A 109,360-nucleotide genomic window follows, 5' to 3' on the forward strand; every position below is an offset into this window, starting at 1 on the left:
ATATCAATAAAAAAGCGAAAATCCCAATCAGATGATGATTGGGATTTTCGCTTCAGATATTCATATGACTATCAGTTAAGACAAGTGCTTATTCACGATTTTATTAACTAAAGATCCATCGGTTTTGCCTTTTACTTTCGGCATGACAGCGCCCATCACTGAGCCCATATCTTTCTTGGAAGTAGCGCCTACTTCCGCGATGGTCTGTTTAATAATGTCTTCAAGTTCTTCTTCCGAAAGCTGTTCCGGCAAATAATCATTCAGAACCTGAAGCTCCGCTTCAAGCTTCTGAACAAGATCATCGCGTCCAGCTTCTTGGAATTCTTGGAGGGAATCTTTTCGTTGTTTTACCTCACGGGATAAAACGGTAAGTTCTTCATCTTCTGACAGCGTGTCATTACCAGTACGAATTGCTTCATTCTGCAGGGCGGCTTTCACCATACGGATGACGCTGAGCGTCTCCTTATCCTTTGCTTTCATCGCAGTCTTCATATCCTGGTTCAGACGTTCTGTTAATGACATATCTCTTTGCACCCTCTTTGCTTACTTACGCTTTCTAGCCGCCTCAGATTTTTTCTTGCGACGTACACTAGGTTTTTCGTAAAATTCACGCTTACGGTATTCAGATAGAGTACCGCTTTTAGAAACTGTGCGCTTAAAGCGACGAAGAGCATCTTCAAGAGACTCGTTTTTGCGAACGCGAGTAGTGTTTGACATGCTAATTTCCCTCCCTCCGAAGCATACAACAATGTGCTATCTCATATGCACTGCTGCATATGTCTTTGCTCATTATAATATAATGCTAAAACCTGGTCAATAGAAAGGTGCAGAAACCTGCACCTTTCACAAATAACTTAATCAATAATCGCTGCTGCCTGCCTGTCCCTTGATGATCTGGACACCGGCACTTGCACCGATACGGGTAGCACCTGCTTCGATCATGGCAAGTGTCGCTTCCCGGTCGCGTACACCGCCGGAAGCCTTCACTCCGATTTCAGGTCCGACAGTCTTGCGCATCAGACGGATATCTTCCACTGTTGCACCGCCGCCGGAAAAACCGGTTGAGGTTTTGACGAAATCGGCTCCGGCTTTGACTGCAAGTTCACATGCAGTCACTTTTTCTTCCTCGGTAAGCAAGGAGGTTTCGATGATCACTTTTGTCAATACTCCTGCAGCTGCTTGGACTACTGCACGGATATCCTCCTCCACAGTCGCCAAATCGCCTGACTTCAAAGCGCCGATGTTGATGACCATATCGATCTCCCCTGCACCTTTCTCAATCGCATCCTTTGTTTCCAAAGCTTTGACTGCAGTTGTGGATGCACCAAGCGGGAATCCGATGACGGTGCAAACCTTCACACCCGTATCTTTAAGCTGCTGTACGCAATGAGATACCCAGTACGGATTAACACAGACAGAAGCAAATTTATGCGTGGCCGCTTCCTTGACGATCACATCGATCTGTTCCTTTGTTGCATCCGGCTTTAATAATGTGTGATCAATATATGCTGCGATATTTTCCAAGAGAGATGACTCCTTTTGTAATCAATTTAGATAGTGACACTTGCTTCTGCGTCATCCATGACACGGACGAATTGACCTTCGTTATACGGATAGCCGGCTTTTGTCAATTTCACACGCACGATCTTCCCGATCATATCCGGTGTTGCCTCGAATTTCACCTTCAAATAGTTATCCGTATATCCGACATACAAAGAATCGGATTCTTTTTCATCATACAGTTCTTCCGGAATGACTTCGAGCACTTCATTCTCGAAGCGTGATGCATATTCTTTTGCTTGCTGATCGGAAAGCGTGATCAAGCGGTGCACACGCTCATTCTTGATTTCTTCATCGACTTGATCAGCCATACGCGCAGCAGGTGTCCCGGTACGCTTCGAATAAGGGAAGACATGGAGTTCGCTATAGCCGATTTCCTGTATGAAACGGTACGTTTCCATGAATTCCTCTTCTGTCTCTCCTGGGAAGCCTACGATCACGTCACTGGTAATGGCAAGGTCAGGTAAAGCTTTCTTGACTTTTTCGATCTTGCTGCGGTAAAAGTCAGTTGAGTATTTACGGCGCATCCGTTTCAAGACGGAATCCGAACCGGACTGGAGCGGTATATGCAGATGACGGACTATCTTTTCCGATTCATCCAGCACTTGGATGACCTCATCCGTAATCTGACTTGCTTCAATGGATGAAATCCGGATCCTTTTCAGTCCGCGGACATTCGTTTCCAATTCGCGAAGCAATTTTGCGAAATTGTAATCCTGCATGTCTTCCCCATAGCCTGCTGTATGGATCCCGGTAAGGACGATTTCCTTATAGCCGGCGTCCACCAGCTGCTGTGCTTGCTTCATCACGTCCTCCGGCTTACGGGAACGCAGAAGCCCACGGGACCAAGGAATGATACAGAAGGTACAGAAATTATTGCAGCCTTCTTGTATCTTCAAGGACGCACGGGTGCGATCGGTGAAAGCGGGCACATCCATTTCCTCGAAGACGCGATTCTTCATGATGTTGGAAACGCCATTGATCGGTTCCTTGGTCTTCTTGAACTCCTCGATATGCTCGATCATCTTATCACGGCCTTGCGTGCCTACCACGATGTCGACTCCCGGAATCTCCATGATTTCACCAGGTGAAGTCTGCGCATAACAGCCTGTGACGCAAATGACCCCGTCAGGATTTTTACGTACTGCCCGCCGGATGATCTGGCGGCTTTTTTTATCACCTGTATTGGTGACGGTACACGTATTGATGACATAAACATCGGACTGATGGTCAAAATCGACCCGCTCATAGCCTTGGGCCTTGAACTTCTGCCAAATACCTTCCGTCTCATAATGGTTCACTTTACAACCTAATGTATGGAATGCCACTGTAGGCATGAAAAAACACCTCATTCTTCAAAATGGTACGATAGACTAGCCAACATATACAAGGGAGCGGTTTCGGTGCGCAAAATACGAGGCCCAAGCCTTATAGGTGCAAAACCTGCGTTCCGAAGCGCATCTGCTTCTGAATCACTGAATCCGCCCTCTGGCCCAATTACGACAAGCACATTGTCTGATGGCGAAATACGCTCAAATACGGAACGAAGCGGTTCTGCCTTCAATCCTTTTGCCGCTTCCTCATAAGCGAACAATTTATGCTTATATGTATCGCTGCTGTCAAGCAGCTCTTGAAAGGATTGCACATCTTCGACTGCCGGAATGCTCAGGCGACTGGACTGCTCCGCTGCTTCTTTGGCTATTTTTTCAAGCCTGATCCGCTTTTTGTCTTTCTTTTTCTCATCCCATTTTACAACGGACCTGGCAGCTTGGAAAGGAATGAATCCAGCCGCTCCCAATTCCGTTCCCTTCTGCACGATCCATTCCAGTTTATCGCCTTTTGGCAGACCCTGGGCAATTGTTACTGTTACCGGCATTTCCGTATCATTGTCGACATTTTCAGAAACGCAGACAGTGACATGTTCCGATGACAGCTCAGCGATCTTGCATATTGCTGCACGCCCCTTTGGATCGACACAGATGATTTCATCGCCTGGCTTCATCCGCATCACGCGATTGATATGATGCGCATCCTGTCCGTCCAGCATAATCCGGTCATCCTGCCAATTGGCAGCTTCTACGAAATAGCGCTGCATCCTTTCACCTCTGCCTTATTTCTTCTTTGCAATGATGGCGACCCAATCTTCCATTTCATTTACTTCGACAATATCAAAACCCGAAGCTGTCAAGGCCTCTTTCACTTCATTTTTCTTTTGGCTGATAATGCCGCTTGTAATGAACAGACCGCCTGGTTTGATCAATTTATAAGCATCATCTGTGAATTTCAGGATGATTTCAGCCAGGATATTCGAGACGATGACATCCGCTTCCACCTCCACGCCTTCAAGCAAGTTATTCGGCCGGGCAGTGATGCGGTCGGCAGCTTGGTTGAGTTCTGCATTGATTTTCGTACTGTTCACCGCGACTTCATCCAGATCGAATGCATGTACATGCTCTGCACCAAGCAGAACTGCAGCAATGCTAAGGACCCCGGAACCAGATCCCACATCGATGACGATGTCGCCTTTTTTCACAAAACGTTCGATCGCCTGGACACTCAATACAGTCGTCGGATGTGTTCCCGTCCCAAAAGCCATCCCAGGGTCGAGTTCCATGATCACTTCATCACTTGCAACCGGTGTATAATCTTCCCATGTCGGGATGATAGTGAACTTTTCTGAGATCTTCACAGGCTTGTAATATTTTTTCCAGGCAGTGGACCAATCTTCTTCATCCACTTCACTGACTGATACTTCATTGGCACCTATATCAATCTGGTATTCGCTCAGATTGGATATTGCAGCCTTGATTTCATTCACCGATTCATTCAGGAAACTGTTCAAAGGCAAATATGCCTTGATGAAAATGCCTTCTGCCGGATAATCGTCCGGGTTCAGTTCGTAGATTTCACCAAATGTCGTTTTATGATCTTTTACCAGATCCTCCGGGTCCTGGATCACGACACCGCTAGCCCCTGCTTCATGCAGGATATTCGAAATCGGCTCGATCGCTTCATTTGTCGTATGGATACACAGCTCTGCCCATTTCACGCACTCGTTCACTCCTTTTATTAAGACTCACCCTTGAACGCACGTTTCATACGTGTAAAGATGTTGTCATGCTGCTCATCAGCCGGGTCGTTCCCGCTGATATCGTTCAATTCGCGCAGGAGCTCCTTCTGGCGGTCGGTCAAGTTCGTCGGTGTCACGACGCGGATTTTGACATGCTGATCCCCTTGACCATATCCGCGAACATTCGGCGAACCCTTGCCCTTGAGACGGAATGTCCGGCCAGTCTGGGTGCCGGCAGGGATTTTAAGCTTCACTGCCCCGTGGACTGTCGGTACTTCCAATTCATCCCCGAGCGCAGCCTGAGCGAACGTTATCGGCATTTCACAATAAATATTGTCGCCATCGCGGTCAAAGAACTCATGGCTGCGCACTTGGATGACTACATACAAATCTCCCGGAGGCCCTCCGTTGACACCGGCTTCCCCTTTTCCTGACACACGGATCTGCTGGCCATCGTCAATACCTGCAGGGATTTTGATGTGGATTTTATTGCGTTTGCGCACTCGGCCGGACCCACCGCATGTATTACATTTATCCGGAATGATCTTACCTGTTCCGTTACATGTATTACATACACGTCGATTCACTACGCGGCCGAACGGTGTGTTCTGTTCCACATTGAGCTGGCCGCTTCCGTTACAGTGTGTACAAGTTTTCGGCTGGGTGCCTGGCTTTGCCCCTGAACCATGGCATGTATCACATTCTTCTTCCTTCGGTATCTCGATATCTGTTTCTTTCCCAAAGATCGCTTCTTCAAACTTAAGCGTCATGGTATATTGCAAATCCGCACCTTGACGGGGTGCATTCGGATCCTGGCGCCGCGCACCACCGCCAAAGAACATATCGAAAATGTCGCCAAATCCGCCAAAATCCTGTGCTCCGGCACCACCGAAGCCCTGGCTCTGCGGACCAGCATGGCCGAATTGATCGTACTGGGCACGCTTTTGTTCATTTCCGAGCACTTCATATGCTTCTTTTGCTTCCTTGAACTTATCGGCTGCATCTTCAGCCTTGTTCACATCTGGGTGGTATTTGCGCGCAAGTTTACGATATGCTTTTTTGATTTCTTCCTTGGAAGCGTCTTTTCCGACACCGAGCACATCGTAGTAATCCCGCTTACTCACTGACAATCACTCTCCCGACTCTCTCTTTTACATAAATTTTATCATACCATTAAGCCGTACAGGCATCAAATGCTCTTAACATGTAACAAGTCAAAGCCGCTGGAGAGCAGGCTTTGACTTGTCGGGTGTCACTAATTATTGCATATAAGCTTATTTTTTATCGTCGTCGTTCACTTCTGAGAAATCAGCATCCACGACATCATCGTCCGCTTTTTCTGCACCTTGTGCTTGCTGAGCCTGTGCTGCTTGCTCATACAATTTTACAGACAAAGCTTGAACTTGCTCGGAAAGTGCGTCCTTCTTCGCTTTGATATCTTCGATGTCGGAACCTTCCAATGCTTTTTTCAGTTCTTCTTTTGCTGTTTCAGCTTTTTGTTTATCTTCTTCGGAGACATTGTCAGCCAAGTCTTTCAGCGTTTTGTCTGTTTGGAAGATAAGCTGATCTGCTTCATTGCGAAGATCTACTTCTTCGCGGCGTTTTTTATCTTCTTCTGCGTTTTCTTCCGCTTCTTTAACCATTTTTTCCACTTCTTCGTCAGAAAGACCTGAGGAAGATTTGATTGTGATGGATTGCTCTTTGTTTGTGCCAAGATCTTTTGCACGTACGTTTACGATACCGTTCGAGTCGATATCGAAGCTTACTTCGATTTGCGGTACACCGCGTGGTGCCGGCGGAATATCGGACAATTGGAAGCGGCCGAGCGTTTTGTTGTCCGCTGCCATCTCACGTTCCCCTTGAAGTACGTGAATGTCTACAGAAGGCTGATTGTCAGCAGCTGTAGAGAATACTTGGGATGCGCTTGTCGGGATTGTCGTGTTGCGTTCGATCAATTTCGTGAACACGCCGCCCATTGTTTCGATACCCAAGGAAAGCGGTGTTACGTCAAGAAGCACGACGTCTTTGACATCACCCTGCAAGACACCGCCCTGGATTGCAGCACCAAGTGCAACCACTTCATCCGGGTTGACGCCTTTAGAAGGCTCTTTGCCAGTTTCTTTTTTGATTGCTTCCACAACAGCCGGAATACGAGTGGAACCACCGACCAGGATGACTTTGTCAATTTCGCTGGCAGAAAGATCAGCATCGCGAAGTGCTTGACGAGTAGGTCCCATTGTACGTTCTACCAAATCAGCTGAAAGCTCATCGAATTTCGCACGGGATAGAGAAAGCTCCAAGTGAAGCGGACCTTCTGCACCGGCAGTGATGAACGGAAGGGAAATCTGTGTCTGCGTGACACCGGAAAGATCCTTCTTCGCTTTTTCTGCTGCATCTTTCAAACGCTGCATTGCCATTTTATCTTTGGAAAGGTCGATGCCGTTTTCTTTCTTGAATTCAGCCACAAGATGATCGATGATCACTTGGTCGAAGTCATCACCGCCAAGACGGTTGTCACCAGCAGTGGAAACCACTTCGAATGTGCCATCGCCGATATCCAGGATGGAAACGTCGAAAGTACCCCCACCAAGGTCATAAACAAGGATTGTTTGATCTTCTTCTGTATTGATACCATATGCAAGTGCTGCCGCTGTCGGCTCGTTGATGATACGTTCCACTTCAAGACCGGCAATCTTACCAGCATCTTTCGTTGCTTGGCGCTCTGCATCGTTGAAGTATGCAGGAACCGTGATGACTGCTTTATCCACAGTTTCGCCTAGATAATCTTCAGCGAAGGATTTGATGTACTGCAGGATGATTGCAGAAATTTCTTGAGGTGTGTAGGCTTTACCCTCGATTTCCACTTTGTAATCCGTACCCATATGACGTTTGATGGATTGGATCGTGTTCGGGTTCGTGATTGCCTGACGCTTCGCCACTTCACCGATTTGTCTTTCCCCATTTTTGAAAGCTACGACGGATGGAGTTGTACGGTTGCCTTCCGGATTCGGGATGACGCGCGCTTCTCCCCCTTCCATTACGGATACACAAGAGTTTGTTGTACCTAAGTCAATACCAATGATTTTACCCATTTTGTATTTTTCCTCCTTCAAAGCATATGTAGTGCTTTATTGATTCACTTGAACCATAGCCGGCCGGATGACACGGTCTTTCAGCTTATAGCCCTTTTGCAGTTCCTGTACGACCGTATTCGGTTCGTATTCGTCATTTTCCACCTGCATGACTGCTTGGTGCAAATGCGGATCGAAAGGCTGTCCGACTGTTTCGATTGTTTCAATGCCTTGTTTGTCGAAAGCTTCTAATAGCTGGCGATGTACCATGCGGATACCATCGACAAAACCTTTATTCGCCTCTTCATCCTGGACAGTCTGAAGAGCGCGATCCAAATTATCGACAACCGGAAGCAAGGCTTCCGCCAAATCTTGGGATCTATATTTGCTGGCAGCTTCTTTTTCCTTCTGCGTACGCTTGCGGAAATTGTCATACTCAGCCTGCACACGAAGAAGACGCTCATAAATTTCGTTTTTCTCCTGTTCGAGCTGGACTAGTTTTTCACTGCCTTCATCGTTGGTTTCGGATTCCTCAGCCGGAGCTTGATCGATCACTTCTGCCTCGACAGCTTCCTGCTCTTCGGTTTCATTCACTTTTTCTTTTTCTTCATTCGCCATGATGGTCACCTCCTGAAAAACATCTCTTATATGAAAGGCTTGCCGAAAGAGCAAGCCATATTCAACTCATTTCTGCCAGTCCTGATATGCACTTGTCAGTTTCTTCGATAAAACATGCATCAGCGACATCACACGGGAATATTCCATCCTGGTGGGTCCCAGCAGGGCCACAGTCCCCATATGCGTGCCATCAGCTGTATAACTCGCTGTCACAAAGCTGCAATCCTGCAGCGCATCCAGCTTGTTTTCCGTTCCGATGGAAACATGCAGGCCATCTTGCTCCCCCTTGAGAAGATCGGCTATCATTTCACCTTCTTCTTCAATCATCGTATAAAGGGTACGCAGCTTATTCAAGTCCTGAAAATCAGGCTGCATCAGGATATTCGTCTTTCCGCCGAAATAAAGCTTGAGCGGCTGCTCTGTTTCCATGAAGGAACGCAGATAAGCAAAGATAGTCTCATAATGCACAGTATGCCGTTTGAGCAAATCCTGCACTTCCGCCTTCAGCCTGCCGGGCACCATCATAAGCGGCACACCGGCCAAGCGGTCGTTGAGGATATTCACTACCTTTTCCATTTCGCCATGATCCATTCCATCTGGTATACGGAAAGATTTGTGTTCCACATGCCCAGTGTCTGTCACAAGGATCATCACCGCACTGAAATCCGATAAAGTCAGAATCTGGATATGCTTCAGCTTCGTCTCCAGCATTTCGGGTCCGAGTATGATACTCGTATAGTTGGTCAGCTCCGATAACAGTGCTGCAGACTGCTGGACGATTTCCTCCATCTCCCGAATATTCGCAGAGAATGTCTGTTTGATTGCTGTCGTATCCTCTTGCGTCAAATGAAATGGTGTCAGTAGATGATCCACGTAGAAACGATAGCCTCGTTCGGAAGGAACCCTTCCAGAGGAGGTATGCGTCTTTTCAATCAAGCCAAGCTGCTCCAGTTCAGCCATATCATTACGGATCGTCGCCGCACTATAGGCAACATCCTGCTTATTGGAGATAGCACGCGAGCCGATTGGCTGCGCTGTTTCAATGAAATCATCGACTATGACCTGAAGGATACGCAGCTGTCTTTCTGTCAGCATGATCATCACCTCGATTAGCACTCTTGTTTGGCGAGTGCTAAATATACATATAAGGTAACAAAGCCTATTAAAATTGTCAATTCGAAATGCTTGCTGGTTCTTCGTCCAAAAGGAACTCCTGGAATACATCATTTCCAAATAAGAAACCATCTTCCGTCATGGCAACATGAGCGTCATCTTCTATCAGCCATCCTTTGGCAATCAACAAATCGAGCGGCTTTCGGTACACATCGGCAAGCTCCACACCGAATTTTTGAAGGAATGCAGCTTTACTCACCCCTGATTTTTTCCGCAAGCCAAGGAATAGCTCTTCCTCGATACGCTCTTTGCGGCCGATAGGCTCCTCATGCAGCACAGGTATGCCATTTTCATTAGCTTGCTTCAAATAAGCAGGCAGCGGGCGGATGTTGATGATACGACGGCCCGGCAAATAGCCATGCGCCCCAGCGCCAAGGCCGTAATAAAAGTCATTATTCCAATACGCCAGATTATGCTGGCTTTCCTTGCCTGGAAGCGCAAAATTGCTTACCTCGTACTGCTGTCTGCCATGCGCCTTCATTTGGTCACGCAGCAGATTGTACATGCTGGCTTCCAATTCTTCCGGTGCTTTCTTCAGTGTCCCTTTTTTGTAACGCTGATAAAAGACCGTCTTTGGCTCGATTTGCAGCGAGTAAGAGGAATAATGCGGCAAATCGAATTGCAAAGCCTCTTCCACAGTATGTCCAAATTGCTCCAAAGTCTGTCCTGGGAGCGCATAAATCAAGTCGATGCTGATATTGTCAAAACCAGCCTGTTTAAGCAGGTCAAGGCTTTCATATACATGCTTCACCCGATGGACCCTGCCGATTGCCTCTAACAATCGATCATCAAACACCTGGACACCAAGGGAGATGCGATCCACACCATACGCTCTCAGCAGCTTCGCTTTCTCCAATGTCAGATCGCCAGGATTGGCCTCAAAAGTATATTCCTTGGATGCATGTACATCAAACGCTCGGTCGACACTTTTCAAGACATGCTCAAGCTGCCGCATGTTAAGGGCAGTCGGCGTGCCCCCACCGACAAATATCGTATTCATTTGCTGTCTGCTCGGGATGTAGTGCTCTATTTCTTTCCTCAAGGCTTCCACATATTCATCTGCACTATCTTCCCGGTAAAAAAACTTCGTAAAATCACAATAGTGGCAGAGCTGTTCACAAAACGGTATATGGATATACGCGGATTTCACTTCGTTCATCATGCAGCCTCCTTCCGCAATGACAAACCCTTGCCGGATAAGGACAAGGGTTGTCTGTTTTTTTATTCGTCGTCCATCTGCAGGATGGCCATGAATGCTTCCTGCGGCACTTCCACGGAACCGACCATCTTCATGCGCTTCTTACCTTCTTTTTGTTTCTCAAGCAATTTACGTTTACGCGAAATGTCCCCGCCATAACATTTGGACAGGACGTTTTTTCTCATCGCTTTGATATTGGACCGGGCAATGATCTTATTTCCGATTGCAGCCTGTACCGGTACTTCGAACTGCTGACGAGGTATAAGTGTCTTCAGCTTTTCAACAATCGCTTTACCGCGTTCGAAAGCAAAATCACGGTGTACGATGAAGGATAATGCATCTATCGTGTCGCCATTCAGAAGGATATCCATTTTCTGCAGGTCGGATGCCTTATAGCCTACCAGCTCATAATCGAAGCTTGCATACCCTTTGGTTTGGGATTTCAGCTGATCGAAGAAGTCGTACACGATTTCGGAAAGCGGAATTTCGTAGACGACATTCACACGGACATCGTCCAAATACTGCATGTCCTGGAAATCGCCGCGTTTCTTCTGGCATAGCTCCATGACCGTACCGACATAATCATTCGGTACCATGATCGTAGCTTTGACGTATGGCTCCTGCACTTCCGCACGTGATTGCGCATCCGGTAAAGCTGCAGGGTTGTCGACTCGGATCTCGCTGCCGTCATTCATGACGACGTTGTAGATAACACTTGGTGCTGTCGTGATCAAATCGATATTGAATTCACGTTCGATCCGCTCCTGGATGATTTCCATATGCAGCAGACCAAGGAAACCACAGCGGAATCCAAAGCCCAGCGCCTGGGATGTCTCCGCTTCGTATTGCAACGAACTGTCATTCAGCTCGAGACGTTCGAGTGCTTCCCTCAAGTCATTGTATTTGTTCGCATCGACCGGGAATAAACCGCAATAAACCATCGGATTCAATCGGCGATATCCCGGCAGTGCCTCACTGGCAGGATTATCAGCCAATGTGATGGTATCCCCGACCCGCGTATCACTTACATTTTTGATGGAAGCCGTCAAATAACCGACGTCCCCGACGACCAGCTCGTCCTTTTTGACCGGTGCCGGATTGAAGACACCGACTTCATTGACTTCGAATTCTTTTCCTGTCGCCATCATGCGGATTTTATCGCCTACTTTGACCGAGCCTTCCTTGATACAAGTATAAGCCACGACTCCGCGGTAAGAATCATACAAAGAGTCGAAAATCAATGCTTTCAACGGTTCTTCCGCATCACCTTTTGGCGGCGGGATACGATCCACGATCGCCTCAAGGATTTCTTCTATACCTATTCCGGCTTTGGCGGATGCCAAAATTGCATCACTTGCATCGATACCGATGACATCCTCGATTTCCTGCTTGACCCTCTCGGGATCGGCACTCGGTAAATCGATCTTATTGATGACCGGGATGATTTCCAGGTCATTATCCATTGCCAAATAGACATTGGCCAATGTCTGAGCTTCGATTCCCTGGGCAGCATCCACTACCAGGATTGCTCCCTCGCAGGCTGCCAAGCTCCGGGATACCTCATATGTAAAATCGACATGCCCTGGTGTATCTATCAAATGGAATATATATGTCTCGCCATTTTCCCGTTCATACTGAAGCTGCACCGCATTCAGCTTGATCGTGATGCCTCGCTCCCTTTCCAGATCCATTGCATCCAAATACTGCGCCTTCATCTCGCGCGCAGTAAGAGCTTTCGTCTTTTCCAGAATACGGTCAGCCAGTGTCGACTTCCCGTGATCGATGTGGGCAATGATCGAGAAATTCCGCACATGCTGCTGATTTCGTCTGTTCGTCTCTACCAATCAAAATCACTCCTAAATTGTCCGAAGCTGCCCACTTGGAGGCAGCCGTAACAATAACTAGCATTGATTATAGCAATTGCGCCTTGTTTATTCAATGTTTTTAAGCGCTTAGCCTCAGCCGAACAATGCATTGGAAAGCTGTTCGACAGCTGTGATGAAACCGGAACAGATACCGCTGAAGATACTTCCCAGGCCGCTGGCCAGCCGCTGCACGAACGATCCATCCGCGCCTTCATCCGTCACAGGTGCCGTTTTTTCCATTACAGCTGCATTGCCTGTACCATCGAATGTCGACGAGGCAGTCAGTTCTCCTTCTTGCTGTTCTGGGGCTGGCTGCTGCCCTGCTGCTGGCGGCAGATCAGCCCGTTGTACATCCTCTTTCTCCATGCCGATCAGAATCCCGCCAAAAAACAAGGTCAGCATCGTCAGTACAATCACTACATATTTCATTCCGCTTGTCCCCCTTGGACTTTTTCTGCTTCCCAGTAATAGTCGGCAAATATATCCGCAAACAATTCCGCCGTACGTGTCGCTTCTTCCAATGTATTTTCCGCGCCACCTATTTCCAGAAGGGCTGCCTTATCCGAAACATCCTGGTTATAGACTCCATCTACCCCTGCCCCTTGTTTGGTGATGACCCCCCGGCTCAAGCCTGGGTATTCCTCTTCGATCTTTTTGTGCAAATCCGTTGCCAGCTTCAAATTCTTTTCATAGTCTTTATTTTCCGCGCCGACGACAAAGACGATTTTTGCATATGTTTCACCGTCGATTTCCTTGGTTGTATCCTTCCTTTTCAAACTGTCCCGGTGGATATCAAATACGAAAGAAATATCTTTATGCTCCGCAACGGCCGCCTCCACCACTTCCCGTGAAGCTTCATAGGACTGATGATATGCCATTCCTTTTTCATTGAGGATCGCTCCGATATCCGTCTCATCCGAAATCGTCCCTATGCCGAGCTCTTCCAATCTTTTTGCCAATGCCCCGCCGGCATGCGTTACATTGGCATTTTTGTTATAAGCATTTTCTTGCTGCTGTGCATCAAGGGAGGGCAAGTACGACTCCTGGTTGTGCGTATAATAGATATAGACAACATCTTTTTCGCCCGTCGAAGGTGCAGGCTCCGTTTCCTTACCATCTTCTGCTGGTTTTTGTTCCTCTTCGGCCGGTGTTTCTTCTTCTTGCTCTTGGGCAGGTTCTTCCTCTATGATGTGCTCCGGCTGTCCGGATTCAATCGGCAAGTTGGTATAGTTTGTCCCTTCTCCGGCAATGACTATCTGGTTCTCATATAGAGAAAAACCTGGAATCTCGGAGCCGAGGAGCGTCCGTGGATCATCCGGTTTGATCGTTGTCAGCATCTGAAGGAAAACAGTGGATAGCTGGATCGGCGGAGCTTCTTCGGGCCGGACACTTCGGAAAACCTTGTTTTCACTGCCTAGTATGTCCAAATAAACCGTGCTGTCAAGCTGCCTTGTCCAATCCGTCAATGCCTGAGAGGACAGCCGATATGCAGGTCCGGCAGTAGTGAGCGCCGCTATGCCGGTCAATAGGAAAAGGACAGATCCGATGAGGATGATTGTCCGCTTATAGATGAACAGTACGCCTGAATGCTTTCGCTGATAGCCGCTCCTTTTTTTGCCCACGAAAGAAGCTCCTCTCTTTTTGAATCTAGTTGATCTCTACTAGAATCTATGAGAGAAGAGCTTGAAGTAGAACCTCCGTAAAAAATCAGCGTGTGTAATCGGAGAGATTCGCCGGGTCGACCTTTTCGTGCAAGGCTCCATTGATGCCGCCGGCAATGACATGGGCCATATCCGCAATGAAACCATCCACTTCTTTTGGTGTCACCATGAGATTATGTCCAAGCGGTGTCAGCACCTCATGAATCAGCTGGCGTTTTTCCCCTTCCGTAAGCCCCCCTACCATACCGAATATGGCCTGACGCTGTTCATCGCCCGGCAAGTCCTCTTCCGTCAGTTCCTTTTTGCCAAAACGCATCCCTCCAGGGACCAGCGCTTTTGAAGGTTTATCCTTTTCTTTCCACTCCCTGCCGAAATGTTTGAAAAGATAGTCGATCGTATCACTCGTTATCGTAACTGCATCGACCACAGTAGGGACACCTATACTGAAAACCGGAATGCCCAATGTTTCCTTGCTAAGCTCCTTCCGTTTATTCCCAACGCCGGACCCTGGATGAATGCCAGTGTCGGATAGCTGGATCGTACTGTTTACCCGGCTGACAGAACGAGCTGCCAGAGCATCCACCGCTATGACGAAATCCGGCTTCGTTTTCTCGATGATACCGTGGATCAGCGTACTCGTCTCGATACCTGTCGTTCCCATGACCCCCGGCGATACAGCGGAAACGGGCCGATATCCATCCGCCACCGATTCAGGCTGCAGCTCGAATAGATGATTGGTGACCATGATCTTCTCGATCACTTCGGGTCCAAGGGCATCCGGCGTGACATTCCAGTTCCCCAGTCCGACAATCAAACCTGTCGCGTCCGTTGGTATATTGTTTTCAGCCAGCATTTGTTCAAGCTCTTTGGCAAGCACAAGTGCTGTTTCTTCTTCTTGTTTCGTATCTTGATTCTTGATTGCTTCCGTATGGATCGTAATATAGATGCCAGGTTTCTTCCCGATCTGCTTTGCGCCTTCTTCGTTCACCTGTACATAATTGACGGTGATGCCTTCCGTTTTTTTCTCCGTCACCGAAATGCCTGCTGCCGTTCCCTGTTTTTGTTCACTTGATGTATAGATATCCTTTGCTTCGATAGCCAAATCCGTCCGTACTTGCAGCTGCTTGATCAAAACCATCCCTCCACTTTTCACAAAAGTCAGGTTTAGCATAAGCAGATTGTCCGCAAATCATACGAAAAGTGACAGCTTCAGCAAAAAGAATTGTTGAAAACATCGCTCTGCTTTGGTACAATGGCTTTTGTTGTAAGATGAATTGTGCCGGAGGTGAAACAAACATGGCAAATATTAAATCAGCGATTAAACGCGTTCGTGTAAACAACGATAGCCGTCTAAGAAACCAAGCTTTGAAAAGCGACTTGCGTACTGCAGTGAAACACGTGGAAACTGCTGTTTCCAACAACGATGCTGAAACTGCTAAAAAAGCGCTTCTAACAGCTTCCAGCAAAATTGATAAAGCTGCACAAAGTGGTGTCATCCACCGCAACAAAGCAAACCGTCAGAAGTCTAGCTTGACTAAAAAAGTTAACGCTCTTGGCGCATAATATGCTAAGAAAAACGATTCCTTATACGGAATCGTTTTTTTAATAGGAAAAGCCCGGCAGGTTCATCAAACCATCCGGGCTTTCTTCCGTATAGTTGCAATTTGCTGCAGCAAAAGCTCAAAGGCAAGATTCTTTTCCATACGCCCCTGCTTCAAATCAGCATCCGTTTCAGCGGCCAAGAAGAGGATATGCTTCAATTCTTCCGCGGCGAAATGAGCTTCCCGCTTCAGCGCCAGCTTGATTACGAATGGATGGACCTTCGTCACTTCCGCCATCTTTGCTTGATTGTAACCCTTTTGCTTCAGGAGCTTCACATGCAGAATCGTCCTGAATTGGGAAGCAAGCAGCGCTACCAAGGCAATCGGCTCTTCCTTCAGCTTGATTAAATCGTGGAAAATATAGATTGCTTTCGCCAAGTCACCTGCCATCAGGGCATCGACTAGCTTCAAGCCCGAGCTGGTCTGCTGATGGGATACCAGTTTTTCTGCCATCTCCAAGGTTATGGTGCTACCCTCCCCTGCATAAAGGGCAAGTTTTTCGATTTCACCCCGCAGCAGGGCAAGATCCGTGCCGGCTTCCTGTATGAGCAAATCCGCCACTGTATCCTCCAGCCCGATGTTATACTCCTTGCTTAATGTACCGATCCACTCCGATAGATCCCATTCCTTTACTGGCTGGCAGGCGACAGCTTGTCCCGTCTTCTTGATGAGCTTGACGATTTTCTTCCGTTCGTCAACCTTTTCATAGGAAGCAAGCAAAACGAGTGTCGTCCAAGCGGCCGGATTTTGTGCATACTGCTCCAAACTTTCCAATCGATGATCCACAGCCGACTTATCCGGCTTCGCTTTCAGGAAGAAGGGATGGTAAGCGAAAATCAATTTTTGTTCGCTGAAGAAAGGATATTCTTCCGCATCCGCTATCACTTCCTGGATGGGGGTTTCCTCCAAGTCATAAACAGAAACATTCGTTCCATCGGAAAGGGCGAATTGTTTCTCTAATTTTTCCTTTATATCCTGCATGAAATAGGACTCCGTGCCATATAGTAAGTATATAGGGGAAAAATCCTTTTTCTTGATTGCTTTTAAAGCGTCAGTATACGACATGTTCTCACTCCTACGTAATCCTATTGTTTATCGTATCGACAAACAGAGATAAACGCAAGATGGAAACAGAGGGGAACAACCCAATGTCCCCCCTTATCTATATGAACGCCCTTGTTAGCCAGCTCCGGAGGCTGTAACACGAAGCGGTGTTTTTCTTACCTCTAGGTTAACCTGTCAGCCCGCAAGTTATAGGTGACAACTCTTGCTAATCCAGGTAAGTACCTGCTGCAAGGAGGTAAGTTCATATGCCTCTTTTATAACTACCGTATTCTATGGGAGGAACGGGCTAAATGTGCCTGTCTTCCCCGAGAAGGCATAGACGACAGCCCCATCCGTATCTGTTCGCCAGATACGGATGTTTTGCTGTTCCAAAGCTTGTATCACCTCCGGGGAAGGATGACCATAACGATTGTTGCGGCCAGCCGATATTAAAGCCGTTTCTGGCTTTATAAACGCAAGGAAATCCGGATCAGTCGATGTATTGCTGCCATGATGCCCGACTTTCAGTACATCTGCCTGTAACGATGGATAACTCCTGATGAGCTCCATTTCTTCCTCCTTGCCTATATCCCCGGTAAAAAGCCAGCTCTTTCCCCCAAGCCTTGTATACATGACAAGCGAATTTCGATTCGGATCTCCCTTATCCCTGGCAGGTGCCAGCAGCTGAACCTCCCAGCCCGGAAGCCTCAGGAGTTCTCCGGAGCGCCAAGGAATTATGTCTGTATCTGTATTCCAGTCATCCATCTTGGATTTTTCAAAATAGACCGAGGTCCGCACCCAATCCACATGGAATTCTCTTGTCAGTTTGCCGATGCTGCCGATATGATCATGATCCGCATGGCTGGCGAAAATGCCATCCACTTGTGCAATGCCCCTCTCATAGAGAAACGGCTTGATCACTCGCTCGAAATTTTTATCCGTTGGTTTAAAATCCATGCCGACACTGCCAGCTGCATCTATGAAGTATATACCTTTCCGATACGGCAATTCGATGACGAATGCGTCTCCTTGACCGATATCGAGCATCGTTACATACCCGGTGCTGCTTGTATACGGCAGGAGCACCGCTGCCAGCGGGATAGCAGTAAGTATGGCGCCATACCCAACGGCTTTTCTCCGTCTGCGCTTCTCCCATGCAGAACAGAATAAAATAAGCACCGCAAAATAAAGCAAAGAGAGTCCTATCGGCAGCTTTCCAGTCACCCAGGGATAAAAGGCCACACTATCTATCGATTGGATGATTCGAATCACCATATCATTCAGAAAGCGAAAAACCCCTCCCAGAAGAGCTGCAGCCTGCGGCCAGGGAAAGAGCAGGATACTGATCAAAAGCAGAAGCGGTATAGCGACGAATGTGTAAAATGGAATGGCAAAAAGGTTCATCAGAACGGAGAGCGGATTGAGGAAGTAGAATTGAGAGACCTGCAGGGGCAGGATGACAAGCTGGCTTAACAAACTTGTTTCCAGCAGGGCACTGATGAAGGAACCAGTATAAATCCGGGCAGACAGAAGCAGCGCCAAGCTGACCAGAAACGAAAATTGAAAACCGATATGAAATAAATATCGCGGATCGAGGACAAGCAAAAGCAGAAAAACGATACTGATGCTGTCAATGATCGGCAGCCGTATCGAAAAACGCAGCAGCACCATGATCAGCATCACCATCAGAGCCGAACGCCATACGGATGGCTCGCCTCCGGCAAAAACTGGATATATACCCAGGAAAATGAACAAAAACCAAAAGGACTTCTCTACCGTCAGGATTTGAAGCTTCGTCAGCACAAAATGAAGAATGGCAGAAAATAATGCAATATGCATGCCGCTGATGGCCAGGATATGCGACAGGCTCCAGCGGTTAAAAAGATTGATCGTTTCCTCATTTAAATTACTGTCTTCACCGGCGATCATTGCCTGCACCCATGCTGCGGTTTCCGGATCGAGACGCTCCCCTGCTTCGTGCAAAAACGCGGCTCGAGCCTTTGACAGCTGGCTGAATGGAGAAGAACCAGTACAGGTGATATCCTCCAGGTTTTGAAGCTCCAGCTCATAAAAGACCCCTTGCTGCTTTAAATAATGCCGATGATCGAATTGCCCGGGATTAGTGGCAGCATCGGGATGCGCGGGACTTCCCTTCATCGTACATATCGCACCTGTTGTCAAGCCAGGCAGTCTTTCTTGATCGTCTTGTTTGAAATATGTCACTTGTATCGATGCTGAACCGGAAGGATCTTCGGCCAGGAAACGGATCATTTCATTCGTTTCAGAAAGGCCGGATATGGAGGAAGTGAGCAGGATTGATTCATCCAGGGGCAGCTCATGTGGAATTGGCTGTCCGAGGGTGCTGTTGCCGTAAAATAACAGCGCGGCGATATTGGATAGGAGGAATGCCTGCAGGGGGAGCCGCTTTGTACAATACAGGAGGGACAGCCATATCATGACTGCAGGCAGCAAGACAATGGATAAGGAATGCGCCAGCATGCCCCCAAGGGCTGCCAGCGCAACAATATGCCATCTTCCGATCATATTCGTTCTTTATATGGAAGCTGATAGCGAGACACAGCTTCATCGGCAAGCCGCTGACTTTCAGCATCACCGGTCTGCTTGAGCTTGTCCACGACCCTTTCCATCAAATCACGTGTTTCTTGCGGTTTTGTATCCACCACCACCGCATCGAGCGCTACGTGCTCCGTCCTGACACCTGCTTCAGCGAAAAGTTCGACTGCATAAGGGTGATTTTTATAGTCACTTGCATAATAGACCGTTTTGATTCCTGCCTGTATCAACGCTTTGCAGCATTGCAGACATGGAAAATGTGTCACGTAGATTTCCGCGCCTTCTGTCGGAACTCCGAATTTTGCACATTGTAAAAGAGCGTTCATTTCTGCATGCACCGTCCGCACACAATGGCCATCGATGACATAACAGCCCTCATCGACGCAGTGCTTGCTGCCGGTGACGCTGCCATTGTACCCGCCGGCTATGATCCGCTTATCCCGGACAATCGTCGCACCGACCATCAGTCTCTGGCATGTACTGCGCAATGCCAATAAGTGGCTTTGCGCCATAAAGTATTGATTCCATGCTATTCTTTCCATGACACTTCGCCACCTTTCCTTTTCTAGAGTAAGTGTACAATCCTCCTCCGCATCCGTCAACCAACCTTATAAGCTGATTTGATCCTTCATATTTTCCAGTGATTTCTCTCCGATACCTGGTACCTCGGTGAGCTGGTCGATGGAGGTGAATGGACCGTTTTCCTCGCGGAAGGCAATGATGGCTTGAGCCTTCGCTTCGCCGACGCCATTGAGTTCTGTCAATGCTTCGGCATCTGCTTGATTGATATTGATCTTGTCCTTCGAATCGCTTGGACCAGCTGTTTGTACCGCTGCTTCTGCTTCCCCGGCAGCTGCTACGTATATCACCTGTTCATCGGCTATGCGCTGGGCAAGATTGATGCTTCTCCCCTCGGCCTTCTCTGTCAGTCCGCCAGCTGCTTCAATTGCCTGTTCCACCCTGCTGTCAGCCTCGAGCTCGTAAACGCCCGGGTCGTGCACCTCCCCTTTTATATCCACCATTACTTTGGTATTTTCTGCAGTCTGATTTTTTGCTGCGGCATCCGATCCCTCCTGCAGCAAACCCTTTGCTGCATCCGCCTCTTTATCGAGCGGCTGGATCGCCGCATCCGGATCAGGCCCTTTGATCCGCATGGCGAATACAAGGAAAATGATGACTGCCAACAGCAGCAGCCAGCTGTATTGTTTGAGTAGCTGCATGCGACATCTCCTTTCATATTCCAATGGCTGAAAGCATATAATCGATAACAGCGTAAAATGGAAACAGGCAGTATATGAGCAGAGGAGGAATTTGGAATGACGAAGTGGGGAATAATCGGAGTTGGCAATATGGGTGGCATGTTGCTGGAGACATGGGTGAACTCCGGGGCAATTTCTCAGGAGGATATCATGATCCTGAATCGTTCTGCTGAAAAGTCTTTGCATTGGAAACAATCTTTCCCATCTATCCGCATAGCAGACTCGATCAGCCAGCTGGCTGATCATGCCGATATATTATTTCTTTGCGTGCGTCCGCCGCATCTGCAGGGGGTATGCCATGAACTCCGGCCCTTATTAAAAGAGGATCAAGTACTTGTCTCGATCACAAGCCCTTTCTCCACAGAAGAACTGGAAGCACTCGTCCCTTGCCAGGTGGCACGCGCGATACCCAGTATCACGAATAGAGCTGCATCCGGCGCTACCTTGCTTACTTTTGGAACCAGCTTGACCAATCGGAATAAGGCCCGCCTTATCGATCTTATAAGCAGCTATTCGGATCCTGTCTATATTCCGGAAGAAATAACCCGTGTTTCTTCGGATATCGTTTCCTGCGGACCTGCTTTCTTCGGCTATCTCGCACAGCGATTCATCGATGGAGCTGTGACTGAAACAGCTATTTCAAAAGAGCAAGCCACTCATCTGACTGCCGAAATGCTGATCGGGCTTGGAAAGTTATTGGAAGATGGGCATTATACCCTGGAAGAATTGATCAGGAAGGTGTGTGTGAAAGGCGGCATAACCGGTGAAGGAATTGCAGTATTGGAAAAAGGGACGACTGATCTTTTCCCGATGCTGTTCCAGGCGACACATCATAAGTACCATGAAGAGAAGGATGCTATCAAGAGAGGACTGTACAATTAGGGATTCGACGCACGACCAGCTTTTCCTGCAAAAAAAACCAGGCTGCATCATGCCTCCTGGTTTTTCAAACATGCAAAGAATAGCCGATCCGCTTCTTCCAGATTCTCCGTATGTTCCATATCGAAGTCGCCATATACGCCAGACACTTGGAACCCCGCTCCCTCAAGCCATGATACATACGTATCGATGGAATATGTACGCTGATGGTGATATTCGTCAAATCGGTCATATTTCTCAGAGTCCGGTTCTTTTGTGAAAAAGGTAAGGTCATGAAATACCTCCCCTTGTTCCTCTCCGGCTTCGCAGAACCAAGTATAGGAAAGATCATCGTAGATTTCTGCAAAAACCTGACCAGCCAAATCCTGTTCGATATGCCTCATACTATGGACATCGAACAGGAAGACGCCGCCGGGAGCAAGCATATCCCATATCCTTGAGAATGCTTGCTTCACATCTGCCGGAGACGTTATATAGTTCATGACATCAAACATGCTGATAGCGGCATCCGCTTTGATTGTCTCCAATCCCCTCAGATCCTGCTGAATCCAGCGGACTTGCTGATCTGTATCCCTGGAAGCTGCATAGGCAAGCATGTTCTCGGATTGATCGATGCCCGTCATTCGGTAGCCGGCCTTTGCCAGCTTCCTGGTGACAAATCCAGTGCCGCAGCCCAAATCGGCTATCTCCTTGATATCGATACGGGCATGTTCCTGGAATATTTGCTGCATGAACTGCTGCCAAGGTGCATAAGGTGCATCCTGCATCAGACGTTCATATACGGCAGCAAGCCGTTCGTAAGCTGCCATCAGCTTTCTTGGGAGAATACCGGTTCGACTTGCGGTGCATCTCCCCATAGGCGTTCCAAATTATAATATCGGCGTTCATCGATATGGAATACATGGCAAACGACATCTCCCAGATCGACGAGCACCCATCTGGATTGCTCCAATCCTTCGAGCCGTTTCACTTCGGCGCCATTTTCCTCCGCTTTTTCTTTGATTCGTCTGGCGATGGCCTGCACTTGCCTTTCGCTCGTTCCATGACAAATCATGAAGTAATCAGCAATCAAGGAGACCTCCTTCATTTCCAGCAGGACGACATCTTCCCCTCTTACCGCATCTGCGGCATTTGCTGCTAATTGTGCCAATTCAATACTTTCCATTAAGTGTTACCTCCAGTAGAGTTTAATAAATCATTATAAGCATGGAACGTGTCCGGATAAACTTTGCGGTTCAAGGAGACGAGCATATTGATGGTATTACGCGAAGCCATCCAGCAAGCCTTATCCAAATCGTCCTCACTTACTTTGCGTACTTCATCCACACCGGGAAAAGCACGCCCAGGTTCGATATAGTCCGCAAGAAATACGACCTTATCAAGTAACGACATACCAACGCATCCTGTTGTGTGTACAGCGATGCTATGCAGTATTTCCGGATCGCTGATGCCTGCTTCCCGTTTGACCATAAGCGCCCCCACCGGTCCATGCCATAGTTCATGATGATAATCCAGCAAGTCCTTCGGCAGCTTTTCCGCTATGATCCAGCGTTTCATTTCCTCAAGCGGACGATATTTTGCATAATCGTGAAAAATGGCAGCAAGCTCTGCCTTCTTCGCATCGGCACCATATTGTTTTGCCAATTTGATGCTCGTATCCATTACACGGATAGTATGTTCATACCGCGGTTTCTTTAATTGTTTCTCAACGATCGCCAATGCCTTATCTCTCTGCATACAGCTTTTGCTCCTTTATGATATCGAACACTGCACCCGAAACAAGATAATGGACAGGAGCCCCCTGTCCGACGCGTTCCCGGATCATGCTCGAGGAAATCTCAAGCTCCGGGATATCCACGTACGTAACCGGATAGGCTGTCTTCAATTCATATCCAGGCCTGCCGACACCTACAAATGTCAGCATGCCGACCAATTCATCGATACGATGCCATGTGTGCAAAGTCTCCACCAAATCAGCGCCGATGATGAAATGGAATGCTGTATCGGGATGCATTTCCTGTAACAATTCCATTGTATCAAATGTGTATGATTTGCCTAAACGATCCACCTCGATGGGTTCCATGCGGAAGTATGGATTATCTTCGATTGCTGCCTGCACCATTTCGAGACGCAGAACCGCATCTGTTCGGGATTTCTTTTTATGCGGTGCTTCGTGGGCAGGAAGGAACCAAACTTCATCCAATCCCAGTCTGTACTGGACTTCCTGGGCAATGAATAAGTGCCCGAGATGGGGCGGATCGAATGTCCCGCCTAATAATCCGACTTTTTTCATGACCCGCTCCTTCATGGCAGCTTGATCTGTTTATGCTCTTCCGATTCTCTATAAAGGATGATTGTGCTGCCGATGATTTGGACGACAGAAGCACCTGTACCCTCTTCGATAGCTGCTGCAACATCCTCTTTCTCGTCCAAACAGTTTTGCAGCAGGCTCACTTTGATCAATTCCCGTTTTTCCAATGCCTCGCCAATCTGGACGAGCATATTGTCGTTCACGCCGATTTTCCCCACCTGGAAAATCGGTTTCAAATGATGTGCTTGTGCACGTAAATATCTTTTTTGTTTACCAGTTAACATATTATGCCTCCGTTAATCTTTGTTCCAGCTGATTCAATAGATCACCGATCATGACCTCCTGGCCAGACCAGATTTCAAATGCGTATTGTGCTTGATATAAAAGCATGGCATGTCCATGATGAATAAGTGCCCCCTGCTGCTTGGCTGCATGCAGCAGCTGCGTTTCGATCGGTTTGTAGACAATATCACTGACCACTGCCCCGGGCTGCAAATTCGTTAACGGAATGATTTGCTCTCCTGTATTCGGGCTCATTCCGACACTTGTCGTATGGATGATGACATCATAGTCCGCCAATCGCTCCTGTGCTTCCTGGAAGGTCAGGATGTCGGTAATCGTTTCCGGCTCCTGCAATTGCAGCAGCTGTTCTGCTTTGGAGACGGTGCGATTGGCAATATCGACATACTGGAATCCATGCGTTACCAGCGCCCGATATATCCCCCGGGCAGCCCCTCCGGCCCCCAGCATGAGTACATGCAAGGAATCCTTCGGGGGAAGGACCTGTTTCAATGCTCGTACATAGCCCGATCCATCCGTATTATACCCTATCCACCTGCCGTTCTTCCGGACAGCCGTATTCACAGCTCCGATTCTGGCCGCATCCGGATCGAGCTCATCCAGGAATGGAATGATGCGCTGCTTATAAGGAACCGTAATATTGAAGCCATCTATCCCGCTTTGCAATAATGCCGTGATTTTTTTATCAAAAACATCTGGTTCGATCGGATATAGTTTGTATTCTCCGTCGATACCGGCCTGTTCCATGAATTGTGCATGGATCCATGGTGATAAAGAATGCTCCACTGGATGGCCGATCAGGCCCAACTTCAATATTTTCATTTTCTCGCTCCCCTTTAGATTAATGACCTGCGGATAGTTGCCGGGACGCCCTCTGGTGTATGGACAGTCACCGATGCTGGTTCACCCGACAGTGTTATCCAACCCAAACCAGGAATGACAATATCCGTTTTCTGTTCTTTTATCTTGAAAGTCGTCTTTTGGAAAGGCGGAAAATGCTCAAGCTGCTCATCACGCGGCGGTGCGAGCAATTCCCCCTTCTGACGTTCATAAAGTGCATCCGCATTCTCAAGCTTTGTTCGATGGATGTCGAGCGCATTGGAGAAATAGCATACGAATGGCTGCCTGCTTCCCTTTTCGAAATCGATCCGAGCCAATCCTCCGATGAACAATGTCTGCCTGTCATTCAATTGATAAATCCGAGCTTTGATCTCTTTGTTCGGCGTTATGGTCTTCAAGTCCTTGTCGGTCACATAATGGGCGATTTGCTGGCGATTCACGATACCAGGCGTGTCAAACAAAGAGCTTCTGTCATCGAGTGGGATATCGATGAACCCAAGCGTCGTACCAGGATAATAAGAAGTCGTGATTGCATCGTTTATTCCTGTGGAATGTTTGATCAAGGCGTTGATGAATGTAGATTTTCCTACATTTGTACTGCCGACCACATAGACGTCTTTTCCATCGCGCAATTCCTGGATGCTGTCCTCAAGCTCAGGCATCCCGATTCCCCGTTTCGCCGAAATAAGATGTACATCGGCCACTTGGATGCCATATTCTTTAGCCGCCCCCCGCAGCCATTGCTTGACGCGATCATGATTTGTCGATTTAGGGAGCAAGTCCACTTTATTACCGACCAATATGATTGGTTTGTCCCCCACAAGTCGTTTGATGCTGCCGATGAAACTTCCGTTGAAATCGAAAATATCCACCAGCTTGATGACAATTCCTTCCTTGTTACTGATTTCACTTATCAATGTAAAGAAGTCATCGTCCGTCACTGCGACATCCTGGACCTCATTGTAATGCTTGAGCCGGAAGCAGCGCTTACAGATGACCTCATCGTTTTTCCCTAATGCCGATGCTGGGATATAACCTGGCAAAGATGCGTCTTCTGTCTGAATCGGTGCGCCGCATCCCTGGCAAATCAATTCTTCCACATTCATTCCTCCCATGTGATCTTTCCTTTTCTTCTGAAGTAGTTCAATATCCGTCGTTCAATCATCCGATTGATTTTGGTGATCTTCCCATCCGTTCTCACGATTGGTACGACAACGATTGTGTAGAAGCCAGCCAAATTCCCCCCTAATACATCTGTCAGGAGCTGATCGCCGATCATGACAATCTCATCCTTCTCCAGGTTCATTTGCTTCACGGCCTGTTTGAAGGCCCGCCCAAGGGGTTTTCTTGCACTATAGACAAAAGGTATCTCCAAAGGCTCGGAGAATACTTTCACTCGCTGTTCATTATTATTGGATATAATGGTGATTTTAATATCATGGGCACGCATTTCCTTGAACCAATCTATCACTTCCGGTGTGGCATCGGCAACATCCCACGCCACCAGCGTATTATCCAGATCTGTAATGATACCCTTGATTCCCTGCGCTTTCAATTTTTCTGGCTTTATATCAAAAATGCTCTTTACATGCTCATTGGGCAAAAACTTCTTCAGCATTATGGATTTCCTCCGATCTCATGCACTTCAACAGTTACTTACCCATCATAAGGCATTTTTACGACGGTTTCAAAAAAATCTTTCATCGTTCTGCTTTTTTTCGACTATTCTCTATGCTGCAGAGTCAAATTCAGAAGTAAAACCGTTCGACAAATCTCTACACACTCCTCATTGTGGATAACTATGTCCACATTATCAACAGCTACAGAGAACAATTTTGCACATTTATAAACACTTTATCTACAGGTTATGAACAGTTTTCTGTAGATAACTATCACCTTGTTCCTCTTTTTCTTTCATGATACATTATTAATAACTTATCAACTCCCCAACTTACGTACAGAAGATCTGCAAGATAGTAAGTTATCTCCAATCAGGAGGAATGCAAGATGGAACATCTGTCTGATGAATTGCTGATCGAATCTTACCACAAAGCGAACGAACTCCACCTGAGCCAAGAGTTTATTCATCTAATCGAGAAAGAAATCCAATCACGGGGCTTATCACATAAAATCCGTTACACTAGCTGAACATCGTCTCCGTTAAACCTTGCCGGCCTGGCAGGGTTTTTTTCTTAGCCGGAACTGCGTCAGTTGCAGTAAAGGCGTGAAGTCCTTTAGAATTGGGTATAGTACTATTTTAGTTATCATTTATAATGAAAGGACTATCTTGCTGAAAGAGGAGGACTGCCACAACATGATCATTGCTATACTGATGCCATTCATTATGGCCATCTGCATTCCATTCATCGCTAAATTCAAATACAGGATACATACCGGCTATGCGGCGCTTGCTGCATCGCTATCGATTTTCATTTACTTTCTCACACTCCTCATCAATGGGGAAACCGACATATTATACCGTTACAGCTGGATACCCTCACTCGGATTGGACTTGACATTCCATACAGATGGACTGGCCCTGTTCTTTGCGCTGCTGATAAGCGGGATAGGTGTGCTCGTCGCATTTTATTCCATTTATTATCTGGACCGCGGGGAAAGGCTGGGCTCTTTCTATGTCTATCTGCTGTTATTCATGGGAGCCATGCTCGGTATTGTTACGTCAGATAATATATACGCACTCTATACTTTCTGGGAGCTCACCTCTGTATCTTCTTTCTTATTGATCAGTTTCTGGTTCACCAGGAAAGCTTCCACGGATGGCGCTCTCAAGTCCATGCTGATAACCTTCCTCGGGGGATTTGCGTTACTCGGGGGATTGGTGCTTCTTCATCTGGTAACAGGGACAGCAAGCATCCGCGAGATATTAACAAAAGGAGACTTGATCCTTGGCAGTGATTGGTTCCCGCTGATCGTTGTGCTGCTCCTTCTGGCAGCCTGCACGAAATCTGCCCAGTTTCCTTTCCATATCTGGCTTCCGGATGCAATGGAGGCTCCGACACCAGTCAGTGCATATTTGCATTCGGCTACCATGGTCAAAGCCGGACTCTTCCTGCTGCTCCGTTTCACTCCCGTATTCCGGGAAAGTGAAGCATTTTTCATAGCAGTCTCCATAATCGGCCTGCTGACCTTATTCTGGGGATCCTATATGGCAGTCAGGCAGACAGATCTCAAGGGGATACTAGCCTTTTCCACCATCAGTCAGCTTGGTATGATCATGGCAATGATCGGTTATGGAACCGAAGCGGCCATCTTTGCTGCTATGTTCCATATCCTCAACCATGCAACATTCAAGGGTAGCTTATTCATGGCTGTCGGCATCATCGACCACGAAACGGGTACACGGGATATACGCAGGCTGGGCGGTCTCTGGAAACTGATGCCGGTCACCGGGATCATCAGTGTGCTTGCTTCCTTTTCGATGGCTGGCGTTCCGCTGCCAATCTTAAATGGTTTTTATAGTAAAGAAGAATTTTTCTCCAGCTCTTGGGATTTGTCAGCCGATCGTGCATTCGGAACCGGCTTCGCTTCGGTACTAGCCGATATCGTTCCATATGCAGCTGTCGCTGGCAGTATCTTCACATTCGTGTACAGTATGTATTTCTTTTTCCGTACATTCACGGGGAAATCAGAGACATCAGCTGCTGAAAAAGCACATGATCCGAAGGTTGGCATGCTGCTTTCTCCAGTATTACTAGTGTCTGGTGTTGTTCTTATCAGTATTTTTCCAAACTGGTTCACCCGGCATTTACTGCAGCCGGCAGCGAATGCCGTTTATGGCGAAGCACTGGAAAATAAAAGCATTCATTTCTGGCATGGCTTCGTTCCTGCTTTGTTCATGTCCCTTATCGTTGTCGTTTTCGGAATCGTAATTTATATCACCCGGAAATATTGGACTGGACTTTATAAGGTACTGCCAGGGAAGTTATCGGGAAATACCGTCTATTCGGCCTTCCTTACTGCCAGTGAAAAGCAGACCAAGAGACTCAATGATCATATCGTCAGCGGCTCCCTCCGCCAGTACAATGCAATCATTATCAGTGTCATCTCGATTTTGACACTGCTGATTCTTTTTGGGACGAACTCGTTCGATCTTTCCAATATCGATACATCGCCAGTATCGCTTCCGCAGAGCCTGCCCGAATTGGCTGTGGCAATCATCATGATCGCTGCAGCTTTTGGAAGCACTGTCTCCAAGAAGAAGCTGACGGCGGTCATCATCTTAGGGGTAGTCGGATACGGGCTGTCCATTCTGTTTGTTCTGTTCCGGGCACCGGACCTTGCCTTGACGCAATTGAGTATTGAAACGATTACCGTTGTCTTGTTCTTGCTCTGCTTCCGACATCTGCCGGAATTCAAAAAGGAAAGAAAAGAAAAACTTTCGAAGAAGATAACCAATATCATCATTGCCTCGCTCTGCGGCCTCATGATGACGCTCGTCGGATTGGCTGCATACAGCCAGCGTCCATTCCCGGCTATTTCGGATTACTTTGTCGAGTATGCCTATAAGCTAGGCGGCGGGGATAATATCGTCAACGTCATCCTTGTCGATTTCCGGGGACTGGATACATTATTCGAAATCACGGTATTGGCAATTGCCGCTTTGGGAATCTATTCTCTTATCAAATTGCGTCAAAAAGGAGGGGATCGCTAATGGAAATCATCATGATTGTACTTGCCGGCATCCTCTTCGGGTTCGCCATTTATAATATTTTGCAAAAGCAGCTGCTGCGTATCATCATCGGTACAGCCCTGCTGTCACATGCAGCGCATTTGTTCATCCTGACGATGGGTAAATTGAAGCGCGGAGCGTCCCCTGTATTGACAGACGGAACCGAAAATTATACCGATCCGCTGCCGCAAGCACTGATCCTGACATCCATCGTCATCAGTTTTGGTGTAACCAGCCTGCTTCTCGTGCTTGCCTACCGTACCGTCAAAACGAATGGCACTGATAATATGGAAGAATTAAGAGGTAATGATCATGACTAATCTTGCTATTTTACCGATACTGATCCCATTCCTTGCCGGCATCTTGCTGGCATTCACCCATAATCGCATCCTGCTTACCAGACGTTTGGCACTTGTCTTTGCGGTAATCCACGTTGCTGCAATGGGGTTCTTGCTCATCCAAGTCCTCACCGAAGGAAGCATCGTCTTGGAAACCGGGGACTGGATGGCACCATACGGCATCATACTCGTGCTCGATCCATTGAGTGTGCTGCTGGTGTCGACTACATCCATCATTCTGCTGGCTGCAGTCTGGTATGCACCAGCTTCTGTATCCCGGGAACAAGAAAGTTTCTATTTTTACTCATTCATTTTCTTGTTGGTGACAGGAGTATCCGGTGCCTTTGTCACTGGAGATTTATTTAACTTATTCGTATTCTTCGAAGTGCTTTTGATGGCTTCCTATGCCTTGATCACCCATGGCGGACAAAAAGTACAGCTTCGTGAATCCATCAAGTATGTTTTGATCAATCTGTTTTCTTCGATGCTGTTCGTTACAGCCATTTCATACATATACGCCGTTTTAGGCACTGTGAATATGGCACAGCTGGCAGAACGGGCAGCAGCTGCTGAGCAGCCGGGAATCATAACGACAGTAGCCATTTTGCTCTTCTTCGTCTTTGCAACGAAAGGCGCCGCATTCCCGCTCTATTATTGGCTGCCGCGCTCATATATTGTACCGAATCCTGTTGTCTCAGCTTTATTCGGCGCTCTTTTGACCAAGGTCGGGGTATATTCCCTGATTCGCACCTTTACACTGATTTTCCATCAGCAGCCCGAAATCATGGATCAGCTCTTCATCTGGGTCGGCAACCTGACCATGCTATTCGGTGTGATTGGTGCTTTGGCATCACGAAACATAAAATTGATTGTTGCGTACAACATCATTCCTGCCATCGGTTTCATGCTTGTCGGCATCGGTATTTTCAATCATGACGGATTGAGCGGCAGCATCTACTACCTTCTGCAGGATATGATTGTGAAGGCAGCCCTCTTCCTGCTGGCCGGTATTATCGCGGCTCTGGCAGGTACTTCCGATATCAATAAGATGGGCGGCATGATTCGCTCCCACCCTCTTCTCGGCTGGCTGTTTTTCCTTGCAGGACTTGTCCTGGCAGGTGTACCGCCTTTCAGCGGTTTCATCGGCAAGCTGCTCCTCGTGCGCGGGGCGTTTGAGAAAGGGGAAACTGTCACAGTCATCATCATGCTGCTGACAAGCTTGCTCATCCTGCTTTCCATCGTGAGAGCTTTCATCCGCGTGTTCTGGGGAGAAGGAGAAACAGGAAAAGAACAAAAACGAAAGTATCTCCGCGGCATTTTACCAGCTGGATTCCTGATGCTGTTCACCGTCTTTCTCGGTATCGGGGCAGAAGCTGTCCTGCCGACTGTCCAGCACATTGCGGATTATCTTCTCAATCCGCAGGCATATATGGAACTTGTGTTAAAGGAGGGGCGCTAGATGGCTTTTCAAATATGCATTAATCTGCTGATTGCATTCATGTGGGTATTCCTCGGTGAATCGTACAGCATCGCAGGCTTCGTTACCGGTTATTTTGTAGGTATCGCTCTATTATTCCTGCTGCGCCGCTTCCTGAAAGGTCCGTTCTATTTAAGACGTGTATACAAGATTTTGGCTTTGGCACTGATTTTCATCAAGGAGCTCCTGCTTTCAAATTTAGAAATCACAAAACTTGTTTACGCAAAACGACTGGACATCAATCCTGGCATATTCACTTTGGAAACGGAATTGGAGTCCGATTGGGAAATCACGTTATTGGCAACTCTTATCACATTGACTCCCGGTACAGTCACAGTGGCCGTTTCACCTGATAAGAAGATGCTTTATATCCACGCCATGGACATCGTGGACATGAAGGAGGCTGTCCATTCAATCAAAGACAGCTTTGAGAAACACATCATGGAGGTGACAAGATGAGTGTCCTGCAAGATAATTTAGCTGACATCATCCAAATCGTATCCATCATTAGTTTGATTGCATTGAGTGTTTCCATCCTCTTGCTGATCATCCGGGTGATGAAGGGACCGACGAATGCTGACCGTGCAGTTGCATTGGATGCCATTGGTGTCAATATCATGGCGTTTGCCGCCTTGCTTGCCATCATCCTGATCACACCGAACTTCAATGATATCGTGCTGTTGATCGGTATCCTCTTATTCATTGGTACAGTGGCAATTGCAATCTATTTGGAAAAGGGTGATTTGATTGATACAGAAAATGATTGAAATCATCCTGGACTTGCTTGTCATCCTCTTCTTGGGAGGCGGTGCTTTCATTATGTTCACAGCTTCCGTCGGTGTACTGCGTTTTCCTGATATTTATACAAGGCTTCACGCAGCCAGTAAAGGCTCCACGCTTGGTGTAGCCGGCATACTCATCGGCGCTTTTATTTTCCATTACACAGAGTATGGGATCATTAGCGGAAAACTGATTCTTGGTGTATTGTTTATCATGCTGACTGCCCCAGTTGCCAGCCATCTGATATCCAGAGCGGCACATCATCGCGGTGCAAAACCATATGGAACATTAAAGGATCAGTATCAGGAAGCGATTGATGCAGAGAAACGAAGACAAAAACAACAAAAGAAATCAAAGTGAATGCCATCGAGGCATTCACTTTTTCTTTTTCTGGTGGACAGACACGATCGGCTTGCCCAGCACATACAGTGAGTGTATAGGCAATCTTTGAAAGTGTACAGGAGGTGCAATGAAATGAGTATCATCGGTGCAATCGGACTTCTGCTGAAAGAAGCGATGTTCTTCGTTTCCTACGTCAAGAACCACGCATTCCCTCAACCGCTCCCTCCCGAGGAAGAAGCACTGCATATTGAAAAGATGCAGCAAGGGGATGAGGAGAGCCGCAACAAGTTGATTGAACATAATCTGCGTCTCGTCGCGCATATCGTGAAAAAGTTCGAGAACACAGGAGAAGACGCAGAGGATCTTATTTCCATCGGCACGATCGGACTGATCAAAGGAATTGAAAGTTATTCGAGTGATAAAGGTACAAAACTTGCTACATATGCAGCTAGATGTATCGAAAACGAAATCCTCATGCATCTGCGAGCCTTGAAGAAGACCAAGAAAGATATATCCCTGCATGATCCAATCGGTCAGGATAAGGAAGGGAACGAAATCAGCCTTATTGACATACTCCAAGCGGATAATGAAGATATCATCGAATATATCCAGCTGAATATGGAAGTAGAGAAAATCAAAGAGTATATCGATATATTGGATGGACGTGAAAAAGAAGTGATCATAAGCCGCTATGGGCTCAATAACGAAGAAGATATGACACAGCGCGAAATTGCGAAGAAATTGAATATATCCCGCAGTTATGTTTCCCGAATCGAAAAACGTGCCCTGATGAAGATTTTCCATGAATACTACCGACAGCACAGGACATAAGTGCTGAAAAGGAGGTAATCACTATGTATGCCAAATCCCCTTCCTTCAGCCACTGCAAGCAGCGGACCAGTACGGGCGTACTCATTGCCGCCTTCCTTGTACTGCTTTTCATTGGCGGAGCTTATGCTTGGGAGAATATTTGGGATTAAAAAAACTCCGGTCATAATGCCGGAGTTTTTAGCTTTCCAATAATTTTTTCCATCGTTCAATGGCAAACCAGATCAGGATGCTTGTAACAACACACCCGCCAGTCATAGCGAACAGGATATCTGCTTTATCTGAAGGTGTCAAATAAACATTGATCACCGATCCAAGGTATAAATAAATGCCAAGAATCAGAAGCGCCAATGCAAAACGACGGTAATCTGCGATTTTATCAAGCAGCAGCTGCTGTCTTCTATTCATCATGTCGCCTCCTCTTCCAAACTAGCAACATTGTAACATAAAAAAAGACAGCAATTACCTGGTAATTGCTGTCATGGATATTCAGTAACGCTCGACCATTTTCATGATCATTGTTGCTGCATTTCGGGCAGCTTGATCAAGGAATGCATCGAATGATACGGGAGATTCCTTACCGGCAATGTCAGATAATGCCCGTACGATGACGAAAGGAGTCCCATAGTGGTAGGCAACCTGAGCCACTGCCGCTGCCTCCATCTCTGCTGCTAGCATGGCAGGGAACTTCTCCCTGACAAAAGCAACACGCTCCGGATCAGACATGAAACTGTCACCTGTTGCAATAAGACCGATTTCTGCTTTCGTGTCCGGGAATTGATCGATTACATCCTTGGCAAGCTGAATCAGCTCGCCGTCCGCCTGGTAAGCGGGCGGCATCTGCGGTACTTGTCCGTAAGCATAATCAAATGCTGTCACGTCAACATCATGATGCACGACAGAATCCGATATGACCACATCCCCGACTTCCAGATTCTCTGCAAATCCTCCGGCTGAACCAGTATTGATAATGGCTTTCGGTGCGTAACGCTCGATCAGCATCGCGGCAGCAAGCGCGGCATTCACCTTGCCAATACCTGATTTTAAGAGGACAACCTGCTTATCGGATAATGTGCCTTCTATGATTTCATATCCTGCTGCGATAATTTCCTTTTTGTCTGCCATCGTTTCTTTCAGTAATGCTACTTCTTCATCCATTGCTCCAATAATGCCGATTGTCATTCTGTCTGCTCCTTTAATTCTTATCGTTTTCTTTTAGCACTTCCACTTTTTTCGCCTGCCAGCCTTCTCCATCGACCCAGCTTGCGAATACGCGGAATGTCTCTTCTGAATCAGGGGCGGAGACCGTCGCAATTACATCATTGCCTCCATTGCCGTTATTCTCGACCCACCATACCGTCATGGATGCTGGGTCCAGCCCTACAGCGCCACCGACAGCCTGCATCAGCTCATTCCAGTCCTGCGTGCCTTTCTCGAAGGTTGTCGTATGCGTTCCGGACTGCTCCGTGCCCACTGGATCCCAATCCTTCGTGTACGCTTCCTTTACATTATCATCTGATGGCTCAGCCTCTTGTTTTTCTTTTTTCTCTTTTTCCTTATCCTGCTTCTCTTTGTCACTTTGTTCTGTATCTTTTTCTTCACTGCTGGAATCATCGCTGCCTTGAAGTTGTTCTGCAATGGTTTTATTGCTTTGTTCGTCATTGGCATTGGCCTGGTCATCCATTGTCGGCTTATCGTTCAAAACTGCTGCGAGCAGCACGACGACCAAAGCGACACCCGCGATTGCCAGGACGACACTCAGCCACTTCCTGGGTTTTCTGCGTTTGTTTCTATTATTCAATCTGGAATAATCCTGATTATCATTCGCCATGCTTCTTCCCTCCTCATTGTTCTCTATTATACTATGAACTAGTGCGAAGCCAAAGTCATATCATAAGCTGTTTTCATTTGATGATTTTGTTGAAGCAAATCTAATTTTGACATAGCGGAAGGATTCTGTGCATATATATCTAACTATATAAACAATAAAAGCAGGTGTAACTGCATCGTCAGTCATCATGGTTCCTGTGGAAGGAGAGGAAGATAAGCATGATGAAAGTGACAAGAATGGATACGAACCTTTGGGGCCACGAATCGTTCGAGTATGTCGGCTACGATAAGGAAGCCGAGATCTTCTCTATCTTCTTACCGGAAGGATGCTGTCTGTCTTTTACCAGTGTGAAGGAACAAGTCGTCTTTTCTTTTCTGCTTGCACTCGACAAAGAAAGTTTTATCCTGCAAAAGCTCATACCCTTTTTTCCTTTTGAGAAATCTTCCGAACAAGTTAGTCATTCAGTTTCAATAAAACAAGCTGCTTCCATATAATTCGGAAGCAGCTTTTGTTTTATGTCTATTCCACTTTGGTAATTTTGACCTGAATATCTCCGCCTGGAGTCGTGACAGTCACTTCTTCGCCGACTTCATGTCCGATCAAGCTCTTGGCAATCGGGGAATCGTTTGAAATTTTACCTTCAAACGGATCTGCTTCCGCGCTTCCAACGATTGTATAGCTCTCTTCTTCACCATCCGGCAGTTCGATGAAGGTAACCGTTTTACCCATGCCTACCATATCTGGATTATCTGTATCACTTTCAATGATGACAGCATTTCGGATCATATTTTCCGTTGTAGCGATTTTGGATTCGACGAAAGCCTGTTCGTCTTTCGCCGCATCATATTCGGAGTTCTCCGACAGGTCACCAAAGCCGCGAGCAATCTTGATGCGCTCGACGACTTCCTGGCGACGAGTTGTCTTCAGATATTCCAATTCCTCTTCAAGCTTCGTCAAACCTTCTTTAGTCATGTAATATTGTTTTTCTGTAGCCAATTCAACCACCCCTTGAGCTCTAAAAGATTCTTTCCCTTTGCCTTGCTTCTATAGCGTTTTCATGCATATTCCATACTATGGCAGATTCCCGCCGAAAATTCAATACTTATCTGTACAAGTCATGTCGTGCGGCCAGAAAGGATCGTCTCGATTTTTGCAGCCATCAAATCGATGGCTACATGGTTTTCGCCGCCCTCCGGTATGATGATATCTGCATATCGCTTCGTTGGCTCGATGAATTGCAGATGCATCGGACGGACGACATTCACATACTGTTCGATGACAGAATCAATCGTACGGCCCCGTTCCTTGATATCCCGCAGCAGCCGGCGGATGATGCGAAGATCGGCATCGGTATCGACGAATACTTTGATATCCATCATATCCCGCAGCCGTTCATCCTCCAGGATAAGGATGCCTTCCAGGATGATGACATCCTTCGGCTCCACTGGTATCGTTTCTTCGGAACGTGTATGGATTTTATAATCATAAATCGGTTTCTCGATTGGTTTTTGTTCTCCAAGTTGCTGCAAATGCTGCATCAGCAGCTCATTATCAAATGCAAAAGGATGATCATAGTTTGTGTTCAGACGCTTCTCGAACGGAAGATGGGATTGATCCTTATAATAGGAATCTTGTTCGATTACCAGGATCGTCTTGTCCGTAAACCGTTTGTAGATGGATCTTGTGACAGAAGTCTTTCCTGAACCCGATCCTCCTGCAACACCGATAATGATAGGTTTCTTTGCCATTATTTCTGCTCCTCTTCCTGCTTCCTCATTCATTTCTTCACACTGATGGCTACTCCATCACCCACTGGCAAAATAGTAGTATGGAAAGCTTCATGCCCGAATAACCATTCGTTATATTTACGAATCTTCTTTGCAATATTTGCTTTGCGCGGTGTTGCATCGCTGTCATCCGCTACATAGCCTTTGAATAAGACATTATCACTGACGATCACCCCGCGCTCACTCAGCATCTCACTATATGCCTCGAAGAAACGCTGGTATTGCCCTTTTGCTGCATCGATAAAAACGAAATCATAAGGAGCATGCGCTCGGATCGTCTCTTCCAAATCGAATGCATCGCCTTTTAGAACCAGGATATCCTCCTGGGCACCTTGTTCCCGGATATGTGTGATCGCTTGTTCATAACGGATTTCATCCCGCTCGACAGTCACGATGCGCACGCCGGGTTTCGCATGGCGCATCATAAGGGCGGAATATCCGATTGCCGTACCGATTTCCAAAATCTTGGCCGGCTGATGGAGCCGTATAATCTGCATCAAAAATTGGATGCCGAGCGGCTCCATGATCGGGACACGATCCCCTGCAGCAAGCTCTTCCAATTTTCTGGCCCATTCCGGTGAAGGCTCCACATGCTCCTCCAAGTAATCCATTATTGCTTGTAACATATCATTTCCTCACTTTACCTGCTTACTCATCCAAATGCATATGTTTTTCGATCAGTTCTTCATGCTCGTCGAAGGTCCGCGCATAATAGATTTCTCCATCATCCCCGGCCAGGAAATACAAGTAATCCGAATTCTCCGGATTCACGACTGCTTCAAGTGCATCCTCTGAGAAGTTGCTGATCGGACCGACAGGAAGTCCTTTTATTCTGTATGTATTGTAAGGGGAATCCACTTCCAAGTCCTTGTAATACACCCGCGGCTTATGCTCTCCCAATGCATAAAGCACAGTTGGATCTGTCTGCAGTTTCATATCCTCTTCCAGACGGTTATAGAAAATGCCCGCAATCATCTTGCGTTCATCCTCATTCCTCGCTTCATTCTCGACAAGTGAAGCGAATGTGAGTGCCTCGTTCACAGTCAAGTCCTTCTGCTTGAATCCATCCAAATAAGGTGTGATGATCTGCTGTGACTTGTCCAGCATCATATGGACCACCTTATCGATCGTAATATCATCCTTGGATGTAAAGTTATAAGTAGCCGCAAATAAGTAGCCTTCAAGCGGATAACGTATATCTTCATTCAGGATATCCTCCGTCAGGATATCCGGATATTCACTGATCAATTGTTTGATATAGGCCTTATCTTTCATCTTATACAGGAAAGCCTGCTTATCTATGCCCAATGACTCAGAAAGGATGACGCTTATTTCCTCGATATCAGATCCTTCAGGAACAGCAGCAGATGCAGACGGGGTATTCCCCGCCTCTGGGTCGTTCAGTTCATCGACGACCTGCTGCATGGACATGGATGGGGAGAGCTCATAATTCCCCGCGCGGAAGTTGGCCTCACCGGAAAACTTCACATACAGCCTGAAAATGAAGGCATTCTTAATCAGACCCTGCTCCTCCAAGGATTGACCGATCGAGGAAGCAGTAGCTCCCATGGGAACTTCGACAACCTGTGTTGTATCATTGTCTGAATCGACAGCTTTCATACTGGCATTAACGTAGATAAAGGTCCCGAGTGCACCAATCAATAGAAGTACGATTATTACGGATATGATCATCAATACTATTTTCCGCACGACGCTTGCTTCCTCCATTCTTCTGTCCCGATTCTGTTGAAAAAGATCATCATTCGAGGCAGTCAAGCTATCTTTCCTCCTTTATCCGCCCTATTATACAATAAACGTCAGGGGGCTCACCACCCGCACGACAAATTATGCGGATAAATCTGCAAGAAAAAATCCTCTCTGCCTTATCGGAAAGAGAGGACTGCCTATTCCAAGATTAGATGCCGTCTTCCTCATCAGTTAGTGTATTCAGCATTTCTTCGACCATTTCCCATTCTTCCTCTGTATCGATCTGGAACAATGTCAGGTCCTTGTCGTCGCCTTTCTCTTCATAACGGAAAGCAAACACCTCTACTTCGTCATCTGCATCAGCTTGTTCCGCAGGGACGACTGCGATATAGGAGTTTCCGGTTTCATCGACGTCAAAGTTGAACAAAACCTCGAATAAATGCTCCTCCCCATTTTCATCCGGGATGATGATACGTTCTTTTTCTTCCAATGCCATACGGCTACACTCCTTATTGTTTCGAATCCAGATAGCCTTGCAGGATCATGACTGCTGCCATCTTATCGATTACTTTCTTGCGTTTCTTCCGGCTGAGATCCGCTTCAAGCAGCACACGTTCAGCTGCCATCGTTGTCATACGCTCGTCCCAGAGCACCGTTTCAATAGCGAACTCTTCTTTGATCCAATGGGAAAAAGCCTGTGATGCTTCTCCCCTTGGACCGATTGTACCATTCATGTTCTTCGGCATGCCAATGACAGCCCTTCCGACTTCATGCTGCTGAATGATTTGCTGCAATTCATTCCTGGCTGTTCCATAATCCGGTTCATTCCAATGGATCGTTGTCAGGCCCTGGGCAGTCCAGCCCAGTCCATCGCTGATCGCCACGCCGATCGTTTTGGAGCCGACATCCAGTCCGATCGTTTTTAGTATGTCAGTCATGATGGTTATGTTCCAAATAAAATTTTACCAGTTGTTCCACGATCTCATCCCGCTCCATGCGGCGGATAAGATTCCTGGCATCTTTGTGCCGGGGAATATAAGCCGGATCCCCGGACAGCAGATAGCCCACGATCTGATTGATAGGATTGTATCCTTTTTCCCGCAATGCTTCAAACACGGACATCAGCACTTCTCGGACATTCTCGTCCATCGGTTCCTCAGGGAAGTTGAATTTCATTGTTTTATCCATCGAACTCAAAGCAGCCACCTCGCTTTTATTGCCAGTCTTTTTTTACAGTATATACTTTTCTGTCGGATTTGGAAAATCAAAGTTGTTCTTCGACATATACGGCTGCATATGCAAGAGCTTGTGGCACCTGCTCCGGATTCTTACCGCCAGCCTGGGCCATATCCGGACGGCCGCCCCCGCCGCCTCCACAGCGTTTTGCTGTTTCTTTGATCAGGTTGCCCGCATGAAGGCCGCGTCCGATCAGATCCTTGGATACGCCGGCTGCCAGCTGCACCTTGCCTTCAGCCGTTGCAGCAAGCAGGATAACGCCGCTTTCAAGTTTCTGCTTCAGATCATCGACCATGTCGCGGAGCTGATTCATATCGGCTGCGTCCACTTGCTCTGCCAGCACGTTGACACCTTTCACTTCTTTCACTTTATCAAGGATATTGCCTGCTTCCAGCTGGGACAGTTTGCCGCGCAGGCTGTCACGCTCCCGCTGTACTTCCTTCAGTTCGGCAAATACCGCCTCGATTCGGGAAGGTACTTGATCGTTTGCTGTTTTCAGTTCTGCCGCAGCTTCAGAAAGGATATGCTGCTGCTGCATCGTGAATCGATATGCTTCCTTGGAAGTCACTGCTTCGATACGGCGTGTTCCTGCACCTATGCCGCTTTCGGAAACAATCTTGAACAGACCGATTTGGGAAGTGTTGCGTACATGCACCCCTCCGCAAAGCTCAAGGCTGTAATCACCGATTTGGACAACGCGGACGACATCGCCGTATTTTTCACCGAACAGCGCCATCGCGCCCATTTCCTTTGCGTCACTCAAGCTTTGGTAGGATGTGCTGACAGCAAGCTCATCCCAGATTTTTTCATTGACGATCTCCTCGATTTTTTCCAATTCTTCTTTCGTCACTGCATGGAAGTGGGAGAAATCGAATCGAAGACGGTCAGGAGCGACCAGGGAACCAGCCTGGTTGACATGTGTACCTAATACATCCTTCAAAGCCTGATGCAGCAGATGCGTCGCTGTATGGTTTTTGACGATATGCTGACGTCTGCTTGTATCGACTTTCGCATGGACGATTTCCTTTACTTTGATCTGGCCTTGCTTTACGACACCTTGGTGAAGGTTCTGCCCTTTCGGTGCTTTTTTGACAGCTTGTACGAATACGGTCGCTGTTTCTGTCGTCACCCAGCCTTCATCGGCTACCTGCCCGCCGCTTTCAGCATAAAATGGCGTTTCTTCCAGGATGAAGAAGATTTCATCACCCTCCATTGCCACGTCAGCCAGCTGCTTGTCCTTGACGATGGCCAAAATGGCTGCATCTGTCTCCGTACGGTCATAACCGATAAATGTGCTTTCGGCTTCCACTTCCTGCAGGACACTGTCCTGTACATGCATGCTGTTCACTTTCTGACGAGCTTCACGGGCACGTTCCCGCTGCTGTTTCATCTCTTCTTCAAAACCGGCTTCATCGATAATGAAGCCCTCCTCTTCACTGACATATTCCTCCGTCAATTCTTTCGGGAAGCCATATGTGTCATACAGACGGAATACTTCTGTGCCAGGGAAGACGTTGCTTCCCTTCTCCTTTTCTTCCGCGACGATACGATTGAGGATGTTCAAACCATCAGCAAGTGTTTCATGGAATCTTTCTTCCTCTGTCTGGATGACAGTTTCGATGAATTCGCGTTTTTCCAGGATTTGCGGATAGAAAGCATCCATGATGTCACCAACGACAGGGACAAGTTCCTTCATGAACGGTTTCTCTATTCCGATATTCTTCGCATAGCGCACCGCCCGGCGGATCAAGCGGCGCAGCACATAGCCGCGGCCTTCGTTGGAAGGAAGCGCACCATCACTGATTGCAAAGGAAACAGTACGGATATGATCGGCAATGACCTTGAACGCCGTATCATCTGCAGGGGTATGGCCATATTTGACTTTTGCAAATTCTGACGTTTTCTCGATGATCGGCATGAATAAGTCTGTTTCGAAATTCGTTTTTGTATCCTGGATGACACATACCATCCTCTCCAGGCCCATACCGGTATCGATGTTCTGTTTTGGAAGCGGTGTGTACGTGTGATCCGGGTTATGGTTGAATTGACTGAAAACAAGGTTCCATATTTCCAAATAACGCTCGTTTTCACCGCCTGGGTAAAGCTCGGGATCAGATGGATCATTGCCATATTCTTCGCCGCGGTCATAGAAAATCTCCGAATTGGGACCACTTGGACCTTCGCCGATATCCCAGAAGTTCTCTTCCGTGCGGATGATCCGCTCCTCTGGAAGACCGACAAGGTCACGCCACATCTGATAAGCTTCCTCGTCTTCCGGGTGAACGGTAACGGATAGACGCTCCGGATCAAAGCCGATCCACTTTTTATCAGTCAGGAACTCCCATGCCCACAGGATTGCTTCCTTCTTGAAATAGTTACCGATCGAGAAGTTCCCAAGCATTTCAAAGAACGTATGATGGCGTGCAGTGAAGCCGACATTTTCGATATCATTTGTACGGATGCTTTTCTGTGCATTGACGATGCGCGGATTCTCGGGCACGACCCGTCCGTCAAAATATTTCTTCAGTGTTGCAACTCCGCTGTTGATCCATAGCAAGGATGGATCATCGACCGGTACCAATGAAGCACTCGGCTCGATGCTGTGTCCTTTCTCCTTGAAGAAATCGAGGAATTTCTGTCTTACTTCAGCAGACGTTAATTTTTCCATGAAAAAGCCTCCTTTATTATGTAAACATACAAAAAACTCCCGTGCCTGCCATTTGCAGGGACGAGAGTATGATCGCGGTACCACCCTGATTATAAGCCAAAAAACGGCCTATCACCTTTAAGCGCAGATAACGGTGCGCATCCGATAAGGATTAACTCAGAGCTCCGGTATAGCTTTCCATCACGCTTTTATGGAGATTCTCGCAGCCAAGGAATCTCTTCTCTTGATAAAAGGACGTCATGTACTGGTACCTTCATCGCTTTTCACTATAAATCTAAGCGTAAGTATAGAGAAAAAAGCGGATTTTGTCAAACATCCGGCTCCTTTGCCGTATCCACGCATGCTTTCAAAATGGTCAGGACAGGCACAGCAGCGATCATACCGATAATACCCCCTAGTTCACCGCCGACAAGCAAGGCGAAAATGATCAGCAGCGGATGGATATGGATGCTTTTGCCGACAATGAAAGGAGAAAGCAGGTTCCCTTCGATCAATTGGATGATGAACACCGTGATACCAGCAAGCAGGGCTGTTTTCGGACTGATTGTTAGTCCTACCAATACAGCTGGCACCGCTCCGATGATCGGACCGAAATAAGGGATGATATTGGTCGTCCCGACCAGCAAAGCCAGTATCAGGGAATATGGCAGCTTGATCAGTGTGAAAGCAGTCCAGGTCAAAAGGCTGATGATGCAGCTGACAAGCAGTACCCCCCTGATGTAATGACCCAGATTATTATCGATCCTCAGCACCAAGCTCTTGACCTTGCTGCGGTAACGGCGCGGCAGGAGCATAAGGCCTGCATGACCGATTTTATCCGTATCTTTCAGCATATAAAAGACAATGACCGGTGTAACCACCAGGAAGATGATCACTTGCGGCAGCTTGTTCCAAGCATGCAGAAGTTTTTTCAAAAATCCTTCGGCACGCTGCTCCAAGCCATGCAGCACGGCATCCATCTGGTCATGCACCGTTTCCGGCAAGAATGCCGTCCGTTCATATAAGAATCGGACATAATGATCATAACGCTGGATCAACGCGGGCAGATTATGGCTGAACTCTTTCACCTGACTGATCAGCACCGGGAATCCTTTGTACACCAGGAAACCGGATACGCCAAAAAACAGTGTATAGATAATAAGGATCGACAGCCAACGCGGCAAACGCCACGCGGCAAGGAAATCAATCACCGGATGCAGCAAATAAGCAATCAAAGCTGCGACGATGAAAGGCAGGAAAAGTCCGCCCAGGAACAGTAAAAACGAACGGTAAAAAGGGTACAGCTTGATCAGCAGGAAGCATAGCAGCAAAGCGACAACGATCGTCACCATCCATAAGAGGACACGGTAAAGGCGGGATGCTTCTTTCATTTTCCTAGAATGATGCGCCGTCGCATTTCCGCTCCTCATCCGTGAACAAATCATCAAGGGAACTCAATGAGCCATCTTCTTCGACTTGATGCAATGAAAGCATCTCATCTTTATAGGACAGTTCGATAAAACAGCCCCAGCAGTAATACTGCTCCGGTCCGATTTTCCCGATATCCTTGCTGCCGCAATTCGGACATTTCAACATGTCGGATCACTCCAAATCCTTTTTACATGTTAGAATGTCCAATTATTTCCTTGTATATACTACATGAAATCGTAAGGGGAAATGTCCTCTTGCTCAGCCTCGGCCTCCCGCAGCATCCGGTCGATGTCATCTCCTTCTGCTTCACTGAAACCAAGATGCTCCACCAAAGAAGTGTAGCGCGTATTCGTATCCTCTGTTTGGATCCCCTGCAAAAACGCCTGTTTCTCCCCGACAAGTATGAGGGAGCGCTGCGCCCTCGTAATGCCGGTATACAGCAAATTTTTACGGAGCATGCGGCGGTAGCCCGGCACGACCGGCATGATGACGATTGGAAATTCACTCCCTTGGGATTTATGGATGGAGATGCAGTAAGCATGCATCAAATTAGATAAATCCTTGCTCTCATAGACGACTTCTTTTTCATCGAAGGCAACGACAAGCTGCTCCTTTTGCTCGACATTCTCTTCCTCCCGGAACAAGGCAACCACTTCCCCGATATCGCCATTGAAAACACCTTCTTCCGGGTCATTGACAAGCTGGATGACCTTATCGCCTTTTCGGAAGATTACGTCTTTTGCTGCCATTTCCCGTTTTTGCTTATCCTTTGGATTGACAAGCTGCTGAAGCTGGCGGTTCAACGCATGGATACCGGCCTGCGAACGATACATAGGGGCAAGCAGCTGTACATCGCGCAGATCCCAGCCTTTTTCGACGGCACGGCCAACGATCTGAGTGATGACGTCGACTACCTGATGCTCGCGGCAAGGGATGAAATTAAAATCTTTGTCCTTTTCCAGTTCGTCCTGCGACAAGGTGCCATTTTTGATGGCATGGGCAATCGTGATGATTTTCGAGCCTTCTTTTTGTCGATAGACATCCTTCAGCATCACTCGCGGAACAGCTTCGGTACGAAGCAAATCAGAAAGCACCTGCCCAGGACCGACGGATGGCAATTGATCCTCATCCCCGACAAGCAGCACCTGCATATCATCCGGGATCGCTTTGAACAATCGGTTTGCCAGCCAAATATCGACCATTGAAAACTCATCGACGATAAGCAGCTTCCCGGCAAGCGGATTATCTTCGTCACGCTCGAAGGATTCGGTGCCATCCCATCCCAATAATCGGTGGATGGTGCTGGCAGGGATGCCTGTCGATTCGCTCATCCGTTTGGCGGCCCTTCCGGTTGGTGCCGTCAAGACGAAAGGATACCTTTCATCCTTATCTTTATAGTCCTTTGGATCAAGGGATAGCTCATGTATTTCCGCATATGCTTTGATGAAACCTTTGATGACCGTCGTCTTACCGGTTCCCGGTCCTCCGGTCAGGATCATCACCTTGGATTGCAATGCTTGCTCGATTGCCTCGAACTGCTCTTTCCCGTAGCTGATCGTCTCTTTTTCCTCGAGCTTCCCGATGATCTTGAGCAGTTCTGCTTGCACGATCTCCGTTTGGGTGCCTTGTTCATTCAAACGCTGCAAATGCTTGCAGAATCCAGTTTCAGCGAAGTAAAGCATCGGATGATAGATCCGCTCCTCTTCTTTGACAACTTTTTTCTGAGCATGCAGTACGCCCAGCTGTTCTTCGATCTGGTCCGCACTAATACCGTATTGGGCACTGCGCAATAAGACAGCTGCCTGTTTCAGCACCTCTTCGTTCGGCAAATAAACATGACCCGCCTGCATGCTGTCTTGCAGCACCATCAGACAGGCTGCCTGCAGCCTGCTGCCATGGTCCATCGGGAGGTTATTCTTACGGGCAGCTTCATCCGCTCGATGGAACCCGAATCCTTCGATATCGAATACATATTGATATGGGTCCTTCTCCAATACTTGAATGGCCTCATCACGATACACTTTATAGATCTTCTGTGCCAGCTTCAAACCTATGCCGTATTTGGACAGATGCACCATCACATGGTCAAAGCCTTGATGGGTACGAAGATCATGAAGGAATCTTTCCTTCTTCTCATCGTTCAGCCCTTGGATGCCATCCAGTAAATCAGCATTGGACAGAATATCCGCTATTGCATTCTCGCCCAGCTTCGCTACAATACGCTCGGCAATCCGCTTTCCGATTCCATAGAACAAGTCACTGGAAAGGTACTGAATCAGTCCATCCTTCGTTTCTGGTACATACCGCTTGTATTCCGTCACTTCATATTGTTCACCAAAGCGTTTATGATGGACCATCGAACCATAAAACAAATAAGGCTCGCCTTGGTCCAGTTCACCAATGTATCCTTTGACGACGATATCCTTCTCATCGAACGTCTCATTGGTTTCCAATACCTTGATGCGGACGATGGAAAATTGCTCTTCCTCTTTGCGAAAAATCGTATGCAATAATTCACCTTTCACAAAGCCTCTAGGGCTTTCAGCCGTCTCCCCATATTCCATACGCCTGTGCTCCTTACTCTTCGTTCTCGATTTGCTCCATGATCAATTCAATCTGTGCCTTGCCATGCATGGCCATCTCATGGTCCGGCTGCGCTTGCAGCGCTTTTTCCATGTATTCAAGTGCTTTTTCAAGCTGCTGCTGATACAAATAAGCAACCCCTACATTATAAAGGGCATCACTGTGGTTCGGACTCCATTCCAGCAGATCGAGCAAAACTTTTTGAGCGGTATCGACCTCTCCTCCGTTCGCCAGTGCCAAACCATATTGAAAGACGATGGCAGCATCCCGTTCTTCGAGCTCCGCCGCTCGCTGGAGATAAGGCAATGCCAGTTTCTCCTTGCCAGTCTGCTGCAGGGACATACCCAGCAAATAATGGACATCTCCTTCATCCAACCCAAGCTTCACTGCTTCCATCAGCTGCTGGATCGCTTTTTCGTACATCTCACCAGTATAATACAAACTTCCCAGCCCGTAATAGGCTGTTGCAGCTTTTTCATCCAATTCGATGGCACGCTGGAAAAATCGCTCTGCCTTCTCCAGCTCATTCATCCGCATCAGCAGATTGCCAAAATTGATATAGCCGACAGGATCGTTGGGCCGTTCCTCTATCGCTGCATTGAAATGCTTGGCAGCACCCTCGAGATCCTGCTGCTGCAAAGCCTCGATTCCTAATTTGATATGATCCATTGTTCCACTCCTCTATGTAAGGGAAACCCTTGCCATAAGACAAGGGTTTCTGCTTTAACCAACGTATTCAAGCTGTTGTTCGTTCTTGATGATATCATCGATCGTTCCGCCGCCAAGACATACATCGCCATCATAGAAAACGACTGCTTGTCCAGGTGTGATCGCACGCTGCGGCTCATGGAAATCGACACGCACTTTCCTGTCTCCGACCGGTGTCACCGTCACTTTGCTGTCTTTTTGACGGTAACGGAATTTGGCTGTCACCGTAATCGGCTCAGCCAGCTCTGTTTCAGAAACCCAGCTGACATCACTGGCGATCAGTGCATCGGAAAACAGACTATCATGATTGAAACCTTGTTCCACGTACAGGATGTTTTCTTTCAGGTTTTTCCCGACAACGAACCATGGTTCGCCTTCCCCGCCGATTCCAAGGCCTTGGCGCTGCCCGATCGTATAGTACATAAGACCGTCATGCTTCCCTTTCACGACACCGTCCAATGTGGACATGACACCTGGCTGTGCCGGCAGGTATTCACTCAGGAAGCTCTTGAAGTTGCGCTCCCCGATGAAGCAGATACCAGTGGAATCCTTTTTCGTTGCAGTAGCCAGATTATGCTCTGCTGCAATGCGGCGCACTTCTTTCTTATCCATGCCGCCAAGCGGGAACATGACCTTGGAAAGAGTGGATTCCGTCAATTGGTTCAAGAAATACGTTTGATCCTTGTTTTCATCCAAGCCGCGAAGCATGACCGTCTTGCCGTCACGCTTTTCGACTTGTGCATAATGTCCCGTTGCCAAATAGTCGGCTCCGAGGGACATGGCGTGATCCATGAAAGCTTTGAATTTGATTTCTTTATTGCACATCACATCGGGATTCGGGGTGCGCCCGGCTTTGTATTCATCGAGGAAGTAGGTGAATACTTTGTCCCAGTACTGCTTTTCGAAGTTCACCCCGTAGTATGGAATACCGATTTGATTGGCAACTTTTTTAACATCTTCGAAATCTTCTGTAGCGGTACAGAAGCCATTCTCATCCGTATCATCCCAGTTTTTCATGAAGATGCCGACTACGTCATAGCCTTGCTGTTTTAGCAATAGGGCTGCAACGGAAGAATCGACACCGCCGCTCATACCGACGACGACCCGGATATCTTTGTTTTCTTTCATCATTTGTCACTCCTTTCCTTTTGTCAGACGTTTTATGATAGCAGCGACTGTCTGGGCAGCCTCTGCGACAGATTCAACTGTATTGCCGTATCCGAAGCTGAAGCGGATACTGTTCGTGACACGCTCATCCTCGCCGTACATCGTCTTCAAGACATGCGATGGATCAACAGAACCTGCTGTGCAGGCACTGCCGCTGGATGCCGTCACACCGGACAAATCGAAATTCATCAGCAAAGACTCGACATTCGTTCCCGGAAAACTGATGTTGACTATCCCAGCAGATCGCTGAGATGCCCCGCCATTGATCGAAAAATCGATACCTGCAAGCTGAAGCTCGGAAACGAACGCATCCTGAAGCTGCTGATAAGAAGCCCTTCTTTCTGCCCGCTTTTGCACAGCCAATTCGGCAGCCTTGCCGAAGCCCGCAATGGAAGCGACATTCTCTGTACCTGCCCGGCGTTTGCGCTCCTGCTCACCGCCATAGGTGATCGGTTTGATGCGCACCCCATCCCTCACATACAAAGCTCCGATTCCTTTAGGACCATTGATCTTATGAGCAGACATGCTTAAAAGATCAACACCCAATGCATCGACATCGATCTCTTCCGTGCCATAGGCTTGGACCGCATCTGTATGGAAATAGGCAGGGTGTGATTGCAGCAAGTCACCGATCGCCTGAATCGGCTGCATGACACCTGTTTCATTATTGATCATCATCACGGATACAAGTATCGTGTCCGGACGCAGTGCCGCTTGCAGGTCGGCCAGCTTGATCGCTCCCGATGCATCTGCCGGCAAATACGTAACCTCGAAGCCTTGGCTTTCCAGATAGTTGGCTGCATGTAGTGTAGCATGATGCTCGATTGCAGTTGTAATAATATGCTTGCCTTGTTCACGGCAGGCGTTCGCCACACCGATAAGTGCCATATTATCCGCTTCGGTGCCTCCACTTGTGAAGATGATCTGTTTATCCGTTGCACCAATGCTTGCTGCAACCTTCTCACGCGCTACATCCACGATGTGACGTGCTTCCCTGCCGAATGCATGGACACTGGATGGGTTGCCGAATGTGCCCTCCATCACCGGGATCATGGCCTGGATGACGTCTGGATGCATCGGTGATGTTGCCGCGTGATCAAGATAGATTGGTTTCATAACTGCTTGCCTCCATTAAATATAGAACATATATGGATCTTTGTTTTCGTCATCCCCATGACGGCAAAGATCCTCTAAAGTCGTCGTATCCAATACGTCCCTCACTGCATCCCTGATGCGCAGCCAAAGCTGCTGCTTCGCCGGCTCCTCTTCTTCGATCCCCTCGACTGGCGTAATCGGCCCCTCGAGCGTCCGGATGATATCACCGGCCGTGATATCCGACGGCGGCGATGCCAGCATATAGCCGCCCTTGGCGCCGCGTATGCTTTTCACCAGACAGGCATTACGCAGGGGTGCAGCAAGCTGCTCCAAATAATGCTCGGACAATTTATTTTCTGTCGCAATGGTCTTCAAAGAGACTGGTCCTTCTCCATAATGCTTTCCCAATGCGATCATGATAGTCAATCCATATCGTCCTTTAGTCGATATCTTCATCTCTTAAAACTCCTCATAACTGCCTCTGTAATGTTCGGTTTCCAAAACAATAACGATTATTATACCAGAAAATATTATAACATGGATAGCAAGTGGCTTGCATTTTCCCCGATGGCTGGATACGCTAAGACAAGCAGAAACAGGATGGAGGAATTATTATGGTCAGACAACCATTAGCATACCGTATGCGGCCAAAGGATATCAGCCAAATCATCGGACAGAAGCATCTCGTCGGGGAAGGCAAGATGATCCGCCGGATGGTGGAGGCAGACCGATTGAGCTCGATGATCCTGTACGGTCCGCCGGGCACAGGAAAAACGTCGATGGCAATTGCGCTTGCCTCCAGCGTCCAAATCCGGTACAAGCTGCTGAATGCAGTGGTGGATAAGAAAAAGGACATGGAAATCGCCGTGGAAGAAGCGAAGATGAGCGGTCAGCTTGTCCTTATACTGGATGAGGTCCATCGACTGGACAAAGCAAAGCAGGACTTCCTCCTGCCCCATGTCGAGAGTAATTTGATTACCTTGATCGGCTGTACGACAAGCAATCCCTATCATTCTATAAATCCGGCGATCCGGAGCCGATGTCATTTGTTCGAGCTTCACAGCCTGGAACCTTCCGATGTAAAAGAAGCGCTCCAGCGAGCGGTGCTCGATCCCGGCCAAGGGCTGGGCGGCATGCAGCTCGACATCACGACTGAGGCACTGGATCATTTCGCAAGTGCATCAGGCGGGGATTTGCGGGCAGCGCTGAACGGTTTGGAGCTTGCTGCTTATTCCACGCCAGCAAAGGATGATATTGTCCAGATCGATTTGGGAGTGGCAGAAGCCTGCATGCAAAAAAAGAGCTTTTCCCATGATAAAGATGGGGATGCCCATTATGACGTGCTGAGTGCATTTCAGAAGTCGATACGCGGCAGCGACGTGAATGCAGCCCTGCATTATCTGGCGCGTTTGATTGAAGCCGGCGACCTGGATAGCATCGGACGCCGGATGATCGTGTGTGCCTATGAAGATATCGGTCTGGCTAACCCGCAAGCAGGGCCGCGGACATTGGCTGCTGTGGAAGCCGCTGAACGAGTCGGCTTTCCGGAAGCTCGCATTCCTTTGGCGAATGCCATCGTAGAGCTTTGTCTATCCCCGAAATCGAACAGCGCATATAAAGGCATCAATGCCGCCCTGTCGGATATCCGTTCCGGCAAGGTCGGCGAAGTACCCGCGCACTTGAAGGATGCCCATTATCAAGGTGCAAAGCATCTTGGACGCGGTCTCGGCTATCGATACCCCCATGATTATCCAGGAGCATGGGTGGAACAGCAGTACCTGCCTGATTTATTGAAGAACAGACGATATTATGAGCCAATCGACACGGGCAAATTCGAACAAGCACTCAAACAAGTCTATGAACGCGTATCAAAAAGAAAATGACGTTGCATGTATATACCCGGCATTCAACGGCAACAATGGGGCTAACAGTTTTCATCACTATCTATGTTTGTAGATTAACAGATAAGAAATGGAGTGTTAGTCCCAATGGTTAAAGTAAGACAAGACGCATGGAGTCATGAAGACGACTTATTGCTGGCCGAGACCGTCCTGCGGCATATCCGGGAAGGCAGCACACAGCTGAAAGCTTTTGATGAAGTCGGCGACAAACTGAACCGCACGTCGGCAGCTTGCGGCTTCCGCTGGAATGCTGAAATCCGCAGCCGTTACGAACAAGCCGTTGCGATTGCCAAACGCCAGCGAAAAGAAAAAAAGCGCGCAGAACAAAGATCTCAAAAAACAGCTTCTGCACAAGTGCAGCCAAAAACGCCAGTAATGAACGCTGCTGAAAGACAACAAGCATTCCCGATTACAATGGATGAAGAGACCGCTCGATTCGAAGCGGAGATAGCACAAGAAACATTCATTGTCGGTGAACATACCAAAACAGACACTGACTCGGGCAAGCAGCCGGATACGCTGAACCTGTCTCAAGTCATCAGCTATCTCCAAACATTGGAGCAAGGTTATCAAACTAGTGAAACGAACCGGCAGACCATTCATCATCTGGAAGCCGAGAGCCATCATCTCCGTCAAGAAAACGAGCAGCTCAAGGAAGAATGCGAAAGCCTGAAAAATCAGCTGAAAACCATGAAAGAAGATTATCAAGTGCTCATCCAAATCATGGACCGGGCACGGAAGATGGTCATCTTTGATGATAAGGACACTTTCGCATCCCCTGCTTTCAGAATGGACAAAAACGGCAACTTGGAACAAGTGGCTAAATAAAAAGCAGCACATGCCCATGGAGGGTGTGTGCTGCTTTGTTCATTTTAACGGAAAATAGCAATCCCGATCGTGCCGTCCTATTGAAGTTTTGAACCCGCTCTCGGCAGGTGGGTGCCCTGATTCACACTTTATGCGTCCACTCCATGGAGGCTTGCATGCCGCGTGAAGACGATCGGGCTCCCGTACTTCATCGTGTTCGGTCAAAACATATGAAGAACGTACACATCAGGATTGCTATTTGACTATGCAACTATATTAGCATGGATGGAACGAGTTTTCAACTGGAAAGTCTATCTACTGCGCTTCCTGTCCTGCCGTTTTTTTCTGGATATCCAAGTGAAGCTCATCAAGCTGCTTCTTGCTCACTGGATCAGGCGCATCCGTCAATGGATCCGTCGCCGACGCTGTTTTCGGGAACAAGATGGTGTCCCGAAGGTTTGTGCTGCCGGATAAAAGCATGATGAAACGATCATAACCCAATGCAATACCGCCGTGTGGAGGCGCACCGGATTCCAGGGCGTCCAATAGGAAGCCGAACTGCTCCTGTGCTTCTTCCTTCGTGAATCCCAGCACCTCGAACATCCGATTTTGCAGATCCATCTGGTAAATACGCTGAGAACCGCCTCCCAGCTCATAACCATTCAGGACGATATCATATGCTTCCGCTTTGACGGAGGCTGGATCTGTTTCCAGCTTATCGATATCTGCCGCAGCCGGCATGGTGAATGGGTGATGGGCAGCGTAATAGCGACCTTCCTCTTCGTCATATTCGAATAGCGGCCAATCCGTCACCCAAAGGAAGTTGAACAGCGATTCGTCGATCAGACCAAGATCGCGGCCAAGCTTGCTTCTCAATGCTCCCAGGCTATCGAAGACCACTTTCGTCTTATCGGCAACAAATACAAGCAAATCCCCGGCTTCTGCGGAAAGTACTTCCTTCAACTGTCCTTGGACGGAATCATCTAGGAATTTAGCAATCGGTCCTTTCAAGGAGCCGTCTTCCTCGACCTTGACCCAAGCAAGTCCTTTTGCCCCGTAAATTTTGACAAATTCAGTCAAGGCATCGATATCCTTGCGCGAGAAATTCGCAGCCTGGCCTTTTACATTGATCGCGCTGACACGGCCGCCATTTTGGATGGCATCCTGGAACACTTTGAATTCAGCAGATTTCACCGCTTCCCTCACATCGACAAGCTCAAGGCCGAAACGTGTATCCGGCTTATCGGAGCCGAATCGTTCCATTGCTTCTGCATAAGGCAGCCGCGGGAATGGCACTTGAATATCCACATCCTTCACTTCTTTCATGACACGTTGCATCATCCGCTCTGTCATGTCGATGATATCTTCTGTGGACATGAAGCTGGTTTCGATGTCGATTTGAGTGAATTCAGGCTGACGGTCCGCACGCAGGTCTTCGTCACGGAAGCAGCGGGCAATCTGATAATATTTCTCGAAGCCCGAAATCATCAGCAGCTGTTTGAAGAGCTGCGGTGACTGCGGAAGGGCGTAGAACTCCCCTGGATGCACACGGCTCGGTACAAGATAGTCACGTGCTCCTTCCGGGGTGCTTTTCGTCAGCATCGGTGTTTCCATTTCATAAAATTCCTCTTCATTAAGGAAGTTGCGGATAGCCTGTGTCGCCTGATGACGAAGGCGGAATGTTTCCTGAAGAGGCTTTCTGCGCAAATCAAGATAGCGGTACTTCAAACGCACATCCTCGGATGCATCCACCTCATCCTCGATTTGGAATGCCGGACTTTTCGCCTTATTCAGGATGACTATCTCCCCGGCAGCGATTTCGATATCACCAGTCGCCATGTTCGGGTTCTTCGTTGCTTCTTCCCTTTCCACAACTTCACCTGTCACACTGACAACGAATTCGGAACGGATTTGCTCTGCGATTTCCAATGCTTCCTTCGATACATCAGGATTGAAAACGACCTGCACGATTCCGGAACGGTCCCGGATATCAGCAAAGATCAATCCGCCCAAATCACGCCGTTTCTGCACCCATCCTTTGATAGTCACCGTCTCGCCTGCATGACTCGTTCGCAGCAGACCTGCCTTTTGTCTTTCACTCATCTGCTTTTCCTCCATCCAACTGTTCTTTGATCGCATCGACAGCTTCGGTGATTGCCACCTCGGTTTGCTGTCCATCCTGCATATTACGCAAGGAAATGACACCTTTTTGCAGCTCGTCTTCACCGAGTACGACAACAAATTTTGCTTGCTGCCGATCAGCAGCTTTGAATTGGCCCTTCATTTTCTTGCCTAAATAATCTTTATCCGCGGTCACGCCCGCCAAGCGCAGCTGATAGGTCAGTCTCACCGCTTCTTTTTGGACAGCTTCTTCCCCAAGTGCCACGACATACACGTCTGTTCCCGTTTTGACAGGAAGTTCCACACCTTCTGCTTCAAGGGCAAATAACAGACGCTCGATACTCAGTGCAAAACCGATACCTGGAGTCGATGGGCCCCCGACTTCTTCGACAAGCCCGTTATAACGGCCGCCGCCAGTAAGTGTTGTCAGGGCACCGAAACCTTCTGCGTCACTCATGATTTCGAATGCTGTATGGTTGTAGTAATCCAAGCCCCTTACCAGATTCGGATCAACCTCATAAGCGATTCCGATCGCATCCAGGTTTTCTTTTACAGCGTCAAAGTACGCTCTGGATCCTTCGTTAAGATAATCATGTATGGATGGTGCACTTTTCACTTTCGGGTGCTCACGGTCTTTTTTACAATCGAGTATACGCAGCGGATTCTTTTCCAGACGGGTCTGGCAGTCGCTGCATAGTTCTTCTTTGACAGGTGTGAAATGATCGATCAAAGCTGTGCGATGTGCATCACGGCTTTCTTTATCTCCAAGCGTATTGATGATAAGTTTCAAGGACTTCAAGCCAAGCTGCTGGTAACCACTCATCGCCAGGCTGATCACTTCCGCATCGATCGCCGGATCCTCACTCCCCAGCGCTTCGACACCGAATTGAACGAATTGACGCATCCGTCCCTGCTGCGGCCGTTCATAACGGAACATTGGCCCATGATAAAACAGCTTCGTCGGCTGCTCAGGCAGACCATACAGCTTATTCTGTACATAAGCGCGAACGACGGACGCCGTTCCTTCCGGTCTCAGCGTCAGGCTGCGGTCCCCTTTATCCTTGAATGTGTACATTTCCTTCTGCACGATATCCGTTGTTTCCCCCACACCGCGAAGGAACAACTCTGTATGTTCAAAAATCGGCACCCTTATTTCCTTGTAGTTGAATCTGCTTGCCAGATCCGTCAGGACTTGTTCGGCATACTGCCATTTTTCAGATGTACCAGGCAAAATATCCTGCGTACCTCTTGGCGCTTTCATCTCCATTTCATAACCTCCTCGACTAATGACCCAATCCCCGGATTCCTAAAAATAACGACAAAGAACCCCCGTCCCTTCATTCAAGGGACGGGAGTTCTTCCCGCGTTGCCACCCTAGTTGGATACAGCCCTGTACCCCACCTTGGTCAGTTAACGCCTGCTACGTCACTGCCTACTGCATTGTTCGACAGTGCTCCTAAGGAATGTCTTTCAGTTCGAAGCTGTGCCGGGCGCTTGCAGCCTAGGACGCCTGGTCTCTGTCCACAGTGATTTCGACTTACTCTTTCCCTCGATGGATTTCCGGTTTCTTTAGATTGTAATAATAGTACCTGTTTGTAAGAAAGATTGTCAAGATTGTTTTAGCCGTTCTTGTAATTTTTTTCGTTCCGTGCCTTCTGGCAATTCACCCATATGCGGTATCAGCAAGTCTTCCTCAAGGGAAGCAGGTTCACCCCTGAGCCGGATTGCATCCAGCCGGGATGCTGCGAAAACATGCTGCTGTGCGTCACTGCCTCGCAAGCCGATCACACCTTTTGTTGTTTTTTCTCAACTAGTATTCACATTCCGCACGATTTCTAAACAACAAGAAAGCTTCACGCTTCCTTGTTTGGTCGATCCGAACTATCCAAAATGATGGTAACCGGTCCTTCATTGATGAGCTGTACATCCATATGAGCACCGAATTCCCCGGTTTCCACATGGATGCCAGCCTCCCTGAGCTTCTGATTGAATCTTTCATAGAGCTTTTTGGCGGCATCAGGTTTAGCCGCATCTGTAAAACTTGGCCGGCGTCCCTTCCGCGTGTCCGCATATAGAGTGAACTGCGAAATGGACAGAATCTCCCCTCCGGTTTGCAAGAGAGATTCATTCATTTTGCCGTCTGCATCTTCGAATACACGAAGATGTATCAGCTTATTCACAATATAATCAAGATCTGCCTCGGTATCGCCGTGCGTGATACCGACAAGCAGCATGAATCCTTTGCCGATTTTCCCGATGACCTCTTCCCGGACAGTGACGGAAGCTTCTTTGGCAAGCTGGGCTACTACTTTCATCTCAAAGGCCTCATTTCTATTGCAGCTTTCTAGTGACAGTATAAATATCCTTGATTTGTTTGATCCGTTCTACGATCTTGCGAAGATGACCGATATTGTGGATCAAGATTGTCAGATGGATCGTCGCCAGCTTATTTCTATCCGACTTGCCATCGACAGCGGTGATCTGTGTACGTGTTTCATTAACTGCCTGCAGTACTTCATTCATCAAGCCGTGTCTGTCAAAGGCAGTGATTTCCAAATCGACATGGTACTGCTTGGCGCTTGTCGCACTGTTCTCCCAGTCCACATGCAGCTTACGGGTCTGGGCTTCCTCCGTCTGCATATTCGGACAGTCGGTGCGATGGACGGAAACGCCTCTTCCTTTGGTGATGTAACCGACAATTTCATCCCCCGGCACTGGATTGCAGCATTTCGAAAGCCGAACGAGCATATTATCCACGCCCTCGACGCGTACACCAGAATCCCGTTTGCGGCTGGTGGCAGCGAACTTGGACGCATTCGCCATCTTCGCCGTTTCGATCGTCTTTTCCATCGCTTCTTCTTTTTCATGCTGACGGCGCAGGCTTTCCGTCAGCCTGGTTGTGATCTGTGCAGCCGTGATCCCTTGATAACCGACAGCCGCATACATATCTTCTTCGGAAGTAAAATTGAATTTCTCGACAGCCTTGCGAAGATTTTCCGGTGTGAACACGAGTTTCGGATCGAAGCCGGACTGTTTCACTTCCTCTTCCACAAGCTCCTTACCCTTGGCAACATTCTCTTCCCGGCGCTGTTTCTTGAAGAACTGCTTGATTTTATTCCTGGCATGGGTAGTCTGTGCCAGCTTGATCCAGTCCTGGGAAGGTCCATAGGAATGCTTCGACGTCATCATTTCCACGATATCGCCATTCTTCAGTTTATACTCCAGCGGCTCCATTTTACCGTTTATCTTCGCCCCTACCGTATGATTCCCTACTTCGGTATGAACACGATAAGCAAAATCAATCGGTACGGAACCAGATGGAAGTTCGATGACATCCCCTTTTGGTGTGAAAACATAAACCATATCGCTGAACAAATCGAGTTTCAGAGATTCCATGAATTCCTCTGCGTTTTCGGATTCATTCTGGAAATCGAGGATTTCACGGAACCAAGTCAATTTTTCCTCGAAAGATTTCTTTGGGCTGTTTGCGCTGAGCTGTTTGCCTTCTTTATATGCCCAATGAGCCGCGATTCCATACTCGGCGATCTCATGCATCTCCTCGGTCCGGATCTGCACCTCAAGCGGATCACCCTTCGGTCCGATGACCGTCGTATGCAAGGATTGATACAGATTGAGCTTCGGCATGGCAATATAATCCTTGAATCTGCCAGGCATAGGCTTCCAGCAGGTATGAATGACGCCCAGGACGGCATAGCAGTCCTTGATGCTTTTTACGATGACACGCACCGCAAGAAGATCATAAATTTCATTGAACTGCTTATGCTGATGTTCCATCTTGCGATAAATACTGTATAAGTGCTTCGGCCGTCCGAATATATCCGCTTCGATATTGATTTCACTGAGCTGGCTGCGGATTTGATCCATTACGTCACCGATATAGCTTTCCCGTTCTTCACGCTTTTGCTTCATCAAGTGGACGATCCGGTAGTACTGCTGCGGATTCATATAACGGAGTGCTGTATCTTCGAGTTCCCATTTGATTGTACTGATTCCGAGTCTGTGGGCAAGCGGCGCGAAGATTTCAAGTGTTTCATTGGAAATCCGGCGCTGCTTCTCCGGGGAAAGATGTTTCAGCGTACGCATATTATGCAGACGGTCAGCCAGCTTGATCAGGATGACCCGGATGTCCTTCGCCATTGCAACGAACATTTTCCGGTGATTTTCGGCCTGCTGGGCCTGTTTTGATTTATATTTGATTTTACCGAGCTTGGACACCCCATCTACAAGCATCGCGACTTCGGCATTGAAGGCCTCTTCCAATTCCTCGACCGTAACAGGTGTATCCTCCACCACATCGTGCAGGAAGCCGCCTGCAATCGTCTCCGCATCGAGTTCCAAGTGGACAAGGATCCCAGCTACCTGCACAGGATGGATGATGTAGGCTTCACCAGATCGGCGGAATTGCCCTTCATGCGCTTTTTCGGCGAACTCATAAGCTTTCCGGATAAAAGCAACATGCTCGTCCGATAGATAGCGGGCTGCTTCTTGAATGACCTCTTCGGCCGTTAGAACTTTTTCCTTTGGCATCTCTTTAGCTAAACTCCTTCTCATCGTCTGCAAAAGCGACGAGGGTTCTGAACTGTCACATGTTATTTTTATTAGCTTAACAAATATCCAATCTATTCGACAAGTATCTGTAATTAAAATGAAACAAAGAGTGCCTCAATTGAGGCACTCTGATTTCCGTCCGATATTATTCGTAGCTTGTAAGTGTCAGCACTTCATAGCCATCCAGCTTTTCTCTGCCGTCAAGATATGCAAGTTCAACAAAGAACGCGCAACCGACCACGATACCGCCCAGCTGTTCAACAAGCTTGATTGTCGCTTCGATCGTACCGCCTGTTGCGAGCAGGTCATCCGTGATAAGGACACGCTGTCCCGGTTTGATTGCATCTTTATGGATCGTCAGCACATTCTCGCCGTATTCAAGTCCGTAAGCCACCTTGATTACTTCACGAGGAAGCTTCCCTTCTTTGCGGACAGGGGCAAAACCGATGTCCAGCGCATATGATACCGGGCAGCCGACGATGAAACCGCGGGCTTCCGGACCAACAATCAGGTCCACATTCTTATCTTTAGCGAATTCCACGATTTCATTCACCGCTGATTTATAAGCCGGGCCATTATCCATCAAGGTAGTGATATCCTTGAATTTGATCCCTGGTTTCGGCCAGTCCTCAACGACTGTTATATATTGTTTATAATCCATTTACTGCTTCCTCCTCGATAACTTCCCCGCGTTCCAGTACGCGTTCCAGCCATGCTTTCAATTCCTTATAACTGGAATAATATAAGATCTTCTCCACTTCCATCGCTTCCCGCAATCCCTGGTAGACTTTGGAGTCAGCCAAATCGCGTTTGGAAGGATTTGGGTTGATTGAAATTTGATCCTTATCTATTTTAACAAATTCGAGCTCAAAAAACACGCTGGAAATGAACTTCGTCCTTTCCGGACTCCAGCCCCGGCTGTTTTTCAAATATTCCTCGAGCTGCTGGCAGCCAATCGTCTTTTGCTTCAACAGAATCGCGTAGAACAGCTTGAATTGCTCACGATCCGGAAATCCTTGCAGATAGGCATTCTCCTTCACATCATAACAGGCATAAATCAAATCCGGCTGCAGATTCCTGAGGACAAAAGATATATCCTCCAAGCGCCTGGGAAGATCCGCCAATATGACTGCCTTTATATTGCCAGCTGCATTTGTCAGCCCTTCTGTTTCATAATCTAGGATACGAATCCGGTCGGACAGCCAGCCGAGCTCCGTATCCGGCCGGAAACGTACAACAGCCGCCTCTTCCTCTTCTTCTTCCTTGATGCGGATCCCTTTCTGCAGCTGCTTGCTTCCTCTGTGATCAAGCAGCTGCCATCCGCGGATCGCCACATCTTCAATCAGTATCTGAGGCTTTTGTCTGCCATTCCATTCATTGATCGATAGCTCCCCGACAGCTTCCATTTCATCCATCGGTGTCAGGAACGGATAAAGATCCCCCTGCCCGAAGCATACACCGTCCAACTGCACAGCGTCCTCGGCAAAAACGAATTTCAGATGATTTTTATTCGCTCCGATGAGCTTCACTTCCCGCATCGGGGCGGTAAGTTTGACGAGCGGCTTCGGATTTTGCATTCCAAATGGTGATAGCTGGGCGATGTCGCGTATCAAGTCGATCGATACATCACCGACACGCAGCGACAAGTCGATGGCCAGCGTTTGTTTGAAATCTTCCTCCGTAAGGCTTTCTGCCGCCATTCGATTCAATGCCCGCCGGAGCGTGTCCACCTGTTCCAGCTCCAATGTCATGCCGGCTGCCTGTGCATGTCCGCCAAAGGCCAAGAAATGATCGCGTACCTGCATACAATGGTGGAATAGATCAAAGGCGTCAATGCTCCGGGCCGAGCCTTTTGCGGTGCCTTTTTCCGGGTGGATGGCCAGCACGATTGCCGGCCGGTCAAATGTCCTCACCAGTTTAGAGGCCACAATTCCCAGGACACCTTCATTCCAGCCTTCCTTCGCCACCACGATGACATGGCTGCTTTCTTCTTCCGGCTGTTCCATGACCATCGCTTCCGCTTCTTTTGCAATTTTGGCAACGATATTCTGCCGTTCCGTGTTCAGTGACTGAATCTCTTCCGCCATCTCCATAGCTTCTTCGTACGAAGCGGCCAGAAGCAGCTCGACGGCAAGGTCAGCATCTTGCAATCGGCCGACAGCATTGATCCGAGGCCCTATTTTGAAGCCTATGTCTTCCTCGGTCACTACTCCGTCCAGCCCGCAGCTGTCCTTCAACGCTCGTATGCCCGGCCGCGCGGACGATGTGATCGCCTTCAAACCCTCTGCAGCCAGGACCCTGTTTTCATCAACCAGCGGAACCAAATCAGCAATCGTACCGATGACGACGAGATCAAGCAGCTGCTTCGGGAAATAACCAAGCAAATGATGGGCCAGTTTGAAAGCGACGCCTACCCCAGCCAGTTCATGGAAAGGATAGTCCGGAGAGCATTTGGGATGGACAACCGCCAAGCAATCCGGGACTGTTTCCTGCACTTCATGGTGATCGGTGATGATAAGATCGATTCCGATCTGCTTTGCCACCTCTGCTTCGTGGTGTGCAGCGATACCAGTATCGACAGTCACGATCAAATGGTATCCATTGTCCTTGGCAGCTCGAAATGCAGCTTCATTCGGCCCATACCCTTCGGTGAACCGATTCGGTATATAGTAATCACAGTCGGCTCCCAGTTCCCGCAATGCTTCCAGCAGGACAACCGTGGAAGAAACTCCGTCCGCATCATAATCTCCGAATACCAGGATCTTTTCGTTCTGCTCCACAGCTGCATGTATCCGTTCAGCTGCAGCATCTATATCATGTAACCGTTCCGGGCTATGTAGGTCCTCCAGAGACGGATGAAGGAACCGTCTTGCAGCCTCTGCCGTTGTTATTCCGCGCTGTATGAGCAGCTGCTCCACAAGCGGGGAAACACCGAAGCCCGCCGGCGCGTGAGCTGAAGGGCTGCTGCTATTATCCTTCCATCTCATTCTGCTTTTCAACATAAAAAAAGACCCCCTAACCAAGCCATTATACTAGAGCCTGGTCAAGGGGGCAATCGATTATTGCCTGTATTCATCTCTCATTCTTTCGGAAGTAGGGTACGTATTCGTTGTCGGATCGGAAATATTCGTCGTTGTCCGTTCCGGCTTCTCATGCCCCTGTTCTGCACGTTTTTCCTGCAGTTCCGTGATTTCTGCAGCCTTTTTATCATTCTCCTTGCGTAAAGCGCGTACTTCCCTTGTCAGCTTGAACACACGCAACCCTCCTACAGATGCTGTAATCAGGACGCCCATCAAAACGGAGAACAGAATGATCAGGATCAGCGGAGCTGAACCTGTACCGAATAAATAGTCCACCTGCACACTATCTACGTTGATAACTGCGAATATTGCAATAAGTACTGCAAAAATGACTGCTAGAATGATATACCATTGTGCTTTCATTTACTGACTCCTTTCCAATGCGGCTACTTATACATTCCCCATTATCCAAAAATTAACCCCCGTTTTTCATACGGGGGTCATGTCATCAAACCTGTGGTCCTTCGACTTTCTTCTTCTCCTCGTGGACGATCGGCTTTTGGTCGATATTCCTTCCTCGCCAGACGAGCCACAGCTGTGCAGCGATGAAGAGGGAAGAATATGTTCCTGCCGCCAAACCGATGACAAGGGCGATCGAGAAGTTCGTGATCGAAGCAGCACCAAATATCCAGAGGATGATTGCCGCTACGATCACCGTCACTACTGTGTTCACACTGCGTACGAGTGTTTGCAGCAAGCTATCGTTGACGATTTTCGCAAGCTCATCAAACGTCTTGACTTTCCGTTTGATCCGGATATTCTCTTTGATCCGGTCAAACGTCACAATCGTGTCATTTATCGAATAACCGATGATGGTCAAGATGGCCGCAATGATAGTGACATCGAATTCCAATCTGGTGATACTGAAAATCGCCAGGATGAAGAAGGCGTCATGCAGCAAGGAAATGATTGCCGCCACGGCAAATTTGAACTCGAAGCGGATAGTCGCATAGAGGACGATACCGATCGAAGCGAAAATGACTGCATACAAGGCATTCTTCGCCAGTTCCTTACCGATGACCGGAGATACTGTGCTTATGCTGGGAGCATCTCCATAAGCTTCTTGAATTTCACCCTTAACATCGGTTTCCTGATCCTTGGTCAATGTTTCCTCCAGCCGGACAGAGGCATGCTTGCCATCTGCCGATAGCTGCGTTTCTTTGGCAGTCAAGCCGATATCCTCGATCTGCTGCTCCACCTGCTCGGTCGTGACAGCTTGATCTGAATCAAATTCGACACGTGAGCCGCTGGTAAAGTCGATGCCAAGATTAAGCTTGAAGATGCTCAGACAGATGATGCCGGCAATGGTGAGTGCAATCGAGAAAGCGAAATAAGCTTTGCGATGCTTCACAAGGTTCAGCTTCATCCCATAAAAAGTGACATCTCGTTCTTCTTTGTCACTCAGCTTACGGATGTTTTTCTTGGATACTCCAAACCAGCCTGGTCTCTTATCAAAGGCGCGGCTTTTCACCATAAGGCTCAGCAACGCACGTGAACCAACGACGGCGGTGATGAAGCTGAGCAGGATACTGATGATAAGTGTCGTCGCAAATCCTTTGATGGAGCTGGTACCGAAGATGAATAGCACGATACCGGCAATCATCGTTGTGATGTTGGCATCGGTAATTGTGGCCAAAGAATTTTTATTACCAGCTTTATAAGCCGCCTTCAAAGATTTGCCTGCCTTCAGCTCATCCTTGATACGTTCATATGTGATGATGTTCGCATCCACTGCCATCCCGATACCGAGAATCAAGGCTGCTATCCCAGGCAATGTCAGCACTACGTGGAGCAGGTAGAAGACAACAATGTTCAAATAAGCGAATAGTGCCAATGTGATCGACGCAATCAAACCAGGCAGTCTGTAATAAACGATCATGAACAGCAGGATAAGGGCAAATGCGATGTACCCTGCAAGCATTGTCTGATCCAGTGCATCCTGACCGAATTGAGCCCCGACAGAGTTGGAATACACTTCATCCATCTTCACCGGAAGGGAACCGGCGTTCAATAGATCGGCAAGCTCCTGCGCACTTTCGACTGTGAAATCACCTTCAATTTGCACCGATTTGCTATTGATGGCTTGGGATACTGCCGGAGCGGATATGAATTTCTGTTCGTCCTCAGGCTTTTTCGCTTCCTCTTCATACGAGTCCCCATCCTCATAATCAAGCCAGATGACCAGCCTGTTATCCGGGAATGAACGCTGTGAAAGTTCACTTGTCACTTCACCGAATTTGGAAGCATCCTTCATCTCCACTGTCACCAGCGGCTGATTCGTTTGCGGGTCGAATGCCTGCTTGGCGCTGCCTGCCTCGATATCCGTACCATTCAGATATTCTTTATCTTCTGTGTCACGGAATGATAGATTGGCAGTCGTCGACAGCATTTCACGAGCCTGGTCCTGATCTTTCACCCCGGCAAGCTGCACGCGGATCCGATTCGGCTGTTCAATGTCGATGCTGGTCTCACTGACGCCAAGGGTATCGACTCGTTCGTTCAATGCCTGTGCCGTGGCATTCAAGGTCGCTGAATCTATCTTATCCCCTTCTTCCAGCGGGCTTACTTCGTAAAGGACCTCGAACCCGCCTTGCAAATCCAGTCCTAAATTTAAATCCTTTGCTATTCCTTTAATCGTCGTGCCCATTCCTCCCAAAAGCAATAGGACGATCAAAAAGAAGGCAACGATTCTGCCTCTTTTCACCATGATGCAACTGCCTCCCATGTTCCGTCAAAACGAAACCTAAAATACTGCAGATGAACATCTGCAAAATTACTTGTATGTACATGCTGTACCCATCCGTCAAATACTCACATAGTATAGAAAAGACAAGCCAGCACTGTCAACTTTTCCTATATCAGGATTGACCATTGATGGCCGCTATCGACGCCATCAGATCCTCATCTTCCTCGTAGACGGACATGGTCAGATATCCCATATACACCGATACACTAAGCTGCATGATATCAGCTACCACTTCATATAATCGCTTCGGCTTGTCTATCTCTTTCTTCCACACCTTTTTTTCCATACAGCTCCAAATATCCGCAGCGGATGCTTTATCATAGCCCAGCAGATGGAATTCTTCCTTCTTGCTGATCACGGCAGGCATCACTTCCGACTTCCATTCGTTCACTGTCTTTGATTCGTACACATTTCTACCTCCTCAACCAACTTGCCTCAGTTCTGTACAGGCTAGTCATGCTTGGCCATATCTCATGCATACATTTAATTGTATCCGAAAAACAATTATTTGAGAAGGCAGGTTGTCGATGTGACGAAGCAGACTTTTCTACAAGGGGCACTCATCCTGATTGCTGCCAGCTTGATCACTCGCTTCCTTGGATTCGTGAACCGGATTGTCGTTGCACGTGTCATGGGAGAAGAGGGGATCGGCTTATACATGATGGCGATGCCGACATTATTCCTGGCCATTGCCATCACCCAATTCGGTCTGCCCACCGCTATCTCGAAAAGAGTGGCAGAGGCAGATGTCCGAGGAGATAACGAACAAATCAAGAAAATCGTTGTTGTTTCCCTGACTGTCACTCTCAGCATCAGCATTGTATTTGTCGGCCTTCTTTATTTTGCAGCCCCATTTCTTGCGGACAAGCTGCTGAAGGATGCGCGAGTCATTTACCCGATGCTGGCCATCGGGCCCATCATCCCGATATTGGCGGTTGCCGCTGTGCTGCGAGGTTATTTTCAAGGCAAACAGAACATGAAGCCGCAGAGCTTCTCACAGGTGATCGAACAGATTGTCCGGATCAGCTGTACGGTTTATCTCGTTAAATTCTTCCTGCCCTACGGAGTTGAATTTGCTGCCCTAGGCGCGATGATATCCGTCATTATCGGGGAGTTCGTTTCCTTGCTGTATATGCTCCGCCAATTCAAGCGAAAGAAGAGCGTGAAAATACGCTCTCAATTCGTCACTGCCTTAAAAGGCGGCAAGCAGACCTTGGAGCGCCTGTTTTCAATAGCATTGCCTGCAACAGGCAGCAGGCTCATTGCCAGCGGCACACATTTCCTGGAGCCGATACTCACAGCTCAGAGCCTGGCGCTGGCAGGAGTTGGAACGGCACTGGCAACCAGGCAGTATGGGGAACTGACAGGCTATGCCCTGCCACTTTTGGCTCTGCCGACATTCATCACCAACTCGTTGGCCACTGCCCTGCTGCCATCCATCAGTGAAGCAAACGAACAGAACCGACACCAATTCGTCCATTATCGGATTCACCAAGCGATCCGGCTCAGCTTCGCTTCAGGTGCGATTGCAACGGTAGTTCTTACAGTATTTTCCGGGCCAATCCTGCATTATATGTACGGCAGCGAAAGCGCAGAGCGATTCATTCTGCTGATGGCACCTTTTTATATCATGATGTATATCCAGATGCCGTTAAGCACCGCATTGCAGGCTTTGGATGCAGCAAAAGCCGCAATGTGGAATACAATCATCGGTGCAGGAGTCAAAATCATCCTGCTTGTCTCTTTGGCCTCCAATGCTAAATTCGGAATCATCGGTGTCGCTATCAGCATGATCGTCACAGTGGTTCTGATCACTTTACTGCATTTAATCTCATTGGCCCGTGTCGCCGGCTTTCGGCTGACACTGAAGGAAATTGCTCAAATGCTCGGTTTGTTGGGATTGACAACTTTTACTGCACAACTGCTGAAGGGTATTTTCTCAAGCTCACTCTATGAGCTGCCGGCATTTCTGCTAGTACTGCTCATCCTTCTCTTTCTCTACCTCTTGTTCATGCTAAGTCTCGGTTTCATTACGAGAGCAGAAGCAGAGCAATTTTTATCAAAAAGGAAAAAATGATCAGCGGTCATCCTTGCGGTCAATAAACCAGCTATGATCCTGATCGAGTGTACAAAATGAAATGGAAGCAAGATCAGGATGGCCGTGCCGTTTCATCTCACCGCGGAGCCAAGATTCCGACTTACCAAGCTCATCCAATACATCGTGCTGGATCTTGCCATCGATGATTAGCGGTGATACAAAACCGCTGCTGCCTTCAGCAGTATCCCGTTTCTCGAACACTGATAGCTCACCCGAGGTCTCCAGGATGGCAAAATCCACATCCTGTATGCTTTTTGTTCCGTTTTCGCGCAGCTGCTGCTGCAAGTCGGAGAAGCTGTAACGCTGTCTGCGCATCTCATGCTCGTCTATCCGCCCTCTGTTGATGATGATCGATGGTTTTCCTTCCATGAAATCACGCATCTTTGGAAATTTAAGGGATAAAAATGCAGTACTTCTCTGGATGATCAAAAGTATTACCATCGGAATGATAAAATGCAGCAAATCGCTGCTGGGATCCTCAATCGATAATACTGCAATTTCGGCTAACATCAAATAAACGACCAAATCTATGATGCTCAATTCACCAATTTCCCGTTTCCCCATGAGACGGAAAATGATGACGATGACAATATACGAAAGAATCGTCCTTCCAACAAGCGACCAATCCAATGCATCGAACAAAACACCCGCCTCCTTTTTATTTTATTATTTTGTGTCAGGAGACAGGTTCTATACGTTCTGAATCAGAAAGGACATGCATAAAGTAGCCATATAGACATACTGGGGGGATTTTTGTGAAGAAAAACGTACAAGCGATATTGTATGGCTGGATCACCGTTTTCGCGCTTCTATTATTCATCAGCTTTACATTGGCATTACTATTGCGTTTCACGGAGCTTGGCGAAGGAATGCTGGACTGGACGACACTTGGCGCAGGCATCCTCAGTCTATTCATCGGAGGGCTGATTGCCGGGGTGAAGGGTGAGGATAAAGGCTGGCTGCTTGGCGGCATGACCGCGATAGGCTTTTCCCTATTCATCCTTCTCTATCAATACCTTGGATATCAAGTAGGCTTTTCAGGAACACAGCTGCTCACGCATGGCGGGTTCCTGGCAGCAGCCCTGGTCGGCGGCATGATCGGTGTCAACATTAAAACGAGCACATAAAAAGACAGGAGAAGGATCTCCTGTCTTTATCTTTACGCTTCTGAAGGTTTGACGTCACGGATTGCATTGCGGTCGAATGTCAACTTACTGCCATCATCCGTAGTAAGGACTACAGACGCCTCGTCTATCGCATGCACCTTCCCATGTAAACCACCGATGGTAACGATGCTGTCTCCCTTTTTCAAATTAGCCTGCATTTCTCTAACCTGCTTCTGACGCTTCTGCTGCGGACGAATCAACAGGAAGTAGAAAATAACAAACATTAATACGATAAGTATTATACTTTGAATATTCATTCACTGCTCCCCCTTTCTAGAAATTCTTCGCATTCGGCTTGTTGAAACCATAACTCTCGAAGAATTCGTCTCGAAAATCGCCAAGCCGATCCTCTTTGATCGCCTCTCGTACTTTTCTCATCAATTCTATCAGAAAATGCAAGTTATGGTAAGTAGTAAGTCTAAATCCGAAAGTTTCGTTACATTTGATAAGATGACGAATGTAAGCGCGTGAATAATTCTTGCATACCTTACAGTCACAATTCTCATCAATCGGACCAAAATCACGAGCATATTGCGCATTGCGTACAACAAGACGGCCATTGGATGTCATGCAGGTCCCATTGCGGGCGATCCGGGTCGGAAGCACACAATCGAACATATCGATACCGCGGATCGCACCATCAATCAAGGAATCCGGCGATCCTACACCCATCAAGTATCGCGGCTTATCCTGCGGCAGCCATGGCGTGGTGAATTCCAATACACGGTTCATGACGTCCTTCGGTTCGCCGACAGACAGACCTCCGACTGCATAGCCAGGGAAGTCCATGCTTACAAGATCCTGAGCGCTCTGCTTCCGCAGATCTTCATACTCCCCACCTTGCACTATCCCGAAGAGACCTTGTACATCCGGACGGGCATGCGCAGCCAAGCAGCGCTCCGCCCAACGGCTTGTCCGCTCTACAGATGCCTTCATATAATCGTATGTCGCTGGGTACGGCGGACATTCATCGAAGGCCATCATGATATCGCTGCCGAGGGCATTTTGGATTTCCATCGCTTTCTCCGGAGAAAGGAAAAGCTTTTCCCCGCTGATATGATTACGGAAATGAACGCCTTCTTCCCGGATATCACGAAGATCGCTCAGACTGAATACCTGGAAGCCGCCTGAATCGGTCAGGATGGCACCATCCCAGTTCATGAATTTATGCAGGCCGCCTGCTTCGCGGATAATCTCATGTCCCGGACGGAGCCATAAATGATAGGTGTTTGATAGAATGATATTCGCGTTAAGTTCGGTTAATTCCTCCGGACTCATCGTCTTTACCGTTGCCAGTGTCCCTACCGGCATGAAAGTAGGCGTTTCGAAGCTCCCGTGGGGCGTATGTACGATACCGAGCCTTGCGCCTGTTTGCTTATCTTGTTTGATGAATTCATAACGAATTGCCATATTATAGTAGTTCCCTTTCTATTCTCGATCTATACAATCAGCATCGCATCACCGAAGCTGAAGAAACGATAACGCTCCTCTACTGCTGTCCGGTATGCATCCAGGATGAAATCCCGTCCTGCAAATGCGCTGACCAGCATGATCAAAGTTGATTTTGGCAAATGGAAATTGGTTATCAAGCCATCGATGGCTCGATACGTAAATCCAGGATAGATGAAGATATCCGTCCATCCGCTTGCGGCGACGAATTTTCCGTCATGGTCCCGTGCGATTGTTTCCAATGTACGTGTGGATGTAGTCCCGACGGAAATGATCCGACCTCCGTTTTCACGGATTCGAGTCAGCTGATCTGCCGTTTCCTGGGACATTTGATAAAACTCGGCATGCATTTCATGTTCTTCGATGGATTCCACACTGACGGGACGGAAGGTTCCCAACCCAACATGAAGGGTGATGAATGCAATTTCAACGCCTTTTTCCTGAAGATCCGCAAGCAATTCCTTAGTGAAATGCAGACCGGCTGTCGGCGCGGCTGCAGAGCCTTTTTCCTTGGCATACACAGTCTGGTAGCGCTCTTGGTCAGGAAGCTGCTCTTTGATATATGGAGGCAGCGGCATTTCACCAAGCTCCTCCAATACCTCATAGAAAATACCATCATATTTGAATTCGATGATTCGTCCGCCATGCTCCAGCAGTTCCTTGCATACCGCTGTCAGCTTGCCATCGCCGAAGGATAGCTCCGTGCCGACTTTGACCTTCTTGGCCGGTTTGACCAAAACTTCCCAGCTATCCCCTTCCATTTGCTTGAGCAAGAGGATCTCCACTTTCGCCTGCGTGTCTTTCTTGATGCCATACAGCCGCGCAGGCAGGACACGTGTATCATTCAGGACAAGGCAGTCCCCTGGCTTCAAATAGTCACCGATATCGGCAAAATGGCGATGCTCCATCGTACGCGCTTCCCTATTCAATACAAGCAGCCTCGATGCTGTCCTGTCCTGAAGCGGCGTCTGGGCGATCAGTTCTTCTGGTAAATGAAAATCATAATCCTTTATATCCATACCTGTTAACTCCTAGTCTGTTTCAGCGAAATTTGTTGAATAGGAACATGATAAGCGACAGTACGATACTGACGACAATCGATGTTACGATCGGAAAATATACTGTCGTGTTCCCTTTCTTAAAAACGATATCTCCCGGCAGTCTGCCAATGAACGACATGATGATGCCGATCACTATACATACAACGCCTATAAGGATAAAGATTTTTCCAATGCCGGTCAAGTACCTGGCACCTCCCGGTTGAAATGGGCATAAGCAAGCGGAGTGACAACCCGGCCGCGCGGCGTCCGCTGGATGAAACCGATCTGCAGCAAATATGGCTCATACACATCTTCTATCGTCTGGGACTCTTCCCCGATCGTCGCACTGATGGTATCGAGCCCGACCGGCCCGCCGCGGAACTGATCCATGATGGTCGTCAACAGCTTATGATCGATATGATCAAGGCCCTTTTCATCTACCTGCAGCTGGTTGAGCGCTGCATGGGTCGTGTCCTGTGTGATGCAGTCTTCTCCTTTGACCTGTGAAATATCACGGACCCGTTTCAGAAGGCGGTTGGCAATCCGCGGTGTCCCCCTTGATCGCAATGCGACCTCGATGGCAGCCGACGGCTCTATTTCGACATCGAAAATAAGTGCTGTCCGCTCAACGATGCTTGCCAGATCCTCCGTGTTATAAAATTCCAGGCGGCTCAACACGCCAAATCTGTCCCTTAAGGGAGCGGATAATAAGCCAGCACGTGTTGTGGCGCCCACCAATGTAAATGGCGGCAAATCAAGACGGACACTGCGGGCGCTGGGACCGGTCCCGATGACAATATCCAGACAGAAATCTTCCATGGCTGGATATAGTATTTCTTCGACTGCACGGGGCAGACGGTGAATCTCATCGATGAACAGCACATCTCCTGCCTCCAGCGAACTCAGTATCGCTGCCAGGTCCCCTGCTTTTTCGATTGCCGGCCCGCTCGTTGCCCGGAACTGCACCCCCATTTCATTGGCGATGATCGAGGCCATCGTCGTCTTCCCTAAACCAGGAGGTCCGTAAAGCAATACATGGTCAAGCGGCTCATCCCGCATCTTCGCTGCCTCGATGAAGATCGCCAGGTTCTCCTTTGCCTTATGCTGACCGATGTATTGTTTCAATGTGCTCGGGCGCAAACTGAGCTCGATCACTTCGTCTTCCTGCTTCAATTCGTTCGTAATCATGCGATCTTCCATCTTCGCACTCCTTTATTTCTTTTGACTTAACAAAGCCAAACCTTTCTTGATCAGATGATCAGCACTGTCGCTGTCTTCCTTTTTAAGTTGCGGCAAAACAGCTTTGATCTCGCGCTCCTGGTAACCGAGCGCCCGCATCGCATCTTCTGCATCCTCCAGAGCAATGCGTTTCTTTGCAGTATTGCTCTGGCTTCCTGCCGATGCCTCGATGGCTGTGAGCGAAACCATATAGACAAGCTTGCCCTTCAGATCGAGTATCATCTGTCGCGCCGTCTTCTTACCCACACCCTGAAAGCTTGTCAGGAATTTATCATCTTCCCTTTCGATGGCAGCCACGAATTCCTCGACATTGACACCAGCAAGGATCTGCAAGGCGTTTTTGGGTCCTATCCCCGAAACTCCAAGCAGCTTTTGAAATAAAAACTTATCCTCTGTATTTTTAAACCCGAATAAAGTCTGGGCATCCTCCCGTACATAATGGTATGTATGGACGAGCGCTTCCTTTCCTTCTTCCATCTGGAATTGAAAGGGATTCGGGCATATGATCTCATAACCTACCCCATGTGCTTCCACAAGCACCGCTTCATCTGTAATTCCAGTAATCTTGCCTTTGACATACGCTATCATGCTGTTTCTCTCCTACCTGAATCAATAACTTCTTTCTAGTTTACCACACAAGCGTATGTTCGTATAAGATTATAGGCGAAAAACAGGAAAAGGACCTTCCCTTCCCAGGAAAGATCCTTTTAGCTTGGCAGTGCTTCGATATCATTTTTGGAACGAAATGCCTCCAGGACATCTTCATAGACTTCTTTTGATTGAATCCGGATGCCATCCTCCAGCTGTTTGGCTTGATGGCTTTCCAATTTGCCCTTATTTATCTGATAAAAGGACTGGATGGCCTGCTGATCGATGGGCCGGCCTTCGAATATCGTAAGCTTTCCTTTATAAATGCCGAAATAACCGTTCTTCTTCAATGCCGGTGAGATATCCATCACCTCTTGTTTAAAAACGACTTCCCCCTCTTTCTGCGAAACGAGCTGCCAGTCATGGTAGGTTGACCAAAAATCCTCCATCGCATATATTTTCTCCCGATGGGTCACCTCTGTCTGCTTGCCATCAATATATTGACGCTGCAATACGACCTTCACTTCCACCGGTTCCGCTGCTTGCCCTGCCATGATTGGAACGATTAAAAGGAAAAGCATGCAAAAGACTGAAAAACGTCTCATGACCTTCCACCCCTATTCCGATTCTTTTTCTTCATTTTTTCCCATTAACAGTTCTTTATCCGATTTTTTTCAAAAAAAATTCATTTAACCGTCACTTTTTAGGTTTTCTTTTCGATTATATGTGGTAGAGAATTAGAAAGTCATAGACAAAGGCGGGATGGTTATAGTGAGGAACGATGCGCAGCAAAAGTACCTCCGCTACGTGGAAGCGAAAAGCGAAGCAAATATGGCGAGCGTTTTCTCCGAGGAAAAAGCGACCCTGATACTTAGAAATCACATACAGAACGCCGGATTATCCAAAGCAGAAGTACTTGCTATGGAAGATAAGTATCGCCAGGATATGCATCGGATTTTCGAGGAACATGGTATATTATAAATGAAAGCCCCTTCAACGGAAGAAGGGGCTTTTTTCATTTCATTTATTATCCTGTTCATCCCCTGGCAAATCCTGGGCAGGGGAAGGTTCATAGAAATCGGAAAGAGGTGGCTGTACGCCGTAAGGATCTCTTCTGTATTCAGGCTGAGCTTGCTGATACGGCGGCGCTGCAGGAAAAGGTATATCCGGACCGCAGCAGGAGCGCATCGGTGTTTGCGGATAGAAGTAAGGGATTGGTTGATTTACCGCAGGAGCTTGGTAATGGCGGCCCTGCATCTGTTGACCTTGCTGGTCCCAGTATCCTTGTATCTGCTGGCCTGGCTGACCTCCTTGCTGGCTCCAGTCACCCTGCATCTGCTGACCTGGCTGGCCTCCTTGCTGGCCCCAGCCTCCTTGCATCTGCTGACCTGATTGGCCTCCTTGCTGGCCCCAGCCTCCTTGCATCTGCTGGCCTGGCTGACCTCCTTGCTGGCCCCAGTATCCTTGCATCTGCTGGCCTGGCTGGCCCCCTGGCTGGCCCCAGCCTCCTTGCATCTGCTGGCCTGGCTGACCTCCTTGCTGGCCCCAGTCACCCTGCATACTTCCACCACCTTGATTCTGCATGCTTCCATCTGGCGACTGCGGTATCAGCCAGCTTCCATTCATTGACTGCGGATAGGAAGGCTGGCCGTGCATTTGCTGACCCTGTCCCCAACCCGTACTTGGCTGATGTGTCATCGACTGCGGCAATCCTCCCATATAACCTTGCTGCTGCGGCATACCCGGATATGCACCGCCACCTTGATCCGGCGCGGACATCTGCGGCATTTGAGGCATGATGGGATATGGGGCAGCAGACATATCATCCTCCTGGATTGCCGGTGTATCATGGAACGTTTGAGCTGGTGATTGCTGCCCTGTGTTTCCAGAGGCTCCCGTTCCAGCTTCCGAGCGGATAACTTCTTCTTTTTCTACTGCTTTGGTTGTTGTCGGTATCTTCAGCTTCATACCCGGAACTGCCAATTCCGGTTCACGAATATGCCCGTTCATTTCCCGCAATTCATCAAAGCTGACACCATATTTGTTTGCGATACTCCACATCGTGTCACCTTTTTGTACAATATGAATCTTCAAATCTGAAACTCCCCTTTCATGAACTCACGCATTACTCCATCATCTTATGCATCAAATTCAAAAAGGTTGAAATAGAAAAAGCCGGCACGTCATGATTTCGCGCCGGCTTTTTCCTTATACTGATGAATCGGGTAGCTTCCAAGTACCGTAAGACTGCAGCCTAATGCTGCAATTTCCTGCTGGACGCCTTGGAAAAGAATATCTTCTGCTTCACAAGTCACATCCATTATGAAGAAATAATTACCAAGACCGGTTTTCATTGGTCTGGATTCAATTTTCGACATATTGATCTTCCGCCACGCAAAAGCTGCCAATACTTGATGCAGGGCTCCTGCGTAGTCGTGAGGAAGCGTTACATACAAAGATGTTTTTCTTTGATTCCCAGTACTGATTGTCTCTGGGATGTTGGCTTCTGGCCTCGCCAAAACGAAGAAGCGTGTATGATTATTTGCATAATCATGGATGTCTTCTTGCAGAATCGTCAGACCGAATTCTTTGGCAGCCAGTTCATTACCGATGGCAGCTGCAGGCTCTTCCATACCGGCAACCATCTCAGCTGCGGTCCCTGTGGAAGAAGTTGCATGGGTTGCTGCTTGTGGAAGCTGTGTATGCAGGAACTGATGGCATTGTGCAATCGCATGACTATGAGAATACACTGTTTCTATGTCACGAAGCTCCAGCTTCTTGTTCGTCAATAAATGCTGCCGTATCGGGATGACAATCTCCCCAATAATCGGCAATTGCACTTGATGGATCAGATAATCCATTGTAATCGGCACTGTACCCTCGATCGTATTTTCGACTGGGACGACACAATAATCCATTTCCCCATTTGCGACAGCATCCATACATTGCGGGATCGTCGCATAGCTATAAGCTTCTTCATCAGGGAACAAGGCATCGACTGCCATTTTCGTGAATGTTCCCTTTGGTCCTAGATAACTGATCTTCATATTCCTCTGCTCCCTTGCCTAAGCTTCCGAACTCAAAATCTCCACTTTATCTACGTATTCCAATGCACGAAGCTCATCCAGCAATGACTGGATATCCGTATGCATGCCCGACGTATTCAATGATATGGTCACATTGGCTCTTCCTTGCAAGGGAATCGTCTGGTGAATCGTCAGGATATTGCCGCCTGACCGTGCCACGATGGCCAATAGCTCTGAAAGCGTCCCTGTCCGGTCCTCCAAATGGAAAAAGAGCGTGATCATCCGCTGCTTCACCATAGCCCGGAATGGGAACACCGCATCCCGATATTTATAGAACACACTGCGGGAAAGATCGACCTGCTGCACAGCATCGAAAACTGAAGCAACCTTTTTGCGCTCCAGCAACTCCTTTGCCTGCAATGTCTTTTTCATCGATTCCGGCAGTACATCACTGCGCACAAGATAAAATTGCTCTTCCTTCTCTGCCATACTCTCCCCACCTTGGCTCATACAAAATCAATCTACAAATTCAAATTCGTATTCCAGCAGGCGAATGGTATCGCCATCTTTCGCTCCCCGCTTGCGCAGCGCTTCATCCACGCCCATACCGCGCAGCTGTCTGGCAAAACGTCTGGCAGCCTCATCGCGGTTGAAGTCCGTCATCTTGAATAGCTTCTCGATTGGTTCTCCGTACAATACGAATGCACCATCTGGATCACGCGTGATTTCGAATGGCTTCTCTGATTCTTCGAAACGATAGACGACACGCTCTGTTTGTTCTTCTACCGGTTTTTCGATTTTTGGTATCTCATCCAGCTTGTCCGCAATGGCATATAATACGTCCTGAAGTCCATCTCGGGTGATGGCGGATATCGGAAATACATCGATTCCCTCCGGTATTTTCTCTTTGAACACAGCCAAATTCTCTTCCGCTTCCGGAATATCCATTTTGTTGGCGATGATGATCTGCGGACGCGCTGGCAGATCTTCATTATATTCCTGGAGCTCTTTATTGATCGTCACGTAATCATCGTACGGATCCCGGCCTTCTGTCGATGCCATATCAATCACATGAACAATGACACGAGTCCGCTCGACATGACGCAGGAACTGGTGACCAAGCCCGATTCCTTCATGCGCTCCCTCGATCAATCCTGGTAAGTCAGCCAATACGAAGCTGCGCTGATCTTTCGTCTCCACCACACCCAGATTCGGTGCAAGCGTCGTGAAGTGATAATCCGCTATCTTTGGCTTGGCGGCACTTACAACGGATATGAATGTGGATTTCCCCACACTAGGGAAGCCGACTAGTCCGACATCGGCAATCAATTTCAGCTCGATCTGCAAATTACGCTCCACGCCGGGTTCGCCATTCTCCGCAAAGTCGGGCGCAGGGTTGCGCGGTGTGGCAAAGCGTGAATTCCCGCGGCCTCCGCGGCCCCCTTTTGCAATGACCGCTTCCTGTCCGTGTTTCGTCAAATCCGCTATCAATTCCCCGCTATCTTCATCGCGAACCAGCGTACCCGGCGGCACAGGCAAAATGAGCGGCTCTGCATTTTTCCCATGCTGCCCTTTACTCATTCCATTTTCACCGCGTTTTGCTTTGAAGTGACGCTGATAGCGGAAATCCATCAACGTGTTCAAACCTTCGTCGACTTTGAAAATGACATCCCCGCCATTACCTCCGTCGCCGCCTGCAGGACCTCCGAGCGGAACATACTTCTCTCTACGATAAGCGACTAGGCCATTGCCTCCGTCGCCTGCTTTCACAAATACCTTGACCTGATCTACAAACATAGTTTCACCTCATCAATTACACGTCAGTACGATGGTACAGCGTGATTTCTTCTCTGGTAATGATTCGATCTTCACTTCCAGTACATAGTCCTTCTGGCCGATCATCTGCAGATTATCCCAGCCTGTGAACGCCCCCGAAAACGTCAGCTCGATGACTGGCTCGCCTTCCCTTGTCTTGACATGGAGCAACCCTTCATACAATTCCATCTTCTGCGCGCTGTAGCTTAGTGCATCCACAACTGCTTCTAAGTTTTCTCGGATCTTCCTGTCATATTCCCAAATCTTCGGTATGGACTCATCTACTTGGAATTTAATCCGGAACTGGGTGTAGGTCCAATTGAAAGAAAGGATCCAAACGAAAGTCTCCGGGATATTCAAATTGGAGAGCTTACGTTCCTCATCCGCCAAACGAATCGATTCCTCGATTTTTTCCTGTACCTTTTCATCCTTGCCTAATTTGGAATAGCTATGTAGGAGTTGGAGCCGATTCATCCATTCATGGCGTGTATATCCTAACAGCGTCATCACTTCATGGTATTCCAACTGTATTCCTCCTTTAAGAAGAAGCAGTCGAGAGGGCAACTCTTCTTCATAAACAATATGTGGTGCAATTAGATGTGGGTTAGAAAAAAAGACCCTAACCCGAAGGCTAGAGTCTCTCTGGCAAACATTAAGCTTCTTGAGCTACCGGATATACGCTGACCTTCTTACGGTTACGGCCGTAGCGTTCGAATTTGACAACACCGTCGATTTTAGAGAACAAAGTGTCGTCGCCTCCTTTTCCAACGTTTGTACCTGGGTAGATTTTTGTACCGCGTTGACGGTAAAGGATAGATCCGCCAGTAACAAACTGACCGTCGGCACGTTTAGCACCTAGGCGCTTGGATTCAGAGTCACGTCCGTTTTTGGAGCTACCAACACCCTTTTTGGATGCGAAAAACTGTAAATCTAGACGTAGCATAGTGGTGCACCTCCTTATTGTTCGATGATTCTTATATGCTTCCCATAGTCCTGTTCAATCGTTTGGAGCGAGACGAGCATAGCTTCCAGCAGAAGAGACGCTTTATCAAGCTGCTCCTCGGACAAGTTATCGGGAAGTACCACTTTCAGATACCCTCCGTCGCCGCCCTGCTCAACTTCCGGCTCAAACTCACCGAGAACGAAAAGGCCATTCACCGCTCCGAAGCTAACTGCCGAAACAGCTGCACATACAAGATCGTAGCCATAAGGGCCGCTTTCCGCATGTCCGCTAAGCTCGAAACTATGAATATCCTCCTCAACACGGTTTATTGTAACAGTAATCATGGTTCGCCTTACGCGTTGATTTTGCCGATTGTCAATTTAGTGTATGGTTGACGATGGCCTTGTTTGCGTTTGTAGTTTTTCTTCGCTTTGAATTTGATCACGTTGATCTTTTTAGCGCGGCCTTGTTTTTCAACAGTTGCAGTAACCGTCGCACCTTCAACGAATGGAGCACCGATTTTCACATCGTCGCCGCCAACTACCAATACTTTGTCAAAAGTAACTTCCGCACCGTTTTCTGCGTCCAATTTCTCAACGTAGATAGTTTGTCCTTCTGTTACTTTAACTTGCTTACCACCAGTTTCAATAATTGCGTACATAACGCACCTCCTCTATGACTCAGACTCGCCATCACAGGCGCCATAGGCTTCTGACCTGATCTGAGCGGTTGTAGCACGGGTGCTAACCTCGTGTAACATACTGATGTTATCATACATCAAAAAAGATTGTCAAGGCTCTGCAGCCCATCTCTTTTCACAGAATCCCAATCTGATTCTGTCAAGGATAGCCCCTCGGCATCCGTAAATCTCGCAAACACATCTGCATGGGCCTGACTGCAGTTTGTCAGGTGTAGGAATTGCTTGATATGTTCCTTCTTGCCTGAGAGGACATATGCCCTATCTGCTGAGAGGCTGCTGATTTCCCGCTCCAGCTGGAAGCATTGTGTCTCAAAGGAAAGGCTCCTGCTGATCGGAGCTTGCAGCTGCTCCATCAAGGAAGGGCGCTCTCGCTTCCTCGACATTTCCAATATGCCCAGCTTCGTGAATCCATGGACCTCCGTCCGCTGGGAATCCTGCTGGAGTGCCTGACGGAATGTTTGCAGGACAGCCCGCTGCTGATCCTGCCTTTTCATGGATACAAAATCGATCAGGATGATCCCGGATAAGTTGCGCAATCGAATTTCCCGGGCAATTGCCTTTGCTGCCAGCTGATTGACCATGACGGCTGTTTGATGCTTATCCGAGTGCCCTGTATAACCGGCACTATTCACATCGATGACTGTCATCGCTTCCGTTTGATCGATATGCAGCGTGATTCCTCTGTCAATGCTGACAACCGGTGAAATAAGCTGCTCCCAAAGCAAAGACAGCGGCTGGGGAAGGAGCGCAGCAGCATCCCGTTCCCATCTGACTTTCCCGGCGTATTCCGGAAACTGTCCTCGGAGCAGCCTCGCGTGGAAACCGTCATCCACCACTATTTCACTTAAAGCACCGGCTGACATCCGGCGGAGCAGCTGATCCGGAATAAGCGCATCACGGAAGATTTCCGCAGGGGCCCGAGCATCATCACCCGATAACGTATGCCACTTTGTCCGCAGATGTTCCAGTTCTTCCAATAATGCCTCTTCTGTTAGTCTATCTGCTTCCGTCCGCACGATGACCCCTTCACCTGGCATTAACAGGCCCGGCATTTGCGCCTTCCATTTCCGCGCCTGCTCCTCCGGCAATTTTTTGGAGACAGCCACATAGTTTCCGTCCGGCAGATAAACAAGCGCATCACCGGGGATGGTTATATTGGCTGAAAGCTTTGCCCCTTTTGTCCCAAATGCATCTTTTTGAACCTGTACAAAAAGTGTTTGTCCTTCGCGAACCGCCTGCTCGATGCGAAGTGATGGATCTTGTTTGCATGCCGGGACTTCCTGCCGCTGCAGGAACCCTTGCCGCTCGTCTCCAAAGTCGACGAATGCCGCTTGCAATCCCTGATCGACATGCCGGACAATTCCTTTATAGATGCTCCCGACTTTCGAACCCATACCTGGCCTCTCAAGAAAGACCTCTTGCACCTGTCCGCGCTTCACTGTCAAAGCCACTTTTTCTGTCCCTTTACATAGTATATATAATGATAGCATCGTTTTCCTCACTGTCTATTTTGTCGCAGGATATCCCCCACCGTACAATGTGCATGTTTCCTTTTGAAATACATATCACTGCACTGCTGTTCATCCAGGATAGCATTTTTCTCTTTCACGACTATCAAATGCCGTCTGTTCCTCCTGTATTGGGAGAGCACATCAAGAAGAGCCGTGTCCGACGCTGCAAAAATCGGGGTGCTGATTCCGCTTATCGGCCCGTAAGTAGCACGCTGCAGCAGGAAACGCAAAAACACATAATAACGTCGTTTCCATTCTAGCCGATTTTCCCACATTAGAAAACAAAGAAGACCGACGGTACTCAATGTAAAAGGCATTGCCATGCAAACATAAAGAAGTGCAGCTGCTCCGATCATCCAGCTGATGAGGATAAGGACAGTATGCGCCTTCCGGTAGGGCAGCTGCATGGAAAGAATCAATCCGATCAGCTTGCCGCCATCCAGCGGCCAGATCGGCAGCAGGTTGAACAGCAATATGGTCGTATTGTACATCATGGCTGTTTCCAGGACAGCTTCAGGGACGGATGTGGCAGTAAGCCCGTACATAACGCCATACAAAACAAGATGAACAGCCGGTCCAGCCAGGATGACGACCGCCTCTTCCATGGCCCGCCGGTTTCCTTGTTCATCGGTTTCCATCACACCGCCAAATACCCATAACATGATGCGGCGGATACGCCAGCGAAAATGACGCGCTGCCAAAAAATGCCCTAATTCATGCAGCAGGACGATCACGAACAAAACCAGCACTTCCATGAGCATGCCGGTAAATACCCCAATGAGCAGAAATCCCCAGAAAACCGGGTGCAGGTGAATAGGCGGGAGCCAGTTACGGCGCGTCAACTGGTGTCTCCTGCATCGGGTTCAAATACTTATTTCCCTGCTGGATTGCAAAATAGACAGATTGGGCATTTTGCTCATTCGGCACGAATTCACCGATTTTTTCATTAGTGTCGATCCGCTGGTATTGATTCACCTCGATGGCATCCAGATGGCCATAGATACTTTTGCTCTTATCCGCATGCTGCAGGATGATGGTCTTTCCTGTTTCTTTATCATTTCCTGCGAAAATGACGATTCCTTCATCGACTGCCACTACATCAGTCTGCCGCTCCGATTCAATCAAAATACCCTCCTTTGATTCTTCGAACGGCTGCACGACAGTCCCATTCACCGGCATTGCCTGCCCCTCAGCTGCAGCATCGCCATCTGAACCCGGGCTCAGTGCCACCGGATCACCGAAACGTTCCTGATACCAGCTATTGACGGTCGCGAAGGGAAACTCCTCTGTCAGAGCAGTGAGCACGGTCCCCTTTGTCTTCTCTATTAATGGATGGTTCGCCTGTAAATAAATAGCCGTACCAAAAAACAGACTTGCAGAGAGGATCAGCCTGAACATGAACCGGGAAGCGAACTTCGAGTTATCCTGTGGACTTGGCGGATCATATTTTGGACTCGATGGGAATCCATGTGATTCCTCCTCATCGACTGTAAATGATCTGACTGTATCCGCCATGCCTTTTTGGATCTGTTCCCCCTTCCGCCGCTTACGCTCAGCTATCCCTTTTCGTACCGTATGCAGATTCTTTCCCATAACGAACCCCTCCCTCTCTCCTTCTTTGTACAAGTCTATGAAGGAAGCGGACAAGTTATTAAAACAAGCGAAAAAAGCCTCCCTTTGAATCAAGGGAGGCTTCCATCATTTCGGCACTGCCGACAATAGGAAACGATGCTGTCTGACATGCAGAAACCCGTTCTTTATGCTGATCCTTATTGATAATGCATCTTCGGTACCGGCAGCTGCCATTTCCGGTGGAAGGAATAGATACGCAGGAAGATGATGACTGCAAACAATCCATAAAGCAAGATGGGATGATCGGCAGCACCAAGGCCGATGACAAGACCGGCCAACGCAGCCCAGCTTCCATAGATTTCGGCTTTGAAGACATATGGTTTCCTGCCAGCCAGCACATCCCGCAAAATACCGCCTCCGCTCCCGGTCAAAAAGGCTGCAACCATGATTGCCAGCAGACTATGATTCAAACTGGCAGCATGCAGTGCGCCCTGGATGGCAAATGCCGCCAAGCCGATTGCATCGGCATACAAGCCCGACTTTTTCCATGAATAGCTGACCCATTTAGGAAAAATCAGGATGACGGTAATCGATAGGAAAGATATATAGAATAATGTCGTTTGGGACCATAAATAAGAGACAGGCAAGCCAATCAGCAAATTACGGATGGCCCCTCCGCCAAATGCTGTCACAAAACCCAAAATATAAACGCCGAATACATCATATTTCTCATCCATGGCGACGAGGGCACCACTGATGGCGAAAGCAGCTGTGCCAATGATACTGAAAATATCCCATGTCATGTTGTACATTCCCCTTGTGTGTAATGACAAAAAAACCCGCAACTCCGACAAGAGCTACGAGTTCATTATAAGTTCATTTACTTTTGGAAAAAAGCTTTTTCAATCGGCTGAACATGCCTTTTTCACTTTCAAAGCTCATAAGCGGTACCGACTCTCCCAAAATACGCCGCGCGATGTTACGATACGCAATACTTGCCTTGGTATTTGGATGGAAAGCGACTGGTTCCCCGTGATTGGAAGCTTTGATCACTTCATCATCATCGGCCACGATACCAAGCAAGTCGATCGACAGTACTTGGACTATTTCATCCACTTCCAGCATGTCGCCTTCCTGTACCATATGATTGCGGATCCGGTTGACGATCAGTTTAGGCGATTCGATATCCTCCTGCTCCAGCAAGCCGATAATGCGATCTGCATCACGTACACTCGGTTTCTCCGGTGTGGTGACGACGATCGCTTTATCCGCTCCTGCTACAGCATTCTTATAACCCTGCTCGATACCGGCTGGACAGTCGATAAGAATGTAATCGAATTCCGGCTTCAGCTCGGCTACGATTTTCTCCATTCCCTCTGGTGTCAAATCCGATTTATCACTAGTTTGGGCAGCTGGCAGTAAGTATAGATGATCGAAACGCTTGTCTTTGATCAATGCTTGCTTCAGCGAGCATCTGCCGACAATTACATCGATGATGTCATAAATGATGCGATTTTCAAGTCCCATCACAACATCCAGATTCCGAAGACCGATATCCGTATCAATCAAACAGACTTTTTTCTCCATCAGTGCAAGCGCTGTTCCCAGATTGGCCGAAGTAGTCGTCTTCCCTACTCCTCCCTTACCGGATGTAATAACGATTGCTTCACCCATTTAACATTCTCCTCTCGAAACTGCTGATGCCCGGACGTTTGCGAATCACTGCCTGCAAACGATCGATGATGATCTTTTTCTCTTCCTCATCGATGTGTCCGCATTCCATATAAACACCATCCGTCTCATGATCAGGGGCACGGCTGATATAATCCGCTATACGAAGCTGCGTCGGATTCATATAGGAAGCAGCGATGACAGCATCAGCGTTGCCATCCTTTCCAGCATGCGCAATTCCAAGCAGATTCCCCATGACAAAAATATTCCCTGTAGCTGTCACACAGCCACCTGGATTCACATCGCCAAGCAGCAGCAAATCCCCCTTCACTTCCAGTACCTGACCGGAACGGACGACGCGGCTGATCGCTTTCACCTCAGCCTCTTCCTTCCATTCATTAGCCTTTTTCTTCGTAATGACATCAGAATGGATCGATTCGACCCGAAGGCGCTGTTTACTGGTAATCATCTGACGGAGGGTTTCCTCCTGCTCTTCGTACAGATATCTGTTGCCTAACTGAATATGTACACTGACAAGATGATCAGCAGAATCAATGCGATTTGCTTCAAGCTTCTCTTCCAATTCCTTCAGCAATTCCTCGAAAGAACAGGCATCATCCATATGCAAGGTCAGCCCTTCCCGGGTACCTTTGATCGTGATGATCTGTTTGTTTCCAATCAAGATGGTCACCTCCGTTCGTCGTCTGATTTTCTTCTCTATAAGCTAGTCGTTCTTCTGAGCTGCGAATCGGACCATTTCTGCAGAGGTTTTTGGAAAATCAGATACAAGATTACAAGCATGATAAGGTTGGCACCAAGCGTCGGCAAAAGACGCTGCACTAAATAAGCACCGAATCCGATCGGTGTGATGCCGATAAGATGATAGATAAGATAGCCGATGGCATCGGCAAAAACGATCGATAGCACCCCCAGCAGTGCAGCCACAAAGATATTGCCATGCAGCACTCTGCGAAGTTCCAGTATCAAGTAGATGCTGAAGCCATAAGTGAACATATAAACACCCAGCATATCCGTATATACGATATCCTTCAGCAAACCGAAGATGATCGCATATAACAAGCTGTAATACGTGTTATCCAAATCATAAAGCATCGCGATCAGCACAAGGAATAAAAGACTCCAATGCGGAATCAGCCATGTGTCACCGCCAATGAACTGCTTGGGCAGCAGAGCAGTGGCCACACCCTCAAGCGACACGATCAGGAGCATGATGAGCGGCAGATACAATTTTTTCATTACAGCCCCTCATCTCCATTGCCGGAAGAGGCTTTCTCGGACGCCGCATCGACGACGATGACTTTATCGATATCATACAGATCAGCTGTCGGTTTTACGTGGACTGTCTGCGACAAGCCATATTGGTCAAGCTCTACGGAATCCACTTCCCCGATCGGAAGGCCTTTAGGGAATACACCGCCAAGTCCGGATGATGTCACAAGCGAGCCTTCTTTGATCTCCAATTCCGGCTTCACGCCCGTGAACAGGAGCATGCCGTCCTTTTCATCGTAGCCTTCGATCAAACCGAAAATCGTATCTTGCTTTTCTCCGTCTTTGTTTTCCCCTCCGGAGATCTGGGCAGAAATCCGGTTTGTTTCATTGAATCCGCTCAATAATTGTACGGAAGCAGTGCTGCGGCTGACATCTTCAATCTTGCCGACCATGCCGCTGGCTGTCATGACAGCCATATTCGCTTCGATACCATCGTCGGAACCCTTATCGATCGTGAGCTGATCGAACCATCCTTCTGGACTGCGCACGATGACATCGGCAGGAATCGGATCATAGTCCATCGATGTGTATTGATTAAAGGCTTCATTGGATTTCTCCAATTCATCATACTGCTTCTCCAATTCCTGATAACGGAAGAGCAGGCCTTTATAATCGTCCACTTTCGATTTCAGCACCTGATTTTCTTCGTAAGTATTCTTCAAGTCTTTGATATTCGTCATTACCGTAGAGGTGAACTGTGCAGGCTTGGAGAAGATATTCTGCACGAACCCTACGGTATCGCTGATCAATTGTTCTGGTAATGTCTGGCTGCTCCGATCCCTGGTTGAAAAGCCGATCAATCCGACCAGGATGATGATCGCAATCAGGAACAGGAACATCCGTTTTTTCTTAAAGAAATTCATAACTCACCCAACTCAATTTTTAGTAGCTTTGGAAAATACATGTGGATGGGAACGGAAATGCTCGATGAATTCCAGTGACTTACCAGTACCGATGGCAACACTATCAAGCGGGTTTTCCGCTACGAAAACCGGCATTTTCGTTTCTTCACTGATGACGCTGTCCAAATTGCGAAGCAGTGCACCTCCACCAGAAAGGACGATACCGCGATCCATGATGTCCGCGGCCAGCTCAGGCGGTGTTTTTTCCAATGTGAGCTTCACGGCATCCACGATTGCACTTACTGTATCCTGCAATGCCCCGGAAATCTCCTTCGCACTCACACTGATGGTCTTCGGCAGTCCAGTCAGCAGATCGCGGCCGCGAATTTCCGTATCTTCGTCCGTTTCCGGTATGCCAGCATGACCCAGATCCATCTTCAATTGTTCAGCGGAGCGTTCCCCGATCATCAGATTGTATGTTTTACGGATGTATTGGCTGATCGCTTCATCCATATCATCCCCTGCTGTCCGGATGGACTGGCTCGTTACGATACCGCCCAAACTGATGATGGCAACCTCTGTCGTACCGCCGCCGATATCAACGATCATACTCCCTGTCGGCTCCCATACCGGCAGACCGGCACCGATAGCTGCCGCGAAAGGCTCGGCGATAGGGAAAGCATCCTTGGCCCCTGCCTGTTTCGTCGCATCGATGACAGCACGCTCCTCTACCATCGTGATGCCGGATGGCACACATACCATGACGTTCGGCTTTTTCGCAAACGAAGAACGATTGCGCTGCGCCTGCTTGATATAATATTTCATCATCGTTGCCGTTGTATCATAATCCGCGATGACACCATCCTTCATCGGACGGATGACACGGATATTCCCCGGTGTCCTGCCGATCATATTTCTTGCGTCGCCGCCTACTGCTTCCACCTGACCAGTTTCCACATTTGTCGCCACGACAGAAGGCTCACGGACGACTACGCCTTTTCCTTTTACAAAAACCAATGTATTTGCTGTACCCAGGTCGATACCTAGGTCTTGTGAAAAACTGAATTTCGCCACAATTAATTCTCCTTTTCCGAGTCCGTTCGTCTCAGCAAAGCTGCTTGTCAGCAATGCATACTTTTCATATATTGTCTCATTATGTTGTACTTTATCATAGCAGAAACCTATCCACCAGACATAGTAGTAAGGTATTAAAGCATACCATCAGAAGAAGCGCCAGCTAGTAAGTTGTACCATGCTAGGCGCTTATCTACAAAGCTAGTATCAATTATACGAGAAAACTAAAAAAATAGATAGTGATTACAAGTATCCTTTTTCCTTTAGGGAAATAAACTTACGGTCACCGATGACAAGGTGATCCAAAAGCTCGATGCCAATCATCTTGCCGCATTCCTGCAAGCGCTTGGTGACAAGGATATCTTCCTGTGATGGAGAAGGATCACCGGACGGATGGTTATGCGCACAAATGATGGATGCAGCAGAGCGACGGACCGCTTCACGGAATATCTCCCGGGGGTGGACGATGGAAGCGTTGAGGCTGCCAATGAAGATTGTCTGACGGTGGATGATATGATTCTTCGTATTGAGGAATAGTACGACAAAATGCTCCTGACGCAGATTACGCATTTCTTCCATTACATAATCCGCTCCATCCTTGGGGCTTCGAACAGTATATCGTTCTGCCGGTTTGTATCGATGCAGGCGCTGCCCGAGTTCGATGGCAGCCAAAATCAGCACTCCCTTGGCCGTACCTATTCCTTTAATGGCAGTCAGCTCTTCGATTGTCGCATCCCGCAGAAGCTGCAGACCTTCAAAATGCATCAAAAGCCGCTGAGCAAGCAACGTGACAGACTCATCCCTTGTCCCGCTCCCTAGCAGGATCGCAAATAACTCCGCATTGGACAAATGGGCAGCCCCAAGCTCCAGCAGTCTTTCCCGAGGTCGATCTTCCTTCGGCACCGATTTTATCGTCATTCCTGTTTGCAATAAAAAACCGCCTTCCTTCTGACTCGGATTCCTGTGTGGCGACAGGTTATGAGAAGCTTAACGGAAGACGGCTTGCCATTCAAATTGGCAAATAATGATTTTATGGATACTCCCCTTCACATTACGGAAAAATCAGGTCGAATAATGCAAATTCCCAAACAATGATAAGCTAGTCAGTTTTCATTGCCCCTCGGCAGTAAGACTGGCTTCATGCCAAACGGGCAGCAGCATGCTGGTGGTGAAAGCACCTTGCTCCATCGCGGCTACAGCTTCATCCGATGCTGTTTTGACATTGGCTGCTTCTGCCGGGATTTTCTCCTGCCAAGCTTTCCAAAGAGCCGGATCCTGATTATCACCCGCTGCAATCAGTACAGCAAGCTCGTCCAGCCAAGCACTGCTGCCTGTCTCAACACCTGGATCCCATTGCTTTACATAGCTTTCATAGCCTTGGGCCTGCAGCTGGGTGCCAAGTGTTTCCGCCTCCTCTTTTGATCCAGCCATCCCCGTCAAAAGGAAGAATTGACCATTCTTTTCCCACAGTACAGCTGGAATTCCGGCATCCGTGTATTTCTGTACCACATCCTGGCCTACATCCTCCTGATTATAAACGCCGCCTTGCACCACATAAGCAGTGAGATCATTAAACGCCCCAGCATTGGCTGCAGCCTCCTTCGTTGCCACCGGAGCAGCCACACCACTTGTACCCGATTCCATACCAGCTGTATAACGGAGCAGCAAGAATCCCAGTACGATGCCGATCAAGGCTGCTCCAAGGGCAGCTGCTGCCAACTTTTTGGCTAAAGGAGATAATGTCACTCCATTCTTCCCGTTTTTCTTTTCATTCAGCTGATCCAGTACCGGTACATCCTTCTCGACAGTGGCAGCCGCTTCTTCGTCATAAAGTGTGTAGCTTCCCTCACCAATCATCTCTTCTTTTGACTGCTGGTGTTGCTTCTTCTGCTTCTTGCCGCCGATCTTGACAGAAAGTCGCTTTTTCTCTTCCATCCTGGCACCTCTTTTATCATTGATAGGCCTAACTCTAGCACAGCCGGAAATAGAAGTAAGAGAAATGGTGTCGAGACAAAAAAAGAGTGTTCGACAGGAAGGACCCATCAAACACGCTTTTCTACGAATTAAGAAGCAGGATTATAAAATACCCGTAAAGATATCGTTGCAATATAGCTATTTTCCATGGCTTTTGTCAGGATCTTGCCATCACCTTGTAATCGCAGGATTATGTGATATACCCTCCTTATTGGACAGGCTCATTCAAAAGAATGAATCGGTATACCAGCCAAGCATTGCATCACCGTGGAAATAGGTGATGAGAGCGCCCAACAAAATGTACGGACCAAACGGGATTGCTTGTTTCCGCTTCAGAATCTTCGCCGATAGCAAGAGCAGACTGATAGCGGCTCCGATTATGGTAGAGAGGAAGAACGTAAGCAATACTCCCTTCCAGCCAAGTACCATACCGAGCAGGACAAACAACTTCAAATCCCCGCCTCCCATACCGCCCCGGCTGAATAGAATGACGAAAAAAAGCAGGACAAACGCCAAAACGGATCCAACGATCGGATCCCACCATGGCTCTAATGGAGTGATGATGCGAAGGATGAGGAAAAGGGGAAGGAAAAACATCAAAATCTTATTGGGGATGAGCATGAAACGCATATCCGTCACGAACAGGATTGCTGCCATTGAAATCAGTACAAATGCTGTGATCAACTCCCACTGCAGTCCAATCACCAAATAGCTGTATCCGAATAACAGTCCGGTCACAAGCTCTGTGAATGGATAAAGCCAGGAAATCTTCTGCTGACAATGACGGCATTTCCCACCCAGCACCATGTAGGAGACAACCGGAATCAGGTCATACGCCTTGATTCGATGCTGGCAGCTCGGACAGCAGGAACGCTCCGAGTGGAACATTTTCTTTTCCGGGACACGCATTCCGATGACATTGTAAAACGATCCAAGAACATTGCCTAGTATGAGGAAATAAAGCAGCAGGTAAATCGACATACATTAGCTCCTTACTTAAGGAAATATTTCTGCGAGATTTCGATATCCGGAAGCGGAGATCCTTCAACCGGAATGCTTTTATTCTCCACCACACACCAAAATTTTGCAAGTTAATTTTCACCCACCTCCTATTTGATCCTCCAATAACGATGAAGATACAAAAAAGGACCTGCCCCAGCCAGGGCAGGTCCTTCCTATATTCCTTTCTTACTCTACCACAAACTCAAAGTCAGCCGTGAATTTGACATCTTTCCCGATCAATACACCGCCTGTTTCAAGGGCTGCATTGTAAGTCAGGCCGTATGCTTCGCGGTTGATTTTTCCTTCGACTTCGAAGCCGGCAATTGTGCTGCCATCCATTGGGTTTTTGGATGTGCCATTGTATTCCACTTTGAATGTTTCTTCTTTAGTTACATCCTTGATCGTGAAGTCTCCAGTGATTTCCAATTCATCATCGGATACTTTTTTTACGGATTTGCTTTTGAATGTCATGGCAGGATGGTTCGCTGCATCGAAGAAATCTCCGGATTGCAAGTGACCGTCGCGATCTGCGTTGCCAGTGTTGACAGTAGCGGATTGAATGGTTACTGTCACGGATGCATTTTCCAAATCATTCAAATCCCCGCTGAATTGTACATCGAAGTCTTCGAATTTCCCCTTCGCTTTGGAAACCATCATATGTTTGACTGTGAATGAGATACCGCTGTGTGCTTTATCCAATTTAAAAACTGCCATGTTTGTTCCTCCTCAGTGGTGTTTAATCATTAAGTTACTTTATGTAAGTAACTATATATTAATCACTTTGTTACGTCAAGCAATTATTTATTAAAAAACATTCCTTTTACGAAGGAATGTCTTCTGGTGCCTGTTTCAATTTATTGTAAATACTCACACGGTTCCGGCCTTTCTGTTTGGCACCGACATACATGGCCCGGTCGGCATGCCGTACAAGTTCCAGGGCATCTTCACTGTTTTCCGGATAAGATGCGACACCAATGCTTACTGTCACATTCAGTGCCACTTGCTGCCCACTGTCCAATGTATGCTTCGTTTCGAATGGCTGAGCCGTGATACTTTCACGTATGGTCTCAGCGATTGCTGCTGCTTGGGAGCTACCGCAATCAGGCAAGATGACGGCAAATTCCTCTCCTCCATACCGCGCCAGTATCGCTTCCTCCCCCGCAATCTTGCGTAATCTGTCCGCCACTCCCCGCAGGATATCATTCCCTGCTTCATGTCCATAGGTATCGTTGATCTGCTTGAAATGATCCAAATCCATCATGATCAAGGATATCGGATTTGCCCGCCCGCTCCCCAGGAAAAGCCCTTTGAGTGCATTGTCAAAGTACCCGTAATTATATAAGCCTGTTAATGGACATCGTTCGCTGCTATCCTTGGTCTGTTCATAATGATAAGCATTCAGCAAGCTTGCAGCCATGAAGTTTGCCAGTAAATCGACAAGCATGAATTGGTATTTTTCATAGATATTGCGCTGCTCGGAAAGCAGGACCAGGATGCCGATGATCTGATTGTCCCTTTCAATCGGCAGGCACATCAGGCTTTCACTGTGAGGGGGTGCTGTTCTATTCCATTTATCTATCCACTGCTTCCGTTTTCCATAACGGACGCCATTTCCTTTCATACAGACTGAACCGGCAATACCCTCTCCTATTTCCTTGCTATCTCCTTGCTGGTAAAAGGAACGCTTTTTCGGATCATAAAGCCGGATCAGCTTAAGCTTCCGGCTATCCGTTACGTCATACAAGTAGGCTTGGTCTACCGGCACAAGTGCTACGATCCGTTCCATGAAAAGATCCAACGTTTCCTTCACATTCAGCTGACCCGTCAGCTCATGCCCTATTTCACTGACAAGGCGCAAATGTTCATTCATGCTGCGGCTTCCATAATAAAGCCGTAAGATATAAGACGTACTTGCTATCGAAAAGCCGATGAAAATAACCGCAATCCAGCCAATCTGATGGTAAAGCAAATGCAGGAGAAGTGCAGCTGGCAGTATGTAAAAGGTCGTCATGAATTCCCAGAAAAAGCTTCGCTCGAATATCTTGTCCCTCTTATCGTAAATATATCTTCTGGTCAGCGTGATCAAAAGGTGATTCATCATAAAGAGTGTCAATGAGTATGCAAGGACGCCAACGATATGCATCGGCGTCTCCAAGGCATGAGCAGCGCTTCCCGGCAGATCAAACAGTCTGTATACTCCTGCTGCCGAGACGCTCATCAGGAGGAACATCAAATAATTCAATGGGATGCGGAACAAGTCTTTCCGAGTCATGCATACTTGCAGCAAAACAATGGTCACACTGCATGTCGTGATGATCAGCTCCACAAACAAACCAAAGTTCAGATAGATGACAAGCGCGATACCATTCAGGAAAAAGACGGGAATCTGGTTGACCATGATCGGAAACAGCGCCACAATGATTGCCAGGGCGGTAAAAGCACTTAGATCAAGCCATTTCAGCTCATCGAAATTCGCCCGTTGATAGAGGAAGTATAAGGAAGCAGGCCAAATGATGGCCCAAGCCGCCCATATCCATCGTTTCTTGCTGCTGTTCACCATCTAGCTTCTTCCTTCCTATCTGCCGTACACATAAAAGATTCAGATAATTTAAACTACCATGTTTTTCTATTTTTCACAATATACTCTCTGACTTGGTAGATGAAATGCAAGGAGCCGGTAACAAAATAAACCGTATCGGATCGGCCATGCCGATATACCTGGTCCATCCACTCCTTCCAATCAGGAATGGTATGCACTGTCGGAAATGACCTCATCAAAGTCTCCATATCCACGGCTCTCGTATGTTCAAAAGTTGTCAGGGAGATATTCATGGTTATCTCTTTCAACTGTTGAATCATCTGTTCAAAAGGCTTGTCCCGAAAAGCGCTGAATAAAACCTGAATGTTGGCATCCGGGTAGTTTTCTTCAACCGTTTGGATGAATGCAGCCATCCCTTCTGCATTATGAGCCCCATCCAGGATGATTTTTGGGTCCTCATCCATTACCTCGAACCGCCCCGGAAGCTGCGCTTGGCTGATTGCTTTCTTCACTTTACCGTTTTCAAGCTTCATCCCCAGTTCCTGAAGTACATGGCAGGCTTGTACTGCAACCGCTGCATTTATCTTTTGATGAGATCCTATCATTTTCGGATTGATTTCCAACTGATCAGCATCCTGTTCCTCGACCCAGGTAATGGGTACAGCTGCGGTTTCTGCTTGCCGCTCCAATACTGCTCTTGCTTCCACCTGGGTTACTGCGCTTATGACTGGGGCTCCTGGTTTGATGATGCCTGCCTTTTCCTCGGCAATGGCTGTAATCGTATCTCCCAAAAAGCGCTGATGGTCAAGTCCGATATTGGTAATGATACTAAGAATGGGCTGCAAGACATTCGTGGCATCCCCCCGTCCTCCCATGCCGGCTTCGATCACAGAAATATCTGTGTGCTCGGCAAGATGGCCAAACGCGATACACACGTGAATTTCAAACTCACTCGGATGATCCTTTGCTTTGTCCATCTCTGCTATCACAGGTAAAAGGCGATTTGCTGCAGCGATGAATTCCTCTTCTGTCATCCATTTTCCATCCACTTGGATGCTTTCCAGGAATCCTCCGGGAGTCGGGGAAATGAAACTCCCTGTTTTCCAGCCGTTATATGTCAATGCCTGGGCAAGATAGGCGGATGTCGATCCTTTTCCATTCGTCCCGGCAATATGTATGCTTTTCATCCGACGTTCGGGATTGCCTGATGCCTGCAGCAGCTGCTGCACCCGATGCAGTCCCGGTTTGATGCCAAGATGTCTGCGGCTTGCCAAAAAAGCTTCTGCTTGTGTCATGTTTGCAAACATAAAGCATCTCCTTCCATGTATAATTGATAATTATATCAAACTAGTTTGTGCTGCCACTATAGAAATAATTTCTTCATTTGTTGCGCATCACCTAAGGAAAGGAAATTCGATTATGGCTACACCGAAACTTGGCTGGGTCATTTATAACGGTCATCTTGGCGGCAAGAAATTTCTCGATTTCGCTGAATGGATTCAACGTGCTGCCCATACCCACGCCATCGAAATGAAAATCATTAAAAATAATGCATTGCTGGCAATGGTCGGAACTGACAGCAATCTGCTGAAAGATGAGCAAGCATTGCCGGACTTCGTCGTATTCAGCGACAAAGATATTCCGCTCGCCCAGCAGTTTGAATCAATGGGAATCCCGCTTTTCAACTCAAGTAAATCGATTGCTGTCTGTGACAATAAGATCCTTATGTACCAGGCCCTGTCAGAGGCGGGGATAAGGATTCCCAAGACGATAATCGCACCGAAAATATTCCCAGGCACAATGCCGATGCAGCTGGAGATGTTCGATCCTGCCATTACAGAGCTTGGCTTTCCGATGATTGTCAAGGAAGCTTTCGGCTCATTCGGCGAACAAGTATATCTGATCCGAAACAGAGAACAATTGCACCGGAAAATCACCGAAATAGGAACCGATCCGTTCGTCCTGCAGGAATATATCCAAACAAGCCACGGCAGGGATATTCGGATAAATGTCGTCGGCGGCCGGATTGTTGCCTCGATGATTCGCTCCTCCGAAACTGATTTTCGGGCAAATGTATCCCGAGGGGGAAGTATGGAGCAGTATACCCCAACCAAAAAAGAGTCCGAATTGGCTATTGCAGCTGCAGCTGCAGTCGGAACCGATTTTGCAGGGGTGGATCTTTTATTTGGACCGGAAGGAGAACCGCTTGTGTGCGAAGTGAATTCAAATGCACATATCCGTTCTATCTATGACTGCACTGGTGTGGATGTATCTGCATCGATCATTTCCTACATAAAGGAAGTGCTGTCATGATTGGCTGGCTGATTTATCATCGTACGGATGCGAAACGAAACGCCGCTTTCATTGATTGGTTCCTTACAGAAAGCAAGCGGCTCGCCATCGACCTGCAGCTCGTCTACACAGATGAGCTGCAAGTGGGCCTTGAACAAGGACAAGTAAGGATACATAGGAAAAACGCCGACTTTGCCATAGTACGGACAATCGACCCTTTATTGACTGCACAGCTGGAGCAGGCTGGAATCGTCTGTTTCAATAATGCGGAGACGGCCGCATTGGCAAACGATAAGATCAAGACACATATGGAGCTTGCCAAACTGGAAATCCCCATGGTGGACATGTATTTTCAGACACACACTCCTCTACTCCAGGCGCCGCTTGCATTCCCCTTTGTCTGGAAAACAGCACATGGGCGCGGGGGCAAAGAAGTGCACTTGGTCGAAACGGAAGACCAGTACCAAGCATTACAGCAGCAGTACTGCAATCATCCGATTGTAATGCAGGAGCTGGCTCCCACTTCCGGAAAGGATGTACGTGTTTTTGTGATAGGCAAAAACGTCATAGCAGCTGTCCTTCGCAGCAGCGAACAGGATTTTCGAGCTAATTATTCACTTGGCGGTAACGCAGCTTTTTATTCTTTGAATACGCAGGAGCTGCAGCTTGTTCAACGTATCATCAATCATTATGATTTCGGCTTTGTCGGTATCGATTTTCTTTTCGACGGGAATGGCGGCTTCCTGTTCAATGAAATCGAAGATGTAGTCGGCAGCAGGACGCTGAGTAAGGTTAGTGATATCAATATCGTGCGGCTTTATTTGGAACATATACAGCAATACATGGAGGGATGACGTTGTACGCATTGGCAGGTTTTTTTGATGCTTCCACCGAAAAATCGATCACAGCATTATGGGAAGAGCTGCTGGAGAAAGATATTACCGATTATGCTTTTCGGCGAAAGGGACACAGACCGCATCTCACCTTTGCTTCATTCCATGAAGCCGACAACCAGCTGATATATGGCATGGAACAAATCACAAAGCAATACGACCCGCTTCCTTTAAGCTTTCAGCTGTTCGGGAGTTTTATGGGCAAGGATGCATTTCTGCTGCTGCCGAATCCAAGCGCTTCATTGATGCAGCTGCAGCGGAAAATTTCAGCCCTGCATATGCCTGCTCCGCTCTATACTCCAGATAATTGGATCCCGCACATCACGCTTGCAAATTATCTGAGTCAAACGCAATATGCAGCTGTCCAGCAGCTGGCAAAGGATAGACTGCATCCATTTACGGCAACTATGATACGTCTGGCACTGATCCAAGTCACAGAAAATGAAGTGGCAGAATGGACGACGTATCCTTTTAAAAAGCAGTAGATGCGCACCTTCCCATCCGAATTATTGAAATGTTTTGAAAAATCGGCGTTTGTCTGATTAAATTATTTCAGAGGTAACTTGTCATTGGAGGGAATGGCCATGATCATAGAATTAGAAAATGTGTCTTTGAAAAAAGACGGAAACTGGATCTTGCAGGATCTCGATTGGAAGATAGAAAAAGGACAGAATTGGGTATTGTTCGGTCTCAATGGCTCTGGCAAAACATCTTTGCTGAATCTATTGAATGCGTACAGCTTCCCGACAGCTGGAAATATGAGCGTTTTGGGCATGGAATTCGGCCGCACTTATCTAGCCGAAAAACTGCGGATCCAAATCGGTTACGTATCTTCATCCCTTCAGCAAAAAATCGATGCAAGTGATAATGCTTTCGAAGTCGTACTCAGCGGTGCTTACGCTTCCATCGGTCTTTATGAGACACCTACCGATGATGAAAGGCAAAGGGCCGCACAGCTGCTATATGATCTCGGCTGTTTCGAATACGCGAACCGCCGCTATGAAATGCTGTCGCTCGGAGAAAGGCAGCGGGTCTTGATTGCACGGGCCATGATGGCCGACCCTCCTCTCCTCATACTGGACGAACCTGCCAATGGATTGGATTTTTTGGCACGCGAAGCATTGCTGGAATCCATCGAAAGGATCAGTGATAAACCAGATGCACCTACCATCATCTATGTGACCCATCATATCGAAGAGATTTCACCTGCCTTCGATAAGACACTTTTGCTTAAGGAAGGCAAGGTGTTCGCATCTGGAGATACGACTGATATGATATCGAGTGAACGGCTTTCCGAATTTTTCGGGATCCCGGTAAACGTATTATGGGATAATGATCGTCCTCTGCTATCACGGGTACAGATGGCAAATAAATAAGGATGGAACGATAAAAGAAGGATTTAGCATCGCGCAAAAGGTTTCAAGCAGGGTCTATATCAGATAAATGACAAGAATGGTCATAATATAATAGGAACGGCCAGAGGCATCGTAAGCCACTGACCGTTTTTAGTGTATATATCAGATATGCCCCCTATGCGGCATCATTCAACAAATTAGGATTGTCTCTCTTAAGAAATAAGGTCCCTCGGATAGGATAACAGCATATACACAATGGATGGATTGTGTATATGCTGGACCATCAGTACTTTCAAACCGGAAGGAGGGACGATATGCCGCGTTTTTGTATTTTCCCAGGATATAACTGGTGCGGACCGGGCTGCAGCGGTCCAGGTGCGCCCGTCAATAGAGTGGACGCTGCCTGCAGACAGCATGATATCTGCTACAGAAGGAACGGAAATCGCTGTGAATGTGATCAAGCATTTATGAACCGTCTTCGTCCATTGCTTGATCCCCGTACACAAGAAGGCAGACATGCACGGCTGATGTATGACTATATGAAGCTGCAAACTCAAATAACGTGCAGCGGCTATAGAAAATAAGAAAGAAGTTACTTGTCCACCATCTTCACATTCACATAAATCAACAGGATTAAATTAGCCATGATGACTAAATGGATGGCAACCATACTCCATTCCGGTGAGAAAATAAAAGGCACTAAAATCAAGATGGCTCCGCTGACCAAGTAGAACGGACTGACGAGATCGATGAATTTTTGTTTGTCTCGGATCCGCTGCTGATTATACCCTCTCAGAATGCCGACCATCTTTTTGACATTCACCAAATAAGCTAACACGATGAACACAATCCCCAAGAATACAGAAAAAATTTCGTGTTCCATGATCCACCTCCATGGAAAGATGTCAAAAACTGAAATTCACAAAGGTTAAATATTCATAGAAAAAGAATACTACAGATGGCTGTCATATGCATACTTCATTATACAATATGAGTTCGCATCATTTTCCTATCTGGTGCATTTTAATGCACCAATCTTGGGGATCGTCCTTCTAGTTCATATCCCCTATCGAAGGCAAGGGACGTCTCAGCATATTTTCAGCTCATGGCCAGGAAAATGTTGTTCAGTGATACTAAACAATAACAGGATGAGGTTATGGCACCCATGAAATAAACATAATAGCCAGGTGCAGAAAACAGCATACTTATGAAAACAAGCCTGAAATTGCGATTTCGAGATAATTGCAATTTATTTGATGAAACTTCCATTCTACCAACCTTCCCTCTTCCGTTTGTCACCTCCAGTATAAGTAATTGGAAATACACAGCAAACAATCTGTGGGATGGGATTATCTCCGTCTTAAGACCGAGACTGCACGCAGACCAGCAGCTACGTTCATGAGACTGTTTGCTATTAGCCAAGGTGATGGTATGGTTAAAGGGAAACGCAAAAATAAATAATCTGTGCCATCCATTCAAAAAAAGAAAGAAACCCATATCGAAATACAGCATCACGGCGTTTAAGTGAGAAAGGGGTGATGACATAATGGAGCAGCATGAGCAAGTTGATCGCCAAACACAATTAGCGGAAACGATGGATAAGCTGTCACACTATTGCATGTACTTGACGAAGAATAAATGGGATAGTGATGAAATCACGCAGGAAGCTGTATTGAGAAGTTTGATTAAATATAAAGACTCCTTCCCTCCGCCTGTAAGCCTGTTGAAAAAGATTGCCTATCACGCCTGGATCGATCGGATACGCAAACAGAAGAAAGAAGAGCTTGTATCGGAAATCAGGGAGACAGCTTCAGATGAAAAGAAAGACGCAGAACAGCAGCTGGAGAAGCTGAAAAAACTGACACCGAAGCAGTTGATCGTGTTTGCTTTGAAGGAAGCATTTCATTTTCAAACCATGGAGATAGCAGATTTGCTCGACTTGAATGATTCAGCTGTGAAAGCACTGCTGCACCGGGCTCGCTTGAATATCCAATCCAACACCATCCACCCACTCGTTCAAAGCTCCTGGGAGAATTTGAATCAAGAGGATGTATTGGAGTTTGTCGGAATCTCGCTTCAAAGAGAAGATCCCGCTGTGCTCATCCGGATTATTCCCGATTTGTTTCACGCTCCAAGCTCAAGCTTCGGGAAAAATTCAAATCTCTGTATGGCCGCAGCCTGAAGTGCTGCAATTTTTTTACCCGTATCGTATTTGCCTCTCAATCCGTTCCAATGATGAAGAATGAAAAGGAGAGTGTGGAATATGAATACGATACCTTATGTAGTGGAGCAATCGAATATGGGAGAACGATCCTACGATATTTATTCAAGACTGTTAAAGGACCGAATCATCATGGTCAGTGAAGAAATCAACGACGCGATGGCCAGCGCCATTGTTGCGCAGCTGTTATTCTTAGCAGCAGATGATCAGGAAAAAGATATCTCGCTATACATCAACAGCCCTGGAGGTTCGATATCGGCAGGTTTTTCCATCCTTGACACGATGCAGTATATCAAACCGGATGTCCAGACGATTTGCACGGGGATGGCAGCATCTTTCGGCGCACTCCTATTGCTGGCGGGGACACCGGGCAAGAGGTATGCACTGCCGAATAGTGAAATAATGATTCATCAGCCGCTCGGGGGAGTAAGGGGGCAGGCAGCAGATATTGCAATCACTGCAAGTAGGATCACGAGACAACGTCGGCATATCAATCAATTGATAGCCGCATCCACTGGACAGCCAATTGAAAAGGTTGCTGCAGATACGGACCGCGATTATTTCATGACTGCTGAAGAAGCGAGGGAATATGGCATCATCGATAAAGTACTTGTAAGGAAATAAGACAAATGAGTCTCCTCTTTGGACAGCTTAAAGACCTGAGATAGTGACTCAGGTCTTTATTCCGTGCCTGTGAACGTCCCCGAAAGCACGGCCACCAGATTCAACCTCCATACATACTGCTATCTTGCTCCTTTGCATCGTTCCTTTTTGGCAAATAATTCAGTGAGAAGCCCACAAGGCTGAATAATGCGCTCAGGATGATCGTGGGATTTTTAAACCATTCAGCGCTGAGAATGATAAGCTCTCCCTTTTGCAGTATGATGCCTAGAATCTGCCCCAGCACAAGCAGTGTGCCGCATGTAAGAAAAGCCACCAGAAGCACTTTAAACAATATCTCAGCGATTTTTCGCATGAATATCAACACCTTTCCCTTTATACAGGTAATATCTCCATTCCTATCAACCAGCCGATTGCCACTATCGGCAGCATGTAGTAGGCGATAAGCGGCATGAACGTTTTTTCTGGTCTTGCACCTGCCAGACCAGAAGCGATGAATATGGATCCAGATGCTGGTGGTGAGGCTCCTTCGGTTGATGAGAATGCCAGTATTGCCACGACAGCTACCATTGGATCCACTCCAGCGGAGGTCAGTGCCGAGAAGGAAACCAAGCCGACGGCGGTGAGAGTGGCTGTAGATGACAGCGGTCCAGCTACCAGCGTCACTAATATGCCAACCATGAGGACCATCAGCCATTTCGGCACATCAAGTGAAGATGTAATTTGACTGAGGTCATCTGCAAGCCCTAATTGCGAAAGAACGTCACTGGCAGCCACCGCAAATAGCATGAGCGCACCGATTGTCGTGAATTGGGGTATGGCAGATGATAGCAATTCGGACCAATTCGACAGCGAACCTGGTGTCCGTTTCCAGCCGATGATCAGGCTGATGATCATGATCAGGATCGGTATCCAAGTGATCAGTGAAATTTCATCCATTGCTTCTGGGCCTATGTTGGGATTATCCTTCAAAGCTTCGGCAATCGGCCCCACGGTGACAAGTATCGGAATCAATGCCCCGAAGAAAATGAAGATGGACTTCCAGCCCATTTTCAGCGCTTCCCTGAATCCGACTAAATCCTCAGAGGGAAGCGCCTTGATACCGTTCTTTTTCACAAGAAAGAATACTAGTATAAGCCGGTAAATGACCTGATAAGCTCCCCCAATCAAAAGCGCAATGTAAAGGTCGCCCTCTGCAACAACCGCTCCGATCGGCGCAAAACCCAGCATGATGAACATCGAGGAGTTCGGTGGTAATGCAGCTCCCAATCCGCCATTTCCAGCCAGGATAGTCGCTGTCGTCTCACGGCTCCAGCCTGATTTGATCATCCATTGTGCTGTAATCGATCCGGTAGTTGCTGTATTTGCTGAATTAGAACCAGAAAGAGCACCTAGGATAGCGGAGCCCAGCGTACTCATGTAAGCTGCACCACCTGGCAGCTTTCCAATAAGTGAGTTCAATATGCGTAAAAGAGCTTGAATCAAATGGAGCTGATCAACCAGGAAAGCCATGAAAACAAAAGCCACAGCAGCATATAATACTTCATAAGTGGAAGCAAATACCAGACCATCCCAAAATAATCCCGGGGCATCCGTTCCGCCAAACAATACGGTGGCAATGAAGCCCAGCAGCATCGCTTCCCCCATATTGCGCTTCACTGCTACATTCCATATAATAATGACCGCGATGAACACTACCAGCGCGATAAAACCAGTCATCCGTTCTCCCTCCCCTTCCAATCCTAGTAAAACGCTTACATTTAACGGTGATGAACTTCCTTTCCTTCCATCAATAAGTCAAGAATCTCTTCCCAGGTGTCTGGCTTACTCCCTTTATATTTTTCTGGAATATCCAGCTGGGCAAGACGCTCCAGCTTCTTCTGGGCAGCGATCGAAATGCTTGCATCTATATCCGATTCCTGCAGCATCTCGATAGAACCACCCAATTCGACAGCACGTCTCTTCGCATGGAGTGCACTTCCTGTCACGAGCCGATTCATTGTTTCCACGAAGGTTTTGGCATTCATGGTTTCATCGATGGAACTGATGGCCGCCTCTTCCACACCGTACTTCTTGGCTGCTTCCAAAAATTCAACCATCAAACCGGCGATACCTTTCATATATATACTCCTAATAAGCTTGAGAGCCGAAGCATCACCAGGATGATCACTTATTTTTGTGATTTGCATCCCGTATCCCGTCATGGTTTTTATAAAGGAGCCTGCGCCGCTTCCGCTCGCAGAAATCGGTACCCGATGCTGATAGACAGGTAATGGACCAAGCATTGCCGCATCGACAAATAAAGCCCCTCTCCCCTCGACCACACTGGCCACTTGTTTCTTTATTTCCGGAGTGGAGGCTGATACGTCCACATAAACCAAATCTTTTTTATAGCTGGCTGCCAGTGATTGAGCCACTTCCAAAGTCTTATCGGCAGGAACGGCGGCGATGACAATGCTGCAAACCTTTAAAACTTCATCAGCGCTTTCCAGCAACAAAACATTTGCTTTAGAGGCTCTTTCCCTTATACGATCAGAAAAATTCGGATTATCCAAAAGGGCATCATATGCGTAAAATCGATCAATGCCTTCCCTATTCAATCCAGATGCCATCTCAAAAGCTGCTTCTCCAAACCCGACAAAACCTAATTCCATATCTTTCATCCCCCTATGCTCGATACTGTTTGATTTTGCTTTCCAACCATTTTGGCACCAATGATATTGGATCGGGATCTTCCTGGGAACCATATTGTGCGATCGTTTCCAGACGTTTTTCCTCATATTTCAATTTTTCCGATGCTTTATGAAGCACTTCATCGATTCGATCGACCGGTACGACAACCACCCCATCATCATCTGCTACGACCAAATCCCCAGGTGCAACACGAATTCCGCCGCAAGAGATGACTTCGTTCACTTCACCAGGACCATCCTTAAAAGGCCCATTCGGGTGGAAACCCTTACTGTAAATCGGGAAATCCAGCTCTTCCAATGCTTTTTTGTCCCTAACCAGCCCATCGATCACAATTCCTTCCACACCAATGGCTTTGGCAGAACCAGCCATAAGTTCCCCTAAATAGGCATTATTTGTGTGTCCTTTTCCATCAACGACCAATACATAGCCCTTCTTGGCTGAGTAAATTGCTTGGTGAAGAAATAAATTATCTCCGGGTCTTAGGCTCACAGTCATAGCTGTACCTACAATTCCCATACCAGAGCTCACTGGTTTGATGCGGTAATCCATCGCACCCGTACATCCCATAACATCAGCAAGAAGTGTAGTATTCAAGTTTTTGGCCAGCTCAATCACCTCGTCAGGCAACAAAGAAGCTTCCTTCATTTCTCTCCCATCCCCCTTAGTAATAAATGTTACTATACTTTATACAAAAGTAATATCCATTACTTTCATGAAGTGATGATACCATTGCTCCCTACCTTTGTAAAGCGCTTTCATAAAGAAAAATAAAATGAGCCATCACACATTTCATTTTGTGTGATAGCTCATTTCGGTAAGAATGGAGTTGATCTTGTCTAATCGCGGCTTGGTTCGCTCCGGATAATTGATTGCCAATGCACTCAAGATATAGTCGGCAATCAAGATAGCCGATACAATGGAATTATGTGACCCGATACTTGGTGACGGGCACGGTAATATGTAATCCGCATATTTGGATACAGGCGAAGTATAGCTGTCAGTTATAAGAATTATTTTCGTATCAGCTGCTTTTGCTACTTGCAGAAGTTGACTGATCCGTTTGGCATATCTCGGATAACTGACTGCTATGACCACATCGGAGGAATGAAATGTAACGGCGTCCTCGATCCAATCAGTCGTATCCGCATTGAAATATCGGCTGTTTCCCAAAATCCGATTGATCCCAAGTGAAAGATATTCCCCTACGGGCCTTCCGCTGCGCACGCTCGTACATAATATCTGATCTGATTCAGCGATTAAAGTGATTATTGCCTGTAAGGTCTCGGCCGAAATGCTATCCAAAGACGATTGAATATTATTGTATTGCTGTTCCACATGCTGATGCATGAGCTCGCTTTTACTTGCACTTTTTAGATTTGCCTCCAGCCTTGTTTGCGGCGCAGCCTTGTGCTTCATCGACGCTTGGAGCTCCCTTTGCAGCTCCGAAAATCCTGAATAACCTACCGCAGCAGAAAACCTCATTATCGTTGCCGTACTTGTCCCTACGATTGTAGCAAGTTTATCCACAGTCAAAAAGGCAACATCGATAGGATTTTGAATGATATATTCTGCAATCCTTCGTTGCGCATCCGTCAAATCAAAAGCATTCGATTGAAGTTTTTGAACGAGGTCAGCCATATTAACCACCTACTTTGATCATTTTGAATACTATCATTTTAACAGTAAACGTATACTTTATCCTCTCCAACAAAAGAAAAGACACTCTATGAGTGCCCGAAATCAGGTTGGCATTTATCCAAGAAACCACCGTCCCTCCATTATTAGATTCACAGAAAGCACGCATATGGAAAGTGATCTTTGATAGGATCAGGCAAAAACTTGCCATGATCGGGTTTATGGTCATGCCCAGGTTTGTGACATAATGAAGGAGGATACATAAGTCAATCTGCTAAGGGAGGACTATATATGGAGTATACAAAGCTAGGGAATACAGGTTTGGATGTGTCCAGGTTCAGTCTTGGCTGCATGAGTTTTGGGGATGCTGAAAAATGGATACATCAATGGGTGCTTGACGAGGAACAAAGTCGTTCCATCATCAAAAAGGCACTTGATCTGGGAATCAATTTTTTCGATACGGCAAATGTATATTCAATGGGAACCAGTGAAGAATTCCTTGGGCGTGCCTTAAAGGATTATGCAAATCGTGACGAAATAGTGCTGGCGACCAAAATCCATGGGCGGATGCATGAAGGTCCAAATGGTGCCGGTCTATCGCGCAAAGCTATCATGAGCGAGATAGATAAAAGCCTCAAGAGACTGGGTACAGATTATATCGACCTTTATATCATCCATCGCTGGGATTATAACACCCCGATCGAAGAGACAATGGAAGCATTGCATGATATCGTGAAGGCAGGAAAAGCTAGATATATCGGAGCTTCTGCCATGTATGCTTGGCAGTTCCAAAAAGCATTGCATGTAGCAGAGAAACATAATTGGACACGCTTTGTATCGATGCAGAATCATTATAACCTCATTTACCGCGAAGAAGAGCGGGAAATGCTCCCTCTTTGCAAAGAAGAAAAAATCGGTGTGACTCCGTACAGTCCGCTCGCTTCAGGAAGATTGACGCGTGATTGGTCGGAAACAACCCTGCGTTCCAAGACGGATCAGATCCAAAGATCCAAATATGATGCAACTGCTGATGCTGATCGAGTGGTTGTCGAACGGGTAGCGGAAGTGGCTGAGAAACATGGTGTGCCGCGCATCCATATCGCGCTCGCCTGGCTGTTATCGAAAGAAACGGTGACATCCCCTATCATCGGTGCCACGAAAATTTCGCATCTGGAGGATGCCGTAGGTTCTTTATCCGTCAAGCTGACAGATGAAGAAGTCGCGTTTCTCGAAGAACCCTATGTTCCGCATGCAGTTGTCGGACCTAACTAAGAAAAATGCCATCCCTTTATGGGGTGGCATTTTTCTTAGTCATAAATTACACCAAGCCAGGATCATCGCTGGAAAGACAAAAGGCTCCACACAAAGTGAACAGGCTTATCACCTTTCACCTTTCATAATGGATAGGATTGTTATCGTAATTAGAATCAGGATTGCGCCACCCCACTCCGGCAGACCGAATGGAATTTGAAACCACAGTATGGACAGAAAAGTTGCAGACAATGGTTCGACGGATGCCAGGATACTTACCTTGGAAGCTGCGATATACTTTGTACTTTCCAAGTAAAAATAAAAAGCGATGATGGTACCAAAGATGATGACAAATAAAATGGCGGCTGAGGATGATAATGACCATTCGCCCTCCATTTGCCAAGGGGGATGAATGAAACTGAAGCAGAACCCGCCGATCAGCATACCCCACCCCACCACAATTCTTGCACCCCAGCTTGCCAGCAGTTTCAAGGGCTGCAATGTGTAAAAGCTTAAAGCGAAAGCCGAGGCAACACCCCAGAAAATGGCCCAGCCGGATATGGTGAGAGATTGCAGATTTCCACCGGTTACAAGCAGGAAAGTACCTATAATGGCAATGACTAAAGATACACTAATGGGGAATGAGGGCAAACGCCTGGATCGTATAGCCAGATAGCATGTGATGAGAGCTGGTGCTAAATACTGGAGAATGGTCGCTGTTGCAGCATTTCCATGTTCTATTGCGGCAAAATATGTATATTGGACAGCGAGCATTCCCAGAATACCGAAAAGAATGAGACTTATAGCTTCCTGCTTATTTTTCCAGACAGCCCATACCTTTCGTCCCTCTTTCATGCGAGCAATTGTCAATAAGGCAACACCAGCTGCCAATAATCTTACTACTGTAAGCCACTCCGTACTGAACCCTTTCGTTTGGAACAAAAATTGGGCTACCGTTCCTGAGACTCCCCAAAAGATAGCTCCCAACAATACCAAAGCAGTACCTGCTATTTGCTTGTTTTCCACAATTCAACCTCCTTACTCTGCTACAATAATGTCATGATAAAAAAAGAAACTGCTATTTGATAGCAATATCGTATATAAAAATATAAATATATTGAGGTAAGAGATGCAGATCAAAGATTTTTTAATCAATCAGGAATTAGAGGAATTAACCCAGCATAGAACCGTTGAATTACCACTAGCCTGCTACGAAACAAAAATCAAGGAAAATATACATGGGCATATTCCGCTGCATTGGCATAATGAGATCCAATTCGTGCTGATCATTAACGGTAGTGCAGCATTCCAAATCAATGAAGAGAAAGTGAAGGTCAGCAAGGGCGAAGGTATTTTTATCAATAGCGGCTGTCTTCATAAGGCTGATGATTACAACAATTCAGGCTGTATTTATATATGTTTAAACGCCTCCCCTGAAATTTTTCTATCCAAAGAACTGCACGCTAAGTACGTATATCCTTATATCCAAGCAACTAATTTAACGCACTTGCATATAGGCAGGAAGGATCAATGGGAAAGAAACATCCTTAAAGCAATATTGGATATTCATCAATTGATCGAGCAAAAGGATCCTTTCTACGAGATAGATATAGTCAATCACCTTAATCTTATCTGGCAGAACTTGATCATGAATGGTATGCAACTGGAATACAGCGAATCAGATAGGATTAGGAATCAGCGGATGAAACGAATGCTCCATTGGATCCACCTCCATTTTGATGAAAAAATCACTTTGGCCGATATCGCGAAAGCCGGGCAGCTAAGCCGGGCTGAATGCTGCCGTTATTTTAAGCGCATAGTCAATCAATCCCCCATGAATTACGTAATCGAATATCGGATACAAAAAAGCCTTCCCCTGCTTCAGAATCAGAATTCCAATGTCACAGAAGTGGCTTATCAAATTGGATTTAATAGCAGCAGTTATTTTATCGCTAAATTTCGTAAATCCATTGGGATGACACCATTAGCCTATAAAAAACAAAGTCGTGGACAGTTAAAGTCATGACAAATAGCATGCACGGTTCATTACATATACTAGGCTGCTTAAAAAGGACAAGTCAGACTTGTAATCAGCAGGCTTTCATTGATGCTGCATCCAGAAAAAGGGTCACGTCAAGTGACCCTTTTAAGGATTGTGCGTATCATTGTGCATTTTCCATTCTGTTTCCACTTGTTTTCTGCCCCGTCCCAAAATAAAAGCCAATATGATCAATACCGCCAAAGCCGTAAAGCACACTACCGTTCCCACTGAAATGCCTTTGCTGAACGATGATCCGAGCAAGATGATGACAAGGCCTGCCAGCCCAATAATCGTCGTTGCTGGGAACAGCTTCATTTTGAAATGGGGCATTTCTGCATAATCGGGACGCAGCTTAAGCTGTGCTGCACAAATCCCGATCCAAAGCAGCAGCATGGTGAATCCAGGTATCGTCATCATCGTGCCAATGATGCTATCAGGTGCAAAGTATGCGAGCCCAGCCCCAACCAATAATAGGACAGCGTTCAAGGTGATGGCGTTGATCGGTGATCCCGCTTTGGTGGTTTTCGCCAGGAGCTTTGGTGCCTCCCCTTTTTCAGCCAGGGAATACATGGTCCTGGAAGTGGCAAACATTCCTGAATTTGCAGCTGACAAAACAGCAGTCAGTAAAATGAAATTCATCACATGGGCAACCCCAGGAATACCGATTGCATCCATCACTTGAACAAACGGGCTTTCCGTCCCGGCCACTTCATTCCAAGGAATGAGCCCGGAAATGATGATGATAGGTAAAATGTAAAATAGCAATACCCGCCATACGACGCCTTTGATCACTTTAGGCAACACCTTTTTCACATCTTTTGTTTCCGAAATGGCAACCCCGATAAGCTCTGATCCCCCAAATGAAAACATGACGATCAAACAGGCCGCGAATACACCCTGCATGCCATTGGGGAAGAATCCGCCATGTCCGAGCAGATGCTGGGTCGGTGTATCTGGTGCAAAATCCGTCAACCCAAGCAGGACCGCCCCGCCCAGCAGGATAAATAATACAAGTGCAATGATTTTAATACTAGCGAACCAAAATTCCATCTCTCCATAGAATTTCACCTGCAAACTATTTATGCCTATGATAACCGCTGCACAAATGGCGCTCAACAGCCAAAGTGGTGTATCCGTGAACCAAAACTGCAAAAACGAACCTGCTGCCAGGATCTCCACCACTGTAACGAGCGTCCAGTTGATCCAGTACAGCCAGCCAACGATGAAGGATATATGGAATCCAAACGCTTTATGCACGAGATGCTGCACATTATGATTGGGGTACACAACCGCCATTTCAGCCAAAGCAACCATTACAATCAGCAATAATGCACCGCCAAGCAAGTAGGAAACGACCACACCTGGTCCGGCAATCCCCAATGTCTCCCCGCTTCCTTTGAAAATACCAGTACCGATCATACCAGCCAATGCCAAAAACTGGACGTGTCTAGGTAAAAGCTCTTTCCGCAAACCATTTCGACTCATTTTTTTCTCCTCTTTCTATATCAAATCTTGTTGTGATGAGTTGCATATAGTGATAATCATCGTCCATGGCCGACCACCTCCTTTAAGCAAGTATCAGGAAACGAAAAATCCCTGCTGAAATCATTCAGCAGGGACGAAATAATCGCGGTACCACCCTAGTTATTGACATAAAAATACGCCAATCCCTCATTTGCATAACGGCTGTCAACCGTCTTCCCCTCACCTCTTGGCTTCGAGGAAGAAAGCTCCAGGATCGTAATTCATGCTGTTCTTTATACTGACTCGCACCATCCGTCAGCTCTCTGGTTCAGGGAGAACATGCACTACTATCATCCATTCATCACTTATCTGTTATTCATTTTCCAAAACAAAAAGTCCCTGCTGAAATCATTCAGCAGGGACGAAATAATCGCGGTACCACCCTGATTATCGACATAC

At 47.5% G+C, this 109,360-nt stretch carries 120 protein-coding genes, 1 other RNA gene and 4 other annotated features; of the genes, 26 read left to right on the forward strand and 95 right to left on the reverse strand.

Features of this window, described 5'->3' with window-relative positions; translation table 11 throughout:
* Positions 1-75: 75 nt before the first annotated feature.
* From CHH53_RS07225 to gpr, 15 genes are all read right to left on the reverse strand, one after another.
* On the reverse strand, positions 76-522 hold the full coding sequence (locus CHH53_RS07225) for a GatB/YqeY domain-containing protein (protein ID WP_095215457.1): 447 nt from the start codon (positions 520-522) through the stop codon (positions 76-78).
* 21 nt (positions 523-543) lie between these two features.
* Complete coding sequence (gene rpsU / locus CHH53_RS07230; RefSeq protein ID WP_077308578.1) at positions 544-717, reverse strand: 30S ribosomal protein S21; 174 nt, start codon at positions 715-717, stop codon at positions 544-546.
* Between the two features lie 141 nt (positions 718-858).
* A complete protein-coding gene (deoC, locus tag CHH53_RS07235; RefSeq protein WP_095215458.1) occupies positions 859-1,524 on the reverse strand; it encodes a deoxyribose-phosphate aldolase in 666 nt (221 codons plus the stop codon).
* A 26-nt stretch (positions 1,525-1,550) separates the two neighbouring features.
* A complete protein-coding gene (gene mtaB / locus CHH53_RS07240; RefSeq protein ID WP_095215459.1) occupies positions 1,551-2,897 on the reverse strand; it encodes a tRNA (N(6)-L-threonylcarbamoyladenosine(37)-C(2))-methylthiotransferase MtaB in 1,347 nt (448 codons plus the stop codon).
* Between the two features lie 11 nt (positions 2,898-2,908).
* Positions 2,909-3,655, reverse strand: coding sequence for a 16S rRNA (uracil(1498)-N(3))-methyltransferase (locus CHH53_RS07245; protein ID WP_095215460.1), 747 nt, complete (start codon positions 3,653-3,655; stop codon positions 2,909-2,911).
* Between the two features lie 15 nt (positions 3,656-3,670).
* Entirely contained in the window at positions 3,671-4,609 is a 939-nt protein-coding gene (prmA, locus tag CHH53_RS07250) for a 50S ribosomal protein L11 methyltransferase (protein ID WP_095215461.1), read from the reverse strand.
* 20 nt (positions 4,610-4,629) lie between these two features.
* A complete protein-coding gene (gene dnaJ / locus CHH53_RS07255; protein WP_095215462.1) occupies positions 4,630-5,754 on the reverse strand; it encodes a molecular chaperone DnaJ in 1,125 nt (374 codons plus the stop codon).
* 150 nt (positions 5,755-5,904) lie between these two features.
* Positions 5,905-7,722 (reverse strand): molecular chaperone DnaK, encoded by a 1,818-nt coding sequence (dnaK, locus tag CHH53_RS07260; protein ID WP_095215463.1) that lies wholly within the window; start codon positions 7,720-7,722, stop codon positions 5,905-5,907.
* Positions 7,723-7,758: 36 nt separating this feature from the next.
* Positions 7,759-8,319, reverse strand: coding sequence for a nucleotide exchange factor GrpE (grpE, locus tag CHH53_RS07265; protein WP_095215464.1), 561 nt, complete (start codon positions 8,317-8,319; stop codon positions 7,759-7,761).
* Between the two features lie 66 nt (positions 8,320-8,385).
* Positions 8,386-9,414 carry a heat-inducible transcriptional repressor HrcA gene (hrcA, locus tag CHH53_RS07270; protein ID WP_095215563.1) on the reverse strand — a complete coding sequence of 343 codons (1,029 nt, stop codon included), beginning with the start codon at positions 9,412-9,414 and terminating at the stop codon, positions 8,386-8,388.
* Positions 9,415-9,490: 76 nt separating this feature from the next.
* On the reverse strand, positions 9,491-10,651 hold the full coding sequence (hemW, locus tag CHH53_RS07275) for a radical SAM family heme chaperone HemW (RefSeq protein ID WP_095215465.1): 1,161 nt from the start codon (positions 10,649-10,651) through the stop codon (positions 9,491-9,493).
* Between the two features lie 62 nt (positions 10,652-10,713).
* The gene (lepA, locus tag CHH53_RS07280) at positions 10,714-12,534 is read right to left on the reverse strand and encodes a translation elongation factor 4 (protein ID WP_095215466.1); all 1,821 of its coding nucleotides are present in this window, start codon (positions 12,532-12,534) and stop codon (positions 10,714-10,716) included.
* Between the two features lie 114 nt (positions 12,535-12,648).
* The gene (locus CHH53_RS07285; protein WP_095215467.1) at positions 12,649-12,984 is read right to left on the reverse strand and encodes a hypothetical protein; all 336 of its coding nucleotides are present in this window, start codon (positions 12,982-12,984) and stop codon (positions 12,649-12,651) included.
* Positions 12,981-14,177, reverse strand: coding sequence for a stage II sporulation protein P (gene spoIIP / locus CHH53_RS07290; protein WP_233134932.1), 1,197 nt, complete (start codon positions 14,175-14,177; stop codon positions 12,981-12,983). The genes CHH53_RS07285 and spoIIP overlap by 4 nt, the downstream gene beginning before the upstream one ends.
* A gap of 85 nt (positions 14,178-14,262) precedes the next feature.
* The gene (gene gpr / locus CHH53_RS07295; RefSeq protein WP_095215468.1) at positions 14,263-15,354 is read right to left on the reverse strand and encodes a GPR endopeptidase; all 1,092 of its coding nucleotides are present in this window, start codon (positions 15,352-15,354) and stop codon (positions 14,263-14,265) included.
* 158 nt (positions 15,355-15,512) lie between these two features.
* Between gpr and rpsT the strand changes: the two genes are divergently transcribed.
* Entirely contained in the window at positions 15,513-15,779 is a 267-nt protein-coding gene (gene rpsT, locus CHH53_RS07300; RefSeq protein ID WP_095215469.1) for a 30S ribosomal protein S20, read from the forward strand.
* A gap of 65 nt (positions 15,780-15,844) precedes the next feature.
* Here rpsT and holA read toward each other — a convergent pair whose 3' ends face one another.
* The 4 genes from holA to CHH53_RS07320 form a co-directional block, all read right to left on the reverse strand.
* Positions 15,845-16,882: a DNA polymerase III subunit delta gene (gene holA, locus CHH53_RS07305; protein WP_095215470.1), complete on the reverse strand. Its 1,038-nt coding sequence runs from the start codon at positions 16,880-16,882 to the stop codon at positions 15,845-15,847.
* A 270-nt stretch (positions 16,883-17,152) separates the two neighbouring features.
* Positions 17,153-19,405, reverse strand: a complete 2,253-nt coding sequence (locus CHH53_RS07310) for a DNA internalization-related competence protein ComEC/Rec2 (RefSeq protein WP_095215471.1) — start codon at positions 19,403-19,405, stop codon at positions 17,153-17,155.
* Complete coding sequence (locus CHH53_RS07315; RefSeq protein ID WP_095215472.1) at positions 19,402-19,977, reverse strand: ComE operon protein 2; 576 nt, start codon at positions 19,975-19,977, stop codon at positions 19,402-19,404. Before CHH53_RS07315 ends, CHH53_RS07310 begins: the two co-directional genes overlap by 4 nt.
* A 66-nt stretch (positions 19,978-20,043) precedes the next feature.
* Positions 20,044-20,655, reverse strand: a complete 612-nt coding sequence (locus tag CHH53_RS07320; protein ID WP_095215473.1) for a ComEA family DNA-binding protein — start codon at positions 20,653-20,655, stop codon at positions 20,044-20,046.
* A 96-nt stretch (positions 20,656-20,751) separates the two neighbouring features.
* On the opposite strand from CHH53_RS07320, the gene comER reads away from it, so the two are divergent.
* A complete protein-coding gene (gene comER, locus CHH53_RS07325) occupies positions 20,752-21,576 on the forward strand; it encodes a late competence protein ComER (RefSeq protein WP_095215474.1) in 825 nt (274 codons plus the stop codon).
* A gap of 47 nt (positions 21,577-21,623) precedes the next feature.
* Here comER and CHH53_RS07330 read toward each other — a convergent pair whose 3' ends face one another.
* The 8 genes from CHH53_RS07330 to CHH53_RS07365 are packed head-to-tail and all read right to left on the reverse strand — an operon-like array spanning position 21,624 to position 26,642.
* The gene (locus CHH53_RS07330) at positions 21,624-22,382 is read right to left on the reverse strand and encodes a class I SAM-dependent DNA methyltransferase (RefSeq protein WP_095215475.1); all 759 of its coding nucleotides are present in this window, start codon (positions 22,380-22,382) and stop codon (positions 21,624-21,626) included.
* Positions 22,382-22,738, reverse strand: a complete 357-nt coding sequence (rsfS, locus tag CHH53_RS07335) for a ribosome silencing factor (protein WP_095215476.1) — start codon at positions 22,736-22,738, stop codon at positions 22,382-22,384. Before rsfS ends, CHH53_RS07330 begins: the two co-directional genes overlap by 1 nt.
* Positions 22,738-23,310, reverse strand: a complete 573-nt coding sequence (yqeK, locus tag CHH53_RS07340; protein ID WP_095215477.1) for a bis(5'-nucleosyl)-tetraphosphatase (symmetrical) YqeK — start codon at positions 23,308-23,310, stop codon at positions 22,738-22,740. Before yqeK ends, rsfS begins: the two co-directional genes overlap by 1 nt.
* The gene (locus CHH53_RS07345; protein ID WP_095215478.1) at positions 23,297-23,866 is read right to left on the reverse strand and encodes a nicotinate-nucleotide adenylyltransferase; all 570 of its coding nucleotides are present in this window, start codon (positions 23,864-23,866) and stop codon (positions 23,297-23,299) included. The genes yqeK and CHH53_RS07345 overlap by 14 nt, the downstream gene beginning before the upstream one ends.
* Before the next feature lie 11 nt (positions 23,867-23,877).
* Positions 23,878-24,168 (reverse strand): ribosome assembly RNA-binding protein YhbY, encoded by a 291-nt coding sequence (yhbY, locus tag CHH53_RS07350; RefSeq protein ID WP_095215479.1) that lies wholly within the window; start codon positions 24,166-24,168, stop codon positions 23,878-23,880.
* A 1-nt stretch (position 24,169) separates the two neighbouring features.
* Positions 24,170-25,006, reverse strand: coding sequence for a shikimate dehydrogenase (gene aroE / locus CHH53_RS07355; protein ID WP_095215480.1), 837 nt, complete (start codon positions 25,004-25,006; stop codon positions 24,170-24,172).
* 14 nt (positions 25,007-25,020) lie between these two features.
* A complete protein-coding gene (yqeH, locus tag CHH53_RS07360; RefSeq protein ID WP_095215565.1) occupies positions 25,021-26,124 on the reverse strand; it encodes a ribosome biogenesis GTPase YqeH in 1,104 nt (367 codons plus the stop codon).
* A 2-nt stretch (positions 26,125-26,126) separates the two neighbouring features.
* Positions 26,127-26,642, reverse strand: a complete 516-nt coding sequence (locus CHH53_RS07365) for a YqeG family HAD IIIA-type phosphatase (protein WP_095215481.1) — start codon at positions 26,640-26,642, stop codon at positions 26,127-26,129.
* A 389-nt stretch (positions 26,643-27,031) separates the two neighbouring features.
* On the opposite strand from CHH53_RS07365, the gene sda reads away from it, so the two are divergent.
* The 9 genes from sda (at position 27,032) to CHH53_RS17790 (ending at position 33,631) form a co-directional block, all read left to right on the forward strand.
* On the forward strand, positions 27,032-27,172 hold the full coding sequence (gene sda, locus CHH53_RS07370; RefSeq protein WP_038561505.1) for a sporulation histidine kinase inhibitor Sda: 141 nt from the start codon (positions 27,032-27,034) through the stop codon (positions 27,170-27,172).
* Between the two features lie 166 nt (positions 27,173-27,338).
* Positions 27,339-29,696, forward strand: coding sequence for a hydrogen gas-evolving membrane-bound hydrogenase subunit E (mbhE, locus tag CHH53_RS07375; protein ID WP_095215482.1), 2,358 nt, complete (start codon positions 27,339-27,341; stop codon positions 29,694-29,696).
* A complete protein-coding gene (locus tag CHH53_RS07380) occupies positions 29,696-30,034 on the forward strand; it encodes a Na(+)/H(+) antiporter subunit C (protein ID WP_095215483.1) in 339 nt (112 codons plus the stop codon). The genes mbhE and CHH53_RS07380 overlap by 1 nt, the downstream gene beginning before the upstream one ends.
* Positions 30,027-31,511, forward strand: coding sequence for a Na+/H+ antiporter subunit D (locus CHH53_RS07385; RefSeq protein WP_095215484.1), 1,485 nt, complete (start codon positions 30,027-30,029; stop codon positions 31,509-31,511). Before CHH53_RS07380 ends, CHH53_RS07385 begins: the two co-directional genes overlap by 8 nt.
* Entirely contained in the window at positions 31,512-31,988 is a 477-nt protein-coding gene (locus tag CHH53_RS07390) for a Na+/H+ antiporter subunit E (protein ID WP_095215485.1), read from the forward strand.
* Positions 31,985-32,296 (forward strand): Na(+)/H(+) antiporter subunit F1, encoded by a 312-nt coding sequence (locus CHH53_RS07395; RefSeq protein ID WP_095215486.1) that lies wholly within the window; start codon positions 31,985-31,987, stop codon positions 32,294-32,296. The genes CHH53_RS07390 and CHH53_RS07395 overlap by 4 nt, the downstream gene beginning before the upstream one ends.
* Entirely contained in the window at positions 32,277-32,669 is a 393-nt protein-coding gene (gene mnhG, locus CHH53_RS07400; RefSeq protein ID WP_233134933.1) for a monovalent cation/H(+) antiporter subunit G, read from the forward strand. Before CHH53_RS07395 ends, mnhG begins: the two co-directional genes overlap by 20 nt.
* Before the next feature lie 114 nt (positions 32,670-32,783).
* Positions 32,784-33,482: an RNA polymerase sporulation sigma factor SigK gene (sigK, locus tag CHH53_RS07405; RefSeq protein WP_095215487.1), complete on the forward strand. Its 699-nt coding sequence runs from the start codon at positions 32,784-32,786 to the stop codon at positions 33,480-33,482.
* Between the two features lie 23 nt (positions 33,483-33,505).
* On the forward strand, positions 33,506-33,631 hold the full coding sequence (locus CHH53_RS17790) for a hypothetical protein (RefSeq protein ID WP_255374705.1): 126 nt from the start codon (positions 33,506-33,508) through the stop codon (positions 33,629-33,631).
* 28 nt (positions 33,632-33,659) lie between these two features.
* Here CHH53_RS17790 and CHH53_RS07410 read toward each other — a convergent pair whose 3' ends face one another.
* From CHH53_RS07410 to CHH53_RS07420, 3 genes are all read right to left on the reverse strand, one after another.
* Positions 33,660-33,890 carry a YrhC family protein gene (locus CHH53_RS07410; protein ID WP_095215488.1) on the reverse strand — a complete coding sequence of 77 codons (231 nt, stop codon included), beginning with the start codon at positions 33,888-33,890 and terminating at the stop codon, positions 33,660-33,662.
* Positions 33,891-33,968: 78 nt separating this feature from the next.
* Positions 33,969-34,661, reverse strand: a complete 693-nt coding sequence (gene mtnN, locus CHH53_RS07415) for a 5'-methylthioadenosine/S-adenosylhomocysteine nucleosidase (protein WP_095215489.1) — start codon at positions 34,659-34,661, stop codon at positions 33,969-33,971.
* A gap of 13 nt (positions 34,662-34,674) precedes the next feature.
* Positions 34,675-35,310 carry a YrrS family protein gene (locus CHH53_RS07420; RefSeq protein ID WP_095215490.1) on the reverse strand — a complete coding sequence of 212 codons (636 nt, stop codon included), beginning with the start codon at positions 35,308-35,310 and terminating at the stop codon, positions 34,675-34,677.
* 218 nt (positions 35,311-35,528) lie between these two features.
* On the opposite strand from CHH53_RS07420, the gene CHH53_RS07425 reads away from it, so the two are divergent.
* The gene (locus tag CHH53_RS07425; RefSeq protein ID WP_095215491.1) at positions 35,529-35,804 is read left to right on the forward strand and encodes a hypothetical protein; all 276 of its coding nucleotides are present in this window, start codon (positions 35,529-35,531) and stop codon (positions 35,802-35,804) included.
* A gap of 25 nt (positions 35,805-35,829) precedes the next feature.
* On the opposite strand, the gene greA is transcribed toward CHH53_RS07425, so the two are convergent.
* From greA to cymR, 15 genes are all read right to left on the reverse strand, one after another.
* A complete protein-coding gene (gene greA / locus CHH53_RS07430; RefSeq protein WP_095215492.1) occupies positions 35,830-36,306 on the reverse strand; it encodes a transcription elongation factor GreA in 477 nt (158 codons plus the stop codon).
* Positions 36,307-36,425: 119 nt separating this feature from the next.
* The gene (gene udk, locus CHH53_RS07435) at positions 36,426-37,058 is read right to left on the reverse strand and encodes a uridine kinase (protein WP_095215493.1); all 633 of its coding nucleotides are present in this window, start codon (positions 37,056-37,058) and stop codon (positions 36,426-36,428) included.
* Between the two features lie 29 nt (positions 37,059-37,087).
* Positions 37,088-37,723 (reverse strand): O-methyltransferase, encoded by a 636-nt coding sequence (locus tag CHH53_RS07440; RefSeq protein ID WP_095215494.1) that lies wholly within the window; start codon positions 37,721-37,723, stop codon positions 37,088-37,090.
* 22 nt (positions 37,724-37,745) lie between these two features.
* Positions 37,746-38,873, reverse strand: a complete 1,128-nt coding sequence (mltG, locus tag CHH53_RS07445; RefSeq protein WP_233134935.1) for an endolytic transglycosylase MltG — start codon at positions 38,871-38,873, stop codon at positions 37,746-37,748.
* Between the two features lie 139 nt (positions 38,874-39,012).
* Positions 39,013-39,300: a DUF1292 domain-containing protein gene (locus tag CHH53_RS07450; protein WP_095215495.1), complete on the reverse strand. Its 288-nt coding sequence runs from the start codon at positions 39,298-39,300 to the stop codon at positions 39,013-39,015.
* A gap of 13 nt (positions 39,301-39,313) precedes the next feature.
* On the reverse strand, positions 39,314-39,742 hold the full coding sequence (ruvX, locus tag CHH53_RS07455; RefSeq protein ID WP_095215496.1) for a Holliday junction resolvase RuvX: 429 nt from the start codon (positions 39,740-39,742) through the stop codon (positions 39,314-39,316).
* A complete protein-coding gene (locus CHH53_RS07460; protein ID WP_095215497.1) occupies positions 39,735-40,001 on the reverse strand; it encodes an IreB family regulatory phosphoprotein in 267 nt (88 codons plus the stop codon). Before CHH53_RS07460 ends, ruvX begins: the two co-directional genes overlap by 8 nt.
* A 67-nt stretch (positions 40,002-40,068) precedes the next feature.
* Positions 40,069-42,708 (reverse strand): alanine--tRNA ligase, encoded by a 2,640-nt coding sequence (alaS, locus tag CHH53_RS07465; protein ID WP_095215498.1) that lies wholly within the window; start codon positions 42,706-42,708, stop codon positions 40,069-40,071.
* Positions 42,709-42,761: 53 nt separating this feature from the next.
* Positions 42,762-42,974: a binding site (T-box leader), on the reverse strand.
* Between the two features lie 42 nt (positions 42,975-43,016).
* Positions 43,017-44,078 (reverse strand): AI-2E family transporter, encoded by a 1,062-nt coding sequence (locus CHH53_RS07470; protein ID WP_158221507.1) that lies wholly within the window; start codon positions 44,076-44,078, stop codon positions 43,017-43,019.
* Between the two features lie 4 nt (positions 44,079-44,082).
* Complete coding sequence (locus CHH53_RS07475) at positions 44,083-44,283, reverse strand: hypothetical protein (RefSeq protein WP_198946030.1); 201 nt, start codon at positions 44,281-44,283, stop codon at positions 44,083-44,085.
* A gap of 59 nt (positions 44,284-44,342) precedes the next feature.
* Positions 44,343-46,682 (reverse strand): SF1B family DNA helicase RecD2, encoded by a 2,340-nt coding sequence (gene recD2 / locus CHH53_RS07480; RefSeq protein WP_095215500.1) that lies wholly within the window; start codon positions 46,680-46,682, stop codon positions 44,343-44,345.
* 13 nt (positions 46,683-46,695) lie between these two features.
* Positions 46,696-47,370, reverse strand: coding sequence for a tetratricopeptide repeat protein (locus CHH53_RS07485; RefSeq protein WP_095215501.1), 675 nt, complete (start codon positions 47,368-47,370; stop codon positions 46,696-46,698).
* Positions 47,371-47,424: 54 nt separating this feature from the next.
* The gene (gene mnmA, locus CHH53_RS07490; RefSeq protein WP_095215502.1) at positions 47,425-48,537 is read right to left on the reverse strand and encodes a tRNA 2-thiouridine(34) synthase MnmA; all 1,113 of its coding nucleotides are present in this window, start codon (positions 48,535-48,537) and stop codon (positions 47,425-47,427) included.
* 6 nt (positions 48,538-48,543) lie between these two features.
* Entirely contained in the window at positions 48,544-49,692 is a 1,149-nt protein-coding gene (locus CHH53_RS07495; RefSeq protein ID WP_095215503.1) for a cysteine desulfurase family protein, read from the reverse strand.
* Between the two features lie 15 nt (positions 49,693-49,707).
* Positions 49,708-50,127, reverse strand: a complete 420-nt coding sequence (cymR, locus tag CHH53_RS07500; RefSeq protein ID WP_095215504.1) for a cysteine metabolism transcriptional regulator CymR — start codon at positions 50,125-50,127, stop codon at positions 49,708-49,710.
* 158 nt (positions 50,128-50,285) lie between these two features.
* On the opposite strand from cymR, the gene CHH53_RS07505 reads away from it, so the two are divergent.
* Both CHH53_RS07505 and CHH53_RS07510 read left to right on the forward strand, forming a co-directional pair.
* Positions 50,286-51,554 (forward strand): replication-associated recombination protein A, encoded by a 1,269-nt coding sequence (locus tag CHH53_RS07505; protein ID WP_095215505.1) that lies wholly within the window; start codon positions 50,286-50,288, stop codon positions 51,552-51,554.
* A gap of 105 nt (positions 51,555-51,659) precedes the next feature.
* Positions 51,660-52,400 (forward strand): RsfA family transcriptional regulator, encoded by a 741-nt coding sequence (locus CHH53_RS07510; protein ID WP_095215506.1) that lies wholly within the window; start codon positions 51,660-51,662, stop codon positions 52,398-52,400.
* Positions 52,401-52,456: 56 nt separating this feature from the next.
* Here the strand turns inward: CHH53_RS07510 and ssrS are convergent.
* The 11 genes from ssrS to CHH53_RS07560 all read right to left on the reverse strand — a co-directional run bounded on the left by ssrS (position 52,457) and on the right by CHH53_RS07560 (position 65,304).
* Positions 52,457-52,635, reverse strand: a non-coding RNA gene (ssrS, locus tag CHH53_RS07515) — 6S RNA.
* Between the two features lie 59 nt (positions 52,636-52,694).
* Positions 52,695-54,482, reverse strand: coding sequence for an aspartate--tRNA ligase (gene aspS / locus CHH53_RS07520; protein WP_095215507.1), 1,788 nt, complete (start codon positions 54,480-54,482; stop codon positions 52,695-52,697).
* Entirely contained in the window at positions 54,475-55,767 is a 1,293-nt protein-coding gene (hisS, locus tag CHH53_RS07525; protein WP_095215508.1) for a histidine--tRNA ligase, read from the reverse strand. Before hisS ends, aspS begins: the two co-directional genes overlap by 8 nt.
* A 74-nt stretch (positions 55,768-55,841) precedes the next feature.
* Positions 55,842-56,062 (reverse strand) — a binding site (T-box leader).
* Between the two features lie 46 nt (positions 56,063-56,108).
* Entirely contained in the window at positions 56,109-56,279 is a 171-nt protein-coding gene (locus tag CHH53_RS17310) for a hypothetical protein (protein ID WP_158221508.1), read from the reverse strand.
* 74 nt (positions 56,280-56,353) lie between these two features.
* Positions 56,354-56,815, reverse strand: a complete 462-nt coding sequence (gene dtd, locus CHH53_RS07530) for a D-aminoacyl-tRNA deacylase (protein ID WP_095215509.1) — start codon at positions 56,813-56,815, stop codon at positions 56,354-56,356.
* Between the two features lie 16 nt (positions 56,816-56,831).
* Positions 56,832-59,048 (reverse strand): RelA/SpoT family protein, encoded by a 2,217-nt coding sequence (locus CHH53_RS07535; RefSeq protein WP_095215510.1) that lies wholly within the window; start codon positions 59,046-59,048, stop codon positions 56,832-56,834.
* Between the two features lie 166 nt (positions 59,049-59,214).
* Positions 59,215-59,730 carry an adenine phosphoribosyltransferase gene (locus CHH53_RS07540; protein WP_095215511.1) on the reverse strand — a complete coding sequence of 172 codons (516 nt, stop codon included), beginning with the start codon at positions 59,728-59,730 and terminating at the stop codon, positions 59,215-59,217.
* Positions 59,720-62,071: a single-stranded-DNA-specific exonuclease RecJ gene (recJ, locus tag CHH53_RS07545; RefSeq protein ID WP_095215512.1), complete on the reverse strand. Its 2,352-nt coding sequence runs from the start codon at positions 62,069-62,071 to the stop codon at positions 59,720-59,722. The genes CHH53_RS07540 and recJ overlap by 11 nt, the downstream gene beginning before the upstream one ends.
* A 57-nt stretch (positions 62,072-62,128) precedes the next feature.
* Complete coding sequence (locus tag CHH53_RS07550) at positions 62,129-62,512, reverse strand: LapA family protein (RefSeq protein ID WP_095215513.1); 384 nt, start codon at positions 62,510-62,512, stop codon at positions 62,129-62,131.
* Between the two features lie 85 nt (positions 62,513-62,597).
* Complete coding sequence (gene secDF, locus CHH53_RS07555) at positions 62,598-64,856, reverse strand: protein translocase subunit SecDF (RefSeq protein ID WP_095215514.1); 2,259 nt, start codon at positions 64,854-64,856, stop codon at positions 62,598-62,600.
* 151 nt (positions 64,857-65,007) lie between these two features.
* Positions 65,008-65,304, reverse strand: a complete 297-nt coding sequence (locus CHH53_RS07560; protein ID WP_095215515.1) for a post-transcriptional regulator — start codon at positions 65,302-65,304, stop codon at positions 65,008-65,010.
* Positions 65,305-65,424: 120 nt separating this feature from the next.
* On the opposite strand from CHH53_RS07560, the gene spoVB reads away from it, so the two are divergent.
* Positions 65,425-66,972: a stage V sporulation protein B gene (spoVB, locus tag CHH53_RS07565; RefSeq protein ID WP_095215516.1), complete on the forward strand. Its 1,548-nt coding sequence runs from the start codon at positions 65,425-65,427 to the stop codon at positions 66,970-66,972.
* On the opposite strand, the gene CHH53_RS07570 is transcribed toward spoVB, so the two are convergent.
* Complete coding sequence (locus tag CHH53_RS07570) at positions 66,973-67,635, reverse strand: DUF421 domain-containing protein (protein WP_233134936.1); 663 nt, start codon at positions 67,633-67,635, stop codon at positions 66,973-66,975.
* A 113-nt stretch (positions 67,636-67,748) separates the two neighbouring features.
* Between CHH53_RS07570 and CHH53_RS07575 the strand changes: the two genes are divergently transcribed.
* Entirely contained in the window at positions 67,749-68,120 is a 372-nt protein-coding gene (locus CHH53_RS07575; protein ID WP_095215517.1) for a TIGR04086 family membrane protein, read from the forward strand.
* 32 nt (positions 68,121-68,152) lie between these two features.
* Here CHH53_RS07575 and yajC read toward each other — a convergent pair whose 3' ends face one another.
* From yajC to CHH53_RS07610, 7 genes are all read right to left on the reverse strand, one after another.
* Complete coding sequence (gene yajC, locus CHH53_RS07580; protein WP_095215518.1) at positions 68,153-68,416, reverse strand: preprotein translocase subunit YajC; 264 nt, start codon at positions 68,414-68,416, stop codon at positions 68,153-68,155.
* 16 nt (positions 68,417-68,432) lie between these two features.
* Positions 68,433-69,569 (reverse strand): tRNA guanosine(34) transglycosylase Tgt, encoded by a 1,137-nt coding sequence (gene tgt, locus CHH53_RS07585; protein ID WP_095215519.1) that lies wholly within the window; start codon positions 69,567-69,569, stop codon positions 68,433-68,435.
* A 29-nt stretch (positions 69,570-69,598) separates the two neighbouring features.
* Positions 69,599-70,627 carry a tRNA preQ1(34) S-adenosylmethionine ribosyltransferase-isomerase QueA gene (gene queA, locus CHH53_RS07590; RefSeq protein WP_095215520.1) on the reverse strand — a complete coding sequence of 343 codons (1,029 nt, stop codon included), beginning with the start codon at positions 70,625-70,627 and terminating at the stop codon, positions 69,599-69,601.
* A 22-nt stretch (positions 70,628-70,649) separates the two neighbouring features.
* Complete coding sequence (locus CHH53_RS07595) at positions 70,650-70,850, reverse strand: DUF2905 domain-containing protein (RefSeq protein WP_095215521.1); 201 nt, start codon at positions 70,848-70,850, stop codon at positions 70,650-70,652.
* A complete protein-coding gene (gene ruvB, locus CHH53_RS07600) occupies positions 70,847-71,848 on the reverse strand; it encodes a Holliday junction branch migration DNA helicase RuvB (protein ID WP_095215522.1) in 1,002 nt (333 codons plus the stop codon). The genes CHH53_RS07595 and ruvB overlap by 4 nt, the downstream gene beginning before the upstream one ends.
* Before the next feature lie 12 nt (positions 71,849-71,860).
* Positions 71,861-72,475, reverse strand: a complete 615-nt coding sequence (gene ruvA, locus CHH53_RS07605; protein ID WP_095215523.1) for a Holliday junction branch migration protein RuvA — start codon at positions 72,473-72,475, stop codon at positions 71,861-71,863.
* A 119-nt stretch (positions 72,476-72,594) separates the two neighbouring features.
* Complete coding sequence (locus tag CHH53_RS07610; RefSeq protein ID WP_095215524.1) at positions 72,595-73,080, reverse strand: BofC C-terminal domain-containing protein; 486 nt, start codon at positions 73,078-73,080, stop codon at positions 72,595-72,597.
* A 166-nt stretch (positions 73,081-73,246) separates the two neighbouring features.
* On the opposite strand from CHH53_RS07610, the gene CHH53_RS07615 reads away from it, so the two are divergent.
* On the forward strand, positions 73,247-73,456 hold the full coding sequence (locus CHH53_RS07615) for a hypothetical protein (protein WP_095215525.1): 210 nt from the start codon (positions 73,247-73,249) through the stop codon (positions 73,454-73,456).
* 39 nt (positions 73,457-73,495) lie between these two features.
* On the opposite strand, the gene safA is transcribed toward CHH53_RS07615, so the two are convergent.
* From safA to CHH53_RS07730, 23 genes are all read right to left on the reverse strand, one after another.
* Positions 73,496-74,569 (reverse strand): SafA/ExsA family spore coat assembly protein, encoded by a 1,074-nt coding sequence (gene safA / locus CHH53_RS17830; protein ID WP_198946031.1) that lies wholly within the window; start codon positions 74,567-74,569, stop codon positions 73,496-73,498.
* 89 nt (positions 74,570-74,658) lie between these two features.
* Positions 74,659-75,522 carry a prephenate dehydratase gene (gene pheA / locus CHH53_RS07625; protein WP_095215526.1) on the reverse strand — a complete coding sequence of 288 codons (864 nt, stop codon included), beginning with the start codon at positions 75,520-75,522 and terminating at the stop codon, positions 74,659-74,661.
* An 18-nt stretch (positions 75,523-75,540) separates the two neighbouring features.
* The gene (locus CHH53_RS07630; protein ID WP_095215527.1) at positions 75,541-75,990 is read right to left on the reverse strand and encodes an ACT domain-containing protein; all 450 of its coding nucleotides are present in this window, start codon (positions 75,988-75,990) and stop codon (positions 75,541-75,543) included.
* 27 nt (positions 75,991-76,017) lie between these two features.
* Positions 76,018-77,298, reverse strand: coding sequence for a GTPase ObgE (gene obgE, locus CHH53_RS07635; RefSeq protein ID WP_095215528.1), 1,281 nt, complete (start codon positions 77,296-77,298; stop codon positions 76,018-76,020).
* A 12-nt stretch (positions 77,299-77,310) separates the two neighbouring features.
* Complete coding sequence (locus tag CHH53_RS07640) at positions 77,311-77,841, reverse strand: Spo0B domain-containing protein (protein WP_095215529.1); 531 nt, start codon at positions 77,839-77,841, stop codon at positions 77,311-77,313.
* A 127-nt stretch (positions 77,842-77,968) separates the two neighbouring features.
* Entirely contained in the window at positions 77,969-78,259 is a 291-nt protein-coding gene (rpmA, locus tag CHH53_RS07645) for a 50S ribosomal protein L27 (RefSeq protein ID WP_038561650.1), read from the reverse strand.
* A 14-nt stretch (positions 78,260-78,273) separates the two neighbouring features.
* Positions 78,274-78,603, reverse strand: coding sequence for a ribosomal-processing cysteine protease Prp (locus tag CHH53_RS07650; protein WP_095215530.1), 330 nt, complete (start codon positions 78,601-78,603; stop codon positions 78,274-78,276).
* Positions 78,604-78,611: 8 nt separating this feature from the next.
* Positions 78,612-78,920 (reverse strand): 50S ribosomal protein L21, encoded by a 309-nt coding sequence (gene rplU, locus CHH53_RS07655; protein WP_095215531.1) that lies wholly within the window; start codon positions 78,918-78,920, stop codon positions 78,612-78,614.
* Between the two features lie 11 nt (positions 78,921-78,931).
* Positions 78,932-79,000, reverse strand: a sequence feature (ribosomal protein L21 leader region).
* A gap of 36 nt (positions 79,001-79,036) precedes the next feature.
* Complete coding sequence (locus tag CHH53_RS07660; protein ID WP_143594480.1) at positions 79,037-80,449, reverse strand: ribonuclease E/G; 1,413 nt, start codon at positions 80,447-80,449, stop codon at positions 79,037-79,039.
* A gap of 8 nt (positions 80,450-80,457) precedes the next feature.
* Positions 80,458-81,312 (reverse strand): site-2 protease family protein, encoded by an 855-nt coding sequence (locus CHH53_RS07665; RefSeq protein WP_095215533.1) that lies wholly within the window; start codon positions 81,310-81,312, stop codon positions 80,458-80,460.
* Positions 81,299-82,063, reverse strand: coding sequence for a M23 family metallopeptidase (locus CHH53_RS07670; protein WP_095215534.1), 765 nt, complete (start codon positions 82,061-82,063; stop codon positions 81,299-81,301). Before CHH53_RS07670 ends, CHH53_RS07665 begins: the two co-directional genes overlap by 14 nt.
* A gap of 176 nt (positions 82,064-82,239) precedes the next feature.
* Positions 82,240-82,845: a trimeric intracellular cation channel family protein gene (locus CHH53_RS07675; RefSeq protein WP_095215535.1), complete on the reverse strand. Its 606-nt coding sequence runs from the start codon at positions 82,843-82,845 to the stop codon at positions 82,240-82,242.
* A gap of 73 nt (positions 82,846-82,918) precedes the next feature.
* Positions 82,919-83,716: a septum site-determining protein MinD gene (gene minD / locus CHH53_RS07680; protein ID WP_095215536.1), complete on the reverse strand. Its 798-nt coding sequence runs from the start codon at positions 83,714-83,716 to the stop codon at positions 82,919-82,921.
* The gene (minC, locus tag CHH53_RS07685; protein ID WP_095215537.1) at positions 83,709-84,395 is read right to left on the reverse strand and encodes a septum site-determining protein MinC; all 687 of its coding nucleotides are present in this window, start codon (positions 84,393-84,395) and stop codon (positions 83,709-83,711) included. Before minC ends, minD begins: the two co-directional genes overlap by 8 nt.
* Before the next feature lie 35 nt (positions 84,396-84,430).
* Complete coding sequence (mreD, locus tag CHH53_RS07690; RefSeq protein WP_095215538.1) at positions 84,431-84,970, reverse strand: rod shape-determining protein MreD; 540 nt, start codon at positions 84,968-84,970, stop codon at positions 84,431-84,433.
* The gene (mreC, locus tag CHH53_RS07695) at positions 84,970-85,866 is read right to left on the reverse strand and encodes a rod shape-determining protein MreC (RefSeq protein WP_095215539.1); all 897 of its coding nucleotides are present in this window, start codon (positions 85,864-85,866) and stop codon (positions 84,970-84,972) included. Before mreC ends, mreD begins: the two co-directional genes overlap by 1 nt.
* 12 nt (positions 85,867-85,878) lie before the next feature.
* Positions 85,879-86,919 carry a rod shape-determining protein gene (locus tag CHH53_RS07700; protein ID WP_095215540.1) on the reverse strand — a complete coding sequence of 347 codons (1,041 nt, stop codon included), beginning with the start codon at positions 86,917-86,919 and terminating at the stop codon, positions 85,879-85,881.
* Positions 86,920-87,162: 243 nt separating this feature from the next.
* A complete protein-coding gene (gene radC, locus CHH53_RS07705) occupies positions 87,163-87,837 on the reverse strand; it encodes a RadC family protein (protein WP_095215570.1) in 675 nt (224 codons plus the stop codon).
* 192 nt (positions 87,838-88,029) lie between these two features.
* Positions 88,030-88,854: an SPOR domain-containing protein gene (locus tag CHH53_RS07710; RefSeq protein WP_095215541.1), complete on the reverse strand. Its 825-nt coding sequence runs from the start codon at positions 88,852-88,854 to the stop codon at positions 88,030-88,032.
* A gap of 264 nt (positions 88,855-89,118) precedes the next feature.
* Positions 89,119-89,874 carry a prepilin peptidase gene (locus CHH53_RS07715; protein ID WP_095215542.1) on the reverse strand — a complete coding sequence of 252 codons (756 nt, stop codon included), beginning with the start codon at positions 89,872-89,874 and terminating at the stop codon, positions 89,119-89,121.
* A 207-nt stretch (positions 89,875-90,081) separates the two neighbouring features.
* The gene (locus CHH53_RS07720) at positions 90,082-90,609 is read right to left on the reverse strand and encodes a YceI family protein (protein WP_095215543.1); all 528 of its coding nucleotides are present in this window, start codon (positions 90,607-90,609) and stop codon (positions 90,082-90,084) included.
* A gap of 106 nt (positions 90,610-90,715) precedes the next feature.
* On the reverse strand, positions 90,716-92,455 hold the full coding sequence (locus tag CHH53_RS07725; RefSeq protein WP_095215544.1) for a sensor domain-containing diguanylate cyclase: 1,740 nt from the start codon (positions 92,453-92,455) through the stop codon (positions 90,716-90,718).
* A 53-nt stretch (positions 92,456-92,508) separates the two neighbouring features.
* Positions 92,509-93,741 (reverse strand): bifunctional folylpolyglutamate synthase/dihydrofolate synthase, encoded by a 1,233-nt coding sequence (locus CHH53_RS07730; RefSeq protein ID WP_095215545.1) that lies wholly within the window; start codon positions 93,739-93,741, stop codon positions 92,509-92,511.
* Positions 93,742-93,853: 112 nt separating this feature from the next.
* Here CHH53_RS07730 and CHH53_RS07735 point away from each other — a divergent pair, with 112 nt between their 5' ends.
* The 5 genes from CHH53_RS07735 to CHH53_RS07755 all read left to right on the forward strand — a co-directional run bounded on the left by CHH53_RS07735 (position 93,854) and on the right by CHH53_RS07755 (position 97,558).
* A complete protein-coding gene (locus CHH53_RS07735; RefSeq protein ID WP_095215546.1) occupies positions 93,854-94,747 on the forward strand; it encodes an ATP-grasp domain-containing protein in 894 nt (297 codons plus the stop codon).
* Positions 94,744-95,580 carry an ATP-grasp domain-containing protein gene (locus tag CHH53_RS07740; protein WP_095215547.1) on the forward strand — a complete coding sequence of 279 codons (837 nt, stop codon included), beginning with the start codon at positions 94,744-94,746 and terminating at the stop codon, positions 95,578-95,580. The genes CHH53_RS07735 and CHH53_RS07740 overlap by 4 nt, the downstream gene beginning before the upstream one ends.
* Positions 95,581-95,582: 2 nt before the next feature.
* Complete coding sequence (locus CHH53_RS07745; protein ID WP_158221509.1) at positions 95,583-96,104, forward strand: 2'-5' RNA ligase family protein; 522 nt, start codon at positions 95,583-95,585, stop codon at positions 96,102-96,104.
* Between the two features lie 99 nt (positions 96,105-96,203).
* Positions 96,204-96,995 (forward strand): ABC transporter ATP-binding protein, encoded by a 792-nt coding sequence (locus CHH53_RS07750; RefSeq protein ID WP_095215549.1) that lies wholly within the window; start codon positions 96,204-96,206, stop codon positions 96,993-96,995.
* Between the two features lie 293 nt (positions 96,996-97,288).
* The gene (locus tag CHH53_RS07755) at positions 97,289-97,558 is read left to right on the forward strand and encodes a phospholipase (RefSeq protein WP_095215550.1); all 270 of its coding nucleotides are present in this window, start codon (positions 97,289-97,291) and stop codon (positions 97,556-97,558) included.
* 8 nt (positions 97,559-97,566) lie between these two features.
* Here the strand turns inward: CHH53_RS07755 and CHH53_RS07760 are convergent, their stop codons facing one another.
* A complete protein-coding gene (locus tag CHH53_RS07760) occupies positions 97,567-97,857 on the reverse strand; it encodes a DUF3784 domain-containing protein (RefSeq protein WP_095215551.1) in 291 nt (96 codons plus the stop codon).
* Between the two features lie 663 nt (positions 97,858-98,520).
* Between CHH53_RS07760 and CHH53_RS07765 the strand changes: the two genes are divergently transcribed.
* Together CHH53_RS07765 and clpP are read left to right on the forward strand one after the other, a co-directional pair.
* Positions 98,521-99,156, forward strand: coding sequence for a sigma factor-like helix-turn-helix DNA-binding protein (locus tag CHH53_RS07765; RefSeq protein ID WP_095215552.1), 636 nt, complete (start codon positions 98,521-98,523; stop codon positions 99,154-99,156).
* An 81-nt stretch (positions 99,157-99,237) separates the two neighbouring features.
* On the forward strand, positions 99,238-99,819 hold the full coding sequence (gene clpP, locus CHH53_RS07770) for an ATP-dependent Clp endopeptidase proteolytic subunit ClpP (RefSeq protein WP_095215553.1): 582 nt from the start codon (positions 99,238-99,240) through the stop codon (positions 99,817-99,819).
* A gap of 100 nt (positions 99,820-99,919) precedes the next feature.
* Here clpP and CHH53_RS07775 read toward each other — a convergent pair whose 3' ends face one another.
* The 5 genes from CHH53_RS07775 to CHH53_RS07795 all read right to left on the reverse strand — a co-directional run bounded on the left by CHH53_RS07775 (position 99,920) and on the right by CHH53_RS07795 (position 104,148).
* Positions 99,920-100,171: a hypothetical protein gene (locus CHH53_RS07775; protein WP_095215554.1), complete on the reverse strand. Its 252-nt coding sequence runs from the start codon at positions 100,169-100,171 to the stop codon at positions 99,920-99,922.
* A gap of 20 nt (positions 100,172-100,191) precedes the next feature.
* Positions 100,192-101,535: a TRAP transporter large permease subunit gene (locus CHH53_RS07780; protein WP_095215555.1), complete on the reverse strand. Its 1,344-nt coding sequence runs from the start codon at positions 101,533-101,535 to the stop codon at positions 100,192-100,194.
* A 41-nt stretch (positions 101,536-101,576) separates the two neighbouring features.
* Positions 101,577-102,470: a DUF1932 domain-containing protein gene (locus CHH53_RS07785; protein WP_095215556.1), complete on the reverse strand. Its 894-nt coding sequence runs from the start codon at positions 102,468-102,470 to the stop codon at positions 101,577-101,579.
* A 13-nt stretch (positions 102,471-102,483) separates the two neighbouring features.
* Positions 102,484-103,155 (reverse strand): RraA family protein, encoded by a 672-nt coding sequence (locus CHH53_RS07790; RefSeq protein WP_095215557.1) that lies wholly within the window; start codon positions 103,153-103,155, stop codon positions 102,484-102,486.
* A 144-nt stretch (positions 103,156-103,299) separates the two neighbouring features.
* Positions 103,300-104,148 (reverse strand): MurR/RpiR family transcriptional regulator, encoded by an 849-nt coding sequence (locus CHH53_RS07795; RefSeq protein WP_095215558.1) that lies wholly within the window; start codon positions 104,146-104,148, stop codon positions 103,300-103,302.
* A 288-nt stretch (positions 104,149-104,436) separates the two neighbouring features.
* On the opposite strand from CHH53_RS07795, the gene CHH53_RS07800 reads away from it, so the two are divergent.
* Positions 104,437-105,417: an aldo/keto reductase gene (locus CHH53_RS07800; RefSeq protein ID WP_095215559.1), complete on the forward strand. Its 981-nt coding sequence runs from the start codon at positions 104,437-104,439 to the stop codon at positions 105,415-105,417.
* A 108-nt stretch (positions 105,418-105,525) separates the two neighbouring features.
* On the opposite strand, the gene CHH53_RS07805 is transcribed toward CHH53_RS07800, so the two are convergent.
* Positions 105,526-106,422 (reverse strand): DMT family transporter, encoded by an 897-nt coding sequence (locus CHH53_RS07805; protein WP_233134937.1) that lies wholly within the window; start codon positions 106,420-106,422, stop codon positions 105,526-105,528.
* Positions 106,423-106,525: 103 nt separating this feature from the next.
* Between CHH53_RS07805 and CHH53_RS07810 the strand changes: the two genes are divergently transcribed.
* Entirely contained in the window at positions 106,526-107,422 is an 897-nt protein-coding gene (locus tag CHH53_RS07810; protein ID WP_095215561.1) for an AraC family transcriptional regulator, read from the forward strand.
* Between the two features lie 120 nt (positions 107,423-107,542).
* On the opposite strand, the gene CHH53_RS07815 is transcribed toward CHH53_RS07810, so the two are convergent.
* Positions 107,543-108,922: an amino acid permease gene (locus tag CHH53_RS07815; protein WP_095215562.1), complete on the reverse strand. Its 1,380-nt coding sequence runs from the start codon at positions 108,920-108,922 to the stop codon at positions 107,543-107,545.
* A 126-nt stretch (positions 108,923-109,048) separates the two neighbouring features.
* Positions 109,049-109,272, reverse strand: a binding site (T-box leader).
* Positions 109,273-109,360: the final 88 nt, after the last annotated feature.

It is taken from the genome of Terribacillus sp. 7520-G (genome assembly GCF_002271665.1).
Classification (GTDB): domain Bacteria; phylum Bacillota; class Bacilli; order Bacillales; family Amphibacillaceae; genus Terribacillus.

What these genes read in the sequence shown, in the direction of transcription:
- CHH53_RS07540 (WP_095215511.1), bottom strand. Translation starts at nt 59,730, where the DNA reads ATGGATTATAAACAATATATAACAGTCGTTGAGGACTGGCCGAAACCA.
- cymR (WP_095215504.1), bottom strand. Translation starts at nt 50,127, where the DNA reads ATGAAGATATCGACTAAAGGACGATATGGATTGACTATCATGATCGCA.
- CHH53_RS07810 (WP_095215561.1), top strand. Translation starts at nt 106,526, where the DNA reads ATGCAGATCAAAGATTTTTTAATCAATCAGGAATTAGAGGAATTAACC.
- CHH53_RS07630 (WP_095215527.1), bottom strand. Translation starts at nt 75,990, where the DNA reads ATGGCAGAGAAGGAAGAGCAATTTTATCTTGTGCGCAGTGATGTACTG.
- CHH53_RS07740 (WP_095215547.1), top strand. Translation starts at nt 94,744, where the DNA reads ATGATTGGCTGGCTGATTTATCATCGTACGGATGCGAAACGAAACGCC.
- dtd (WP_095215509.1), bottom strand. Translation starts at nt 56,815, where the DNA reads ATGAAAGTAGTAGCCCAGCTTGCCAAAGAAGCTTCCGTCACTGTCCGG.
- sda (WP_038561505.1), top strand. Translation starts at nt 27,032, where the DNA reads ATGGAACATCTGTCTGATGAATTGCTGATCGAATCTTACCACAAAGCG.
- CHH53_RS07710 (WP_095215541.1), bottom strand. Translation starts at nt 88,854, where the DNA reads ATGGAAGAGAAAAAGCGACTTTCTGTCAAGATCGGCGGCAAGAAGCAG.
- secDF (WP_095215514.1), bottom strand. Translation starts at nt 64,856, where the DNA reads ATGGTGAAAAGAGGCAGAATCGTTGCCTTCTTTTTGATCGTCCTATTG.
- obgE (WP_095215528.1), bottom strand. Translation starts at nt 77,298, where the DNA reads ATGTTTGTAGATCAGGTCAAGGTATTTGTGAAAGCAGGCGACGGAGGC.
- CHH53_RS07815 (WP_095215562.1), bottom strand. Translation starts at nt 108,922, where the DNA reads ATGAGTCGAAATGGTTTGCGGAAAGAGCTTTTACCTAGACACGTCCAG.
- mbhE (WP_095215482.1), top strand. Translation starts at nt 27,339, where the DNA reads ATGATCATTGCTATACTGATGCCATTCATTATGGCCATCTGCATTCCA.
- CHH53_RS07330 (WP_095215475.1), bottom strand. Translation starts at nt 22,382, where the DNA reads ATGGCAGCTTACGAACGGCTTGCTGCCGTATATGAACGTCTGATGCAG.
- mtaB (WP_095215459.1), bottom strand. Translation starts at nt 2,897, where the DNA reads ATGCCTACAGTGGCATTCCATACATTAGGTTGTAAAGTGAACCATTAT.
- queA (WP_095215520.1), bottom strand. Translation starts at nt 70,627, where the DNA reads ATGGATATAAAGGATTATGATTTTCATTTACCAGAAGAACTGATCGCC.
- CHH53_RS07730 (WP_095215545.1), bottom strand. Translation starts at nt 93,741, where the DNA reads ATGTTTGCAAACATGACACAAGCAGAAGCTTTTTTGGCAAGCCGCAGA.
- CHH53_RS07345 (WP_095215478.1), bottom strand. Translation starts at nt 23,866, where the DNA reads ATGAAAAAAGTCGGATTATTAGGCGGGACATTCGATCCGCCCCATCTC.
- CHH53_RS07475 (WP_198946030.1), bottom strand. Translation starts at nt 44,283, where the DNA reads ATGTTGAAATGTCCGAATTGCGGCAGCAAGGATATCGGGAAAATCGGA.
- CHH53_RS07800 (WP_095215559.1), top strand. Translation starts at nt 104,437, where the DNA reads ATGGAGTATACAAAGCTAGGGAATACAGGTTTGGATGTGTCCAGGTTC.
- CHH53_RS07420 (WP_095215490.1), bottom strand. Translation starts at nt 35,310, where the DNA reads ATGGCGAATGATAATCAGGATTATTCCAGATTGAATAATAGAAACAAA.
- rplU (WP_095215531.1), bottom strand. Translation starts at nt 78,920, where the DNA reads ATGTACGCAATTATTGAAACTGGTGGTAAGCAAGTTAAAGTAACAGAA.
- ruvX (WP_095215496.1), bottom strand. Translation starts at nt 39,742, where the DNA reads ATGACTGACATACTAAAAACGATCGGACTGGATGTCGGCTCCAAAACG.
- yajC (WP_095215518.1), bottom strand. Translation starts at nt 68,416, where the DNA reads ATGAATATTCAAAGTATAATACTTATCGTATTAATGTTTGTTATTTTC.
- CHH53_RS07470 (WP_158221507.1), bottom strand. Translation starts at nt 44,078, where the DNA reads ATGAAAGAAGCATCCCGCCTTTACCGTGTCCTCTTATGGATGGTGACG.
- CHH53_RS07785 (WP_095215556.1), bottom strand. Translation starts at nt 102,470, where the DNA reads ATGGAATTAGGTTTTGTCGGGTTTGGAGAAGCAGCTTTTGAGATGGCA.
- mreC (WP_095215539.1), bottom strand. Translation starts at nt 85,866, where the DNA reads ATGAATTTCTTTAAGAAAAAACGGATGTTCCTGTTCCTGATTGCGATC.
- CHH53_RS07380 (WP_095215483.1), top strand. Translation starts at nt 29,696, where the DNA reads ATGGAAATCATCATGATTGTACTTGCCGGCATCCTCTTCGGGTTCGCC.
- CHH53_RS07610 (WP_095215524.1), bottom strand. Translation starts at nt 73,080, where the DNA reads ATGAGACGTTTTTCAGTCTTTTGCATGCTTTTCCTTTTAATCGTTCCA.
- aroE (WP_095215480.1), bottom strand. Translation starts at nt 25,006, where the DNA reads ATGAAAATATTGAAGTTGGGCCTGATCGGCCATCCAGTGGAGCATTCT.
- rsfS (WP_095215476.1), bottom strand. Translation starts at nt 22,738, where the DNA reads ATGGAAAGTATTGAATTGGCACAATTAGCAGCAAATGCCGCAGATGCG.
- CHH53_RS07395 (WP_095215486.1), top strand. Translation starts at nt 31,985, where the DNA reads ATGAGTGTCCTGCAAGATAATTTAGCTGACATCATCCAAATCGTATCC.
- rpsT (WP_095215469.1), top strand. Translation starts at nt 15,513, where the DNA reads ATGGCAAATATTAAATCAGCGATTAAACGCGTTCGTGTAAACAACGAT.
- CHH53_RS07720 (WP_095215543.1), bottom strand. Translation starts at nt 90,609, where the DNA reads ATGGCAGTTTTTAAATTGGATAAAGCACACAGCGGTATCTCATTCACA.
- recD2 (WP_095215500.1), bottom strand. Translation starts at nt 46,682, where the DNA reads ATGGAATATGGGGAGACGGCTGAAAGCCCTAGAGGCTTTGTGAAAGGT.
- CHH53_RS07675 (WP_095215535.1), bottom strand. Translation starts at nt 82,845, where the DNA reads ATGACATGGGATATTTTCAGTATCATTGGCACAGCTGCTTTCGCCATC.
- CHH53_RS07495 (WP_095215503.1), bottom strand. Translation starts at nt 49,692, where the DNA reads ATGAAACCAATCTATCTTGATCACGCGGCAACATCACCGATGCATCCA.
- CHH53_RS07245 (WP_095215460.1), bottom strand. Translation starts at nt 3,655, where the DNA reads ATGCAGCGCTATTTCGTAGAAGCTGCCAATTGGCAGGATGACCGGATT.
- udk (WP_095215493.1), bottom strand. Translation starts at nt 37,058, where the DNA reads ATGGCAAAGAAACCTATCATTATCGGTGTTGCAGGAGGATCGGGTTCA.
- hisS (WP_095215508.1), bottom strand. Translation starts at nt 55,767, where the DNA reads ATGGAGATGAAAGCGCCAAGAGGTACGCAGGATATTTTGCCTGGTACA.
- CHH53_RS07750 (WP_095215549.1), top strand. Translation starts at nt 96,204, where the DNA reads ATGATCATAGAATTAGAAAATGTGTCTTTGAAAAAAGACGGAAACTGG.
- grpE (WP_095215464.1), bottom strand. Translation starts at nt 8,319, where the DNA reads ATGGCGAATGAAGAAAAAGAAAAAGTGAATGAAACCGAAGAGCAGGAA.
- CHH53_RS07450 (WP_095215495.1), bottom strand. Translation starts at nt 39,300, where the DNA reads ATGGCATTGGAAGAAAAAGAACGTATCATCATCCCGGATGAAAATGGG.
- CHH53_RS07795 (WP_095215558.1), bottom strand. Translation starts at nt 104,148, where the DNA reads ATGGCTGACCTCGTTCAAAAACTTCAATCGAATGCTTTTGATTTGACG.
- CHH53_RS07365 (WP_095215481.1), bottom strand. Translation starts at nt 26,642, where the DNA reads ATGCTGAAGAAGTTTTTGCCCAATGAGCATGTAAAGAGCATTTTTGAT.
- gpr (WP_095215468.1), bottom strand. Translation starts at nt 15,354, where the DNA reads ATGGTTTTGATCAAGCAGCTGCAAGTACGGACGGATTTGGCTATCGAA.
- CHH53_RS07410 (WP_095215488.1), bottom strand. Translation starts at nt 33,890, where the DNA reads ATGATGAATAGAAGACAGCAGCTGCTGCTTGATAAAATCGCAGATTAC.
- yhbY (WP_095215479.1), bottom strand. Translation starts at nt 24,168, where the DNA reads ATGTTAACTGGTAAACAAAAAAGATATTTACGTGCACAAGCACATCAT.
- tgt (WP_095215519.1), bottom strand. Translation starts at nt 69,569, where the DNA reads ATGGCAATTCGTTATGAATTCATCAAACAAGATAAGCAAACAGGCGCA.
- CHH53_RS07550 (WP_095215513.1), bottom strand. Translation starts at nt 62,512, where the DNA reads ATGAAAGCACAATGGTATATCATTCTAGCAGTCATTTTTGCAGTACTT.
- CHH53_RS07660 (WP_143594480.1), bottom strand. Translation starts at nt 80,449, where the DNA reads ATGCTATCATTATATATACTATGTAAAGGGACAGAAAAAGTGGCTTTG.
- CHH53_RS07760 (WP_095215551.1), bottom strand. Translation starts at nt 97,857, where the DNA reads ATGGAACACGAAATTTTTTCTGTATTCTTGGGGATTGTGTTCATCGTG.
- CHH53_RS07315 (WP_095215472.1), bottom strand. Translation starts at nt 19,977, where the DNA reads ATGGAAAGAATAGCATGGAATCAATACTTTATGGCGCAAAGCCACTTA.
- CHH53_RS07320 (WP_095215473.1), bottom strand. Translation starts at nt 20,655, where the DNA reads ATGCAGCTACTCAAACAATACAGCTGGCTGCTGCTGTTGGCAGTCATC.
- alaS (WP_095215498.1), bottom strand. Translation starts at nt 42,708, where the DNA reads ATGGAAAAATTAACGTCTGCTGAAGTAAGACAGAAATTCCTCGATTTC.
- CHH53_RS07790 (WP_095215557.1), bottom strand. Translation starts at nt 103,155, where the DNA reads ATGAAGGAAGCTTCTTTGTTGCCTGACGAGGTGATTGAGCTGGCCAAA.
- mreD (WP_095215538.1), bottom strand. Translation starts at nt 84,970, where the DNA reads ATGAAAAAATTGTATCTGCCGCTCATCATGCTCCTGATCGTGTCGCTT.
- CHH53_RS07285 (WP_095215467.1), bottom strand. Translation starts at nt 12,984, where the DNA reads ATGAAATATGTAGTGATTGTACTGACGATGCTGACCTTGTTTTTTGGC.
- CHH53_RS07715 (WP_095215542.1), bottom strand. Translation starts at nt 89,874, where the DNA reads ATGTCGATTTACCTGCTGCTTTATTTCCTCATACTAGGCAATGTTCTT.
- yqeK (WP_095215477.1), bottom strand. Translation starts at nt 23,310, where the DNA reads ATGCAGAGAGATAAGGCATTGGCGATCGTTGAGAAACAATTAAAGAAA.
- holA (WP_095215470.1), bottom strand. Translation starts at nt 16,882, where the DNA reads ATGTCGTATACTGACGCTTTAAAAGCAATCAAGAAAAAGGATTTTTCC.
- CHH53_RS07735 (WP_095215546.1), top strand. Translation starts at nt 93,854, where the DNA reads ATGGCTACACCGAAACTTGGCTGGGTCATTTATAACGGTCATCTTGGC.
- pheA (WP_095215526.1), bottom strand. Translation starts at nt 75,522, where the DNA reads ATGAAGATCAGTTATCTAGGACCAAAGGGAACATTCACGAAAATGGCA.
- comER (WP_095215474.1), top strand. Translation starts at nt 20,752, where the DNA reads ATGACGAAGTGGGGAATAATCGGAGTTGGCAATATGGGTGGCATGTTG.
- CHH53_RS07505 (WP_095215505.1), top strand. Translation starts at nt 50,286, where the DNA reads ATGGTCAGACAACCATTAGCATACCGTATGCGGCCAAAGGATATCAGC.
- CHH53_RS07725 (WP_095215544.1), bottom strand. Translation starts at nt 92,455, where the DNA reads ATGGTGAACAGCAGCAAGAAACGATGGATATGGGCGGCTTGGGCCATC.
- CHH53_RS07225 (WP_095215457.1), bottom strand. Translation starts at nt 522, where the DNA reads ATGTCATTAACAGAACGTCTGAACCAGGATATGAAGACTGCGATGAAA.
- CHH53_RS07765 (WP_095215552.1), top strand. Translation starts at nt 98,521, where the DNA reads ATGGAGCAGCATGAGCAAGTTGATCGCCAAACACAATTAGCGGAAACG.
- clpP (WP_095215553.1), top strand. Translation starts at nt 99,238, where the DNA reads ATGAATACGATACCTTATGTAGTGGAGCAATCGAATATGGGAGAACGA.
- CHH53_RS07385 (WP_095215484.1), top strand. Translation starts at nt 30,027, where the DNA reads ATGACTAATCTTGCTATTTTACCGATACTGATCCCATTCCTTGCCGGC.
- CHH53_RS07440 (WP_095215494.1), bottom strand. Translation starts at nt 37,723, where the DNA reads ATGTTACAAGCAATAATGGATTACTTGGAGGAGCATGTGGAGCCTTCA.
- radC (WP_095215570.1), bottom strand. Translation starts at nt 87,837, where the DNA reads ATGACGATAAAATCGGTGCCGAAGGAAGATCGACCTCGGGAAAGACTG.
- sigK (WP_095215487.1), top strand. Translation starts at nt 32,784, where the DNA reads ATGAGTATCATCGGTGCAATCGGACTTCTGCTGAAAGAAGCGATGTTC.
- CHH53_RS07390 (WP_095215485.1), top strand. Translation starts at nt 31,512, where the DNA reads ATGGCTTTTCAAATATGCATTAATCTGCTGATTGCATTCATGTGGGTA.
- CHH53_RS07535 (WP_095215510.1), bottom strand. Translation starts at nt 59,048, where the DNA reads ATGCCAAAGGAAAAAGTTCTAACGGCCGAAGAGGTCATTCAAGAAGCA.
- minD (WP_095215536.1), bottom strand. Translation starts at nt 83,716, where the DNA reads ATGGGTGAAGCAATCGTTATTACATCCGGTAAGGGAGGAGTAGGGAAG.
- ruvB (WP_095215522.1), bottom strand. Translation starts at nt 71,848, where the DNA reads ATGGAAGATCGCATGATTACGAACGAATTGAAGCAGGAAGACGAAGTG.
- CHH53_RS07755 (WP_095215550.1), top strand. Translation starts at nt 97,289, where the DNA reads ATGCCGCGTTTTTGTATTTTCCCAGGATATAACTGGTGCGGACCGGGC.
- recJ (WP_095215512.1), bottom strand. Translation starts at nt 62,071, where the DNA reads ATGTTGAAAAGCAGAATGAGATGGAAGGATAATAGCAGCAGCCCTTCA.
- mtnN (WP_095215489.1), bottom strand. Translation starts at nt 34,661, where the DNA reads ATGACAATCGGCATTATTGGAGCAATGGATGAAGAAGTAGCATTACTG.
- CHH53_RS07650 (WP_095215530.1), bottom strand. Translation starts at nt 78,603, where the DNA reads ATGATTACTGTTACAATAAACCGTGTTGAGGAGGATATTCATAGTTTC.
- dnaK (WP_095215463.1), bottom strand. Translation starts at nt 7,722, where the DNA reads ATGGGTAAAATCATTGGTATTGACTTAGGTACAACAAACTCTTGTGTA.
- rpmA (WP_038561650.1), bottom strand. Translation starts at nt 78,259, where the DNA reads ATGCTACGTCTAGATTTACAGTTTTTCGCATCCAAAAAGGGTGTTGGT.
- ruvA (WP_095215523.1), bottom strand. Translation starts at nt 72,475, where the DNA reads ATGATAGCGTATGTCAAAGGCAAGATTACTGGAATTACAGATGAAGCG.
- CHH53_RS07670 (WP_095215534.1), bottom strand. Translation starts at nt 82,063, where the DNA reads ATGGGAAAGAATCTGCATACGGTACGAAAAGGGATAGCTGAGCGTAAG.
- CHH53_RS17790 (WP_255374705.1), top strand. Translation starts at nt 33,506, where the DNA reads ATGTATGCCAAATCCCCTTCCTTCAGCCACTGCAAGCAGCGGACCAGT.
- hemW (WP_095215465.1), bottom strand. Translation starts at nt 10,651, where the DNA reads ATGAACGAAGTGAAATCCGCGTATATCCATATACCGTTTTGTGAACAG.
- rpsU (WP_077308578.1), bottom strand. Translation starts at nt 717, where the DNA reads ATGTCAAACACTACTCGCGTTCGCAAAAACGAGTCTCTTGAAGATGCT.
- mnmA (WP_095215502.1), bottom strand. Translation starts at nt 48,537, where the DNA reads ATGAAAGAAAACAAAGATATCCGGGTCGTCGTCGGTATGAGCGGCGGT.
- CHH53_RS07780 (WP_095215555.1), bottom strand. Translation starts at nt 101,535, where the DNA reads ATGACTGGTTTTATCGCGCTGGTAGTGTTCATCGCGGTCATTATTATA.
- aspS (WP_095215507.1), bottom strand. Translation starts at nt 54,482, where the DNA reads ATGAGTGAAAGACAAAAGGCAGGTCTGCTGCGAACGAGTCATGCAGGC.
- CHH53_RS07425 (WP_095215491.1), top strand. Translation starts at nt 35,529, where the DNA reads ATGATGAAAGTGACAAGAATGGATACGAACCTTTGGGGCCACGAATCG.
- hrcA (WP_095215563.1), bottom strand. Translation starts at nt 9,414, where the DNA reads ATGCTGACAGAAAGACAGCTGCGTATCCTTCAGGTCATAGTCGATGAT.
- CHH53_RS07485 (WP_095215501.1), bottom strand. Translation starts at nt 47,370, where the DNA reads ATGGATCATATCAAATTAGGAATCGAGGCTTTGCAGCAGCAGGATCTC.
- CHH53_RS07310 (WP_095215471.1), bottom strand. Translation starts at nt 19,405, where the DNA reads ATGATCGGAAGATGGCATATTGTTGCGCTGGCAGCCCTTGGGGGCATG.
- CHH53_RS07775 (WP_095215554.1), bottom strand. Translation starts at nt 100,171, where the DNA reads ATGCGAAAAATCGCTGAGATATTGTTTAAAGTGCTTCTGGTGGCTTTT.
- CHH53_RS07510 (WP_095215506.1), top strand. Translation starts at nt 51,660, where the DNA reads ATGGTTAAAGTAAGACAAGACGCATGGAGTCATGAAGACGACTTATTG.